A 115343-nucleotide genomic window follows, 5' to 3' on the forward strand; every position below is an offset into this window, starting at 1 on the left:
ACTTATATGCAACTCCAGATGCGACAAAACCTGTAAACACTACAGTTAGTGAAGATAATGGCTTTGCTTCAACTCAAAAAGCGACAGATTTGGTAGGGAAGATTTGGTACCAAATTAATTATAATGGGCAAAATCTTTATGTTAAAAGTGAAGATGTAACTGCAAATAGCTTCACAACGTTTACTGCTACAAATTATAAAACACTTAATGCAACCTATTTATACGAATCGTTCGGCAATGTATCGAAACAACTTACTCAAATTCCAAAAGATACAGTTATCTCGATTAGCGAAAAAATTGGTGATTGGTACCGTGTGAAATATAACGATATAAATGGATATGTAAAAGCGGTAGATTTCGAAAAAAGCGATGTCGTGACGATCACAAATATAACAGATACGACATATATTACGACTTCAGAATTGAATTTACGTCAAACTTATGATGCTTCTTCTCCATTGCTTATAGTAATTCCGGTTAATATGGTTTTAATTGCAACTGATAAAACTTCTAACAACTGGTATAAGGTTAGTTACAATGGGAAAACGGGATATGTATCAGGAACATATATCAAACAAGTAAAAACTGGTGATCCAATGACATCAAGGGATAGCTATCAGTTTATTGATTTGCGTACACCTTCGCCTGTAACTGCTACGCAAATTAATAACTATATTGCTAGTAATGTGACAAGTGGCGTTAAAAGTATTCTGACTGGTCAAGGTCAATTATTTGTTGATGCTGGAAATAAGTACGGTGTAAATGCACTTTATTTAGCAGCACATGCCATTCATGAAAGTGGATTTGGTAAGTCTCAAATTTCATTAGGAAAAAATAACTTATTTGGCTTTGGTTCATATGATGCAACACCATATATAGCATCTTACAAGTTTATGAGTGTACAAGAAAATGTAGAGTATATTGCACGCTCAATTAAATCAACTTATTTAAATCCAAGTAACTGGAAATATCATGGTGCATATCTTGGATTTAGTACAAAAGATATGAATAATGTAAGAATTGATCCAGCAAGTGAAGGAATGAATTTTTATTACGCGACTGATCCGAATTGGGGTATTTTGATTGCTCAACATATGCAAAAAATACTACCGTTTGATAAAGCGTACTATGATAAAGCTCAACCGAATACTATAATTCCAGGCAGTCCACCTACTCCTGTTGGTAGTGATGTATTCCCTGCTAGTATCCAAGCGGTTACAAAAGGAAACATCGATCTATATGCTGCAAAGGGAGACACGGCTAAAGTCAAATCGATAGCAGCAGGTACTGACTTCCTTCTGCTTGAAAAAACAAATGATTATTGGATTAAATTATCAATTGATGGGAATGTTTTTTGGACAAACAGTATCAAATTAAATGCTTATAGCCAAACTTTATCTGTTAAAAACTTAGGTAGAACAACAGGTGGTGTAAACCTACGCTCATCTGCAACTATTACTGGAAGCAATATAATTGATACGTTGAACGCTAATACTTATGTAAGTATTGTTTTAAATACAGATGGTACTTTAGCGATGGATAGTACAAAAAAATGGTTTAAAATCCAATTAGAGGATGGAAGCCTTGGATGGATATCTTCAAGCTATATTAAACAAGAATTAAAATAAAAAAAGTGACTCCGTGTGAGTCACTTTTTTACTAGTTTTAAAGAAAAGTATGTTTATATGATACAATGAAAAATAGAAAACTATTTAAGTAGATTGGGGAGGAGTGAAATTTTGAAATTAAAAATGTTAAAAGTAGGCCTATTAGCGACGCTTTCCATTGGCTTAGTTGCAGGAAAAGCATCAGCAGCAACGGATTGGTCTACTAAATGTTTACAAATGGGAGAAATTAAACAAAATGTAAATCCATCTACTCAACAAATTAACTGTTTATTAACGAATGCGGCATTAAGTAAGAATATTCCACCTGAGGTTGTAAAATCAATCGCAATGAAAGAATCATCTTGGAAACAATTTGATGAAAAAGGACAACCGGTAATTTCTTTTGATAATGGAATTGGAATTATGCAAGTAACGGATCCAAACATTGATACGGTAAAGTTAGAGAAATTAAAAAATGACATCGTATATAATATTGAGACAGGTGTTACTATTCTTAATCAGAAGTATGAATTATCATCATTACCAAAAATAAAGGATGCGGGCAGAGGAATTATCGAAAACTGGTATTTTCCTGTTATGGCGTATAACGGTACAATGCCCGTGAATAGTCCTTTGAAAAGAAATGATGGTCATTTAATCATAAGGAATTGGGAAACTTACCAAGATAAAGTGTTTAAAATCATTGAGGATCAAAGTTTATTAGGAAGTACAAAACTTGCTCAATATCCGTTTGCATATGATGATTTTAGTTATGATCCAAACCTAAACGAAAGTATAAAATTTAATAAATTGAACTATACAATGACAAGTGGATTACATGAATCTGCTTATTTATTAAAAAAAGGTGATATCGTCAAAGTAACAACAGCTGGCACAAAACTAAGAACTCAACCGAATACTTCATCTTCTTATACATCCCAAGCTTTAAATAAAGTATTTGTTATTGATGGAGAATTTAAATATACTGAACCAAATAGTAGCTTAAATCACTTTGTTTGGTTCCCAGTAAAATCAACTGATGGAAAAACATCGGGCTATATTGCTTCTTCATATATTGCCAAAAAGAAAGATTTTGTAGCTCCAATCGTAACTGGGGTTAAAAATACTATTTCTTATAATAAAGACGTAAAGATTACATTTGATGAAGGTACTGCTTTATTAAATGGTGCAGTATTTAAAAATGGTCAAATAGTTAGTAAACCAGGCAAATACACTTTAGTTGTAAAAGATGAAGAAAGTAATATAACGACAATCACGTTTACGATCGATAAAACGAAACCGACAACACCAACAATGAATACAGTTTCAGATCAATCAACTACTATCACTGGAACAGCAGAAGCAAGTTCTACAGTTAAACTATATCTTAATGGCAAGTTTCAAAAAAGCACAATAGCTGCATCGAATAAAAGCTATAAGTTTACAATTTCAAAACAAAAAAGTGGAACGACAGTTAGCGTAACTGCTACGGATAAAGCCGGAAATGTAAGTGCTACAAAGTCTTTAAAAGTCTTAGATAAAACACCACCAGCTCTTCCTGTTGTTAATAAAATTACTTCAAAATCAAAAACTGTAACAGGTAGTGCTGAGAAATATGCTTCAGTGAAGGTTTATCGAGGTACTACATTAATAGGTCAAAGCTCGGTGAATTCAAGTGGTAAATTTTCTGTTACAATAAAAGTACAGAAAGCAAACACATATTTAAAGGTTTATGCCATTGATAAATCAGGAAACAAAAATTTTCGTACAATTAAAGTTGTAAAATAATTAAAATGTGATGTGATAAGTATTTTTCTTATTGCATTGCATTTTTTTGTTTTTACTAGTTCTTAGTGGAAAGATGCTCGATCAATTAGTAATCGATCATCTGTTTTTACAAAATATATGTTTAAAATGAATGCAATTTGTTTTTAATATGTGGATAACTTGTGAATAAATTTAATACTTATCGACAGGAAAAAAGGTGTAACTTTTTTCATTTTAGAAGAATTTTGTCGTATCTTTATATTTCTTAGTTGCTTATATTAATTTATAAACAATTGGTTTGTGGATAAGTATTAAATGTTATCCACAAATTGTTAATAAACTTCTGAAATTGTGGGTAATTTTCGGAATTTAAAATGTTTTTTACTTTAAAATATATTTTATTAATCGACTCAATTTAATTTTAAAGAAATTAAAAGGCCTTTTCCCATGTGAGAAAAAGGCCTTTGCTAAACTATTCTAATTTTTAGTATAGAGAATTCTAAACTTTTCTTACATTCATTAACGAGCACCTTCACCGGTTAAGACAACTTTAATGGTTTTAAACATAATTCGAATGTCCAACATGATTGATTGATGTTCAATATAATGTAAATCCAAGGCTAATTTCTCTTTTGGTGTTAATTCATACCCGCCATTCACTTGTGCCCATCCAGTTAATCCTGGTTTGACTGTTAAGCGATTAGTAAAGCCTGGTACTTCATGATTAAATTTGACTAAAAAAAACGCTCTTTCTGGTCTAGGTCCAACAAGGCTCATATCTCCACGTAAGACATTGACAAACTGCGGTAATTCATCAATACGAGTTTTTCGCAGAAAGTGACCAAGTTTTGTAATGCGAGGATCGTCTGTACTAGCCCATTGTGGTCCATTTACCTCTGCATCCATACGCATTGTTCTTAACTTATAAATATTAAAAATTTTCCCATTTAATCCAACTCGTTCTTGGATGAAAAGAGCAGGACCAGGAGAATCAATTTTAATTAATGCGATAAAGAACAATACAAATGGTAAAGAAATAACAAACGCGAGCGACGCAAAGACTATATCCAATGTTCTTTTTATAAATGAATAAAAAATACTTTTCTTTTTTAATGACTCAAGTTGTTGAATGGAATAGCGGCTTTCAACTTTTTGTTGAGTATTCTGTAAGGCCATTTAAACACCCCAGTTTATAATTTAGGCCCATTCTTGCAAGTGTATTGCAACATGTCCTAATGTATAACGTTTACGTTTTATAACATCATAACAATTATAAATGTTAGCAGAAAAAAATCAAATTATTTTTATGTTACAAGCTAATTACTCCACATAAAAAGTTCACAAGGGTACCTTACACTTATAGTGTGTGCAGTAAAATTTATTAATCGGCATTACAATAATTAGTAATTGATCAAATTCTTATCCAGGTCGACTTTTTAGGTATTATTATTTTAACATAAAGCAAGTGGAAAAATACGTTGAGTTGATTAGTACTTTTCCAAAGGAATTAATACCCGCATATTTGCCTTTATACTTTATACGCATTATCAAACGTTATTGTAAGGAAATAACTAAATGCATTTTGTTATAAGGATTATCTTTGTATTGTAACTTGGTATGTAATAACAATATTTTGATGATTCTCCATATAAATTATTATGAATAAATTTAGCTATTTTATCCTTCCTTTAAATCGTAAGTAAATTTGTATTTCTTTTAAATATCAACTCCCTTATTAATTGATATTTCTTCGTTTAGCACTTTTCATTGTTTTTATATTGCCATTAAATTTAGTGAGCGCAATTTTATTATTTATGTAGTCCTAAAGGAAGACACTTTCACTTTAGTTTTAATTGCCGCATTATTAAACTTATTATCGGAGAAGAAATATAATTCTAATATTTTTACTTAAAAGGGGTAAGCAGAATAATTATTAAATGAAAAAACAAATAAATTAGTGGGGACATTGTTGAATATGACGAAAAATGAAATGTATTTATCACTTAGTTTCATTCATTTTAATTTAAATTGAGTAGAAATCTGTGGAATCAGTTTCTGTTCCAAATTTTTTATGCAAAGTAATAGAGTGTTTAATATTCGGATGAAATTGAAAATTTTACTGAGAAATGATTCGAACAATTGGTTAATGACATTAGCTGTTTAATGTTTTCAAACTGATTTTAAGCATTATTACCTATGTTACTTTATAAAATCCAGTCAGTAAATACTTACTTATGAAGAATTTTAGTATTTTTTAAGGAATGGAATGAATAATTGTAGTAATATATTGAAGTGAGTCGAAAAAATTTTGTTTAATTTAGTCGAAAGGTTAGGTGTTAAATGCTAGCGAATTATTTCACTGTTAGTGGCTTTGGTAGTCATGAGATTGAGATTGAAAAATCGAAATTTATTTGTTACATAAATGAAGCGAAGACTGAAGTTGATGCACAACGATTCATTTCAGAAATTAAAAAAAAGCATTTTGATGCTACGCATAATTGTTCAGCCTATTTAATCGGTGAAAATGATGAGATTCAAAAAGCCAATGATGATGGCGAACCGAGTGGTACTGCTGGGGTGCCAATGTTAGAAGTTTTGAAAAAAAGAGGTCTAAAAGATACTGTTGTTGTTGTAACAAGGTATTTTGGCGGTAAAAAGCTTGGAGCAGGAGGTTTGATTCGTGCATATGGACAAGCAGTCAGTGAAGGGTTAAACACTGTTGGAATTGTTGAGCGCTCATTAGTTAAAGTAATAAACATAAAGATTAATTATAAATTGTTAGGTAAAGTAGAATTCGCATTACGTAACTCGCATTATCATTTAGAAAATGTTAGCCACATGGAAGAAGTAAGCTTTGAACTATGGATTAAGGTTGATGAAGTAGATAGCTTCAAAAACTGGATCGTTGAGTTAACAAATGGTAGTTGTCATATAAATGAAAGTATTGTTAAATACATGTAGTAGTTTAGCTATTATAAATAGTTAATTTTTGATTAATTTCAAATAGAACAATCATACTAACTTTAAAGGAGGTCTCTTCGAACATATGAATTATAATCATTCTCGAAAAATGGCCAAGAGAAGAAGAAAGAGAAAGAGAGGCTTAATTGCTAGGGTATTATTACTAGTCATTATTGTAGCCTTAATCTTTGTAGGATATAAAGGCGTTAGAACATATCTTGAATTAAATAAAGCAACAAAAGGTGAAGACATTTCATCAAACTTAAGAAATGAAAAAGTTACAATATCAAAAGATCCAATATCAATACTCTTCTTAGGGATTGAAAACTATTCAACTGGCGGAAAAGGTGGACGAACTGATTCGATGATCCTTGCTACCTTTAACCCAAAAGAAGAAACAATTAAAACAATGAGTATTCCTCGTGATACATATGTAAGTATCCCAGGACATGATGGAAAAACTAAAATAAACCATGCATATTCATATGGTGGTTTACAATTAACAGTTGATACAGTTGAGCAATTCTTAAATGTACCAATTGATTATTACGTTACAGTCGACTTTAATGGTTTTAAAAATATAGTTGATGCAGTTGGTGGGATTGATGTAGAAGTACCTTTTGATTTCTGGGAAAATACAGATACTTCACCAAGGAAAAAGCTTTACTTTACAAAAGGTCCGATGCATTTAGATGGACAGCAGGCATTAGCATATTCTCGTATGCGTAAACGAGATCCTCGTGGTGATTTTGGGCGTGAAGAAAGACAACAACAAGTAATTCAATCGATCTTAAAGGAATTAAAATCACCTGAAACAATCGTGAAAATGGATAAATACGCGAAAGTGATCAGTAATAATATTAGTACGAACATGAAACTAAGCGGCGGTATTTCACTTGCGAAGCATTTACCTAATATCAATGAAAATGATCTAGAAACAATAAAAATAAAAGGTCATGATGCTACGATTAATGGTATTTACTATTATGTTCCTGAAGAGGAAAGTGTAAGGGAAATTACTAGCAAATTCCGTGTACACTTAGGTTTAGAAAAGCCACCTGCAACTAACACAACAAATTCAATTAATTCGGATAGTAGTTCTGAAAATGAAAATAGTACCAATCAATAAATAGGTAAAAAGCTGATTCTTTTATGAGAATCAGCTTTTTTTTAGGTCGATTGTAATATAGTTGTAACACTTGTTAACATTGTGTTAAGGATGTTATAGAATGGTTGTTTTTTTTAAAACTTATAATACAATACCAATATACATTGGTAATATAAGGGTTAAATCGGAAAATATAAAAATTTTAGCTTATTTCAAATTTTTGTACAATTATAATCCTAATTACATTATAATATGAAATATACATAAATTTATTAGTCATATAGTAATAGGCTAATGGGGGAAAAAGTGAATGTCATCTAGGAAAATGGACAATCAGACACTAGACGAAATCATGGATAATATGCTCTCATCTATTATAGATAGTAAGTCCCATGTGTTTGGAATAGTTGAAGATACTCGCTCTGAATACGAGACATTAAGAGTAGCGCTTGAAGAAGTAAAATTACAAGTAGTGGAAAAGGTTGAAAATACGGTTCGATTAGACTTATTAGCTCGAGAGGCACGCAAAAAATTAACTGAAGTAGATGGGGAGAAAAATAGGTATGAATCCCATGTAAAGGCAGCATATGAAACTGCTAATAATCTCCAAAAACAGTATTTTCTTTCATTAAAGGAAGAAAAAGTTCTAAACCATCGTAGAAAAGAGTTAGAAAGTAAACTTCAGACTTTGTTAGAGAAACTACAAAAAGCCGAATTGTTAATTGCCCGTATTTCAATTGTTCTAAATTACCTTAATACAGACTTTAAGCAGGTTAGTCATTTACTTGAGGATGTAAAACAAAAACAAGAATTTGGATTTCAATTGATACAAGCTCAGGAAGAAGAGCGTATAAGGTTATCACGCGAAATACATGATGGGCCTGCCCAAACGTTAGCCAGTATATTAATGCAGTCAGATTATTTAATCAAAACATATCGCCAAAGAACAGAAGAAGATGCAAGAAAGGAACTAGGTGATATAAAGGAACAAGTCCGTTGTGCACTAGGGGAAGTAAGAAGAATAATATATGACCTACGCCCAAATGCATTAGACGATTTAGGATTAGTTCCAGCCCTTAATAAATATTTAAAATCGCTTGAGTCGTATAAGCATATTGAAATTAAATTTGAATATTGTGGGCAAAACGAAAAAAGACTTAATTCAAAAATAGAAATTGCGATCTTTAGGATCATCCAAGAGGCAGTTCAAAATGCGTGTAAGCATGCCAATCCAACAACAATTTTTGTAAGATTAGAGTTTTTAAGAAATAAAATTAATGTTTTTGTTCAGGATGATGGTGTTGGTTTTCCTGTTGGAGAAAACCAAAGAGAAAACTCATTTGGATTAAAAGGAATGAAAGAACGCGTCGAGTTATTGAATGGAGATTTTATAATCGATTCGATACTAAACGTTGGTACGACAATTAGAATTACTTTAAATGTAGAAATAGAGAGTGAAATAGAAATGGTAGTTCAAAATAAAGCGTCTGAAAATTTCTAAAAGTAAAACTTTATTTCGTGTTTTGGGAGATTTGCGTCGAAACCGTTAATAGCATATGGTAAAATATACTATAATTTGAAAAAAATAACAATTTCTACAAATTTCGATAGATTAGCAAACTAGAACAATGAACAGAGGGAGTAATGAAATGAAAACTAGAATTGCAATTGTAGATGATCATAAACTATTTCGTGAAGGAATTAAGAGAATCCTAGATTTTGAAGAAAGCTTTGATGTTGTGGCTGAAGGTTCAGATGGTACAGAGGTTGTAAGTATCATGGATGAACATCAAGTAGATGTATTTATTGTTGATATAAACATGCCGACAATGAACGGAGTAATTGCTACAAAAGCATTACTAGAAAAATATCCTGAAGCCAAAGTAATCATTTTGTCAATCCATGATGATGAATCATATGTAACACATGTCCTAAAAGTGGGTGCAAGAGGCTATTTATTAAAAGAAATGGACTCAGATACACTAATTGAAGCGATTAAAGTCGTTACAAAAGGTGGATGCTATTTACACCCGAAGATTACCCACAACCTAGTAGAAGAATTTAGAAGGCTATCACTTAAAGAACAATTATTTAAATCTCGCGAAGTAGAAGTGCGCCGTCCATTACATTTACTGACTAGAAGAGAATGTGAAGTACTTCAAATGTTAGCAGATGGTAAAAGTAACCGTGCTATTGGTGAAGCCCTTTTCATTAGTGAAAAAACTGTTAAAAATCATGTAAGTAATATTTTGCAAAAATTAGAAGTAAATGACCGTACTCATGCTGTAGTAACGGCAATTCGTAACGCTTGGGTAGAAGTGAAATAGTAAGATGCCAAAAACAGAGTATCGAATGAGCGGTACTCTGTTTTAGTTTGTGTACAAAATAAATTTGATGAACGAAGAAGAATAAAAGGCCCACTTTTTCTTTTCAATAAATAGGCTTTTAAGTATAATAAACCTTTCTAAGTTCAACAGAATTGTCGAAATGGCTCAGAGTAAAGAGAATGAAATACAATGATTTTGCTTAATTAGTTGTGTAAAATTAAACCAATAAATACATAGTTAAACGTTACTATATATAAAAGAAAGGATATGACAATGAGAACTGCAATTGTTACAGATAGTACATCTTATATCCAAAAGGAAGTTAGAGATTCTTTAGATATACATATGTTGCCTCTTAATGTAATCTTCGGAGATGCATCCTACCAAGAAGAAGTTGAAATTACAGCCGAACAATTTTTCCTCAAGGTCCGTGAACAAAAGGAACTTCCAAAGACTTCACAACCTGCATATGGTATGATTATTGAAAAACTTGAACAGTTATCAAAAGAATATGAGGCTGTTGTTGTAATCACTCTATCAAGCGGAATTAGTGGAACATATCAAAGTATTGTATCCGCTAGTTCAATGATAGATAACTTAGAAGTTTTCGCTTATGATTCGGAAATTAGTTGCATGGTCCAAGGCTTTTATGTCATTGAGGCTGCGAAAATGGCAAAGAAAGGTGCCAGACCAACTGAAATCGTTGAGCGTTTAGATGAAATAAAACAATCTGCCAATGCATACTTCATGGTTTTTGATTTAGATCACCTACAACGAGGAGGAAGACTTTCAAGTGCACAAGCATTTGTTGGAAGTTTGCTGCAAGTAAAGCCTATTCTAACATTTGTAGACAAAAAAATTGTAGCCTTTGAAAAAATCCGAACAGAAAAAAAGGCAATGAAACGGATCACAGATTTATTTGGCGAAGTTGCATCAAAAGGCGAAAAAATGAAAGCAGTCGTCATTCACTCAAATCGTGAGGAAGATGCAAAAAAATTAGCCCAACAACTTAGTGAAACTTATCCGAATGTTGAAATAGAAATTTCATATTTTGGCCCAGTAATTGGAACGCATCTTGGCGAGGGTGCTTTAGGATTGGGTTGGTATGTTATTTGAGTAGGAGCTCCTTTATTTAGGGGCTTTTTTGTTTTTTTTCTGTAAAAATTGGTTATCGCAATAAAACTCGATAATTTTATTGTAGATTTTTGTTTAATTCTCTTAAAGTAGTTAATTTTTTAGGTGTCTTTATAGAATTTAATAATGTTTCAGCTTTAACTCAAACTTCACAATATATCTATATTTTTGACAAGGAAACTTCACTGTATTTTACGTCGTTAGTGACTGATTGAATGTATTATTTAAAGATGACCATAATTATGTAGAATCTTTTTATTTACTCCAAAGTCGTCTCCCTCAATATATTAAAAAAAGAAAGTAGGTTAATTAATGGACAATTTTTACGGCAGAAAACTCCAACTTTTCCCCACGATAAACCTTCAAGACATTCCACCAACAAGTCTAGTCATTCAAGCAGTTCAAAAAGTTAAATCTCGCTATATATGCTTTCGTTGCGGTAATCAAATTCAAGAATTTTTCGCTACTCATTTTTGTGCGAAATGTTCGTCACGGTGTACGTATTGCAGAAAATGTATCATGATGGGAAAGATGTCGACATGTACAAATCTAGTCATTAATGAGGTTGATATGAAATTAGATCATTCAATTACTGGACTCGAATGGGATGGTAAACTTTCACCTCAGCAAAAAGAAGCATCAATTAAAGTAGTTGAAGCTGTAAATGCAAATCAAAATTTGCTACTTTGGGCAGTATGTGGTGCAGGTAAAACTGAAATGTTGTTTGAAGGGATTGAAGCTGCACTTTTGCAAGGTAAATTCGTTTGTATCACAACACCTCGAGTAGATGTAGTTTTAGAGTTAGCAATTAGATTTAGACAAGCTTTCCCTACTATTTCAATTGCAGTACTATATGGAGGTAGTGAAGAGAGGTGGAATGGAAATCGGATAACAATTTGTACAGTACATCAGTTAATGAAATTTAAGCATGCATTCCACGTATTGATTATCGATGAAGTTGATGCTTTTCCTTATAATATCGAAAAACATTTGCATTGGGTCGCAAACGAATCAAGAACAATTAAAGGTTCAACAATACAAATGACTGCCACCCCCACTAGTGAACAACAATCCCTTGCGTTAAAAAATAAAATCAAAAATGTAATGGTCCCCGCAAGATACCATAGGCAACCCCTACCAGTACCGAGCTTTGAATGGATTGGCAACTGGCGTAAAACGATCCGTAAAACACAAAAACTTCCAAACTGTTTAGAGAAATGGATAAAATTATTTCTTCCAAAAGGCTGCCCCATCTTTTTATTTGTTCCTACTATTAATGAATGTGTTTTTATAGAAGAAGCTGTAAATAAGATAACAGTTAAATCTGCTTCAGTTCATAGTCAAGATCCACAAAGGCATGAAAAAGTAAGTGCTTTTCGAAGTGGGGACATTCAAGTTTTAGTCACTACGACAATTTTAGAGAGAGGCGTTACGATTGTAAATAGCCAAATTGCGGTACTAGGTGCTGATGAAGAGATTTTTACTGAAAGTGCACTAGTTCAAATTGCTGGGCGTGCTGGTAGGCATATTAATTATGCGAATGGAGAGGTTATCTTTTTTCATAATGGAATTAGCGAAGAAATGGTTAAAGCTAAAAAGCAAATACTTTTAATGAATCATTTAGGTATGGAGAAAGGTTGGTTGGATTGTAAATGATTTGTGTATATTGTGGTACTCAATTTGTTGAGAAGTTTTCCTTGCATAAAATTTTTTTTCGAAATGAAGAATCAGCTTGTTCACAATGCCTAGCAAAGTTTGAAAAAATTATCGGTCCTGTTTGTGAGTCTTGTTGTGGTAAGGTTTTAGATGATCAAAAGCAATGTGAAAATTGTATAGAGTATATGAATTTAAAGCTAGATATTCCATTAATTATCAATAAGTCGATCTATACTTACACGAAAGAAATAAAAGAGTGGCTTACGAATTTTAAATTTTATGGTGATGTACAGTTAGCAGTTTTATTTGCAAGTGATTTAAGAGAATACTATGAAAATTCTTTCAAAAATTATAAAATAGTTCCTATACCTCTAAGCGATGCAAGACTAAAGGAACGAGGATTTAATCAAGTAGAAGTGCTCGCACAATATGCAGGTTTAAACTTAACAAATTGTTTAGAAAGAATTCATACAGAAAAACAAAGTAAGTTAAACCGTTATGAAAGACTAAGCCGAGAACAAGTTTTTTCCTTTTGTGGTGAGAGGAAAATCGATAACGAATCAGTCGTAATACTTGATGACGTGTACACAACTGGTAAAACGGTACAAGATGCCGCTGCAATATTGTTAAAAAATGGTGCTACTGAAGTACATTCCCTCACATTAATTCGAGCATAAAGCTAATTAACTTGATATGCATAAAGTCTCCTAATTTTATTCGGGTTTTACGATATAAATAATGGTCATTGGACAGAATAAATCAAAAATATAGAAATAAGACGAAATTAATAAATAAAGACGAGGTATAAAACGATTAGCGATGAGGTGGGAAAAATGAAGGATAATATATCTGATGAGGATCATGTTCATGTGCATCCGTACAACGTAGAAAAAAATGAACAAAATAAAGTAGAACAAAAAATAGAAACCTCCCCCCATGCGAAGGATAATCAAATCGTCAATCAGATAATCGCAAAACGTGATAAACAGATACAGCAATTAAAGAAACAAATAGAAGAGGGCACATACAAAGTTCAACCAATGAAAGTGGCTGAAAAAATGCTTAGCTATTTTAATAAGAAATAAAAGTTAACAACAGAATAAGGTTGTTACTAAAATTATTTCTTTTATAAGAAAGAAATAGGAAAGGACTTAACAAAAACGTTAAGTTCTTTTTGTGTGTAGTACGGTAATAATGGATTTTCAATACAAAACGAAAGCCTTTGCTATTTGATTCCTTAAGTTTTTAATATCTCATTTCGTTTTTTGTATTTTAATTTGATTTAGAGGGAAGTTAATATTAATTATTTTGAAAAGAACTTAGTAAAGTTATGGAAAGATTTTCTTAAAATATCACACTTTTTTTTCTAATAATGTGATAAACTCAAATGGTTTGGATTTTAACTTATTATGTAGAGGTGTACATATGTTATCGATATTAAAACGATACTTAATTGGTAAACCACTTAAGTCAACAGAGTTAAGTGAACAAAAGTTATCGAATGCGAAGGCCTTGGCAATCCTTTCGTCAGATGCGCTTTCATCAGTAGCATACGGTCCAGAGCAGATTTTGATCGTTTTAACTACGGTTGGTGCGGTAGCGTATTGGTATTCGGTTCCGATTGGTATAGGCGTACTGATTTTATTATTAGCATTAATTTTATCTTATCGCCAAATTATTTTTAGTTATCCTCATGGTGGCGGCGCTTATGTCGTATCTAAACAAAACTTAGGTGTAATTCCAGGTTTAGTTGCCGGTGGATCCTTGCTAGTTGACTACATATTGACAGTAGCGGTTAGTGTGTCAGCAGGAACGGACGCGATTACGTCCGCCTTTCCATTTTTGCACACTCACACAGTCTTTATAGCTGTTATTTTAGTTATATGTATTACAATTTTAAACTTACGTGGACTAACTGAATCTGCTTCGATTTTGGCATATCCAGTTTATTTATTCGTTGTAGCACTTGTTATTATTATTATCGTAGGGTTATATAATGTGTTTACAGGTCATGCTCCACAAACAGCACATTCACCGATTGGTACTGTTGTTCCGGGGATTTCGCTTTTTATTCTTTTAAAAGCATTTTCATCTGGTTGCTCCGCTTTAACTGGTGTAGAAGCAATTTCAAATGCTATTCCGAACTTTAAAGTGCCTTCAGATAAAAATGCGGCAAAAACACTATTGATGATGGGTTCGATTTTAGCAGTACTATTCTCGGGAATAATGTACTTAGCTTACTGGTATGGAATTGTACCAAGTGCAGAAGAAACAGTTATGTCCCAATTAGGTTCTGATATTTTCGGGCGAAATATAATCTATTTCTTTATACAAGGGACAACTGCATTAATCCTTGTATTAGCAGCTAATACGGGATTTTCAGCATTCCCATTACTTGCTTATAACTTAGCTAGTGATAAGTTCATGCCTAGAATGTATTTACTTCGAGGAGATCGTCTAGGTTATTCTAATGGTATTATTACACTTGGTGTAGCATCAATTTTATTAATTATTGCTTTCCAAGGTAAAACAGAAGAATTAATCCCACTATACGCGGTTGGTGTATTCGTACCGTTTACACTTTCACAAACCGGTATGGTCGTTAAATGGATTAGAGAAAAACCGGCTGGCTGGTTCCCTAAGTTAATTGCAAACTTCGTTGGTGCATTTATTTCAGCAACAGTTTCGATTATTTTCTTAACTACTAAGTTAAATCAAGTTTGGTCGATCTTTGTTTTCTTACCTTTGATCGTTATTCTATTCTTAAGAATTCGTAAGCACTATGAAGCAGTAGGTGACCAATTAAGATTAAACAATGATATTCCTGAAAAAATTAATGGAAATATCATGGTAGTTCCTGTCGCTGGTATTACAAAAGTAGTAGAACGTACAATGCAATATGCGCAAGGGATTGCTGATGAAGTCTATGCTGTTTACATTTCTTTTGATAAGGAAAGTGAAGAGCAAATGAGAGAGAAATGGGAAGCTTGGAACCCTAACGTAAAATTAATTGCTGTTCACTCTGAGTATCGAGAAATTACTAGACCTCTTTTAAAGGTAATAGATGAAATGGAAGCTAAAGCCCATGAACAAGGTTTTGAAATTACAGTTTTAATACCACAGTTTATTACAAGGAAAAATTGGCATAATGTTTTACATAATCAATCAAGCTTATTACTGCGTGCGTATTTACTTCATAAACGAAGTGTTATTGTAACTACAGTACCTTATAGATTTAAGGTGTAGTAGGAAAAATGATATAAATTTTCTTTTTATAAAAATAGGAAAAAAATAATGGGACAAGTCAGAAGGTAAGCGAATATGATAGGTAAGGAAATAATTAGAATTTTTCGTTATTTGTCGAATTCGTGAAAAAAAAGGCGATAAGCTACTTTTGACTTGTCCTAGTTTTATGATGTATAGTTGAATTGTGGAGAAGATTCACAAGTTTTCGACTGAAGGGAATGGATTTGAATGCAAGGTAAAGTAAAATGGTTTAATGCAGAAAAAGGTTTTGGATTTATCGAGCGTGAAGATGGAGACGATGTATTCGTACATTTCTCAGCTATCAACGCAGAAGGTTACAAATCTTTAGAAGAAGGCCAAGCAGTTAGCTTCGAAATCGTTGAAGGTAACCGTGGACCTCAAGCTGCTAATGTTACTAAAATTTAATTTTTCCGTTAATAAGTAAATATTTGCTTATATAGATTCGGACCACGAGGGCTTGCTCATTTTGAGTAAGCCTTTGTTTGTTTGGAAAATTTTTGAGTATTATTAAATTAGTATTAAAATATAATCTGATATAAACAAAAAAGTTCATTAAATGGTCAAAAAAATTTCTCATATTTGACAAATATTTCAAGGAGGAAAATGAAATAGAGGTGTAGAATATAAGTATGACAGCTTTCATTTTTGGAGCTTGATGAAGGAGGAAACCCATATGATGCTAAACATCCGAGGCGAAAATATTGAAATTACTCCAGCAATTCGTGATTACGTAGATAAAAAATTATCGCGATTTGATCGTTATTTTGACGAAGAATTAACGGCGAGAGTTAATGCTAAGGTATTCCACGACAAGCAAAGAATTGAAGTAACTATTCCTGGAACGTATATGTTATTACGTGCAGAAGAAGAGCATGCAGATTTGTATGCAGCTGTCGATTTAGTTATTGATAAACTAGATCGTCAAATTAGAAAACACAAAACGAAAGTAAATCGTAAGTTAAGAGAAAAAGGTTCATTAAAATTCATGTTTGCACCATCAATTACTGAATCAGCTGTTGCAGTAGAAGAGCAAGAAAATGATATTGAGTTAGTTAAAACAAAGCAATTTGATTTAAAACCTATGGATGCAGAAGAAGCAGTGCTACAAATGAATATGTTAGGTCATAACTTCTTTGTATTCTTAAACGGTGAAACGAATAAAACGAACATCGTTTACGCAAGAAAAGATGGGCGTTATGGTTTAATTGAAGCCAAATAAAATTAAAAAAATAATATTAAAAGGACTGAGCTGAACAATTAGCTTAGTCCTTTTTTGCTTTTTTTGCTTATTTTCAAAAATATTAATTAATTCTAATGAACAATCTCGACATAAGGTTGTCACTTATCTTCATTTAATGATAAAATTAGAAATAGTATCTACTAACTTAATGACATTTTAGTTTATGACTTTAAAATAGAGGAGCGTTACGAATGCTTGGAATGATAAAAAAGGTTTTTGATCTTAATCAGCGACAATTAAATAAAATGCAAAAACAAGTTGATCAAATTTTATCTTTACAGGATCAGTATACAAAATTATCTGATGATGAACTTAGAGGTAAAACATTTGAATTTAAAGAGCGTATTCAAAAAGGTGAAACTCTTGATGATATTTTAGTTGAAGCGTTTGCCGTTGTTCGTGAAGGTGCTACTCGTGTACTTGGTATGACTCCATATCCTGTACAATTATTAGGTGGAATTTCCTTACATGAAGGTAATATTTCAGAAATGAAAACCGGGGAAGGTAAAACGTTAACTTCCACATTACCAGTTTATTTAAATGCATTAAGTGGTGAAGGTGTTCACGTCGTAACTGTCAATGAATACTTGGCAAGTCGTGATGCTCGTGAAATGGGTCAATTGTATGAGTTCTTAGGACTTACTGTTGGTCTAAATTTAAATAGTATGGAATCAGATGAAAAGCGTGAAGCTTATGCTTGTGATATTACGTATAGTACAAATAATGAATTAGGATTTGACTATTTACGTGATAACATGGTTGTATATGCTGAACAACGAGTACAACGTCCACTAAATTATGCTATTATCGATGAGGTTGACTCAATTTTAATTGACGAAGCACGAACTCCATTAATTATTTCTGGACAAGCGAAACAGTCTGCACAAGCTTATATTGCAGCGAATGCATTTGTTGGAATGCTTAAGTTAGACAAAGATTATACGTACGATGTTAAAACAAAATCTGTTTTATTAACTGAAGATGGTATTTCTCGTGCAGAAAAAGCTTTTGGCGTTGAAAACTTATTTGATTTGAAAAATGTTAACTTAAATCATCATATTACTCAGGCATTACGTGCTCACGTTACAATGACTCACGATGTCGATTATGTAGTTCAAGATGGTGAAATTGTGATCGTTGACCAATTTACTGGTCGTTTAATGAAAGGTCGCCGATACAGTGAGGGTCTTCACCAAGCGATTGAAGCGAAAGAAGGATTAAAAATTCAAAACGAAAGTATGACGCTTGCGACAATTACTTTCCAAAACTACTTCCGTATGTATAAAAAACTTTCGGGGATGACAGGTACAGCTAAAACTGAGGAAGAAGAATTCCGTAATATTTACAATATGAATGTTCTAGTTATTCCTACGAACCGACCAATCGCTCGTATTGATAAACCTGATTTAGTCTACAAAACAATGGGTGGTAAATTTAATGCTGTTGTCGATGAAATTGTTGAGCGTCACAAAGCTGGCCAACCGGTTCTAGTTGGTACTGTAGCGATCGAGACTTCAGAGTTAATCTCTCAATTGTTAAAACGTAAAGGTGTTAAACATGAAGTATTAAATGCGAAAAACCATGAACGTGAGGCTGATATTATCGCATTAGCTGGTCATCGTGGTGCAGTTACGATTGCAACAAACATGGCTGGTCGTGGTACAGATATTAAATTAGGCGAAGGTGTTCGTGAACTTGGTGGATTAGCTGTTATTGGTACTGAGCGTCATGAAAGCAGACGTATTGATAATCAGTTACGTGGTCGTTCTGGTCGTCAAGGGGACCCTGGTGTGACAACTTTCTATTTATCAATGGAAGATGAATTAATGCGTCGTTTTGGTTCAGATAATTTATCAGTTATGATGGACCGTTTAGGATTAGATGACTCGCAACCGATTGAAAGTAAAATGGTTTCTCGTGCAGTTGAATCCGCACAAAAACGAGTAGAAGGAAATAACTTTGATGCTCGTAAACAATTACTTCAATACGATGATGTACTACGTCAACAACGTGAAGTTATCTATGCTCAACGTTCTGAAGTTATTGATTCAACTGATTTACAACCAATCGTTAAAAATATGATTGAAGGTACTATTAATAGAGTAGTTCAAGCTCACACTCCTAACGAGCAGCTTCAGGAAGAGTGGAATTTAGAAGGAATCATTGATTTCTTAGAAGCGAACTTAATAAATGAAGATGAAATTTCAGTTGAACAATTACGTGTAATTGAACCAGATGAAATGGTTGAACTAATTCAAAAAGTAGTTTTCGAGCGTTACGAAGAAAAACAATCAGCTTTACCAGCTGAACAAATGCGTGAGTTCGAAAAAGTTGTATTATTACGTACTGTTGATAACAAGTGGATGGCTCATATTGATTCTATGGATCAACTTCGTGAAGGAATCCATTTACGTGCCTATGCACAAATTGATCCTCTACGTGAATATCAAATGGAAGGCTTCGCGATGTTTGAAGAGATGATTGCTTCCATTGAAGAAGAGGTATCTCGCATTATTATGAAAGCTGAAATTGAAGCTGACGTAGAGCGTGAAGCTGTACAAGGCGATGCAATCCATGTAAGCAATGATGGTGAAGGTGAAGTAAAGAAAAAACCAATCGTAAAAGGCGAAGAAATCGGTCGAAATGAAGATTGTCCTTGTGGATCAGGTAAGAAGTATAAAAACTGCCACGGAAAAGGAATCTAATAAAATAGAAACTATATGAAAAGGGGCAAGGGCAAGTAGTTATAAAAAGAGAGGGTAGCTATTAATGGTTATTCTTACTTTACTACTTGTCTTTACCTGCTTTTTATTGTTCGTAAAATTTAATCGAGGTGTAATGTAATGGAATTAGTAGAAGTAAAGCAAGAACTAGAAAAGATGGCGAAACGCCTTCAAGCATTTAGGGGGTCTCTTTGACGTCGAAACAAAACAAGCAAGACTAGATGAACTTGAAGCATTTATGTCAGAGCCAGATTTTTGGGATGATCAAAAAGCTGCACAAGTAGTAATTAGTGAAGTAAATGGTTTAAAAGAAGTTATTAATGAATTCAATGATTTAAATGAGGGTTATGAGAATCTTGAAGTAACATATGAGTTAGTTAAAGAAGAAAATGACGATGAACTATTTGAAGAACTAGTTACTGAAGCAAAATCTTTAACTGGGAAACTGAATGATTTCGAACTTCAATTATTATTAAGCGAGCCATATGATAAAAATAATGCAATTCTTGAGCTTCACCCTGGTGCAGGTGGAACCGAGTCACAAGATTGGGGTTCAATGTTGTTACGTATGTATACAAGATGGGCTGAAAAACGTGGATTTAAAGTTGAAACTTTAGATTATCTACCTGGTGATGAGGCTGGTATTAAGAGTGTAACTTTAGCAATTAAAGGTCATAATGCTTATGGTTATTTAAAAGCAGAAAAAGGCGTTCATCGTTTAGTACGTATCTCTCCATTCGATTCATCAGGTCGTCGTCATACTTCATTTGTATCTTGTGAAGTAATGCCTGAGTTTAATGAAGAAATCGAAATTGATATACGTACAGAAGATTTGAAAATTGATACGTATCGTGCAAGTGGAGCAGGTGGACAGCACATTAATACAACTGACTCAGCGGTACGTATTACACATGTTCCAACTAACATTGTAGTAACATGTCAAACAGAGCGTTCTCAAATTAAAAACCGTGAACAGGCAATGAAAATGTTAAAAGCAAAACTTTATCAACGTAAAATAGAAGAGCAACAAGCTCAATTAGATGAAATTCGTGGAGAACAAAAAGAAATTGGCTGGGGAAGTCAAATTCGTTCATACGTTTTCCACCCATATTCAATGGTTAAAGACCACCGAACAAACACAGAGGTTGGTAATGTACATGCAGTAATGGATGGAGATCTTGATCCATTTATTGATGCATACTTACGTTCTAAGATTTAATGTTGAAAAATGGGCTGTTAAGAATGGAGGAAACTTCTTTCTTACCAGCCCTATTCTTTGGGGACAAAAGAGGTATATTCTATTATTAGGTTAGTCCTTTTATCCATCTTTTGACCTAAGCCATCTTTTATCAGGCAGCCCGCCAAACACTTGCAGCTAGTCTGATTATCAATTTTTTGGACTTTGTCTAAACAGACATCTTCGTTAGGAGATGTTATTCTTTTGAGCTTTTTTCTTAAGGGGATTAGTAAGTATTTTCACTTACTAATGTGAAGGAGTTACATGAATCATATTTATTTTTAAGAAGTTTTACAAATTGAAGAAAGTAAATTTTGTTTATATGTAATTAAATCTTATTGTTTTTTTCATAATAAAAAATAGAGAGAGTATCCGATAAAAAGGATATAAAAAAGAAAAGTTGTCTGTAAGTGAGAAATATTGAGGGGGATAAGTTTGAAAAAGTTCAGATATTCTACTGCTCTAACTGTTGGGTGGGGAAAAACGTTTTTTGAGTATTTTTTTGTATTAATTGGTTCTGCAATTATTGCTGTAGCGTTTTGTGTGTTTTTATTACCAAATCATATTGCTTCTGGTGGAGTAAGCGGTATTTCGACGATTCTAAAAAGTACGATGGGATTCAATCCTGCGTTTGTACAATGGGCTTTTAATATCCCTTTATTTATAGCTGGTGTATTTTTCTTAGGTAGACAATTTGGTGTTAAAACATTAGTTGGAACAATTTTTATTCCACTTGTTGTTTATTTGGTTGATTTATACAATATAAAACCTGCAACTGATAACCCGCTATTAGCGTCAATTTTTGGTGGGCTATTTATTGGTTTAGGTCTAGGAATCGTATTCCGTGGTAAAGCTTCTACTGGTGGAACAGATTTAGCAGCTCAAATTGTTCATAAATATACTGGTTTATCACTTGGGATTTGTGTTGCATTTATCGACGGATTAATTGTTCTTACATCTGCAATCGTATTTAATCTGGAAAGTGGTATGTATGCACTGATTGCCTTATTTGTTACAAGTAAAACAATCGATTTAGTTCAAATTGGACTTGCTAGATCAAAAATGGCACTAATCATTACTTCAGAAGTGGAGCCTGTAACAACAGCAATCGTTCATGAATTAGATCGTGGGGTAACAAAGCTTACAGGTGTTGGCGGATATACAAATGAAGACCGTTTAGTATTAATGTGTGTACTTGATCAAACTGAATTTTCTTCTCTGCGTGATATCGTTCGTTCGGTTGATCGAAATGCTTTCATTACTGTCGTAGATGCAACAGAAGTTCTTGGTGAAGGTTTCACAAATTTGACATAAAAAGGAAAAATAAATACTTTTTTTAGTAGTAGACTAAAGTTATGGGATAAATAAAGGGGCGATGATTTTGTGAAAAAGCTACTTCTTGCTTTTATAACTGGTGGCATGTTATTAACAATTACTGCTTGTGGTTCAAATAATAATACAAGTAAAAATAATGATTCAGGTGAGCCGGTTTCTGTTGCTAATGGAGAAAAGATATTTAAACAAAGTTGTGCTAGCTGTCATGGTGGCGAACTCGAAGGGATAATTGGACCAAGCTTAAAAAAGGTCGGAGCAAAATATTCTGAAAAGGAAATAGAAAATATTATCCATGATGGAAGAGGTTCAATGCCTAGTGGAGTTGTTCAAGGAAATGACGCGAAAAGTGTAGCGAAATGGCTAGCAACTAAAAAGTAAAATGTTTTATTTTGTATAGAAAAAAATTAAAGAAGCAGACAATTTTCTGTTAATTAGAAAAGGTCTGTTTCTTTTCATTTTAGTTACAATTTTCCATAATTTGTTAAATAAACTTTTAAATCGTTCAGAAACAATCTTGCTGTTTATTAAAATGTAACATAAATTTATCAATTTTGACATTTTTTAAGTGGTATAATAGAGGAGCTTAGCTGAAATTATCGAAATATGTAAATAGTAGGCGAAATAATAAGATCAAGTAATTTTTTAGTATAATTTCATCCAGAATGGATCTTATATAGTTTGATAGAAGAAAACGGAACAAAAAATTAAGGAGAATGTCATGATTGAGTTAAAAGATGTTTATAAGACTTATCCTAATGGTGTTCTTGCGGTAGATGGTATTAATGTAAAAATTCGCCAAGGTGAATTTGTGTATGTCGTAGGACCAAGTGGTGCCGGAAAGTCGACATTCATTAAAATGATGTATCGTGAAGAAAGACCATCAAAGGGTACAATCTTAATTAATGGAATTGATTTAAGTCATATGAAGGATAAAAAAGTTCCTTTATTACGTAGAAATATTGGGGTAGTTTTCCAAGACTATAAATTATTACCGACCTTATCAGTTTATGAAAATATTGCATTTGCACTTGAAGTTATTGAAGAAAACCCAAAAACTATAAAGAAGAGAGTTATGGAAGTACTTGAACTTGTTAAGTTAAAACACAAGGCTCGATCATTACCAACAGAGCTTTCTGGTGGTGAACAGCAACGTGTTTCGATTGCCCGTTCTATTGTAAATAAACCAAAAGTAGTAATCGCCGATGAGCCAACGGGTAATCTAGACCCTGAGACTACGTGGGAGATTATGGATATATTTAAAGAAATCAATGATCGTGGAACAACTATAGTAATGGCGACTCATAATAAAGAAATCGTAAATACGATTAAGCGACGTGTAATTGCAATTGAAGATGGAAAAATTGTACGCGACCAAGCGAGAGGAGTGTACGGTTATGAAAGCTAGAACTGCAAAAAGACATGTTCGTGAAGGGCTACGTAGTTTAAAACGAAATGGTTGGATGACGTTTGCATCGATTAGTGCTGTTGCCGTTACGTTAATGCTTGTTGGCGTATTTTTAGCCGTAATCATGAATGTTAATCATATTGGAACTACTCTAGAAAAAGATGTTGAAGTACGTGTTTTAGTTGATTTAACAGCAAACAAAGAGCAACAAGCTACTTTAAAAGAGGAAATCAAAAAATTAAATCATGTAACTACTGTAAAGTTCTCATCTAAAGATCAAGAACTAAACAATCTAATTAAAAGTATGGGAGAAGATGGGAAAGCATTCCAACTGTTTGAACAGCAAAATCCGTTAAATGATACGTATATTGTTAAAACCGATTCTCCAGATCAAATTGCACCAGTAGCCAAAAAAATTGCAGGCTTAAAATATATTGATGATGTAATTTATGGTAAAAAACAAGTTCAAAAACTATTTAATGCAGTTTCAGTAGGTCGTAACATCGGTTTAGTACTGATTTTCGGACTATTATTTACTGCGATGTTCTTAATCTCTAATACGATCAAAATTACAATCATGGCAAGACGACGTGAAATTGAGATTATGAGATTGGTAGGGGCAACTAATAACTTTATTCGTTGGCCGTTCTTATTAGAAGGTTTACTTCTAGGTGTTCTAGGATCAGTTATTCCAATAGTTTTACTTTTAACTGGCTATAACGTCATTTATGATATGCTAATGCCAAAATTAGCAGGAACAATGTTTACATTATTACCATTTTCACCGTTTGTGTACCAGCTATCTGCAGTATTAATCGGTATTGGTGCAGTAATCGGAATGTGGGGTTCTGTTATGTCAATTCGTAAGTTTTTACGTAAATAAGATAAAATTTTTTATTTATAGTTTTATTTTTTAATAGAGTAATACGATTGATAAGCTCTAGTTCCGAATTTAACGTCTGTCTGAGTTGATACAGGTACTAGGGCTTTTCTATATACATATAAGGAGGGATCTTAGATGAATAAGAGAAAATCATCGAAAGTAATAACGATTATGTTATGCAGTACTTTCATCATCGGTGCCATCCCATCCGTTTCTTTTGCTGAAAGTAAATACCAGTCTGAAATTGATCGCATTATAAAGAAGCGTAGTGAGGTTAAGGATAAGACGGATGCAACAAAAAATAAAATTGCTGATATAAAGCATGATCAGCAAGAAGTCGTTGCGGAACTTAAAAAACTTGATGCTCAGATGAAACTGACTAAGCAAAAAGTAAGCCAAACTGAAGATGCAGTTAGTGATGGGAAAAAGCAAATTTCAAAACTTAAAGAAGAAATTAAGTTTATTGAAGAACGTATTAAATCGCGTGAAGAATTGTTGAAAAATCGTATGCGTTCTCTTCAAAAAGCTGGCGGCATGGTATCTTATATTGATGTCATTTTAGGTGCTAATAGTTTCGGAGATTTAATTCAAAGAATGAATGCTGTACAAACTATTATGAAGGCCGACGAAGACATTATTAATCAGCAAAACTTGGACTTAAAAGAAGTAAGTGCTAAAAAAGATGATTTGACTAAAAAGCAAGCAAAAATCGAAAGAGATTTAGCGAACTTAAAGAGTTTAAATAATCAACTTGCAAGTCAGGTTAGCGAAAAGAACGAATTAATGGCTTCATTAAAAGCTAAAGAAAGTGAAGCTCATGAAGATGTTTTAGATTTAACGGAACAAGATCAATTACTAGCAAGTCAGCAGGCTGCAATGCAAAAAGCGCTAGAAATCGCTAAAAAACAAGCTGCTGAAAGAGCTGCGGCTGAAGCAAGACAAAAAGCAGAGGCTAAACGTAAGGCTGAAGCTGAAGCTGCTGCAAAAAGCAAAAAGCCATCTACTAGTACAAATCATTCAAATGGATCTGGAAGCTCTAGTAGTTCAGTTAATGCTAGTAACTCAGATAGTACTAGTAGTTCTGAAAACACACCAACTGTTTCAAGTGGTAATTTCACAAGACCAGCAAACGGCTATGTCTCTTCTGGATTTGGACAACGTTCATTTGAAGGTGGAGAGTTCCATGAAGGAGTCGATATCGCCTCAGCGGGTAGTGTACCAGTTGTAGCGGCAGGTGATGGGGTTGTAATTCGTGCTTATGTTTCATCATCTTATGGTAATTGTGTATTTATTACACATAACATTAATGGTCAAGTTTGGACGACCGTATATGCTCATTTAGCTAGTTTTAATGTATCAACTGGACAAACTGTTTCAAAAGGTATGAAAATTGGTTATATGGGAAATACAGGTCATTCTACTGGACAACATTTACACTTTGAATTACATAAAGGTGAATGGAATTACGCTAAATCAAACGCAGTAAATCCTATGAGTTATATTAATTTTTAGTTTACTTAAAAACCTATCCTACAATTTTAGGATAGGTTTTTTTTGCTATTTAATAAATTGAAGAAGCGCTAATTGTGGAATCGTAATTACTTTTATAACTAAGTAGTTCTACCTACAGTATTATGTGAAAATTATGCTCGATCAAACTTCTAGATTATAATAATTATAATTTGATATTGATTTTCATTATAAGTTAGATTACTATATAATTATTACTAGATTATAATTATTCTAATTAAGGAGAGATGATATGACAAATAACCGATTAACAACAAATCAAGGCGTGCCAATTGGAGATAATCAAAATTCACTTACAGCGGGACGTAGAGGTCCAACTTTATTAGAGGATTATCAATTAATTGAAAAACTAGCTCATTTTGATCGTGAAAGAGTACCTGAACGGGTTGTCCATGCACGTGGAGCTGGTGCACACGGTGTTTTCATAACAAAAAATAGTATGAAAAAATATACAAAAGCTAAGTTTTTACAAGAAGCCGGAACAGAAACACCAGTTTTTGCTCGTTTTTCAACAGTTATTCATGGTTTACATTCTCCTGAAACATTACGTGATCCTCGAGGATTCGCTGTAAAATTCTATACAGAAGATGGGAACTATGATTTTGTAGGTAATAATCTTCCGGTATTTTTTATACGGGATGCAATGAAATTCCCTGATATGGTTCATGCATTAAAGCCGGATCCAAGGACTAATTTACAAACACCTAACAGATATTGGGATTTCATGTCTTTAACACCTGAGTCAACAAATATGTTAGTACATCTATATTCTGATGAAGGTATTCCAGCGAACTATCGTCAAATGAGAGGTTCAAGTGTTCACGCATATAAATGGGTAAATGAATATGGTAATACTGTTTACATAAAACTTCGTTGGGTACCTAAGCAAGGAATTGAAAATCTATCAATGGAAGAAGCTAGTGAGATTCAGGGCAAAGATTTTAATCATGCAAGCCGAGATTTATACGATTCGATTGAAAATGGGGATTTCCCAGAGTGGGACTTATATGTTCAAGTATTAAATCCAGCAGATATGGAGGATTTCGACTTTGATCCATTAGACGCTACAAAAGATTGGTTTGAAGATGTAATTCCTCGACAATTTGTTGGAACGATGATTCTTAATCGTAACCCTGAAAATGTATTTGCAGAGACTGAATCAGTTGGATTTAATCCTGGCGTGTTAGTTCCAGGTATATTACCATCTGAGGATAAGTTACTACAAGGAAGATTATTCTCTTATTCAGATACACAAAGATATCGTATTGGGGCAAATTATATGCAACTTCCAATTAACTGTCCTTTTGCAAAAGTAGCAAATGGTCAAAGAGATGGTCATATGCCTTTTGGTCAGCAAACACATCAAATTAATTTCGAACCAAATAGCTACTCCGATACGCCGAAAGAGGATACAAATTATGTTGAAGTAGCTCAGCCATTAAGTGGTGTTTCTGAGCGCAAAAAAATAGAAAAAACAAATGATTTCGGCCAAGCAAAAGAAGTGTGGAATAGATACAGTAAAACGGAACAAGATGCTGTTGTTAAAAATATTAGTGCTGATCTAGCAGATGTAGATGAAAAAATTCAGCTTCGTGCAGTTTGTAACTTCTATCGTGCAGATACAAAATTAGGTGAGAGACTTGCAAGTAAATTAGGTATTAATTTAACACCATACTTACAACATTTGCCTAAATAAATTAAACTCTTCAAATAAAAATTTATTAAATCGTGTTCTACTTGCAAACATAAGTGATACAGGCTTATCATATAATAGAACAGAAATGGCATCGCACATCTGTGTGATGCTTTTTCAAATACATACACTATTTAATAGATTTGTACGTTCTTAAGGAACGAAAAATAGGAGGTTCTGTATGAATCGTAAAACGACGGCGCTACTTGCAACAGCCACATTTGTTGTTGGTATGGGGGTAGGTACATTTGCATTTAATGATGGTACAAGTACAATTGTTTCAAAATTCTCTGAGAGTAAAGAAGTAAAAGCTTCTGAAGATGAAAATATTGCTAAAATACAAAAGGCTTACGAAATTATTGCAAATCAGTATGTGAAAAAGATTGATCCGGATAAATTAACTGAAGGTGCAATCCAAGGTATGGTAACAACTTTAGATGATCCGTTTTCTACTTATATGGATGGAAAGACGGCTAAACAATTCCATGAATCACTAGGTTCATCTTTCCAAGGAATCGGTGCGGAAGTTTCTAAAGATGGTGAAAAACTAATTATTGTATCCCCAATTAAGAATTCACCTGCGGAAAAAGCTGGTATAAAACCAAAGGATGAAATTTTATCGGTCGATGGTAAGAGTGTAAAAGGTTTATCACAATATGATGCAGTGCTAAAAATCCGTGGTAAAAAAGGAACAAATGTAACGATTGAAATAAAACGCCCTGGAGTTCCGGACCCAATTAAATTTACAATTAAACGTGATGATATACCAATGTATACAGTATTTAGTTCAGTGAAAAACGTAAAGAACGAAAAAATTGGTTATATTCATATTACCTCATTTAATGAAAAAACAGCTGACGAGTTTAAGAAAGAATTGAAAAAGCTAGAGGATCAAAACATCCAAGGTTTAACAATTGACGTTCGAGGAAATCCTGGTGGTTACTTACAAGCTGTAGAAGGCGTTTTAGAAGAATTAGTTGTAAAAAGTGAGCCTTATTTACAGGTTGAAAATAGAAATGGACAACGTGAAAAGTATTATACTAAATTAAATAAAGCGAAACCATATCCAATTGATGTATTAATTGATAAAGGAAGTGCATCTGCGGCTGAAATTTTAGCAGCAGCATTAAGTGAAGCGGGAGATTATGAATTAATTGGGGAAAAATCTTATGGTAAAGGTACTGTCCAATCTACATTAGATTTCAAAGATGGTAGTAATATTAAGTTAACTCAATTTAAATGGTTAACTCCAGATGGTACTTGGATTCACAAAAAAGGTATTAAACCAGATGTTGCTGTGAAACAACCTGATTACTTCTACGCTACACCAATTGATAAAAAGAAAACATTTAAATTCGATGACAATGATGAAAATATTAAACAAGCACAAATCATGTTAAAAGGTTTAGGATACGACCCAGGCCGTAAAGATGGATATTTTAGCAAGCAAACAGAGACTGCAGTTAAAAACTATCAAAAAGCTGTTGGGATTACTGTTAATGGTAAGATTGATCCCCTAACTTCAGAAAAACTTGAATCATCGTTAATTGGTAAAATTAAAGATGAAAAGAATGATCTGCAGTTAGAAAAGGCTTTAGATATGGTAGCTCAATAATATAGTACAAAGAGGACAATTTTGTATTGTCCTCTTTGTATCGATTTATTTCGTCTCCATTTGACATAATTCCCGGGAAATAGATTTGAAATTACAATCCGTGCAGGAGTTTTAACTTAGTATGTCGAAAGTACACTTTATGGAGAAGTGTGCTTTTTTTATTGCTTTGTAGTATATTCTCTTTGAAAAAACATCAATAAACCGATAACATAAGTATATCAATCTATTATATAAAAAAGGTGGTGAATGTTATGTGGTCAAATTTATTATCTGAACTATTAGTTGGATTAGGTAAGCTATTTTTAAATCCATTTACTTATATATTTTTTATCGCATCAATTTTCTGTGGTAATTTACGCGTAAAACGAGAACGAAAGCATTTTTCAGTGCGAAATTTTAATGTAACGTTCGAATGGAAAACTTCACTATGGCATGGATTAATGATTGGATTAATTCTCTCAGTTATCACATTGGTAGTTGGAATTAGCATCCCGGTTGAAATGGTTTATTTACTAAGTGTATTAACGATTATTTGTGCACTAATATTACAATTCAGATGGATGTCTCCTGCTTATCTATTTGGACTAGCATTAGTTGCTCTTCCATTACTAAATAGAGGGCAAGATTCAGTACCTTTTTTGAAAAATTTTATACCAAATGATCTGAATGCGATGCTCCCTGCTATAACAATTCTATTGGCTTTACTTTTACTAGCCGAAGGGATTTTGGTTCAGCGTAATGCTGCAAATCATACAACTCCTTTATTTATTGAGAGTAAACGTGGAAAAAGAGTAGGGGCACATGAGTCAAATAGATTATGGATGGTGCCATTATTTTTATTAATACCAAGTGGTTCAATCGTTAGTGACTATTCATGGTGGCCTTCACTAGCATTAGGTGATAGTGGGTATTCAATTCTTTGTGTACCTTTTGGAATTGGATTTTATCAATTAATTCAAGGAATGCTACCAAAGGAATCAATTAAGGTTGTTGGTAAACAAATTGTGACTTTAGCAATGATAGTTAGCGTAGGCGGAATTTTAAGTTATTTTATTGGTTTTGTTGCATTTATAGCTGTAGCAATTGCAGTAGTGGGACGCGAAGCTATAAACTACATCCATAAAAGTAAAGATATTAATACACCATCTTACTTTACAGTAAAATCAACTGGCCTAATTGTTTTAGGAATTTTACCTAACTCTGTTGCGGATAAAATGAATATAAAAGTAGGCGAAAGCATTACAAAGGTAAATGGACAAAATGTCTCTACTGTTAATGAGTTTTACGAGGCACTACAAATTAATCGTGCGTACTGCAAATTAGAAGTAGTTGATTTTAATTCTGAGATACGTATAACTCAATCTTCTGTTTATGAAGGTGAACACCATGAGTTAGGATTTTTATTCCCAGAAGAAGAATCAAAATATAGTGGACAGGTCGGATAAGGGTAGTAAGTTGGAAGCTTTCATTCTTACAATATAAAATTAGAAGGAACATATTCATCAATTGGGTATGTTCCTTTTTTCTATTGTTTATGTCAGTTTATGAGGCTTATGTATTGGTGTTCTCGTAGGTATTATGTTGTATTTTTAGGTGAGTTTAGAGACCTATTGCCCAGGTAGGTGAAATCTATCATTCTATTAATAAGAAGAGACTATAGTTAAAGATAGTTTAGCCCTTTTAAATTTTGTCACATCAGTAAGTGACAAATACGAATATTCATTTCATTGTATTGAAACTGTAAGCGTTTTATCATTTGAATATAAGCTACAAAAGGGAGGTAAGATTTTGAATACAGATAGGAACAATCATATAAAAGTAAAAATTCAACGGTTTGGTAGCTTTCTAAGCGGTATGGTAATGCCAAACATTGGTGCTTTTATTGCATGGGGATTAATAACAGCACTATTTATACCTACTGGATGGATACCTAATGCTAAGTTAGCGGTATTAGTAGGTCCAATGATTACTTATTTATTACCATTGCTAATTGGTTTTACTGGTGGAAGAATGGTTCATGACGTTCGAGGTGGAGTTATTGGTGCAATTGCAACAATGGGGGTAATTGTTGGTGCAGAGATGCCGATGTTCCTTGGTGCAATGATTATGGGACCACTTGGCGGTTTGGTGATTAAGAAATTTGACCAAGCTATACAAGGAAAAGTTAAGTCAGGATTTGAGATGTTAGTTAATAATTTCTCAGCGGGTATTTTAGGAGCAGTTTTGGCAGTAATTGGCTTAATAGGTATTAATCCAGTTGTATCAACACTAACAGAAGCATTAGCGAATGGCGTTGATCTGATGGTAAGAGCAAATGTCATTCCATTGGCTAACATATTTATCGAACCGGCAAAAATCTTATTTTTAAACAATGCTATTAACCATGGAATTTTGAGTCCAATTGGACTAGAGCAAGCAAAATCAGCTGGAAAGTCACTTCTATTCTTACTTGAAGCTAATCCAGGGCCGGGCTTAGGCGTACTATTAGCCTATACGATATTTGGCAAAGGTACAGCTAAACAAACAGCTCCAGGAGCAGTAATTATCCATTTCTTGGGTGGGATTCATGAAATTTATTTCCCATATATCTTAATGAGACCTTTATTAATTGTTTCGGTTATCGTTGGTGGTGTAGCTGGTACATTTACTTTTAATATATTAGATGCAGGTCTAGTAGCAGCAGCTTCACCGGGAAGTATAATTGCCATTCTAGCAATGGCACCAAAAGGTGGTTACTTACCAATTCTTGCGGGAGTATTTGTTGCAACAGCCGTTTCATTTATAGTTTCAGCTGCAATTCTGAAATCATCTAAGTCAGTTGCATCTGATGAAGATTTAGAAAGAGCAGCTCAAAAAACACAAGACTTAAAAGGAAAAGAAAGTAAAGTAGCTAGTCTATTACAGACTGAAAAAGAAGTAGCTAGTTCAATTGGTATTGATAAAGAAGTGAAGAAGATCATTTTTGCTTGTGATGCTGGTATGGGATCAAGTGCCATGGGAGCATCAATATTACGCAAAAAGGTAAAAACAGCGGGGATAGAATTAGAGGTTACAAATGTAGCAATTAATAATTTACCAAATGATGTAGATGTTGTCATAACTCATAAAGATTTAACTGATCGGGCGAAAGCAAAAGTACCGAATGCAGTTCATATCTCAGTAGAAAACTTCTTAAATAGTCCAAAGTATGATGAATTAGTGAATTCTTTAATAAAATAATTAAAATTTAAAGAGGTATATATGTATATATCAGCAAGAGAAAGAGAAATCATTAATTTATTGTTGGATCATCCGGATGGAATCAATGTTCAAGAGATTGCAGAGAACTTAAATGTTAGTAGTCGAACTGTGCAACGGGAATTAAAGGGAGTCGAAAGTATTGCCTCTGCACACAATCTTTCTTTTAAAAAGGTATTAGGTGTTGGAATGTATCTTGAAGGGACACCTGAGCAAAAAAATGAGCTTCAAATTTCAATATTAAAAAGTGCACAAGAGTTTACTCAAAAAGAAAGACAAGAGTTAATTTTATGTTCCTTATTAAAAGAACCAGAATCTATTAAACTAAGCTCACTAGCAAAAGAGTTACAAGTTACCGTTGCTACAGTTAGTAATGATTTAAATAAAGTAGAAGAATGGTTAAAGGACTTTGACTTAGATCTAATTAGAAAGAAAGGGTTTGGCATTGCTTTACTAGGCTCTGAACGAAAAAAAAGAAAAGCACTAGGACATCTAATTGCACAGCAATTAAATGAATACGAGTTTTTATCTGTAGTGGAAGATGAGTATGAGTCTAGGGATCGGTTCTCAAATGGATTAGTAGAAATAATAAAACTAGAAAAACTCACCATGATCGGAAAAATGATTCGAGATATTGAACAACAATTGCCTTATTCTCTAGCTGATAGTGCGTTTATGACATTTACGATTCACATATCTTTAGCCATAGAAAGAATTATTCAGGGCGAGGTCATACAAATGGATCAAGAGGTTCTTGAGGAATTAAGAACCTCTAAGGAATTTAATATCGCAAGTCAGATCGTCATGGAATTAGAAGAAGTGTTTAAAGTTCATATTCCAAATGCTGAAATAGGGTATATTACGATGCATTTATTAGGTGCAAGGCAGCGACAAGAGAAAAATGATTGGTTAGAAGAGAGTAGTACAGAAATTATTGTAGGCTCAAAAAAGTTAATCAATTATGTATCTAAAGAACTTGAACTAAATTTTGATGAAGATAAAGCCTTATTTGAAGGATTAATAACCCATATTGAACCAGCAATCTATCGAATTCAAAAAAAGCTAGATGCAAATAATCCTTTGGCAGGTCAAATTCAAGAGGATTACCCTGCACTTTTTAGAATCATTCATGAAGGATTAATTGAAGCTTTTCCATCGATTGTGTTTCCAACTGAAGAAATAGCTTATCTTGTCTTACATTTTGCCTCATCTCAAGTAATCTATGATAACAGTAAAGTGGTTAGAGCGCTTGTATTATGTTCAAGTGGAATCGGTTCTTCTAAAATGCTAGCGAGTCGAATTAAGAAAGAAATTAAAGAAATAACTGATATCGAAGTATCATCGTTAGCAAATTTAAGAAATATTCAAATTGACCAATTTGACATTATTTTATCTACGGTTGAAATGCCGGGATTTTCGAAAAAATATATTACCGTAAACCCTTTATTGCCAAAGAAAGAGGCTGAGCAGATTCGCCATGAAATAAAACGTAATTCACTTACAACGGAAGCAGCTCTATTAAGAAAGCTCCATAATAAAAAGTCAAAAAAGCAGGTGAAGCCTGCAACGCCTGAATGCATTAAACAAAATTTTGAAGTAGTTCATCAGTACTCAGAAACTGTACTTCATATTTTGAATACATTTGAAACAATTTCATTACCATTTATTCCAACTAGTTCCGTTTTATTATTGGAAGTATGCAAACAGGCAAATAGTAGAGGATTAATAGGTGATTATTTTGAAGTGACTAATCAATTGGCGGAAAGAGAAAAGAAGGGTGGCTTAGGGATACCAGGTACTAGCATAGCTCTTTATCATTGTCGTTCAGAATATGTTATGAAACCAGTGTTTTTATCCTTTTTGCTTCATGAGCCATTGGTAGTCAAAGCAATGGACAATTCGTCAATAAAAATCAATACATTACTTTTATTATTAGCTCCAGTTGATCTGCAAACGGGTCAATTAGAGGTGTTGAGCACAATTAGTTCAACAATTATTGAAGATGAAGAATCAACACGGATTTTTACATCTACTAACTATACAGATATATATAACAAATTAAGCTATGCATTATATGAAAATTTACAAAAAAGATTTAAGAATTGAGGTATTGGATAATGATTCAAACAGTATTACCAACAGAAAATGTTTTATTAAATGTAGATGTGAAAACAAAAGATGAAGCTATTCGTTTAGCAGGGAATCTTTTAGTAAGTAACGGTTATGTAAAGGAAAATTATATTGAAAAAATGATTGAAAGAGAAGAGTCCTTAACAACTTATATGGGTAATTTTATTGCGATTCCACATGGCACTGAGGAGTCTAAACAAGAGGTAATCTCATCTGGGATTTCGATTCTTCAAATTCCTAACGGAGTAGACTTTGGGAACGGAAATATTGTAAAGATTGTATTCGGTATTGCGGGCAAAGATAATGAGCATCTTGAGCTATTATCCCAAATTGCGATCCTTTGTTCAGAAGAAGAAAATGTACATAAATTAGTTGCGGCCACATCAAAAGAGGAACTAATTTTAATGTTTAGCGAGGAGGAGTAAGATGTTAGCTGTACATTTTGGCGCAGGAAACATTGGAAGAGGATTTATAGGACAATTATTACACAAGGCAGGATATGAGATTTGCTTTGTTGATGTAAATGAAGAGATTATTAATGAACTAAATGAGAAGAAATCATATACTGTCATGTTGGCAGATCATACCCAAGAAAAAATAAAGATAACAAATGTTAGAGGGATTAACAGTCTGAAAGATCCCCAGGAAGTAGCAAAAGTAATCTCACAGGCAGATATTATAACAACTGCAGTAGGTCCTTCTATTCTTCCTAAAATAGCAAAGCTACTTGCCGACGGTTTAATTGAAAGGATTGAGAAATCAGATAAAGCGTTAAATATAATAGCATGTGAAAATATGATAGGTGGAAGTACTTTTTTAAGAGAAGAAGTTTATTTGAACATGACATTATCTCAGAAGAAAAAAACTGAACAGTCGGTCAGTTTTCCGGATGCTGCAGTTGATCGAATCGTTCCAATTCAAAATCATGAAGATAAATTATTAGTAGCAGTAGAACCATTTTATGAGTGGGTAATAGATCAATCAAAAATGATAGGTGAAGTTCCAGTAATTAATGGTGTGACTTATGTAGAGAATTTACTTCCTTATATTGAAAGGAAATTATTTACTGTAAACACTGGCCACGCAGCGACTGCATATTTAGGGAATTTCTACGGATATAAAACAATTAAAGAAGCAATTTCTGATGAGAATATTAGAGATACTGTTAGTTCTATTTTAGACGAAACAGGTAAGTTATTAGTTAAAAAATATAACTTTGATTTAGATGAACATAGTACTTATATTAAAAAAATAATCGGTAGATTTGATAATGAATTCATTTCAGATGAATTAACTCGAGTGGCTCGTTCTCCAATCCGTAAATTAGGAGCTAATGACCGTTTTATTAAGCCAGCAAGGGAGTTAATAAACTTTGGGATAACGCCTAACTATTTAGTTAAAGCGATTGCAGTTGCTCTATTTTATAAAAATAATGATGATCATGAAGCCGTTGCACTACAAAGATTCCTACAGGATCATTCTGTAGAAGAGTTGCTCGTTAAATATTCAGAATTATCAGACTCGAATGACTTAATTAGTTTAATTGTTGATGAATACAATCAGTTAGAGAAGGACTTACTTGTACATTAATTTTACTGGAATGATAGATTTTCTAAAATCATTAAAAGGGACAGATTCAAATGGATCAGTCCCTTTTAGCTATTATCCCCACTTTGAATTGCTTTTTCATCCTGTTAGTTTTGAGAGAAAAATAAAGAGAATAAAAAAACAGAAAATCTTTCCCTTACTTTTTTCTAAACACTACTCTGTCTTAATCTAGACAAACACTCAAATCTCCATTTATGCATACAGTATTATGGAATAAAGAGGAGGGGAAGGTATGTATTCTTATCAAAATTCAAATTATTATTTTGATTATTATAGACAGATGGATACAGAGTTAGAAAGAGATATTGAGAAAGCAATTAACTTAAAATATAATGCAATCAATTGCTATGCAGAGTTAGTCAGCCAAGCGCCTAACGATGCTACAAAGAAAGTAATTAATGAAATTCGGGAAGATGATGTTCGACATTATCAAGCGTTCCAGCAAATTTATCGAATTTTAACTGGAAGAACCTATACAGGAAGTATTACTCAAGTATGTGCTAAGACCTTTAAACAAGGTATTGAGGGCTCATTTATCGGAGAACAATACGATAGTCGTTTTTATTTAAAAATTGCTGATAGTACAACGAATCAAACGATTAAAAATGTCTTTTATCGTGCAGCCATTGAAGATGGTATTCATGCAAATTGGTTTTTATACTATATGATAAAAAATATATAAGAATTCGATGGAAAAGCATTACTAGAAGTAGTGCTTTTTTTGGTTGATGAATGAAAATCATAAAAGTTTAAAGTAAACTAGACATACAATATCATGCTAATTAGGTTAATGAAATTCAATTCAACAGTTCTTTGGGCAAAAAAAGACTGATTCAATTAAAATTGAATCAGATTTTTTTATTTACCATTCATTTGGTTCGTAATTTAATTCTCTAAATAACTGAGTTTTTTCTTTCTTAGATAAGTCTCTCCATTGACCAATTGGTAGATTACCTAGATGAATATTCATAATTCTAGTTCTTTGTAATCGATAGACTTCATATCCAAGCGCCTCACACATACGACGAATTTGACGGTTTAAACCTTGTGTTAAAATGATTTGGAAATCATATTTTGAAAGTTGTTTCACTTCACATGGTAAAGTTTTCGTACCTAATATTTTTACCCCTTCAGACATTTTGGTTAAAAAGTCAGAAGTTATTGGTTTATCGACTGATACGATATATTCTTTTTCATGCCTATTTTCAGCACGTAAAATTTCATTTACGATATCTCCATCATTTGTAAGGAGAATCAAGCCTTCAGAATCCTTATCAAGTCTTCCAATATTAAAGATACGTAAGGGGTGGTTTACAAGATCAACAATATTCCCTTTAACACCTTTTTCAGTAGTACTTGTAATACCTACTGGCTTGTTTAAGGCTATATAAACATGATTTCGAGCTAGTCTAATATGTTCACCATTTACAATTACTTCATCACCAGGTTCAACTTGATCGCCGACTTTTGCTACTCTACCATTTAATTTTACTCTTCCTTCACTAATTAACTTATCCGCTCCACGTCTCGAAGCCTTTCCAGACTCACTTATAAATTTATTTAAACGAATGTTAAACAACCCCTTAAATTCTAAATTATAGTTTCAGAATAACATATATAGCATTTTAATGAGAATACCATTCGACTTTTCCTAAAGGTACCTTTACACAATTGTTATTTACTACTATTTTATCCACATTCATTATAATATTTTCTAAATTATATAACAATAATGTTTTTGTTGACAGACTGTAAGGTAGGTCGTATGATGGAAAAATATATTAATATTTTCTCATATAAACTTGGAAATATGGTTCAAGAGTTTCTACCTAGCATCCGTAAACTGCTAGACTATGAGGAAGAGCTCTGGATTTTTGTTTTCTTTACAATGTAAAACTGCCTGCTTTTTCTCCTGAAAAGTGGGTAGTTTTTTTATTTTAGTATAATAAAGGAGTCGTTACATGTTTCAACTTAAAGAACGAAAAACTTCATTTAAAATTGAAGTTTTAGCCGGTTTAACTACATTCTTAACATTGGCTTACATCATTATTGTTAATCCTATGATTTTAAAAGATGCGGGTGTACCATTTAACCAGGCGTTTTTAGCTACTATTTTAGCTACAATTATTGGCACTTTAACAATGTCATTAATAGCTAATTATCCAATCGTTATTGCACCTGCTATGGGGTTAAATGCCTATTTTACTTATTCTGTAATTGGAGGACATAATCTTCCATATTCAGTAGGTTTTTCTGCTGTTTTTATTACTGGACTTTTATTTTTACTACTTTCTTTAACATCTTTCCGAACAAAATTGATTCAAGCAATTCCTGCTAACCTAAAGCATGCAATTGCTGCTGGAATTGGTTTATTTATCACCTTTATTGGTTTGCGTTTATCAGGTATTGTCGCAGATCATCCTACTAATCTAGTTCAACTTGGTGATTTTAGTTCCCCTAAAGTTGCACTTACATTGATCGGTTTACTAATAACAATTGTATTTATGGCACTTAACTTAAATGGAGCATTATTTCTAGGGATGATTACGACAGGTGTAATTGCCTATTTTACCGGTCAGTTAAATTTTGCAAATGGCTTTGTTGCTATGCCTCATTTACCAAAAGGAATTTTAGTATACAACCCAATTGATTCAGTGAGAGACATTATTGAGTATGGACTTTATAGTGTAATATTCTCATTCTTACTTGTTATGTTATTCGATACAACAGGAGCTTTACTAGCAATTGTTAAACAAGCAGGTCTTATCAAAAATGATAAGTTAGAAAAGGGAGGAAGTGCATTCTCTGCTGATTCAATTGGTACAATTGTTGGTGCGATGCTAGGAACAAGTCCGACTGCAGCAACAGTAGAATCCTCTGCTGGTGTTGGTGCTGGTGGGAAAACTGGTTTAACATCATTAACTGTTGTAGTGCTATTCGTAATTGCAGCATTTTTTAGCCCCATGATCGGTTCTGTATCAGAAGTTGCTGCAATAACTGCGCCTAGCTTAATTATCGTTGGCTGTTTTATGATTAAGAGTATTTCGGAGATTAAATGGGATGATTTTGAAGAAGCATTCCCTGCATTTTTAGTCATTGTTAGCATGCCATTAACTTCAAGTATTGCAAACGGTATTGCTTTAGGCTTTATTTCTTATCCGATTATGAAAATCGTAAAACGTAAATTTAAAGACGTGCATCCATTTGTTTATTTATTTGCTGTATTATTCTTAGTTCAATTATTATTTTTTGCACATAAATAATAGAAAACATAAAAGCAGGTAAATGATCGTGAATTCTTTTACCTGCTTTTTATTAACTTTAAAATCTTATTATCTATTAACTTGCTTTATATTTTTCATCGCTTGTAATCGTTGACTTTAGTTTCCAATAAACAGGTAAACCAACAATTGCAATACCAATTGACACAAGTGCATCTAATGGTGCATTTATAATCGTACTACCAATGATGTAAAGTGTACCTATAATTGCCACAATCGGGGTAATAGGGTATAAAGGTACTTTATATAATTTATTTCCACCTTTATCTTTTTTACGTAATATGAAGATCGCATTAAATGCTAGTCCATAAAATAAAAAGACTGCAAATATAGCCATATCAGAAAGTCGATCTGGGTTCCAGAATATCATCATTGCTAATGCTAAAACAATTTGAAAAATTGTTGAGCCTACTGGCGTATTAAATTTAGGGTGAATACTAGATAATACTTTTGAACCAGGTAGGAAGTTTCGTTCTGCCATTGCAAATGTAACCCTTGGGAATGTAAGAATTTTGCCATTTAAACAGCCAAAAATAGAAACTAAAATTCCGATGGCGAGAATTTTTCCACCGATATTTCCAAATAGTGAAGAAGCTGCCGCAGTAGCTGCATTAGGACCTAATTCAACAATTTTACTTGCAGATAAAACATGTAGCATTGCGATATTAACAGAAAGATAAGCTAAAATAACAATTACAATACCAGAAATAATTGCTCTAGGAAGAGTCTTTGAAGGATTCTTCATTTCACCTGCCATAAAACCTACATTCATCCAACCGTCATATGCCCATAAAGTGGCTAATACTGCTGCGCCCATACTAATTGCATGAGTAGAACTACCGCTCTCTGCATTAAAAACTGATACGTCCCCTTGAAGAATACCAAAAACCGCAATTAAAATAATAGGAACTAGTTTTCCTGCAGTAGAGATAGTTTGAATAAATCCACCAAGTTGAGTGCCTAATATATTTAGACCACCAAGCAATATAATTGTGATAATACCAATCAATTTGCTACTTCCCTGAAAACCGAAAAAATCTGCCAATAAAGAGCCAAAATAAAGACTAAGAGCACCCATAACAGCTGGTCCATAGACAATGGTTTGTACCCAACCGCATAAAAATCCCCATTTCTCACCATAAACCTCTTCAATGTAAGCATATAATCCACCAGTTCTAGGGATTTTTACACTTACTTCAGCAATCGTTAATCCACTTGCTAGTGTAATAACGCCACCGATAATCCACGCTAAAAGAGCCATAGTAGAGTTAGCAGTTGAAGACAGTACGATTCCAGGTTTCATAAAGATTCCGGAACCGATTACTGTACCGATTACTAAAGACGTTGATACGAAAAAGCCAATATTTTTCTTTAAATTTAGTTCTTTTCCCACATTAAACGCTCCTTCCAGGACTATAATTTATAAAATTAGAAGAATTATAGCATATTAATTTTCTAATTTATTTTTTTCTGAAAAGTTAAATTTATGTCTTTGTATTTTTCATATAGTGGATCAGGCTTTTTACTTCTGATGAATCGATCATACTATTTATTCGTAATAATTATAGAACATATAGATAAAAGGTTATTTGTCTTAAATATCGAACACTATAAAGTAAGTATTTCAGATCTATTTAAGTTATGCAAAGAATGCTCTATATTTTGTGGAGGTGAAGACGTGGAAGTTTCTTTTGAACGGGTGGTCGATAACATATACGCATTAGCGATATGGGATACCGAATGGAAGTCATATAATAATTGCTATTTTATCATTCAAGATAATGGTGTTACTCTTGTTGATTCAGGAAAAAAAATCCATTCCCAGTATATTAGGAAAGCTCTGACTGAATTGGGTAAAACAACAGAAGACGTCCATCTCTTCTTAGCTACACATGGACATGAAGATCATATTGATGGTTCTCGTATTTTTAAAAACGCTAGGAAATTTATCCATTCAAATGATAATGCTTTAATTGATTCACTTGAATTAACTCAATTTAGTAATGACCTTGATGATTTTGAAGTAATAAAGGAATTTGACTATGATTTAGTTGGATATCATACACCAGGTTCAGTCATTTTTTATCATCGTCCAACAAAAGCAGTTTTTACTGGTGATTTCTTATGTTTCTTTGGTGATCCTTTATCAAAAGACGGACTAGTCTCTATAGGAGATGACCTTAGAAATGAGTGGATAAAGTATTTGGGAGATGGAGGAGTATCAACAGAACACTTAGAGTATTTTCTAAGTGGACTAAGAAAAATAATTCGGTTTGATAGTAGTGTAATGTGTACAGGTCATGGCGGTGTACTAGTAGGTAATATTAAAGAGTTTATAAGTGAACTAATTGAAGTCGGAGTACAATATAGTAAAAGAGGAGGCTGATTCTATATAAATCAGTCTTTTCTTATTGGGAATAGTCGATCTAAAGTGCTTAATTTTGCACTTTAGATCGGTTAGCATGGAATATTCTTACCAATAATGGACTATATAGACAGTAAAAGGATTTCTTTAAAATACTTAAAATTACTTTAATGGGAGTGTATTATAATGAGTTTAAAAACATTAATTGGACTATTATTAGGTTCATTGACAACATTCTTCATTTTAAGTTTTCTAAGTAATAAACTTACCAATAAAGAGTACTGGTTTTATGCATCAATCTATCTTATTTTTATGGTATTAGCTTACTTTGCAATTAATGTAATTCGAAAAGTTAAGTCATCAAAGAAGACTGATTCATATTGAAAATGGATGCACTCTTGCAAAGAACGTTGAGTGAGATCGATTTCCACTAAAGAATGCTCGCCTCCCACATTTTCCATAGGAGTCGATCAACATTCGTTCCAATCAATTATTCGACAAGATAAGGTTATCGTAAAAATCCTAGAATAATTGGTCGAAAAGTCAAAGAAGACTGATCCCTAAAAAATGAATCCTAACTATTTACCTGTTTTATCAAATCTTTTATTATAAGAAAAATAAATGATGATAAGATGGATAATAAGTAAATCTAATACTAGGAGATAGAGTATGGATCAAATACTTTTAGTTTTTATGGCGGTCGCTGAGAAAAGGAACTTTTCAAGAGCGGCAGAAGAGTTACATATGACTCAACCATCCGTTAGCCAGCAAATTCAATTACTTGAAAAGCATATTGGTGCAAAGCTTTTAATTAGAACGAATAAATATGTTCAGCTAACGAAGGCTGGAGAAATTGTTTATTTGCATGCTAAAGAAATAACTGGTTTATACAAGCGTATGTCGACACTTGTAAATGATTTGATGAATGAGGCTAGTGGCTATCTTAAAATAGGTGCAAGTTATACATTTGGAGAATATGTATTACCTCAAATTTTAGCCGAAATGAAGAGGCTTTACCCAAACGTCATTCCATCAGTGCAAATAGGGAATACTCGGGAAATTGTTCAGGCTGCACTAAGCTATCAAATTGATATTGGTATAGTCGAAGGAGTAGCAAATCATAAAAATTTAAATATACAACCTTTTGCAAATGATGAAATGCATATTATTGCAGGGACTAATAGCGAAATCTATGCTATTGAAGCTGTGACATTGAATCAAATTGAAAATGACACTTGGATTGTAAGGGAAGAAGGATCTGGCACAAGGGAAGCGACTGAACGACTATTTGAATTATTAAAGATACGTCCTAAAAATATAATTGAGTTTGGTAGTACACAATTAATTAAAGAAGCGGTTGAAGCTGGTATGGGGATTACCTATCTATCTGAGCTAGCAATAAAAAAAGAAAAGCAGTTAAATACGATTGATTACCTTAAAGTAGAAGGAACACCAATCCAACGGAATTTTTCGATTATCACAGATAAAATCGAACTTCATACGAAATCGATGGAAATATTTATTGAATTAATTAAAAAGTATTACGAGAAATAAAGTAGGAATCCTTTTTAAATTAGTTGAACAAAGAGTAAAGAAAACAATAAAAAATACAGTCTAATCATTAGGCTGTATTTTTTAGTTACTATTTATTTACGCATTACCCATAATAATCTGTTCAAGGGTATTTGCTACATCTTGTGCACTATCTGAAACTGCTTCTAACATTTCATAAATTTCTTTGAACTGAATGATTTTGATTGGATCTTTTTCATTTTTAAATAACTCTTTAATGGAAGTACGCAATAACGCATCACACTTTGACTCATAATCTTTTACTTGGATCGCATGTACGCGCATTTCCAATAATTTCTTTCTTGAAAGTAACTGAATTGCTTTTAATATTTCATTCGCAGCACTTCGGATATTTTTGACAAATTTCACCATGAACTCATCAATTTGAACGATGGAGTACATTTCAAACGTTGCTGAACATTGCTCCATTCCGTCTAGTACATCGTCCATTTTATTAGCTAGTTCTAGTATATCTTCACGTTCAATTGGTGTAATAAATGTTTTATTTAATTCAACGATAATTTGATGAATATATGTATCACCCTTTGTTTCAAAAGCTTTCATTTCTTTAGAGAATGTTTTTAAATCAGTGGCATTTTTTATTTTAAAGTCATCAAAATAAATCGAACATTCATTTACATTATTTGCAATATTTAAGAGCATTTCAAAGAATGTGTCATTTTTTTTACCTAGTCTCAAAGTATGGTTCCTCCTAAAAAATAGCTTTAAAATCCTTACATATGTTGCAGATGAGAATGATCTATAATAAATAGTATCTTTTAAAAAACAGGTCCAGTTGCATTAATTTTTGCTTTTACGGAAGTTTTAAACTTTACATCCTTATAGTCTTTCTCCCAATTTATTTTTTTCCATAAATTTGGATAAGAACTAGATAAGATTCCTCCAATTCCTAATGCATCACAATTAGCCTCGAGCAATGAATTAGTGATTTCATTTGCCTGCTTAGTAAGCACTTGTGAAATTTCTTTATTTAACTTCTCATTGTTCAGCTTTTGTCCTGCATTATCTGCTGTATAACTAATGACTGATAAATTTATGACCAAATTTAGTTTGCAATTTATTTTCTGCGTCTTTTTATCCACTTTAACATCTAAATCTCTTTTTATTTTTTTAACCCTAAAAGAAATTGAACGATGTTCTCCTAGTTGTAGAGCCATTTCACTATATTTTGTTAAACGATCCATTAATAACAATAAAAGACTACCTTTTTCGTTAGGTAAACTAATTCCTGTAAACTTATCGCCATTAAATAGGTCTACCCCACCGATCGTAATTTTGTCATTTTCGTCTTTTTTTACAAAAGGTAAAATGATATCTCTACCTGTATCTGTAATTTGGGTCCATGCTGTAAAAGCAGTTTCTTTCGGAATCTTTGTTGTATTTTCAGCAGATTGTAGTCCTTTTAATATAACAAATGCAATAGGGCTAGTGCCAGCATCGAGTGAAATAAGGTCTGATGCTTTATCTTCCGCAATGACGACCCTACTTGAAATATAAGCTTGTCTTGGTCGATAGATGAGCTCTAAAATAGGGTTAATTCCTTTCTTTGCCATATCTCTACCAATTAAGAGAATATGAGCTTTACTTACATCAATTAGTCCAGGTAATTTATTATTAACGTCAATTTCCATTCCTGATACACTAGGATGCTTTATTTTAACAAGTTCATCCTTAAGTTCAAACTGTCCGCCACCTTTATTCTCTATATTTAAGGCCCTCACTATAGCTAATACATTATCTTCTTGATCTAAATCAAAGCTAATGCCATTAACCATTTTTTTATTTACTAGTAGATTTTGGTCCCAACAGCTAGCTAAAAAAAAGGTAAACAAACATAACGTAATTAAGAAAGGTTTTCTTATAATTGCTCACTCCTTACAGTTTTAGAAACGATGAGGGATAGGCATAACAGTATAAGAGGTAGTCCAAATACAACTACATAGCTTAAATATGTTACATATTTATCGAAAATAGCTAGTTGGTCCTCATCAAACGGTATGATTGTGATGAAAAAAATTAAGATTCCACTAATAAAAACATTTTTTTTAAATGACTTTTCATTACTAATACTTTTAGCTGATAAAAATAAGTAAATGATTACTGAGGTTGTCATTGGTACAATCCAGACCGACAAAAAAATCAAATCTAAGCGGTCAATCATTTCAAATGAAAGGGCTTTAAATAAATATAAAACCGGTTCCCTAATTTGCAGAAGTTGAGTTGGACTAAAGCTTACTAAGCAAATAAAGGTAAAATATGTATAAAATAATGTAACAGACAAATTGGCAAGACTCACGGTTTTTAAGATTCCTTTTTCAGTATCTAGCACAAAAGGAAAAATTAGTAAAAGACTTTCAAATCCTAATATGGAGAGTAATGATTTATGACTTCCTAAAATGATATTTTTCACTCCTGAATGCCCTATCGGTAGAATAAAGCGAAATTCTTTTGGTAAATAAAACGTAAAGAACGATAGTAAAAATAGAAGGATGATCAATACCGAGGCTAATACAAAAAATCTCGATATGATTCTTAAGTCACTAATTGTTAAATAAATGCTTGATAAAATTATAATTAATGATAGAATCCACATAGGAGTTAACGGTAATAACCAAGAATTTATGCTTCTGATAAAAAGAGTACAAGCTAGACTTCCAATCATAATAAAATAGATATAAATAAATAAGTTACAGAACTTTCCTACATATTTACCAAAAATTTTTTTTGTAATGTCTGTATACGTTGCATTTGGAAATCTTCTTAATAATAACCAATAAATAAATGTAGTAATTTGGACTGCTACACCTGCAATTAGGGTCGAGATCCACCCGTCACCTTTTGCCGTAGTTTGAACCGCATTTGGTAATGAGAGTAGTCCAATACCGATCTGACACTGTATAATAAAAAAGTAGAGCTGTAATTTAGAAATGGAATTACTATTCGTTATCATTTTTTCTTCCACACCCTAGATATTCTTTGCTGTACAACTTTTTGTGGACGTGCATCAGTTGGCCTTGTATTTTGTTTCCAAGAAGGGAGTCTAAAGAAAGTATCCTTTATATCTTCCTTTCGAAAAGGTGCCATCGGAGAAAAATATGGCATGCCAAATGATTTTAATTTACACATATGCATAAAAATTAACATTAAAGTTAGTGTGATCCCAAAGAAACCTAGTACCGAAGCCATGATCATCGTCGGAAAGCCCAATAATCTCATACTAGTACCCATTTCACTAACTGGTGCTACAAACGAAGCAATAGCTGTAAAACCAATTACAACAATCATGGTGTTTGATACTAAATGCGCTTCAACTACTGCTGTACCAATAACTAACCCACCAACTATACCAATAGTTTGAGCGATGGGAGTCGGTAGTCTAATAGCGGCTTCCTTTAGGAGCTCTAATATGATTTGCATTGCAAAAGCTTCGACGAGAGGGAGAAATGGAACAAACTCTAAAGAAACCCTAATTGAGTAAAGAAGACCTAATGGTAATACTTCAGAGTGGAAAGAAACTGTTGCAATGTAAATGGCAGGTAAGCTAATTGCAATAATAAAACTAATTACCCTAATAATTCGAAAAAATGATCCAATCAACCAACGATGATTATAATCATCGGGAGATTGATAAAAAGCGAAAAAGGTAACTGGCACTATAGAAACTGTAGGACTCCCATCTATAATTAAATTTATTTTTCCGTCTAAAAGATAAGATACAGCCCGGTCTGGTCTTTCTGTATTTAATACTTGTGGAAATGGTGAAAACGTACTATCCTCAATCAATTCTTCTAGTTGTCCTGTTGAACGAAGACTGTCTAATTCAAGCCCTGAAATCCTTTCTTCTATGATCTCGACAAGTTTTCGATTTGCAATTGAATCGATATACACCATAGCAACTTTCGTATTCGTAATCTTACCAATCGTAAAATACTTAATCTTTAACTCAGGTGTACGGATTCTTTTTCTTAGTATTTGTATATTTGTATTGATACTTTCTATAAAACCATCGTGAGCACCATTAATATTTTGTTCATTAGCAGGTTCTTGAATTGCGCGTTCCTTATCGTCTGAAGCTGCTGCCAAAATTCCAATTGAACAATTTTCTTCTAAAATTAGACAAAATCCGTCTAATAAACTATCTCCTAATTCTGAAATAATTTTTGAGTTTTTTATCTCATATGATTTCACAATATTGCCTGTTTCATCTTTTCGATCTCTTAAAATAGGTTCAATAATATATGATTGAAGCGATTCTATTTTTATCATTGATTCAAGAAATAAAATAGCAAAAATTTGATCATTTTTATGGATGATCTTTACAACCAAATCTTCTGTATGTCTTAAATACTCTTGAATCATTTCAATATTATTTTTAAGATTATTAGATAAAAATTCTTCTTTATTCGACTTAATTGTAGTTGTATTGGTTCTCATATTGATACCTCATTGATGGAAGGTCTAATTGGTTTTATTGTTTCCAAAATTAGGTTGTGTATGCAATGAGACCTCTTATGAAAAAACTTTATGATTCTATTTTTTAGCGTAACAAAAACGTATAGGATTGATTTTCGAAAAGTAGAAAAATCGAATCTTGTAGAATTAAACTTGTTGACTTTTTATTTTTTGCATAATAATATAAGGACAATTAATTTAAAAAAACATCCATAATTACTTTGCGTTGACGAAGAGTAGTAACGATTACGGAAACTAAAGAGAGCTGATGGTTGGTGCGAATCAGTGTGAAAGTAATCGCGAATGGACTTCCGAGCATTCAAACCGAACCTTAAACAAGTAGTAGGCTTTGGCGAGTAGTCTTCTCGTTATATAAGACGGGTATTCAATGAAAAATTGATTGGATACCGACAAAGCGAGCTGTTAATCAGCTAATGAAGGTGGCACCACGGGTCTCTCGTCCTTTTTAAGACGAGGGGCCCTTTTTGTATTTCTTTAAAATTAAATCATAATAAATCGCTGAGTAAGAAGAGTAAATATAGGTGAATGTCACAGAGAGTTAGACAATGGTGAGAGTCTAATACAGGAACCTTTATCGAATGGGCTTACGAGAGGCATCTTGAACAATATAGTAGGGATGCACGGATTTCCACCGTTAAAAGGATAGGATATCGGAATTGAAAACGTCATTAATTCCCGTATCTGAAAAGTGGGATTCAGATCCAATCTGATCCAATCTGAGGTGGTACCGCGGTAGAAACTAATCGTCCTCTATATGCACAATATTCGTGCGTATAGGGGACTTTTTTTATATTCATTATTCTTTTTGGAGGTCGAACAAATTGTCAGTACAAAACAAAACAGAAATAATCATTGAAACAATAATGGGGGATTTGTTTACACCGATTTCAGTATTTAAGAAATTGACCGCTAGAAAAAAGTTTTTATTTGAAAGTTCATTTAAGCATAAAGATTCTGGCCGTTATTCATTTGTTGGTTCAAAACCAGCTTTTGAATTGATCGGGACAAATCAAGGTGGCCAAATCATCTATAAAAATGGCGAAAAAGAAGAGTTTGTTGGAAATCCACTTTTAAAACTGAAAGAGTTAATACCGAAGCAGGATTGCTTAGAAATATTGGATATCCCATTCATTGGTGGAGGTATTGGATATGTAGGATATGATATGATTCGCCAATTTGAGGAAATTGGTGATGAGTTGGAAGATGTGATTGGAATGCCAGATCTCCATTTAATGTTTTTTGAAGTCATTATTGTATTTGATCATTTAGAACAGAAAATTCATTTAGTTGGAACAAAGCTTACCGATGAAACAACATTAGAAGATTTGAAAAGTGAAATTCAGAAGTATAAGAGAGTAATTGTCACTAACTCAAATCAAGAAGAGGAAATAAAACCTGTTGTATTTTCTATTTTCGAGTCTGAAGTTAGTAAAGCTGACTACATGTCCAAAGTAGAAAAGGCAAAGTCATTTATTCAAAAAGGAGATATTTTCCAGGTTGTTCTATCCCATCGAATGGGAGCAAAATTTGAAGGAAATCCATTTGACTATTATCGGAAATTACGAATCCAAAACGCATCACCATATATGTATTATATCGATTTTGGCGATAGCGTTATTGCCGGTACTTCCCCAGAAAGCTTAATAAAAGTTAAAGATAATCAGGTCATTACAAATCCAATTGCCGGTACGAAACGAAGAGGGCTAACGGATGAACAAGATTTAAAGATCGAAAGAGATTTATTACAAGATGAGAAGGAACTTGCCGAACATAAAATGCTTGTTGATTTAGGAAGAAATGATCTAGGCAAAGTTTGCGAGTTTGGAACAATTGAATTAGAAAAATACATGAACGTTGAGAGATACAAATATGTTATGCATATTGTTTCTGAAGTTAGTGGGCAATTAAAAAAATCACATACTTCACTTGATGCGCTTATAGCTTGTTTACCAGCTGGAACTGTATCTGGTGCACCTAAGATTAGAGCAATGGAAATCATTAATGAATTAGAAAGTTCAAAACGAGGGGTATATTCTGGTGCAGTCGGTTATGTATCCGTTAATGGAAACCTTGATTTTGCATTAGCTATTCGAACGATGATTTTAAAAAATCAAATGGCCTATATTCAAGCAGGAGCAGGCATTGTTTATGACAGCAAACCGGAACATGAATATGAAGAAACGATTAATAAACTAAAAGCTTTTTTGGAGGAAAATCATGATATTAATAATTGATCACTATGATTCTTTTACTTACAATCTTTATCAATTTTTAGGCGAGCTTGGCGAAGAAATGAAGATCGCTAGATATGACAAAATTTCGATTGATGAAATAAAAGAAATGAATCCAAAAGCAATCATTCTTTCTCCTGGACCAGGTAAGCCCGAAGAGAAACATGAAACGAATGAACTGATTCAAACGTTTTATAAGACTGTCCCAATTCTAGGCATTTGTCTAGGACACCAAGCCATCGGTTATGCATTCGGTGCAAAAATTAGGAAAGCTAGACAAATCAAACATGGAAAAACATCGAAAATTAGACATGACGGTAGTAACTTATTTGCCTATATGTCTCAACCATTAGAGGTTATGCGATACCATTCACTAGTAATTGAAAAGGAAACGATACCGCCATTACTTGAAACTTTGGCATTTTCTATGGACGATCAAGAAATTATGGCTATTAAACATCGAAAATATCCAATCTACGGTATGCAATTTCATCCCGAATCGATTGGAACAGAATACGGGAAACAACTTTTATTAAACTTTTTAAATGAGATAAAGGAGGAGTTAAAAGATGAAAGAGTACCTTCAACGCTTAGCTAATCGAGAGTCATTTACAGCAGAAGAAATGCAAGTAGCTGTAGGGCGGATTCTCCAGGATGACCAAATTTCAGATAGCGAAATTGCAGCATTTTTAGTTGCTTTAAAAACTAAAGGTGAAACAGTAAATGAAATAGCAGGACTAGTAAACGCTATTCGTAATCATACAGTAGGATTTACTAGAAAGTTTCATAATGTCATTGATAATTGTGGAACAGGTGGGGATAACTCATTGAGCTTTAATGTAAGTACAACTTCGGCATTTGTTATTGCGGGAAGTGGCATTCCAATTGCAAAACATGGAAATCGTAGTATGTCCAGCAAAACAGGTAGCGCCGATGTATTAGAACAATTAGGTGTGGAATTATCGATCCCAACACAAGCTTCTGAGGAGCTTTTAGATGAAATAGGAATTACTTTTTTATTTGCTCCATATGTTCATCCAAGATTAAAAAAAGTAATGAAGGTTAGACGTGAGTTGCAAATTCCAACCATTTTTAACTTAATTGGACCACTAACAAATCCAGTTGAATTAGAGACACAACTATTAGGAATTTACAGAAGAGATTATTTAGAAGTATTTGCAGAAGTACTAAATAAATTAGGACGTAAACGAGCGATTGTCTTAAACGGTGCAGGGCATTTAGATGAAGCATCGTTAGCTGGCGAAAATCATATCGTCCTACTTGAAAATAATGAACTGAAAAAGATGACACTTCACCCGGAAGAAGTTGGATTAACTTATTACCCAAATACAGAAATCAAAGGTGGAGATGCAAAGAGGAATGCAGATATTCTACTTCGAGTATTAAAAGGAGAAAAAGGAGCTTTTAGAGATACAGTTTTATTAAATGCTGGTTTAGCAATCTATACCTCAGGAATTGTCAATCAAATTACAGATGGTATTAGAAAGGCTGAAGAGAGCATCGATTCTGGCGCGGCTTATGAGAAATTACAAAAACTAGTCGAAAAAACTAGCAAACTAAAAAGAGAGGTTATTTAAATGGAAACTATTTTAGATCGAATCATTTCTCAAAAACAAATCGAAATTAAAAGTTTAAGAGCGATAAGTCGGAAAATAACGAACGAAACAAAGAAATTATCATTAATTGAACAGTTAAAAGCTGCAGACAATTTATCGATCATTGCGGAGTTTAAACGAGCTTCACCATCTAAAGGTGATATTAATACAAATTTGAATCCCGCAGAACAAGCAAAGAAATATGAAGAAAATGGAGCAGCTGCAATTTCTGTTTTAACTGATACAACTTTCTTTAAAGGTTCCTTTAAAGATCTGAAAATCGTTCGGGATTCCGTTAATATTCCGATATTATGCAAGGATTTTATTATCGATCCAGTTCAAATAGATATCGCAAAAGAGCATGGAGCAAACATTATTTTACTAATTGCGGCTGCATTACCTTTTACAGAACTGAATCACTTATATCAATATGCTAAGCAGCAAAATCTTGAAGTATTGATGGAAGTACATGATGAAGAAGATTTGGAAAAAGCGCTAAAAATTGGGCCCGAGCTATATGGCATTAATAATAGAAACTTAAAAACATTTGAAGTGAATCTAAGTGTAACAGAAAGACTAGCTCCACTTATTCAAGCAAATGGAGGATTCATAATTAGTGAAAGTGGAATTTTCAATCAGTATGATGCAAAACGTGTAAGAAATGCTGGAGCAAATGGAATTTTAGTCGGAGAGGCATTAATGAGGAGCAGTGAATTATCGTCAAACATGAAAGAGCTGATGGTTCCTATTTTAAAGGAGGCTAAGCAGTGAAAGTGAAAATTTGTGGTATTACGGATTTAAAAACAGCCCAAAGTGCAATAAATGCAGGTGCTGATGCGATTGGATTTGTATTTGCAGAAAGTAAACGACAAATTGAAATGACTGAGGCAAAAAAGATTATCGAATCACTGCCAGATTCGGTAATGAAGATTGGCGTTTTCGTAAATGAAACAAAGGAGCGATTAGAATCCATCTACCATGAAGTTGGTTTAACCCATCTTCAGCTACACGGAGATGAAACGCCAGAATTTTGTCGTTCATTATCCCTTCCAGTAATAAAGGCATTACGCGTTCAATCGGAAAAGGATGTTGAAAAAATTGCAGAATATGATTGTCATTATATTTTAGTAGATAGCCCGAGTGGGAAATACCGTGGCGGAAATGGAACAACATTTAACTGGGATCTTGTTAAATCAAAGAATATAGATAATTTGATTTTAGCTGGTGGATTGACGATTGAGAATGTAATACCTGCAAGTAGCGTCGTAAAACCGATAATGGTTGATGTTAGCAGTGGAGTTGAAACGAACGGAAAAAAAGATGAAGAAAAAATAATAAGTTTTATAAAAAAAGTTAAATTAGGAGGAATTTAAATGTCAACTTACACACTTCCAGATGTTAAAGGTCACTTCGGTATATATGGAGGAAAATATATACCTGAAACGCTTGTTCAAGCCATTAAGGAATTAGAAGAAGCCTATTCAAAGATTAAAGATGATCCAACATTTATTGAGGAAATTGAAAGATTGTCAAAGGATTACGTAGGTCGCCAAACACCTCTTTACTTTGCAGAGAATTTAACTAAGCATGCCCAAGGAGCCAATATTTATTTAAAACGTGAGGATTTAAATCATACAGGTGCTCACAAAATTAACAACGCGATTGGTCAAGCATTACTTGCGATTCGCATGGGGAAACGAAAAATCGTTGCTGAAACAGGAGCGGGGCAACACGGTGTAGCAACTGCAACAGTATGTGCTCTATTAAACTTAGAATGTGTTATTTTCATGGGCGCTGAGGATGTTCGAAGACAAGAATTAAATGTTTTCCGAATGGAATTACTGGGCGCAAAAGTGATTAGTGTTGAATCAGGAAGTGCGACATTAAAGGATGCGGTAAATGAAGCGCTTCGTTACTGGGTTGCAAATGTAGATGACACTCATTATTTATTAGGATCAGTAATGGGGCCACACCCTTTTCCAATGATGGTACGAGATTTCCAAAGTGTAATCGGGAAAGAAACGAGACAACAATTTTTAGCGAAGGAAGGCAAACTTCCTGATGCAGTAGTAGCTTGTATTGGCGGAGGAAGTAATGCAATTGGTATGTTCCATCCATTTATAATGGATGAAAGTGTAAAGTTATATGGAGTAGAAGCGGCTGGGCATGGAATCCATACAGAAAAGCAAGCAGCATCTTTAACAAAAGGTGTACCAGGCGTACTACATGGTGCATTAATGTATTTACTTCAAGATGAAAATGGCCAAATACAAGAAGCCCATTCTATTTCTGCAGGGCTTGACTACCCAGGGGTAGGTCCTGAGCATTGTTATTTAAAGGATATTAAGCGAGTGAAATATGAGTCGATAACGGATAAAGAAGCACTCGAAGCATTCCAATTGCTAGCAAAATTAGAAGGAATTATCCCAGCATTAGAAAGTGCACATGCAGTTGCATATGCAATAAAGCTAGCAGCAACGATGAACAGAGATGAAAATTTAGTTATTTGTTTATCTGGTAGAGGCGATAAAGATGTTCATACTGTTCGTGAACTATTAAAGGGGGCTAAATAATGAATCGAATTGAATTCCAATTTACAGAACGACTTAAAAAAGGTGAAAAGCTATTTATTCCTTATGTAATGGCAGGAGATGGTGGTCTTGAAGTATTAGGTGGCAGACTAGCTTTATTAGAAAAGTTTGGCGCATCAGCAATTGAAATTGGTATTCCATTTTCAGACCCAGTAGCAGACGGACCAGTCATTCAACAAGCGGGAATACGAGCATTACAAGCTGGTACAACTTTAAAAGCTGTACTTGAAAAAATAAAAGAAGTACGTAAATTAATCTCTGTACCTTTAATCGTCATGACATATATGAATCCTATTTTAGCTTATGGAATTGACCGATTTGTATCTGACCTTAGTCAAGCAGGAGTAGATGGCTGTATTATTCCTGATCTACCAATCGAGGAAGAAGAAATTATTAATCATCAACTTGAAGGATTTGGAATAGAACTAATTCGATTAGTCACAATGGCAACACCAAAAGATCGAATCATAAAAATAGCTGAAAAAGGAAGAGGTTTCTTATACACAGTAACCGTAAAAGGGATTACTGGTGTTCGAAATGAGTTAGACTCAAGCTTGTCATCTTTTTTAAAAACTGTTAAAGAAGTTAGTAATAAACCCGTAATAGCTGGATTCGGTGTATCTAACCCAGAACAAGTAAAAGAATTAAGCCAAGATTGCGATGGAGTCATTGTTGGAAGTAAAATTGTTGATTTATTTAATCAAAATAAGATCAATGAAATTAAACTTTTAATGGAATCAAGTTTAGTAAGTGAAGAAGTAATTTAATAATAAATGAGTCAGGCTATTTTAAGTGGCCTGATTTTTTTATTTTTCTTTGGCTCTAAAATGTAAGGCTTCTCAAATGAAAAGCCTCAATGACAAACTATCCAATAAATTATGCAATTTCCCACATCTTTATAGAAAGTTTTCCACATAATAGCAGAGTATCCACAAAAATCTTACTTCCACTTAAATATAACTACAAATTGTCCACAGAAATTCATATGGTTTAAAAAGTTTTCCACAATTGCAAAATACGTTCATTTTTCTCTTTAGGACATATGTCCTTCCCAAATAACCGTTCAATATCGTTTAATAATGAAGATATCAATATGTCAGGAGAGAAAACTATGAAAGGAATTTTATTAGCAATTGTTGGTGGAGCACTTATTACCCTACAAGGTGTTGCAAATTCACAAATTAGCAGTGATATTGGTACTTGGCAAGCTGCTACAATTACGCAGTTTACAGGTTTTATTGTTGCTTTATTCGTACTACTTTTAATAAGGGATAAAAAATTTGTTGATGTTAAAAATGTGAATCCAATTTATTTAACAAGTGGGGCATTTGGAGCATTTATTATTTTTTGTAACGTAACAGCGATTCATCTCAATGGAGTTACATTTTCAATATCAACTCTTTTAATTGCACAGTTAAGCTTTACTTTTATCAACGATAGTAGAGGTTGGTTTGGAGTAAAAAAACTAAATATGAGTCCGTCACAATTTTTTGGAATTGGTATGATGATGATTGGTGTAATCGTGTTAGGATCTTAAAAGTAATTGCTGGAGGTGAAGTTAACTTGAAATTCCCGAACGATATTGAACAAATTAATCAATTTTTAGCTGATCTCCGTATTGAAGGAGTTTTTAATGAGGAATTAAAAGCTCATATGACACTTCATCGATTCAAGCATGGAGAGCTTATTTGTTCCCAAGGAGACTTATCACAAACTTTGTTTATTTTAGTTAAAGGGAAAGTCAAAGTTTATACAACTACAGCAGAGGGGAAAACATTAATTCTTTCATTTAAAAAGCCGCTTGAACTAATTGGCGACATTGAATATGTAAGGGGAACAAGTTATATAAATACGGTTGAAGCAGTTTCTGAGGTTGAAATGATTGCTTTAGACTATCGATGTTTAAAAAAGTTTGGTCAAGACTATATACCATTTCTTCAGTTCTTATTAGAAATCATAACGGAAAAGTTTCATATTAAGTCGAATGCGATGAGTTTTAATTTAATGTATCCCGTAGAAGTTCGTCTAGCTAGTTATCTATTATCAATATCCTATGATGAAACGAATTCTTTACTAGAGGATCATTTAAAAACGATTAATCTCAAAGATGCAGCGAACTTAATCGGAACGAGTTATCGACATGTTAATCGAGTTATTCAGCAATTCTGTAAGGATGACTTAGTTGAGAGGATTAATGGGGGTATTCTTATTAAGGATCGAGCTCGTTTAAGTGTTCTTGCTAGTGATAATATATATGAATAATATTTTTAGGAATTATACAGTAATTTTTTGGAGGTGAGGCTGATGCTTTATGGTTTACTATTATCTTTAATCTCAGGAGCACTCATTGGTTTGCAAAATATATTCAATAGTAAAGTTAATGAACGAACAGGAATATGGGTAACGACGACATTTGTATTAGGAATGGGTTTTTTAGCTTCTTTCTTAATGGGTCTACTTTTTGATGGTAAGCAGTTATTTATTTTGCATAATATGAAAAAATGGTATTGGATTAGCGGAATTGTTGGTGTAGGCGTTGTATTCTGTTTAACGAAAAGTACTAAAATTCTTGGTCCAACTTATGCTATTTCGATTGTTCTAACTTCTCAATTAATGTCTGCATTATTATTTGATTCTAGAGGATGGTTAGGACTTGAGAGAGTGGGGTTTTCTTTTAAGCAACTAATTGGTGTTTTGCTTATTATAAGTGGTATTTTAATTTTTAAATTGAGCGGAATGAGTTTTAAAGGGATAAAGCTAATAAAAAATCATTCTAGTAAAATATAAATTAAATTAGATACTTGTTTGATCATTTCAAAACTACTATCAAATGACTAGAAAGTAATTCCAACCTATGAAATACAAAATTTTGAAATGTGTAGTTGAAGGGCGTTTGGTTGTCTAATGTTAACCCAAATATTAAAAATAGTTAATAAAAATATAATTGACTATGACTTGAAATAGCCTTATTATCAAGAAGTGATAATGATTATCATTTATATTAAGGGGAATATCAACGATGAAGCAGGCTCTTATTAAAGTAACTTTAACAACTTTACTATTATTAGTTTTACCGTTTAAAACATTTGCACAAAGCCCTGAAGAGGATTTAACACATGCAAATTCGTTTGTAGAAAGTGCAATACAATCTGCACAAAAAGGAGATTTTAAATCTGCTGAGCAGGAATATAAAAAATTCAATGATGAATGGCTTGATAAAGAGGATGGAATAAAAAATAAATCGATTGATGCATATGGCAAAATCGAGGAAGCTATGGGAATGGTTCAGTATAACCTAGCACAAAAAACAGTGAATCAAAATGCACTAGTTACTGCACTTAAAGATTTAGAAGAAGTAAATGAAAAGTTTATTTCTCATCAGTTTGCTAGCTCAAAATTAGATTCAAAAAGTACTGGTAGCGTTGAAGATTTAATTGAAATATTAAATAAGGCACTAGCAGATTTAAAAGATAATAATGTATCAGGGGCAACATCGGAAATCAATCAATTTAGAAAATCTTGGATCAATATTGAAGGTGTTGTATTGACGCAATCTCAAACAGTTTATACTGATGCTGAACGAGATATGGTTACGTCTTATGCAATGCTTACTGCAAAAACACCGGATGTGAAAGCGGCTACAAGAACAATTACTAATATGCGGGATTATCTATTACCATTAGCTTCTAAAACTAGTTATACGATGATTGATGCTATAACGATCTTACTAAGAGAAGGTTTAGAGGCATTACTAGTAGTAGTTGCATTATTAGGATTTATTAAAAAGTCTGGACAAGAAAAGAAAAGTAAGTGGATCTGGTTCGGTGTTGGTGCTGGATTAGCTGTCAGTATCATACTAGGTGTTATCGTAAACATTTTATTCTCAGCAGGTGCTTTTGGAAGTAATAACTTCCTAATCGCAGGTTGGACTGGAGTATTTGCTGCTGTCATGCTCTTATATATGAGTTATTGGTTACATAGCAAATCCAATACAAGACAATGGCAACAATATATTAAGACTAAGAGTGATAAGGCATTAAATACTGGTAGTTTATTATCTTTATCAATTCTTGCATTTTTAGCAGTTTTTCGTGAAGGAACTGAAACTGTATTATTCTTTATTGGAATGGCGTCATCAATTAAACTATCGTCATTATTAATAGGAATTGGTTTAGGATTCGCAATTTTAGCAATACTAAGCTTCTTAATCTTAAAGGTTGGGCTAAAAATTCCAATGAGACCATTTTTCCTTATTTCAAGTATATTAATGTTCTATTTATGCTTTAAATTTGCTGGCATGGGTATTCATGGTTTACAACTTTCTGGATTACTTCCAGCGACTCAGGCTCCTATTCCTACAATTGATTTCTTTGCAATTTATTCAACTTGGGAGAGCTTTGTACCCCAGATGATTTTGTTGCTAATAGCATGTATTACAGTTATTTATAATAGATTCTCTAGTAAAAACAATAAAAAAAATAGTGAAAATTCAGGGGGAACAAAAAATGTTATCTAATAAAAAACTAGTCGCAGCAATGGCTTTAGGACTATCATTAACGTTATCTGCATGTGGATCGAAAACAGACGATGCAATTAAAACTGGTTCTGATGATATGATCAAAACGATTTCGGAATTAAAAGCACAAATTTCAAATAATGATGAAGCAAAGGCAAAAGATAGCGGAGAAGCCCTTGAAAAATCATGGGAAAAATTCGAAGACTCAGTAAAAGATAAAGACAAATCACTTTATGAAAAAGTTGAAACGCCACTTCATATTATTGAAGCAGGAGTAAAGGTATCTCCATTGAATGCAGATACACTTAACCAAGCTGGTGACGAATTAGAAAGTGTATTAAAAGAAGTTAAAGATTTAAAATAGAATTAATTAATAGAGCCTACATAGAATTTTCTTTGTGGGTTTTTTTTTTCTTTTTTTTTGCTCAATTTTTGGGAATTTTTTCTTAGGTAAACCTTTTCATAAAAGCAGGTAGACAATTAACTATCATTGCCTTAAGATAAAGATATTGATAAGGATTATCATTATTAATTGTTTGTGAATAATAAGTTTTGATCCGGGGGAATCGCTTATGTTACTTTCAGAATTAAAAAAAGGCGAAAAAGCAAAAATAACGGACTTGTCATCACTAGGTGAGGCAGTGAAGAGACGCCTTTTAGATTTAGGGATAAGTGAAGGGGCTATGGTCTGCCTACAATGTACAATGCCGTTTAAAGGACCATGTATGATTGAAAATTGCGGACAATCACTTGGCATTCGATTTCATGATGCATCTGGGATAAAGGTAGAAAAAATATGTTAAATATAGCGCTTATTGGAAATCCAAATACAGGAAAGACTTCTCTATTTAATAATTTAACAGGTACTTACCAATATGTAGGTAATTGGAGTGGGGTTACCGTTGAAAAAAAGGTAGGGACTATAAAAAATAAACTTGGAAATCTAATCGATTTACCAGGTATCTATTCTCTGAGCCCTCTTTCAAAAGATGAGGCTGTTGTTTCACATTTTTTTGTTAATGAAACATTTGATGGGATGATTAACATTGTTGACGCTGCTCAACTAGAGAGAAATTTAATGCTCACTCTTCAACTTCTAGAGTTCAATAAATCAATGATAATTGGTCTTAATATGGTTGATGTTGCTAAAAGAAGAGGAATATCGGTTGATCCTTCTAGTATCTCAAAGATATTAAAAGTACCAGTTATTCCAATTGATGCTAGATCGGGTAAGGGAACAAACGAAGTAAATGAATTACTAGAGACAATTCCTCAATCTGAAGTTGAGTTTCAAATTGATTATGGAAAAGTTATTGAAGACGGTATTACAAATATTATGACACGATTGCCCTCAACTTTATCTATTCCTAAAAGATGGACTGCAATACAAATCTTAGAAGGTAATAAAGAGGTAATCGAATTTATAGCTTCATCCTACGATTTTAGTAAAATTGACGAAGTAATTAAAATAACAGCAGAGCAATTAAATAGTGAACTAGGTGTATCACCTTCAAAATGGATTTATTCTGTAAGAAAAGAAGTAATTTCAAATTTAATTGGTAGATCGGTAGAGAAAGAATCTAGTGAAGCAGTTACATTAACTGATCGAATTGATCGATTTGTAACACACCCAATTTTGGGTATTCCGATTTTCCTAGTGACAATGTTTTTAATGTTTAAGCTTACTTTTGATTGGTTAGGGTTACCATTATCTGACGCATTAGATGGGTTTTTATCAGGATCTGTAACAGACTGGTTAACAAACGGATTAAATGCAATACATGCATCTGATTTTATTAAAGCAGTTATTCTTGATGGTATTGTTGCCGGTGTTGGTGGGGTTTTAGTCTTTGTTCCACAAATTTTTATTTTGTTTTTATTAATATCATTTCTTGAAGACTTTGGATATATGTCTCGAGCGGCTTTAGTAATGGATCGTTCAATGGAAATGGTAGGTCTAACCGGTAAGGCATTTATTCCAATGATTATAGGATTTGGTTGTAATGTACCTGGGGTTATGGCTGCTAGAACAATTGAACAGCCTAGAGAGAGACTACTCACAATTTTGTTAACACCATTAATGTCTTGTTCGGCGCGTTTACCAGTATACGCACTATTCGTTGGAGCGTTTTTTGCGAAAAATCAAGCAATAGTAGTTTTTTCACTGTATATACTCGGTATAGTAGTTGCATTAATATTAGCTAAGGTTTTTTCATCTACAATATTAAAGAGTGAGTTTTCATTATTTGTTGTAGAACTCCCACCATACCGTATGCCACAAGGTAAAGCTTTGTTTAGAAGCACATGGGACAAAGGGAAAGGCTTTATTCGAAAAGCTGGTACGTTTATTTTTGGTGGTTCTGTAGCTATATGGTTATTATCTTATATGGGCCCAAGTGGTTTCGGTGTTTCTATGGATGATAGCTTTTTAGCAATGATTGGGGGGGTACTTACACCAATCCTTTCACCTTTAGGATTTGGTACATGGCAAGCAGGTGCTTCTTTATTAACAGGATTTTTAGCTAAAGAGGTTGTAGTATCTGCTATGAATATTATCTATCACGTGCCAAATGCACATTCTTTACAAGGGATACTGTCAACACAGTTTTCTGCACTTTCCGCATTTAGCTTTATGGTTTTTGTCTTATTGTATGTGCCATGTCTAGCAACTGTTGCGACAATTCGTAAAGAGACAGGTTCAGCTAAATGGACATATTTCTCAGTTGGTTATGCATTAGTTATTGCATATATATTAGCGTTAATTATTTATCAAGTTGGAAGTCTATTAGGCTACTAAAGAAAGGAGTATCTACTTATGATTGTCAATATTATAATAGGAGCTCTTATTTTTGGATACGCAGGGTGGACACTTTTACGATATATAAAGAAAACAAAAAAAGGTAAATGTGGTTCGTGCTCAATCGCAAAAACTTGTAGTTCAAATTGTGATACAAATTATTCAAAATAGAAATATAGCGATAAGTCAAAAGATTAAATTTAAAGTAATCAATCTAAATACTTGAATATAATAGTTGGATTCATTAAGATGATAAAGTAATCAACTTAAAATAATTGAATAGTACTAGGGGTGCCGTAAATGTTCGGCTGAGATTAAGACACTAAGTCTTTGACCCTTTAACCTGATCTGGATAATGCCAGCGTAGGAAAGTGAACGGTAGAATACATTTTTTGTATTCATAACATTGATTTGTTCGAGCACAAGTCCTTATGGGATTTGTGCTTTTTTGTATTTAAAATCAAGTTTCATCTTCTATCTGTAAGATCAAAGAGTTCTATTCATGAAATAGGGGGAAGAAAATTGAAGAAAGTATTAACGATAGCAGGCTCTGATTCAAGTGGTGGTGCAGGTATTCAAGCGGATTTAAAGACTTTTTCGGCTCATCGAGTATTTGGAATGAGTGTTATTACGGCAGTAACAGCTCAAAATACGCAAGGAGTGTTTGCAGTACAAGACATGACACCAGAGATTATTGCTAGTCAGTTAGATGCAATTTTTACTGATATTGAAGTAGATGCCGTAAAAATTGGAATGGTATCACAAATAGAGACGATTAAAGTGATTACTGAGAAACTAAGACAATATAAACCAAAGCAAATCGTAGTTGATCCAGTCATGGTTTCAAAAAGTGGATTTGACTTATTAAGTTTGGATGCAAAGGAAGCTTTAATTCAAGAATTGATTCCACTAGCAACGGTTATTACGCCAAATCTACCTGAAGCAGAAGTTATTACTGGAAGAAAAGTTACAACGATTGAAGAGATGAAAGAAGCCGCTATTCAAATTCACGCATTAGGTGCTAAGAACGTCCTTGTAAAGGGTGGTCATCTAGAAGGTGAAGCTACGGATATTTGTTTTAATGGTGAGGAATTTACAAGTTTTAATAGCGTTAGAATTAATACAACTAATACCCATGGTACAGGTTGTACTTTATCTTCAGCGATTACATCTAATCTAGCAAATGAACTTGAATTAAATGAGGCCATTAGAGCGGCAAAAAACTATATTACATTAGCAATTAAAAATTCCTTTTCAATCGGAAAAGGGGTAGGTCCTGTACATCATTTCTACTCACTGTATGAAAAGGCAGGCGTTCAACATGTCTAATCAAAATGCAAAAATGACGAAGTGGAACTATACAACACTTTGGTTTGGTGCGGCTGTTTCTGTAGCAGAAATTATGACTGGTGCGCTAGTAGCACCGCTAGGTTTTAAGAAAGGTTTAACGGCCATTTTAGTAGGTCATTTACTAGGTACATTATTGCTTATTTTAGGTGGAGTTATTGGGTCTCAGCAAAGATTGTCGGCCATGGAATCTACAAAAATTTCATTCGGTAGCTATGGTAGCTATTTGTTTTCGATTTTAAATGTTCTGCAATTACTAGGCTGGACAGCAATTATGATTTTAACAGGAGCTCGGTCAATCAATTTAGTTACAATAAAAGATTATCAATTTGACCACCTATGGGTTTGGTGTTTAGTAATTGGAGTATTAATAGCAATTTGGTTGTACTTTGGACAAAATGCTTCAAAAAAACTAAATAGTTTAGCTGTTTGCTTATTATTTGTTTTAACAATTGTGCTTTGTTTTGTCATTTTTAAAAGTGATAAAATCTTAACTCAACCAAGTACTTCAGGATTATCTTTTGGCGAAGCAGTTGAATTATCGGTGATTATGCCATTATCTTGGATTCCATTAATCAGTGATTATACACGATTTGCGAAGACAACAAAAGATGGAGCAATTGGTAGTTTTATAGGTTATATGTTTGGTAGCTCTTGGATGTATATTATTGGACTAGGCGTAGCATTAGCTTTTAATGAAGTAGACCCAGTTGCTGTTTTAATGAGTGCAAATCTAGGATTATTTGCAGTTGGTATCGTCGTCTTAGCGACTGTTACAACAACGTTCATGGATGCTTATTCTGCAGGAATATCAGTTACAACCATTTTTTCAAAACTAAATGGAAAACAGATAGCCCTTATCGTTACTGTCATTGGAACTTTACTAGCCATTATTTTCCCTATAGAGAAGTATGAAGGATTTTTATATACAATTGGTTCATTTTTTGCACCACTATATGCAATTTTATTGACGGACTACTTTATTCTAAAAAGAACAAATATAAATAAATCGTTGAAAATTGATTGGATCGCGATTATCACATGGGTTTTAGGCGTTTTTATTTATCGTAAGTTTGTACAATTAGACTTCTTTCTTGGAGCTACTGTTCCAAGTATGATTTTAATTTGTGTCATCTATATAGTTGTTCAGTTTGTTATAAATAAGCTTGTTCCAAAACAAATCGGGGGAGAAAAAAATGTTAACTATAAATGAAATGAGTCAAATTCTTGAAAGCGTGAAAGAGAAAAAGCCACTAGTTCATCACATTACAAATTATGTAACAGTTAATGACTGTGCAAATATGGTGTTAGCTCTAGGCGGATCACCAGTTATGGCAGATGATTTAGCCGAAGTAGAAGAAATGGTATCATTTGCTTCAGCTCTTGTTATTAATATTGGAACATTAAATGAAAGAACAATTCAATCAATGATTAAAGCTGGTAAAAAAGCTAATCAATTAGGTGTACCAGTTATATTAGATCCTGTTGGTGTAGGAGCAACAACTTTACGTACAGAAACGACTGCCAAACTATTGAAAGAAGTACGTTTTGCAGTAGTTCGTGGAAACATGTCAGAAATTAAAATGATTGCTGGCTTAAATGTTCAAATTAAAGGTGTTGATTCTGTAGCTGACGAAGAAGACGGTGTTGAAATTGCGAAATCTCTTTCAGCAAAATTAGGCTCAGTAGTAGCAATTACAGGAGCGGTAGATATAATTGCAGAACAAGATCGAGTGTGTACCGTTTCAAATGGAGATAAAATGCTAGCTGATGTTACTGGAACAGGATGCATGAGTACATCATTAATCGGTACTTATGCTGGTGCAACGAATGATTATTTCCTAGCAGCTGTTTCCGGTATAACTACGATGGGTCTATGCGGAGAACTAGCTAAAGCTCGACTAAATGAAGGACAAGGAATTGGCACGTTTAAAGTAAACTTATTTGATGAGGTATCGAAAGTTTCTGTACATACACTTCTAACAGGGGGAAAAATCGAATGGCTATAATTAAAAAGAAGATAGATTATAAGCTTTATTTAGTAACAGATAAAGATGTTTTGGGATCAAGGGATTTAGTTCAATCCGTTGAGGATGCAATAAAAGGTGGAACAACAATCGTACAAATAAGAGAAAAGAATTGTAGTAGTCTAGACTTTTACAAAATTGCTATGCAAGTAAAAGAGGTAACTTCAAAATATAATGTTCCATTAATTATTAATGATCGTCTAGATATCGCTTTAGCAATTAAAGCGGATGGCTTACATATCGGACAAGATGACTTACCTTTAACTGTAGCTAGAAAGATTGTTGGAGAAGATATGATCATTGGCGTTTCTGCAAGAACAATAGAAGAAGCAATGCTTGCCCAGGAACAAGGTGCAGATTATGTAGGTATTGGATCGGTATACCCAACAACTACAAAGCTAGATGCAAAGTATTTAACGCTAGATGAATTACGAAACATACGTGAAGAGGTAAAGATTCCTATCGTAGGGATTGGTGGTATTAATGAAGAAAATGTTTCAGAGTTAATGGAAACAAAAATCGATGGTGTAGCGGTTGTTTCTGCGATCTTAGGGAAAGAAGATATTAAATCGGCTGCTGAACAGTTGAGTATGTTAGTTAATAAGTAAATAAAATTATGTGTAGGGTGCCTATTACATCGTTATTTGATGGATAGGTGCCTTTTTTTGTCTATCTAAAAGTTAAATAAATTGTAAGAAATCATACGTAAACTCCCTCAAATTAATTTAAAGTTTACCGGAATGTCAGCCTATTTTCGAAAAAGATGTATTTTTTATTAGCATACTGACGGTCGGTACATAATATAATCTTACAGAGAAACAAACCGACAGTCGGTATTAACCTGATGTAGCACGTTTGTTTATGAAAAGGATCTGAAGTCTACCTATTAACTGAGCTTAATTAAGCAAATATAAGAACTTCATTCGTAGTATAAAGGCAGAACTAACTCTCTATATAAAAAATTAGTCAAAGGGATGATCATATGTCTAAAAAAATGTATGTTATTTTTACATTAGTAATTAACGGTATTTTACCTTGGGTTATTTATGTTGTGTTATCAGATTACATGAGCAGTATTTTAGCACTTTCAATTGCAACTCTAATTCCATTAGTTGATAATGTAGTTCATTTGTGGAAGCATAAAAGGCTTGATGCCTTTGGAGGTTTAATGCTTTTTACATTAATTCTAACCCTTTTGTTAGTCCTCCTCGGTGGCAGTGAAAAAATTTTGCTTGTAAGAGAATCATTAATTACAGCCTCTGTTGGGATAATCTTTTTAATATCGTTATTATTCAAACGCCCTATAATATTTTACTTAGGAATGCGGTTTATCCAAAATAATCGTTTTGCTGAAAACTGGAATATTAAATACTTTCGCTTTGTTATGCGATTAATGACACTTGTCTGGGGAATTATGTTGTTATCAGAAGCAGTTGTACGAATCATTATGGTTTATGATTTATCAACGGAAAGATATTTACTTTTCTCAAATTATGTTCTTTATGGATTTATAGGTGCTGCAACTTTATGGACTGTTATTTATAGAAGAAAGTCAGCAAAAAAGCTTCAAGAAATTAAATTACAGCTAACAAAGTAATTTAGATAAGGAGAGTAGAGATGGATATTATTCCGATTCAAAAGAAAGATAAAAAAAGCATTTTGAATCTTTATAGAACCGTGACGAAGCACTTGCGCAGCAACCATAATGACCAATGGGATTTATTTTACCCGAATGCATTGGTTATTCGAAGTGATATAACTAACCAAAATATATATGGAATAATTGACAATCATGTCGTAATTGGGGCTGTTGTACTAGATGAATCACAGAGTAAAAAGTATAAACAAATAAATTGGGATGACAAAAATGGGACCCCAGTTTGTATACACCGACTTGCAGTACGACCTGAATACCAAGGAAGAGGAATCGGAAAATTACTATTAGAGTATGTAGAACAATTAGCAATACAAAGGGGCTATACGAGTATTAGATTAGATGTATATTCTTCAAATAACGAAGCAGTGGGACTATATAAAAAGTATGGCTATGTTAATAAAGGGACTATAGAGTATCCATTGCGAAAAAATCCCTACTATTGTATGGAAAAACAACTAAATAATCATTAATTTAATAGATTAGAATTATTAAATATTTTGCCATAGGAGGTAAACATGAAAGAGAATTCGCAGCTAAATTCGAGCTTCCAACTGATATTATCAGTTACTGAACAACTCATCGAAGAAAAAGGCTGTAGAAAAACAACGATGCAAGATATTATTGATCGAACAGGACTTTCTAAAGGGGCTATTTATCACTATGTTACTGGAAAAGATGAACTGTTTGGATTGATATTAAAAGCACGTATCGGGCAAGTCGATGCAAAATTTTTTGAAGTTGTTTCGATGAAAGAAACAATAGGAATTAATGACCCACTCAAAGTAATTGCAAGTGGAGTAGCTAAACATTCTACAGAACAGGATGTAACAACTAAAATATTTATTTATCTACTAGGTCGAATGGATAATCAGAAGGTTGAAGAAATCCTAAAGGATGTATATTTGCATAGTCTAGCAACATCAATAAAGTGGATCGAAGTAGGGCAAGAAGAAGGTGCGATTCCTTTAGTAGTTGATGCAGAAAAAATGGCAAATTTATTTCTAACGTTTATGTATGGTTTAAGGGTTCAAAATACAATGAACAAAGACAATTCTAACATAAATATGAGCGATATATTCGAGATTATGTTCAGAACTTTACAATAACAAAGTAACTAATAAGCCTGTCTTATTGAAACTCATAATAAATTGTTATTTTCCGAGACTTCATTCTTACAGATAAAATAAAGATAATGATCGTAAGTGAGGTGGAGATTGTGAAGGCAGTTGTTGTGACTGAGTTTGGGAAACCAGAAGTATTAAAGATTGTTGATATGGAAGTGCCAATAATTAATTCTAAACAAGTATTAATTAAAGTAGAAAAAGCCAGTGTAAATTTTGCAGATGTAAAAGCTAGATACGGAAAAAAAGGTAAAGGAAAAATTCCTTTTATCCCTGGTCTAGACGCAGCCGGGACTATTGAAGCGATAGGAGATGGTGTTAAGCAGTTTAAAGTTGGTCAAAGAGTTGTAGCATTTCCGGTAGGTGGTTCATATGCAGAGTACGTTGTAGCAAATGAGAATTTAACATTCAAAATACCTGAATCAGTTGGATTTGATGTGGCAGCAGCTTGTCCAACGGTATCATTTCTTTCATATAAACTCTTAGCTGACTTAGCTAGAATTGAAAAAGGAGAAACAGTATTAATTCATTCTGCTGCTGGTGGTGTAGGTACAACTGCTATTCAAATGGCAAGGATTTTAGGTGCTAGTAAGATTATTGGAACAGTAGGAAGTGAGCAGAAGATAGCGTATGCATTAAACGCTGGTGCAGATCATGTGATTTGCTATGAAAAAGAAAACTTTTCAGAAATAGTAAATGAGTTAACTGACGGTATTGGCGCTAATATTATTTTAGATTCAGTAGCAGGTAGAATTTCAGAACAAAGCATTAATTGTTTAGCAAAATACGGGCGACTAGTTCATTTTGGAAATTCAAGTGGTGAAGTTGGTCATTTTAAAACAGGCGAGTTACACTCAAGTTGTCGATCTGTCCTTGGTTTTAGTTTAGGTACAACAAGAAAAGAAAGACCAGAGTCATTGAAGGAAACAGCGAAACAAGTTTTTCAATATATAAATGAAGGGCTTTTAAATATTAAGATAGGGCATTATTTTTCATTAGAAGATGTAGTTAGTGCCCATAGATTAATCGAAAGCAGGCAAAGTACTGGGAAAATAGTATTAGATATCAAGAATTAATTAAGTTGGACGTATCCCTGTAATTAGGGGTATGTCTTTTTTATTTTTTGAATAGGGGGACTACTTTTCCGAACCTTTCCTCTCTTGTCTCAATTTGTCGAACATAGATTAAAGGAAAATGGTAGAAAATATCGAATATTATCAATTGTAAGATTAAAATATTTATTTCTTATACACGAAGTATGGGACTCCACTGCTATTTGATGCAGTTGGAGGCATTCTTACGTTTTTTTAAACGTACCTAAATATTAAAAGGAGAGTGACTAACACATGGATTTTTTATTATCTAAAGAACAGCAAATGATTCAAGAAATGGTACGAGATTTCGCGGCGAAGGAAATTGAGCCTTTTGCAGAGGAACTTGATCGTGATAGCAAATTCCCAATTGAAACGTTCAAAAAAATGGGTGAGTTAGGTTTATTAGGAATTCCGTTCCCTGAAGAATACGGCGGTAGCGGTGGCGATACAATTAGTTATGCTTTAGCTGTAGAGGAAATCGGGCGTGCATGTGGAGGAACAGGTTTAAGCTTTGCTGCAACTTGTTCATTAGGCGCTTCTCCAATTTATTATTTTGGTACAGAAGAACAAAAGCAAAAATACTTAGTTCCTATGGCGCAAGGAAAAACGCTTGGAGCTTTCGGTTTAACTGAGCCAAATGCGGGTTCTGATGCTGGTGGAACACAAACAAAAGCAGTTTTAGATGGTGATGAGTATGTGATTACTGGTGAAAAATGCTGGATTACAAATGCTCAATATTCTAACACAATTATTGTAACTGCTTATACTTCTATTGATGAAAAAGGAAAGAAAAATATTTGTGCGTTTATCGTACCAACAGACTCAAAAGGATTAACAATCACAGATCCTTATGACAAGATGGGTGTTCGTGCATCTAATACGACTCAAATTGTATTAGATGGCGTACGTGTTCCAAAAGAAAATATTCTTGGCAATCCTGATAAAGGTTTTGGCCAATTCTTATATACATTAGATGGTGGTAGAATTTCAATTGCAGCACTTGCTGTAGGGATTGCACAAAAGGCTTTTGACAAAGCGTTAGCATATGCAAAAGAACGTAAACAATTTAAACAACCTTTATCTAGTTTCCAAGCTATTCAATTTAAATTAGCTGATATGGCTATGGGAATTGAGTTAGCAAGAAATATGGTGCACAAAGCTGCGTGGTTAAAAGACAATGGAAAACCGTTTACGAAAGAAGCGGCATTCGCTAAGTTATACGCATCTGAAATCGCTTCCAAAATTGCGAATGAATCATTACAAATTCATGGTGGATATGGTTACATGAAAGAGTATGGCATTGAGCGTTTAGTGCGTGATGCTAAGTTACTTGAAATTGGTGAAGGTACATCAGAAATTCAACGAATAGTAATTGCACGTCAATTAGGATGCCGATAAGGAGAGAGAATATGATCAAAATACTTATTGCAAACCGCGGGGAAATCGCATGTAGAATTATTGAAACATGTAAAAAGCTTCGTTATCAAACTGTAGCAGTTTATTCAGATGCTGATAAAGAAAGTTTGCATGTTAAGTTAAGTGATGAAGCTTTTTCTTTAAAAGGGAATCATACAAAAGATACGTATTTAAACGCAGATTTAATTATAAAAATTGCAAAAGAAAATAATGTAACAGCAATTCATCCAGGGTATGGCTTCTTATCTGAAAATAGTGATTTTGCTAGAAAATGTAAAGAAGCGGGCATTTTATTTGTAGGTCCTAAGCCAGAGCATTTAGAAATGATGGGTGAAAAAATTAGGGCTAGACAAATAATGGAACAATTAAACATTCCATTAATTAAAGGGAATTCTCACCCAATTCAATCAGTTGAAGAAGCAAGAGAAATCGCAGAACAAATAGGCTATCCTGTTATGTTAAAAGCTTCTAGTGGTGGCGGCGGTATTGGTATGAAGTTAATCGAAAACGAAGCACAGCTAGATAAAGAATTTTTAACAACGCAAACGAGAGCTCTTCAATTTTTTGCAAATGATGATGTATTCATCGAAAAAGCGATTATTAAACCGAGACATATTGAAGCGCAAATCGCTGCGGATTCCCATGGCAATGCTGTTTTCCTATTTGAAAGAGATTGCTCAATTCAAAGAAGAAACCAAAAAGTTGTTGAGGAAGCACCATCACCATTCCTTTCTCCACAAGGTAGAAAGAAACTTGAAGAATATGCTCTTACGATTGCTAATCAGATAAAATATGTAAACGTAGGAACAATTGAATTTTTAGTTGATGAAAAAGAAAATATTTATTTCTTAGAAATGAATACTAGATTACAAGTTGAGCACGGTGTAACAGAAGGAATTACAGGAATTGATCTTGTTGAATGGCAGTTCCGTATCACATTCGGTGAAACACTACCAATTCGTCCAACTCATGTAGAAATGAATGGTCATTCGATTGAAGTAAGGGTATATGCTGAGGATCCTAAAACTTTCTTCCCATCGCCAGGAACAGTTCAACACTGTAACTTCCCGGAGGAAATTGGTGTACGTATTGATACGCATCTTTATGATGGATGGGTTGTATCACCGTTTTATGATCCACTATTAGCGAAAGTGATTGTTACGGCTAATACAAGAAAAGAAGCAGTAATTCAACTGCACAATTATCTTAAAAAAATAGAAATTGAAGGTATTAAAACAAATGTGCCGTTTTTGATTGATATTCTATCAACGAATGCATTCCAAGAAGGCGATTATACAACGAGCTTTATTAATGAATATCAAAAAGTGAAATGAGGTAATTAGATATGGAAAACTTAACTGCAATGATGGCTGGAAGCGTATGGAAATGTCTTGTATCTGTGGGGGATGAACTTAGTAGTGATCAAGATTATGTAATCTTAGAATCTATGAAAATGGAAATTCCTCATGCTGCTCCTTATAAATGTAAAGTCGTAAATGTGTTCGTTAACGAAGGCGATTTTATAAACGAGGGCGACACTTTAATTCAAGTTGAAAAACTAGGTTAGGAGTTATTGTGATGAAGCTACCTCAATCGGCTTTTATAAGAGAAGTAGGTCCACGTGATGGCTTGCAAAATGAAAAACAGTTTGTTTCAACTGACAAGAAGCTTGAGTGGATCGATTTATTAGTAAAGAGTGGTTTGACTTATATTGAAGTTTCTTCGTTTGTGAGACCAGACTGGATTCCTCAATTAAGTGACTCAGTAGATCTATTTACAAAGCTTAAGAAAAAAGATGGGGTTACTTATGCAGCTCTTGTGCCTAATAAAAGAGGATTAATGAGTGCATTAGAAGTAGATGCAGATGAAATTAATTTTTTTGTATCTGCTAGCGAAACACATAATTTAAAAAACAAGAACGCGAGTATCGAGCATTCAATGAACGATATTCGCTCAATGATTTCAGAATGTAAAGATAATAAAAAGACTACTAGAGCATATATTTCAACTGTATTTGGTTGCCCATATGAGGGGCCTGTAGACCAAATGAAGGTGATCAAACTTGCAAACCAATTACTTGATTGTGGAGTAGATGAAATTTCCTTAGGAGACACAATCGGAATTGCTAATCCGCTTCAAGTAAATCAATTTTTAGAAAATCTAGTTAAAGAAGTGCCAGTTAATCGAATTGCAATGCACTTCCATGATACATATGGTCGTGCTATTGCAAACCTATATACTTCTTTACTATTTGGAATTGAAAAATTTGATTCATCAAATGGTGGATTAGGTGGTTGTCCATATGCACCAGGAGCAAGTGGTAATGTAGCTACTGAAGATGTTGTTTCATTACTCCATAATTTAGGGATTACAACGAATGTGGATGAAAAGAAACTGCATCAAGCTACATCTTATATCTCTGAACAAATGAACTTAACACCAGTTAGTAAGCTATTTTCCGTATGGAATGGTTCAAAGGAGAGTATTTAAATGGAATCAAGTTTATTAGTAAGTGATATCGGTCATATTAGAATTCTTACATTAAATCGTACAAATGCAGCTAATTCATTATCACGTGAGTTACTAGATGCTCTACATGGCCAAATGGATGAGTTAAAGAAATCATCTGTACGTGCTGTCATATTTACTGGTAGTGGATCTTCTTATTTCTGTAGTGGTGCTGATTTAAAAGAAAGAAGAGGCATGACTGAGAGTGAGGCTCGAGAAACTGTTGAAAAAATCGGGACACTTTTTGAAAAAGTTGAAAGATTACCTATGCCAACAATAGCAGCAATCAATGGAGTTGCCCTAGGTGGGGGACTTGAACTTGCTTTAGCATGTGATTTAAGAATTGCTCATAAAGAAGCAATCGTCGGTTTACCAGAAACATCTCTAGCGATTATTCCAGGTGCTGGTGGTACACAAAGACTACCACGCTTAATTGGACTTGGAAGAGCGAAAGAACTAATCTTTACCGGCAAACGTTTAAATGCACATGAGGCTGAAGGCTATGGGATTCTAGAACATGTTGTTGAAATAGATGAATTACAAAATAAGGCGCTTGAACTATGCGAAACGATCGCAAGCAAAGGTCCTCTTGCAATCCGTGCAGCAAAAAAGGCAATTCAACGCGGTTTCGATCTTCCTTTAGATTTAGGACTAAGATTAGAAACTTATGAATATGAAACTTTACTGCACACAAATGACCGTATGGAAGGTTTAGTAGCATTTCAAGAAAAGCGTAAGCCGCAATATAAAGGAGAGTAATTGCATGTCAAACGAAGCAACATATCAAGCTCGAAAAGAACAAATACTTTCTGGTGGGAAAGAAAAATATCATGAGAGCAATGCCAAAATTGGTAAGCTCTTTGCAAGGGAAAGAATTAATCAACTTTTAGATAAAGACAGTTTCGTGGAAGATGGTTTCTTTGCGAACTGTATGAATGACGAATTTCCAGCAGATGGCATCGTAACAGGAATCGGTAAAATTGATGGCCGTACTGTATGTGTGATGGCAAATGATTCAACTGTAAAAGCAGGTTCATGGGGCGAAAAAACAGTAGAAAAGATCATCCGTATTCAAGAAACATGTTTAAAAATGCTTGTACCTTTAATTTATTTAGTAGACTCTGCAGGAGCACGTATTACGGATCAAGTATTTATGTTCCCAGGTAGACGTGGTGCTGGACGTATATTCCATAACCAAATTAAACTATCAGGTCAAGTACCTCAAATCTGCTTATTATTTGGTCCTTCTGCTGCAGGTGGAGCTTATATTCCTGCATTCTGTGATTCTGTATTCATGGTTGAAGGTAATTCTTCAATGTACTTAGGTTCACCTCGTATGGCTGAAATGGTAATTGGTGAAAAAGTTACACTCGAAGAAATGGGTGGAGCTAGAATGCACTGTTCAGTTTCAGGCTGCGGAGATGTATTATGTGAGACAGAAGAAGAAGCAATTGCTAAGTTAAAAGATTATTTATCTTACTTACCAACTAATTTCAAGCAAGGAGCTCCTGTTGTTGAGGCTAAAAATCCTGTTCAAAAGGAGAAGTCTTTAGCAGAGATTATTCCAAGCAATCAAAACGTTCCATTTTCTATTTATGAATTCATTGATCGAGTAGTTGATGAAGATTCATTCTTTGAAATTAAAAAGCTATTTGCACCTGAACTAGTGACTGGTTTTGCTAGATTAGATGGACGTAGTGTAGGAATTATCGCTAACCAACCGAGAGTTAAAGGTGGCGTATTATTCCACGATTCAGCGGATAAAGCAGCTAAATTTATTAATTTATGTGATGCTTACCATATTCCTTTATTATTCTTAATGGATGTACCTGGTTTCATGATTGGTACAAAAGTAGAGCGTGCAGGAATTATCCGCCACGGTGCGAAAATGCTATATAGCATGAGTAATGCATCTGTTCCTAAAATCTCTGTAATCGTTCGTAAAGCATACGGTGCTGGACTATACGCAATGGCAGGCCCTGCATTTGAAACAGACTGTGTAATTGCATTCCCATCTGCACAGATCGCGGTAATGGGTCCTGAAGCAGCAGTTAACGCAGTATATGCAAAGAAAATTGCAAGCTTACCAAAAGAAGAACAAGCGGCCTTTATCCAAGAAAAACGTAAAGAGTATGCTGAAGATATCGATATTTACCGCTTAGCATCTGAGCTAGTAGTAGATGTAGTCATTCAACCAGAAGAGCTACGTACAGAGCTAATTAAGCGTTTTGCTTATTACTCAGAATCTTATGAAACTCCTGCTACGAAAAAGCATGGTGTTTATCCTGTTTAAATGATAATGAAATGGTCCTATTGTAGGGGCTGTCAGAGTGTAGAGAAACTATTTCTCTACACTTTTTTATTTAATCTGACCTTAGTGGGAAATCTTATGATTTAAACAAACGTTTGATTAAACATATTTCCATAATATTTTAGATTTAGAGGTAATTTATGTTTTATTAAGAAATTATAATAGTAATAGGAGTAGTTTTTATAAACTGCTACTAAAAGGGGGGATTAGATGAGTAAATTAGAACAGAAGCTAAAAGAATGGCACAAACAAGACTTACTAGATGAAGCTTCATTAAATCGTATACTTGAGTATGAAAGGCATCGGGCTAAAGCTGAGAAGCAATCATTTTTAGGAGAGATTGTACCATTTTTAATTGCTTTACTTGTTGCATTTTCAATATTAGCGCTTGTGGGCAGTAACTGGAATGAATTTAGCCAAACCATGAGATTAGTCATTATTTTTGTAACACTATTAGTTTTCCACACAGTTGCATTTATAAGTTATCAAAAGGGTAAAGAATTGTTTGGGCATTGTTTAAACTTTATAAATGTAATTGGGTACGCATGTGCATTTGTGTTAATTGTGCAAATGTATCAATTTGCTAGTGACAGTCCGGTATTTTTGATCACTTGGACAATGCTTTCGTTCCTCTACTACTATGTGTTAAAGCATAATATGTTCTATTATCTTTTCCTAGGAATCGGATTTTTTAGTTTGAGCTATAGTGCAGGAATAGAAACTGCACATGTATATCTTCTCCAAATTCCATTACTACTTTGTTCAATTTACTTCTTAAAAATAATGAAGAGTCGTTGGAATGCTAGCTTTAATTATACATTTCTAGGTTATATAATCGTTATGTTTTTCCAGACAATTTCAGATCGCCAATATATGATGCCAATTATTCTAGTAGTGTTTATTCTTTGGTATTTACATGAACGTGGGGTTATTAATTATGTTCTTTTACCTGTATTTACTGTATTTATATGGTTATTCACATTTTTCACTTCATTATTTGGGGAATCATATGAGGCAGTTCACGAGTTACAAAAGGAATTTACACATGGATTTTTAAAACCAGTTGCGGTCCCACTGTTCGATACGATTATTTTATTAATGCTTTTACTAGCAATCTATACTGTGTACAAGAAATGGAAGGACAATAAATCATTTCATAATTATCTTTGGATCTTCTTATTTATATTCGTACTACCTATATTAGGGGTACAAGATCAATTAGCCAATATGATCGTAGGCATCTTAATACTATTTGCTTATTCATGTATCCGTTTATTTAAAGGCGTATCGGGCCAGGAAAAAGGAAGTATTATTATTGGTTTCATCACATTTGCCTCACTCGTAATCGGAATTTATACAGGATTTGCTATTTCATTTATAAGTAAATCAATCGTGTTTATTATCCTTGCAGTCGTTTTATATTTTGTCTATACCCAATCGAAAAAAGCAAGAGGTGATGAACATGCAAAATAAGAAGAAATTACTTTTGCTTTCAATCATTCAATTTATATTATTACTAGCTTTACTTGGAAACATTATGTACTTTAAGCAATCAGCCGATACGTTTAAAATAAAGTCACAAAGTATGGATCCAGTTGAACCTTTATTAGGTCATTATGCAGCTTTGTCCTATGATTTTGATTCAATAACGATGAAGGATTGGAAAGGTAAAGCTAAACCAAAAGAAGGGGAAAAGGTTTATATTATTTTTAAAAAGGGTCAAAATGATCTTTACCAGTTAGATTATGTAACAAACCATCGCCCAAATCATTCAAAATACATTAAAGCAACAATTCAATACACATATTATGATGAAGCAGAAAAAGAAGAAATACGAATCAACCATAATCTAAGTCGTTTTTACATTCCTGAGGGCCAAATGGACAAATACAATCAAGGTGGAACTAAGTATATTGTGACCATCCAACATAAAGGAGATCGATCAGTCGTTAAAGCTGTTGAAGTTCAATAAAATAATCCTTTAACAAAAAAAGAGCCCATATCTAAAAATGAGCTCTTTTTGTATTACGCTGAAATTTCATCACGTTTTAATAAATTAGCCTTTGCTAAACGTCTTCCAATCACTACACCTAATGCAGATGCTACATATGCTTTAACGAATCCAAGTATAATGAAAGGATAAAATCCGAAAGTCATTGCATCGTGCCAGCTTAAAGTAGCTGCAATTTTTAACCACACAGTACCAAAAATTAATGTAACAAACATTCCGATTGTATTTGCAATCATTGCATTTAAGACCGTGAACTTAGTTTTTTCAATAAAGTAAGCGATGATGAAAACTGTTGGAATAAAACCAATTAAATAACCACCAGTCGTACCGACAAGTACACCAAACCCCGCAGCACCACCTGCAAACACCGGAATTCCGACTGCGCCAAGTGCTAAATAAAGAAGTAACGAGATTGTTCCGTACTTTTTACCTAAAATCGTAGCCGCTAAGCCAATTGCTAATGTTTGACCTGTGATGGGTACAGGAGAAAAAGGCAAAGGAATAGATACTTGAGATAGAATACCAATAATTGCTGCAAATAAAGCTGAATTAATAAGCATTTTTAATCTTTCTTGTTGCATTACAATATCTCCCTCTCTTTATGTTAACTTATTTTGTTTGTAAGTTAACATATTATAAATTAATTATATTTTATATAAGAAGATTGTCAATATGTACAAATTCTAAATAATTTAATGATGAAGATGTGAAGTGAAAATATGGCAAAAGAAAAACGTAAAATTACATAAGAATATTTAAAATTAAAAAGAATCTCGTAAGGAATATCAAAATGAGAAAAGAAATATTTATTAGAAAAGTTTTTAAGAATGTTTATAATAAATTTTATTAATATAATTTTTAACGGGTTTAAGCTCTAGTAGAGGAACCATTAACTCTAAATATTAATTGTTAAATCATTGTTTAGAAGGTTAAGAGAGAGTGATTAAATAGATTGCTTATCTATAAATTAAGATAATTAATTCCTAAATTAGTTTTTAAGGTAATGGGGTTTTTTCAATCGAAATTATTTAAAGACAATGATTATTATTTTATTAAAATAATAAAAAGTGTAAAAAAAACAATAGTTAAAAAGTGTTGACATTTACAAAAAATAGGAATAAAGTATGTATTAATTGAATCGCGAAAAGCAATGATAGGAATTTTAGTAGTGGAGTTTTCCCTGTATCAGAGAGCTGGTGGTTGCTGCAAACCAGTACATAGAACACATGAATTACGATCCTAGAGCATCTTCCTCGAAACGAATGGTGAGGGGAAGACGGTGAAGAGCCGTTATGAAATGAAGATATTAGTATTATTTTTCATACTAATAATTTAGGGTGGTACCGCGAATAGACTATTTCGTCCCTACTGTGCAAACAGTAGGGACTTTTTTATTTTAAAAATAATAATTAAATAAGATAAGCAATGATTGGAGCAAAAGTAGTAAAGTTTTCCCTGTAACAGAGAGCTGATGGTTGGTGCAAATCAGTACATAAAACTTTATGAATTACAATCCATGAGCATCTTCTTCGAAACGAATAGTGAGGGGAAGACGGTGAAGAGCCGTTATGAAATGAAGATATTGGTAAGTTTTAGTAAAATTTATTAATAACTAGGGTGGTACCACGAGTTTAACGTTCGTCCCTACTGTATAAACAGTAGGGATTTTTTTTATGTAAAAAATCGTGGATGCATGTGTTGATGGAACGGAATAAGCTACAAGAGTGGTGAAAAAATGAAATCAGAGAAAACCCTGTATTTTATGGTGTCAACGCCTTCCACATTTTGGATTTGAAAGGAGTGATGTGTTTGGTTGATTACGACTATATACCGAATAAAAAAAGATTTTGTAGAAAGAAGGAGTAAATTGGAGAAAAGTAGAAATGGTTTAATGATGGAAACTTGCTTAAAAATGCTCAAAAAAAGCTTTTAGCAAGATATAGATAGAACGGGTATTTTTAAGAAAGTAGAGTAATAGATTTTTAAGTGAAATAATTTTTAAAAAGGGGAATTGATGACATGAAAGAAGCAGCTTTTGAAACAAAAGTAATACCACCTCATTTGAAGCAATACTTATCTGAGCAAAATTATGATCTTTACACGCCAATTGATCATGCTGTATGGCGCTATGTAATGAGACAAAATCATCATGCATTAAAAGATAGAGCACATTCTGCATTTGTCGATGGACTAAAGATGTCAGGAATTGAAACGGAAAAAATTCCAAATGTAGCTGAAATGAACGAGTGCCTTTCAAAAATTGGTTGGGGCGCAGGAATCGTTAATGGATTAATTCCAGGTGCTGCATTTTTTGAACTTTTAGCAAATGGTATTTTGCCAATCGCAACTGAAATTAGACAAATCACGAATATAGAATATACACCTGCTCCAGATATTATTCATGAGGCTGCAGGACACGCGCCTATTCTTTTTGACCCTGTATTTAGGGAATACGTACAAAAGATTGGTTCAATTGGTGCAAAGGCATTTGCTACAAAAGAAAAACAAGAATTATTTGAAGCAGTTAGAAATTTAACGATTGTAATGGAAGATCCAAAATCAACACCAGAAGAAAAAGCTGCTGCACAAAAATTAGTTGAAGAAAGACAAAAAGCAATAGTTGGCATTTCTGAAGCTGAAAAAATTTCACGTGTATTCTGGAGAACAGTTGAGTATGGCCTAATTGGTGAATTAGATAATCCAAAAATTTACGGTGCTGGATTATTATCATCAGTAGGTGAAAGTACACATTGCTTTACAGATGCAGTTGAAAGACTACCTTTTTCTATTGAAGCTGCTACATTACATCCGAAAAATATTACTGAAATGCAAGCGCAATTATTCGTATGCAAAGATTTCGAAGAGTTAATGCAAGGTGCAGAAGAATTAGCAAGCACGATGGCATTCCGTGTAGGCGGTACAGAAAGCTTAGATAAAGCACTTAAATCGAAAAGCGTTGCTACATTTGAATTAAATTCTGGATTAAGTGTAACGGGTGTTGTTCATGCAATTTTAAAAGACGAAAACGGTGAAGCAATTTACGTAAACACAACTGGTGAAACAGCACTTTCAATAAACAATAAGCAATTAGAAGGTCACGGAAAAGACTATCATGCTAAAGGATTTGGTACACCAATTGGACTTCTAAAAGGAAATATTGAATTAGAAGAATGTGATGATGTTGCACTTAAAAATTTAGGTATTGTCGTAGGAAACTTTGTTGATTTAGAATTCTCAAGCAATGTAAGCGCTTCCGGGAGAGTTGTGAATATCATTAAAAATGGAGACAAAGTAGCATTAATCTCATTTGAAGACTGCACTGTTACTTACGAAGGAAAAGAGTTATTCAAAAAAGAATGGGGAACTTTTGATATGGCAGTTGGTTCTCGAGTTGTATCAGCATACCCTGGTGCAGCTGACCCGACTTCTTACTTTAGTGATTCAATTAAAGAAGTAGAGTTCGTAATGGAAACACCAGCCCCATTAACTGAATTAGAAAAATTATATAAAGAAGTTAGAGTAATTAGAGAAAAAAATACATTCTGTGATGACTGTATTTCTAAATTGATTGCTGTACATGAAGAGCTTAATCGTGAACACCAAAGCGATTGGTTATTACGATTAGAATTACTTGAAATTGCAACAGTTAATCCAAAATTAGAGCAACTTGTTGAGCCGTTAAAGGCTGAATTGGAAGCATTAAGAAAAGAGGATTCTTTAAAGAATCTTATTACAAATGGCTTAAAGTTAGTTTAATATGTAAGAATATTAGGAAAAGCGTTACTTCTATAATGTAATGCTTTTCTTATTTATTCGTTCTGGTAATCTAAAGGTATAAACTTTTCATAATGAGAGTGGTGTTAGAAATGGGATTTGAAATAAAAGGAATTGATCATATTCAATTAGTTTGTCCAAAGGGTGGAGAGGACGAGGCTAGAAAATTTTATCATGAAATTTTAGGTATGAAAGAATTGCCAAAGCCTGATAATTTAAAAGGCAGAGGCGGATGTTGGTTTATTTGCGGCAATCAAGAAATTCATATTAGTATTCAAGAAGATTTTATAGCACCTAAAAAAGCTCATCCAGGCTTAATTGTTACAAACATAGAGGTATTAAGAGAGCAACTTCTTCAACTCGATTTTGAAATCAAAGAGGAACCACCAATAGAGGGTCGAACGCGTTTTTTTGTGAATGATCCGTTTGGGAATCGAGTCGAGTTTTTAGAATTTCATTAAGCATTATTTACTAGCCACTGTTAATTGACGGTGGCTATTATTTTTAAGGGATTGTTGAAAGTATTACTAGAAACATCAATATCTTCTATAAGCAGGAAGTAAAGCTCTTTTTATTGAAACTAATTAAATAAGTAATTTTTATTTAATGGTCGGGAGGTGTACGATGAAATTTGTCACATTCGGAAATAAACACTTAGATGAAGCGGCTAGTCTTTTGGCTATCCGTCATAAGTATGACCGTCGTATAAACCCTGAATTGCCATCAAAATTTGAAGAGGCTACATATACTAAAAAAGCTATTGAGGCACTTTTTAATGAAAAGAATAGTTTTGGTATTGCAGCGGTGGATGATTCTGGTTTAGTTGGGTATATAATTGGGTCAATTCAGACAGATAAAAATCGAGAACGTCATACTTGGATTAAGTATGCAGGGATGGCTATAGTAGATAGTAGAGATGCCGAATTATATCGTGAATTATATACAGAGTTTGCCAAGAAAATGGTAGAGCTTGGTTCGTTTTATCATTATGTAATGGTACCAAGTGGGAATAAATCAACTTTAGATGCTTGGCTTCATTTAGGATTTGCCTATGAGCAGGTTCATGGAATACGTGATTTGTCAGTTTCTTCGGATCGAATATTTAAAGATATACAGATTCGAAAGGCTACTAGTGAAGATGAAAGAAGAATACGTGAATTGGCAACTGTGATCATGGAACACCAAGCGAAGTCACCAGTTTTTGCCCCAGGTTTCATTGAAGAAAGAGAAGATTATCAGGAAGGTTACGCAGAAATTATTAATGATGAAGCCGCGACGTTATGGTTAGCTCTTTATCAAAATGAAATTGTAGGTTTTCAAGTATTTGAATCAGCTGCAACATCCGATGAGAATTTATTAACACCTGAATCTTGCATTAGTTTAGTAGTAGGAGCAACGGTCGAGTCTTCTCGCAAAATGGGAATTAGTACGGCATTATTGCAGCATGGGCTTACTTCTGCTGATAAAGAAGGTTATAAACTTTGCGAAACAGATTGGAGAATAACGAATTTAGAGTCCTCGAGATTCTGGCCAAAAAATGGTTTTAAACCAATCGCTTATCGACTTGTCCGTAAGATCGATCCGAGAATAATTTGGGCAACAGGCGTTTGATGGGTCAGGGAAAGTAGGGGAATTAGGGAGTGTAGGAAAAAAATGAAATTAGTTGGTAATCATATATATTTAAGACATTTAGATGTGGCAGATGCAGAGGATTTTTTATCATACGAAGTTCGAAATAGAGAGTTTTTTAAACCTTTTACATATATAAAAGACGAGAGTTTCTATACTTTGAAAGCTCAGCAGGATCGCATTAGGTCATATAAAGAGAAAAGTGACAATGATCTGTATTATGGCTTTGGTATCTTTTTAAAGGAAACAAATGCTTTTATAGGTTTTATGATGCTATCAGAAGTTTTAAGAGGAGATTTACAAAGTTGTTTTGTCGGTTATTCTTTAGATGAACAACAAAATGGTAAAGGATATACAACTGAAGCTGTAAAGTTAGTTGTGGATTATGCTTTTAACGAATTAAAATTACATCGTATTGAAGCAGGTGTAATGCCACATAACATCGGTTCAATAAGAGTATTAGAAAAGGCAGGTTTCCATAAAGAGGGAATTGCCAAGAAAAATGTACGGATTAACGGGAAGTGGGAAGATCATCAAATGCTAGCTATTATTAATGAAAACGAATAGCTATATATTTTTTGGAGGGATTAGTATTGAATATTATTAGTTATCCAGATTTATCGAGTAGACCACATAGTCTTACAGTGGAACGAGTAATGGAAAATTCGATAGATGTGTTGTATGAAGCTTGGACTAAACGGTTTGGTGATTGGTTTGCTGCACCAGATTCGGTAATTATGAAGGCAGAGGTTAATTCTGTATTTTTCTTTGAGACGCATTTTGAAGATAAACGCCATCCTCATTATGGCCGCTTTTTAAAACTTGAGCATAATCAACTTGTTGAGATTACTTGGTTCACTGCTGGAACAAAAACGGAGACAGTCGTCACTGTTGAGTTTTCAACGAATGAAAGTGGAGCAGCAGTTATTAGATTAACACATGCAGGGTTTCCAGATGAATTATCGAGAGACCAACATGAGCAAGCGTGGCCGATGGTGCTTGAACAGCTTGATCGCCGAATGAAGGAATTAACATAAATGAAAAAAGAATCTTTCCTTTTAGAGCTACAAGTATTAAAAGAAATTGCTGAAATATTGAACGAGGGTACTGATCTACACAGTACCCTCAATTGTGCCCTAGCCAAATTAGTTCAAGTTACGGGTCTAGATACAGGATGGATTTTTTTAATTGATAAAAATGGGGAATTTGAATTAGTCGCTTCATATGAATTGCCACCGGCTCTTATGAACAAAGAAGTTAAGCCAATGTGCAATGGAGATTGTTGGTGTGTTAATAAATATAATACAGGTAGGCTTAATAAAGCATCGAACATCATGGAGTGTAAAAGGTTAGAAGACTCAATGATTCATAATTGGGGAGAAACAAATGGTGTCACTCATCATGCGACCGTACCACTGCAAGCAGGTGAAGAATCTTTTGGTTTATTAAATGTTGCTGCTTCTAATAAATTAAAATTTGATCAAGAAGAATTGAATTTACTAGGTGCAGTTGCGTTGCAAATCGGAACGGCAATTAAACGAATTCAATTAACTGAAAAGGTAAAAGAGTTTGAGTTGATTCAAGAAAGAAATCGACTTGCAAAGGACCTACACGATTCTGTTAGTCAATTATTGTTTTCGATTAATGTAAATGCTAAAGCAGGTGCAAATGTATCCGACAGCCCGAGGTTAAAGGAAACATTTAATCATATTCAACAAATTGCCCAAGAAGCACAAGCAGAAATGAAAGCCTTAATATGGCAGCTTAGACCACAAGGTATTGAAAAAGGAATCGTTAGTGCATTAATTGACTATGGAGAAATGCTAGGATTAAAAGTAATTAGTAATGTAAAAGGAACAACGATATTACCATCTAAAATAGAAGAAACATTATGGCGTGTTGGCCAGGAAGCGTTTAATAATTGTAGAAAACATTCAGGGCAAAATACGGTCTATTTACAGTTATCAATTAGTACAAAGAAAGCAAAAATGACGATTTCTGATCTGGGTGTAGGTTTTATATGCCCAAAGGATGTACAAATTCCTACATTAGGTTTGAAAAGTATGAAGGAAAGAGTGGAATCAATAAAAGGATCATTTTTAGTTGAAAGTGATTTAAATAAAGGAACAAAAATTACGACGAGTATCCCTTTTTAAGAAGGAGAGTTATATGTCTATTAAAATATTAATTGCTGATGATCATCATGTAGTTAGGAGGGGACTTATTTTCTTCTTAAATACACAAGATGATATCGAGGTTATTGGAGAAGCATCAAACGGAGAAGAGGCATTAAGATTAGTAAAAGAGTTAAGACCTGATATTGTCATCATGGATTTAGCAATGCCGGTTCTAGATGGGATTGAGGCAACGAAAAGAATAAAATTAGAGGGATTAGCTGTTAAAGTAATGATATTAACTAGTTTTTATGATCAAGATCATATTTTGCCTGCTATTGAAGCGGGTGCAGCCGGATATTATTTAAAGGATAGTGACCCAGATGAGCTCGTTTCCGCAATCCGGAAGATACACGATGGGGAAAAGCAGTTTCATTCGAAGGTTACGACACAATTAGTTTCAGCTTTAACTGGGAAGACCGAAACGAAGAATGATGAGTCATTTAAAGATAAATTAACGAAAAGAGAAATGGATGTATTGAAGGAAATTACGAGGGGAAAGAGTAATAAAGAAATAGCAGCATCTTTATTCATTACAGAAAAAACTGTAAAAACCCATGTTTCAAATATATTATCCAAAACCCAGCTTCAAGACCGAACTCAACTAGCGCTATACGCAGTACGAAATGGGATTTTAAAATAAATCGTAGCGAGTTAAAGATTTTAAATTTTTAGTAGAAAGGAAGAATGTTATGCGAATTCTAGTAGTAGGAGCTGGAGGAATCGGCGGCTATTTTGGAGGACGTTTAGTAGAAAAGGGAGAAGATGTTACCTTTTTAGTACGAGCTAATCGAAAAAAACAGCTAGAGGAAAATGGTTTAGTCATTCGGAGTGTGAATGGTGATTTTTCATTTCAACCGAAACTAATTACAGCAAAGAGTCCAGCCGAGATTTTTGACATCGTACTTTTCTCGACTAAGTCATATCATTTAAGCAACGCTATTTTGGATGTATCACCGTTCGTAGGTGATCAAACTGTTATTATACCTCTTTTGAATGGTATTGCTCATCTAAATCCTTTAAAGCAGACATTTGGTGAAGACAAGGTTATAGGCGGTTTATGTTTTATTGAAACAACTTTGAATGAAGCTGGGGAAGTTGCTCAAACGAGTAAAGCAGCTAGACTTGTTTTTGGTGAATTCTTAAGCAAAGAAACTGACCGTATTAAAAGAATTGCTGATGCATTTAGTGGATCAAAAGCTGACTTTGTCTATAGTAAGCAAATTGAACGTGATATGTGGCATAAATATTTATTTATTACTGTAATGTCTGGCGTAACGTCTCTTATGCGTGCTCCAATTGGCCCGATTAGAGAAAGTGAAGGTGGAAGAGCTACAATCCGTGAATTATTTGAGGAATGCGCTAATATTATGAGGTCTCATGGTGCACCAATTTCTGAAAATATTGTAGACGAGCATATGAAATCAATCGATGCACTTGGATATGATATGAAGTCCTCTTTGCAAAGGGATATGGAAAAAGGTTCCTTAGTAGAGGGTGACCACTTGCAAGGGTATTTACTAGAACTTGCAAAAAGAAAGGATATAACTGCTAAATTACTTGAGTTAGTGTATCAAAATATTAAAGTCTATCAAAAAATGAATCAAGATCGAAGTTACCAAGAAATCAAATCAGTCTGAAAATCCAGTTTTTAAATACTTTTTCTACATACTGAGGAAGTAAACCAGCGAAAATTAGAAAGTTCCTTGCTCATGACAGGTTTTAGTGGAATAAACCAAAAAATTGTCGTAGTTGACAAGCTCATTTTTAACACTCTGAAAATCTACAACTTTGGTTGTAGATTTTTTTATTTTTATGTACTCCTAAACGTGTAGAAAAGTTCTATCAAACGACTGAAGTTTGGTCTTTATTAATTGACTATACTAAAAGTACAAATTAAAGGAGTGGAAAATATGAATATTTTAATGATTAATGGTAGCCCAAGAAAAGATGGCCGTACGGGTAAATTAACGACAATCATCTCGAAAAAATACAATGTAAAAACAATTGATTTGAGTGAACTTGTATTACCAATCTATAACGGCCAAGAGGAGCAAAATGAAATAGCAAACATTCAAAAACTAAGATCACAACTAGAAAATGCTGATGCTATGATCATTGCAACTCCAGAATATCATGGTGGAATGAGCGGAGCATTAAAAAATGCCTTTGACTTTTTAGGTAGTAAGCATTTTAAAGATAAGCCTGTCGCAATCTTGGCAGTATCTGGTGGAGGAAAGGGTGGAATTAATGCACTTAACAATATGCGAATTGTTTTAAGAGCATTATATGCAAATGTTTTATCGAAACAAGTTGTCATTGATCCATCAGACTTTCTATCCGAAGGTACTGCGTTAGAAGAAAATACATCTTATTCAGTCGATAGCTTATTTCAAGAATTGAAGCGCTATACACAACTATCAAAAATGCTAAATGATGAATGGGCAGCTTCAAATTATTAAAGGATAGGGTGATAACAATGAAAAACTGGGTTCAGTTTAGAATTGCAAGACCTACTAACCAATTAGCAGAAATTAGTAAGTTCTACGGAGAGGGGTTAGGACTAAAACGTGTGGGCGGATTTCAAAATCATGATGGATATGATGGGGTCATGTTTGGACTACCAGATGTTGAGTACCATTTAGAATTTACTCAACATATTGATGGAAGCCCATGTCCTGCTCCAACAAAGGATAATCTTTTAGTATTTTATCTTCCACATAAAGCTGAAATCGATCTTGTCAAAAACCGATTAAATAATTTGGGATATATTGATGTGGAACCTGAGAATCCGTATTGGCTCGGGAAAAGTATTACATTTGAAGACCCGGATGGATGGAGGATTGTGTTAATGAATACTGAAGGATTGAGAAAAACTTAGGACTACGTTATAAAACGATGAAGGACTTTCCAAGGAAGGCCCTTCATCGTTTTTTAATTACGCTTTTATGAATCGTTGATCTATCGGTGAAATTTTTTGATAAGATGTTTAAAGCTGAAAAGAGCTTTAGAAAATTATGTATATTATATTGTATGAAATATACATAAGAATCCTCGATACCTTTATACTAGTGGTCTATCGATCAGAGTTGCAAATTCAAGATTATGCTCATGATCATCGTTAATTGTTGTCATTCCTTTGACAAAGTGAACATGCTTTCCGTTTCCTACCGGAATAGGGGGACCTGTTTCAATAATAACTTCGTGATGATGATCGAGAAAATCTGTATTTACTACAATTCGATGGATATGACTATGTCTTCCTACGGGAATGACTTCACTTGTAACGCCAGCAAAACGATGATTATGTCGGTCGTCACCTTCTTCTGCCAGTTTAGTACTTGCAACAAATTCATGTACATGTGTTTGTGGTTTTTCTTCTTTGTGTTCTACTTCTTTCTCTGTTGTAGGCTCTCTTTCATTTTCTTCATTAAACTCCCTTTCTCTTTCTTTCTCCCTTAATCTTCTTCGATATTCAAATGGGTCCCTTTTCATAAATTGACGCCCCCTTCGATAAAGATTGTCTTCCTTTTTCATCTTATTAGTACAGGTAAATAAATATGTTTATTATACGCGCATATTTAGAATGTAATTTCATTTGGGAATATTGAAATACTTTCATAAAATAAGTAAAATGGAATAAATAATTACAAAAAGAAGGTTTGTTTAGATGGATACTTTTGATTTGAAAATTATTAATCGTTTAATGGATAATTCTAGAATAAAATGGGCTGATTTAGCTAGTGGGATTGGCTTGTCAGCTCCGGCAACGGCTGACCGAGTTAACAGATTAGTCGAACAAGGTGTGATTAAAGGATTTGGTGTTTTAATTGATTCAGAAAAAGTTGGGAGTGAATTAACAGCATTTGTAGCAGTCTCACTTGAGCGACCTGAAAATAGAGCACCATTTTTAGAACTTGTTAATCAATTAGAGGAAGTACAGGAATGTCACCATATTGCTGGTGAAGATGATTATTTACTAAAAATAAGAAGTAGGAATACAAAAGACTTGGATCGTGTAATTAGTCATGAAATAAAAGGAATAAAGGGTGTAATAAGAACAAAGACAACAATTGTAATGGATACAACGAAGGAAACATTTCGACTTCCATTACAAAAACATAAATTTCGATAGGGTAGGGAGGGTAATATGAACCTTGAATTTTATTTTAAAGGATTATTAATTGGCCTATCAATTGCTGCACCTGTTGGACCAATTGGAGTACTGTGTATCCGTAGAACGCTAGCGTATGGGCGGATGGTTGGTTTAGTTTCTGGTCTTGGGGCTGCGACTGCTGATGGTATTTATGGGTTAATTGCAGGCTTTGGATTAACTGTCATTACGAATTTTTTAATTGGTCAACATTTTTGGATACAGTTAATCGGGGGCTTTTTTCTATGCTATTTAGGTGTAAAAACACTTATTTCAAAAGCCAGCTTTACTCAATCTGATACGCAGAAGAAAAATATGTTTAATGCATTTTTATCCGTTTTATTTTTAACGCTAACAAACCCAATGACGATTTTATCATTTATCGCCATCTTTGCAGGATTAGGAATTTCTAGTTCAGGTAGTAATATTGTTTCTTCCGTCATTTTAGTATTAGGTGTTTTTTGTGGTTCAAGTTTATGGTGGGTCATATTAAGCACTGGTGTGGGACTATTTAGAACTCGAATTAATAATCGTTCTTTAACAGTAATTAACCGTTTGTCAGGTATTATCATACTTATTTTTGGTGGTATAGCTTTATACGGATTAATGTAAAGTAACTGTGAGAAGGTATAGAATCGAACGGGTAGTTTTTTATTTATTATATCGATTATCAATTTGTGTAATATAATTCTTATTGACAATTAATAAAAGTTGTAACTATAATAGTTACATCGGAGGTTGAATCAAATGAAAATCAGTAGTCGTTTTACTGTTGCTGTTCATATTTTATCTTTGGTCACGATTGAGAATAGTTCACTTTGTACTTCTGAATGGATTGCAGGAAGTGTAAATACAAATCCGGTCGTAATTAGAAGAGTAATGGGAAAACTAAAGAATGCTGGCTTAATTCAAGTCCGTCGAGGAACCGGTGGAGCTACACTTCACAAGCCTTTAAATGAAATTACTCTTTTAGATGTTTATAGAGCGGTGGAAGTTGTAGAAGAAGGAGAACTTTTTCAATTTCATGAGAAACCGAATCCGAATTGTCCAGTCGGCGCAAATATTCAGGCAGTGCTGGAACTGATCTTAAATCGAGCACAAGAAGCTATGGAAAAAATACTGGATGAAGTCACTATGGAAGAATTAGTAACAGTATTAAGCAAAAAAATTGGATAATATCATTCAATTTTTTTTATCACAGATGTAACTATTATTGTTACATCTATATATCATATTTTTTTAAGTGTGTTGTGACTATTTAAGTTACAACAAAGGGATCAAATTATCAAACAATTTATTAAACAATTTAGGAGGAAGAAAACGATGAAAATTGGTATTATTGGAGCAACAGGAAAAGCAGGAAATTTAATTTTAGGGGAAGCATTGGAAAGAGGGCATGAAGTAACAGCGATCGTAAGAAATGCTTCTAAATTAACAAATAAAGAAGTAACCGTAATGGAAAAGGATTTATTCGACTTAAATTCAACTGACTTAAAACAATTTGATGTTGTTGTAAATGCATTTAAAGCAGCTGAGGGTCAAGAGCATCTTTATATTGAAGCTGGAAATGTTTTAATCAATGCTTTAAAAGGTGTTAAAGATACTAGATTAATAGTAGTTGGTGGAGCAGGAAGCTTGTATGTTGATGAAGAAAAAACGACTCAATTAGTTGACACTCCTCAATTTCCAAAAGAATATTTTGCCACTGCATCAAATATGGCAAAAGGTCTTCAAGACTTGCAAAAAGTAACTGATGTGAAGTGGACGTTTATTAGTCCGGCTGCATTTTTTGATCCAAACGGAAAGCGAACTGGCTCATATCAAAAAGGAAAAGACAATTTTATTGTTAATAAAAAAGGGGATAGCTATGTAAGTTATGCTGACTATGCCATTGCATTGTTAGATGAGATTGAAAATCCACAACATATTAATGAACGATTTACATTGGTTTCTGAAGCTGAATAAGAAAAATGATGCGATTCTTTATGAGAATCGCTTTTCTTATTTATAGAAATAAAAATGGACTCCATAAGTATAGGTCCAACGATTATTACCTAAATTTGTTTCTTTTTATAACTATAAAAATACATACTTAGAGGCCACCAAATAACTGCAAAAATTGGATAGACAGCCCAAATTGTTTCTGGAGATGAGATGATATTTACAATAATAAAGAAAATACTGATTAATATGCTAGCTGTAAACGAAAATGATACAAACGATTGTCTTTTCGCATGATAAATAGATAATGGCCACCAAATGATTGCAAACGCTGGATAAATGACCCAAGGATAATTTGGAGATACGATAAAATTTATAAACGCATAGTATGCGATTGTAATGAAACTGCCAAGAAGAGCAATCGGTAATGTTCTAGCTTTTTTACCTAAATGTATAAGAATTGGCCAACTAATAATAGGAAAGAGTGCATAGAAAAACCAAAGATAATCAGGCATGTGAATTAAGTTTTCCGTTAACAAGAAAGCAAGAAGTACGATACTACTTAAGACTGAGAATTGCTTCATCGATCTTTTTCCAATGAAATATAAACTAATTGGCCAAAATAAAATGAGAAAACAAGGGTAAATGAACCAAATCGAGCTAGGAGTTGTAATAAAATTAACTAGCATGAAAAAGACCATCGTCATAATACAGCCTGCAGTTGCAAAACCGATATAATTTTTCACTTTTCTTCACCTCACTTTTTACGTTGCCAGTAGAAATACATTGAAAGAGGCCACCATAATAGGCCAAACGTAGGGTATACAAACCATATAGTCTCTGGAGTGTAGTAAAAATTAATAAATAAGAATAAAGCGATTAGTAAGCCACTTCCCCATATTGAATAGGATAAATTTAGTTTTGCAAAATTTGCTTTTTTGCTATCTGTTTTTTTAACACCAAGTTCTCTCTTTAATTCCTCAATGTCACCAAACTCTACAATCGCTTTGTTTACAGCATCTTCTTCTTCCTTACCATTTTCCATTAAAAACATGACTTTTTCTTCTAAGTTTTGAATAATCTCTTGTTTAACGATTTCTGATTGTTCAGTTTTAGGAACATCTTTAAATAGTTCTTCAATATGATTTCTTATTTTTTTCATTATTTCTCCTCCATGAATAGATTAATAATTTCTTTTACTTCTTGCCATTCTTTTACTAATTCACTTAAATATGCTTTACCTAATGAAGTGATTTTGTAATATTTTCTTTTTCCACCGTGTGTAATATCACCAAAATAAGCTTCCACTAATTCCTTTTTTTCTAAGCGCTGGAATACAGCGTATAATGTTGCTTCTTTTATTTGAAACCGATTGTCTGTCCGTAATCCAATTTCTTGAGAAATTTCATATCCATAGCGATCTTTCTCAGAAATGAGTTTTAATATAATTGAGTCAAGATGTCCACGAATGATGTCGCTTCTAACCATAATCCACCTATTCACCTTCTATAACATTATTCTATCTGATAGAGTAATGTTAACAATAATTACTCTATCTGTCAAAGTAATTTTATGTGATTTTGTTTATGACTATTCGAGTGAAGTGAATAAGCCCTTCCAAAGTTTAAAAAAATTTTTTCCTCGTCCCTGCTTTACTATATGTCACATTTTTTGTATTTCATTCGTCTTAATTAGTGAAGAAAAAGAAAGGGAGAGATCAAATTATGAAATTTAATCAAATAAATGGTTATCAGAAGTGGGATGTTACTGTATTAGGTGGTGGCATTGCTGGATTAACTGCATCAATTTACTTAGCTCAAGCAGGTAAAAAAGTACTTCTAATAGATAAGGCATCTAAATTAGGCGGAAGAGGAATCTCTAATTCAATTGGCGATGCACATTTAAATCTTGGAGCCCACGCATTATATACAAACTGTATCGAAATATTAAATGAAGTAGGTGTTACTGTTTCAGGCAGTGTTCCAAAATTGAGTGGTGCATTTATTTTTGGAAATCAATCTAATCAAATGAAAATAATCGATGCATTTAATTTATTTTTAGGTAATCATTTAAAATGGAAAGAAAAAATGGAATTTATTCGATTTTACCGACATATTCGTAAAATGGATTTAGAGGAAATCAATCATATTAGTTTAGAAGAATATTTAAATAGAAAAATAACAAGTTATCGTGTAAAGAATTTAATTTTAACTTTTATACGTGTAGCTACTTTTACAAGTAATTCTGAATTGATCAGTGCAGGGGTGGCAATTGGTCAGCTTCGTAGTGCGAAAGTCATCTATATAAACGGAGGATGGCAATCAATTGTTAATGACCTAACTAAAAAGGCTAGTCAACTTGGTGTTACGATTCAAAATAGTACAGTAGTTTCCAAAATTACTGGCTCTTTTCCAAATATAAATCTTATTTTGAAGAATGATACTACGATTAACACTAGCTGTTTGTTATCGACAATTAATCCAATTGATTTAGTTAAGTTAATAGATGGGCCAATCGCAGATTCGTTTTCACAAAAATGTAATCAAATGATACCAGTAAAAGCTGCATGTCTTGATCTTGTAATGAATGGTTTACCAAATCCCAAACTAAACTTTGCTTTAGGTGTTGATCAACCTTGGTATTTTTCAAATCATTCATCGGTAGCTAAATTATCGAATAAAGAAGGCGAAATTGTAGTTCATCTAATGAAATATTTGAACTCGGTCAACGAAACAGATTCATCAAAAGACGAGGAAGAATTAGAAGGTGTACTTGATTTACTGCAACCAGGTTGGAGGGACTATGTCATTTCTCGACGCTATTTACCAAAGCTTATTGTTTCCAACGACATAAAAAAACCATTTCATAAATTAGACAACAATGTAACAAATAATGAATTTGGCTCAGAAGGCATTTATGTTGCAGGTGACTGGGTAGGGGAGAAAGAGCTTCTATTAAATGCATCACTAACGAGTGTTAAAAATGCTACTAAACTAATAAATGAGAAGCTAGAACTTCAACTAATCTAAAATAGAGGAGAAGATACTTTATGGAAGTAGATGATCTATATTCTCAATATAAACCACTTTTATTTTCAATAGGGTATAGTATGCTAGGAACGGTTGAGGATTCGGAGGATTTGGTACAGGATACTTTTCTCACAGTTCAAAAGATGAATCAGTCACTTACAAAAGAAGAGCCGAATAATATAAAAGCATTCTTATGTAAAATTATGACAAACCGTTGCTTGGATTTATTAAAATCCTCAAAATATAAACGCGAGGTATATATAGGACCGTGGCTTCCTGAACCGATTATTCAAAACTTACCAGAAGATTTACATGATGATCCGATTGAAAAGATGATTTTAGATGAAACGATAACTTACGCATTTTTAGTTTTACTTGAACAGTTAAATCCAACCGAAAGAGCAGTATTTGTATTGCGTGAAGCTTTTTTGTTTGATTTTCGTACTATCGCAAATATTTTAAATAAATCAGAATTGAATTGCCGTAAAATATTCAGTAGACTTCAACGCAAAGTCCAAAGCAAGGGAGTAGTTGAAAAACGAAATCTAAACCAAGAGCTAGCCATTGCAAAACGATTTATTGAAGCTACCGAAACAGGTAATTTAGATATGCTAATATCACTTTTAACGGAAGATATCGTCCTAATTACAGACGCCGGTGGCAAAACGAAAGCTGCTCTTCGCCCAATCAATCAACAGAAAAATGTTATTGCATTCCTTTTTGGGGTAAGGAAGAAAATTAACTCGTCATCCCAAATCGAAATAGCCTTAATTAATAATCAAATTGGTTTAATTGCTAAAAGTGAAGGCGAGGAGCCGACCATCATTTGTTTTGAAATAGAAGGAGAGTGTTATCGAAGTATTTATATGCTTCGAAATCCTGAAAAAATAAGATTTTTAGGTTGATAGGAATTATTAGAACAGGGTGTCCCGCTATGGGATTCCTTGTTTTTATTAAGTGTGAATAAGTGATTTAGCAACTCATATGGTGTGCAAAGTAGGAATAAAAGAAAATTGGTTTTTTTCAAGAAAAGCTTTATAGTTTTAGTAGTTACTATGTTCAGATTAAAAATTATAGGAGTGTTTAATGGAAACGAAAGAGTATCTAATCACGCAGCTTAATGAAATTGAAAAATGGGAAAAAGATCAAAAAAGCGTATTTTTTTGGGAGAAAATCGGAAGAATTCCATTTATGATTTTGGATAAAATTACACCTAAGTTCATTCACGATAAGATTGGTGTTATTTTAGATGAACTATCTAAGTATGTGAATGCTGGTGGTCAATATTTAGTTAGTGTTCCGACCACTCTTTCTAGGATGAGTAAGGAACTTTCTATTAAAGAATTAACCGAAGTGGAAATGGTCAATCAACTTAGTCTTGAACAAATGGATCTTGTTTCAAATAGTTTTTTTGCTAGTCGTAAACAATTTGCAAAGGTTCAAGGAGCAACGACCGGTATTGGTGGAATGTTTACGATTGCGATAGATATTCCAATTTTATTAGGACTGACATTAAAGACACTTCAAGAAATAGCGATTTCTTTTGGCTATGATCCAAATGATAAAATGGAAAGAGTTTTTATTATTAAATGCTTACAATTTACTTCAGCTGATATAGTTGGTAAAAAGGCGATATTAGAAGAGTTAACAAATATTGAAGGAAAAAAAGCCTTTTCGCAAATTGAAGGTTGGAGAGAAGTATTTTATACATATCGTGACAACTTAGGATGGAAGAAATTGTTTCAAATGATTCCAATTGCAGGTCTAATATTTGGTGCATATGTAAATAAACAAGCAATTGAGGATGTTGGCGAGGCTGGTAGAATGCTTTATAAAAAAAGACGAATCATGGAAAGATTGAATGATTTAGAATAAGCAGAAAAAAGATGAATTTAGTTTAGCGCTAAATTCATCTTTTTTGTTAATTAATCAAACGTTTGTTTAAGATTTAAATTTATTTGGGAATTGCTTAATAATGCCTGAAGAAATTGTATCTGCTATAGGTAGTATATGTTGAAGTCCTGCATCAAATGCTTTTACATTCCCGTCCCAGTCCTTTTTTATTCTAGTTACTACTTCATTTGTTACCATTTTTAAATGTGTATAAAGTAAGTCTTTTAATTCTTGATTTGTCCAATTTGGATTTGCTTTACTTAAGAATGCAGCAATATCATCAGCATTTTTAAACCAAGTGTCGTTCAAATTTTTTAAAGTTGCCATGTCACCTGATTTTGCAGCATCAACAATTTTACCAGCGATCACTATGTGGGTGGTTAGTAATTTAGCAAGCTGGTCTCCAACGGCAGCACCATAATAAGGTTTAATTGCATTCCCAGTATCTTGTTGATTTTTTAAGAGTCTTGCAAGTATTACATCCTTATCTGGCATTCCAGCTACGGAACTAACAATATACTTACTAGTCCATATTAAATGATCCATCCAAAGCTTTCTCATATCAGCTTTGAAATTGCATGCTGAGTTACTAATACATCTTCCTTGAGCCCGAGTATCTACTTGCTCGGCAGTGGATTTAATAGGGGATAAAATTAGGGCAAAACATAAAAATAGGGATGTGAATTTTAGTAATTGTTTCTTCATCTAGTTGCTCCTTTGAGATGTTTTCAAAATATACCAGTATTATTTTGGTTTTTTTTTCAAGTAATATTCGTGAAAGTGAGTATTCTAGAAAAAAAGTTTGGATTTACATGGCAACATCAAAAAAGATAAAAAGACAAGGAGCATAATGCTACTTGTCTTTTTTCAACTTCTGAAGCTCTTTTACTGTGACAAATTTATATCCGTCTTTCGATAATAAGTCCAATATTCCTTTAATGGTTTCTAATTCTTTGCCAGTTTTATCATACATCGGATGAATTAAAATAATTGAACCTGGTTTAATATTTTTCTTTACGTAGTTTATTTTATCTTCTGGATTTGTGTAAAAAGTATCTGGTTCCAAATTCCATGTAATCGTTTCGCGGTTATGTTTATGCATGTAATACGGTAATCCAAATAGTTTTTTACCGTATGGTGGTCGGAATTGAATCTCTCCTTTGTAACCCGCTTTTCGAATTAGTTTGTCTGTCTTTTCTATTTCATTTTTAATAAAGGAAGGAGATTTTAGCACCATTCTGTCGTGAGAATATGTATGGTTTCCGACCTGATGCCCCGCATTTACAATTTTTTTAGCTTCCTCAGGATTTTTCTTGATATCATTACCGATTAGAAAAAATGTAGCTTTTGTATTGTATTGATCTAAAAGTGGTAGAATGTCATCAACATTTTTTGTTGGCCCGTCATCAAATGTTAAAGCAACTACTTTTTGATTAGTGTGTACTTCGTTAGTTAATCCCCCAAAAAGCTGAAAAGATCTTGCATTCATTAGCTTGAACAAACCAAATAAGATAAGAAATAAAATTAGAATACTTGCACTTATTTTCAGTAGTCTTTTTTTCATTATTTTACCTGTCTTTCTAGATATTAAAGTTAAACATTATTATATCATCACTAAATAAAAAAAGTATAAAAGAAGGAAATGAAAGGGAATTTAAGAAGACGTAGTATGAAAAATGTTCCATCGTCGTAACAGGAGCCGCCAAAAAGAGAACATAATGGAGTTAAGAATCAACATATTTCTTTTTCGAGAGGCATTTTGAAAAAGGTTTTAAATTCGAAATAAAACAATCTACTTGTAAATTCATCAGTTTAGTATTAAACTGATAACAAGATCGATCAAAGAGGTGTAAAAATGTTAAGTAGTCATAATGAAGCTTCCGGAAATAAATCAAAAAATTTAGCAGTATTACTTTGGTTTCGATTAGCTCGTTTTTATCTTAAAAATGTTAGAGAATCAAATAATCAATTGAAAAAATGGGGACTGACGACTGCACAATTTGATGTAATAGTTCATGTGGGTAGAAATAAGCGTCTTACACAGCAAGAATTAGCTGATAAATTAGTTGTTACAAAAGGCAATGTGACTCATCTATTAAAGAAAATGGAAGAGCTGCATTGGATTAAAAGAGAAGTAGAATGGAAAAACAAATATCTCTCTTTAACAGAGATTGGTCAAAAAATGTATGAAGAAATCGTTCCTACTCAAGAAGAGTTTCAACAAGCTCAATTCAGCAAATTAACCGAAGAAGAGCAATTACATTTACTGACTTTATTAAGAAAATTAAATAAAAAATAAAAAAAGATGGAGGTAAGTTTATGGAAAAAATGAAAGGTGTACACCATATCACTGCAATAGTTGGTGATCCTCAAGAAAATATGGATTTCTACGCTGGGATTTTAGGCTTACGCTTTGTGAAAAAAACAATTAATTTTGATGATCCAGGTACGTATCACTTTTATTTTGGAGACGAAACTGCAAAACCAGGTACGATTATGACTTTTTTCCCTTGGCCAAATGCCTATAGAGGAAAAATAGGAAGCGGGCAAGTAGGGATCACAACATTCTTAATTCCTACTAACTCAATGGAATTTTGGGAAAACCGATTAGCATCATTTAATATTCATACAAAAAAAGTAAGTCGATTTGGAGAAACATTTCTTCAATTTGAAGACTTTCATGGCTTACAGCTTGAATTAGTAGAAAGAGAAGCTGGCGATGAAAATAATTGGGAATTTAATGGTGTTACAAAGGATGTAGCTATTAAAGGTTTTGGTGGTGCAGTTTTATATTCAGGAGCACCTAATAAAACAGCTGAACTGTTGGAAAACGTAATGGAATTAGATTGCATAGGTCAAGAGGGGAATTATTTACGTTTTAAAGCTGCAGGTGATATCGGAAATATTATCGATATTGAATTAGCGGCAGTAGGTAGAGGTGTTATGGGTGTAGGAACTGTCCATCATATTGCTTGGAGGGCGAGTAATGATGAAGAACATGTAAAATGGCAAGAAAAGTTATATGACAATCACTATGGAGTTACTGAAGTAAAAGATCGAAATTATTTTAATGCAATTTATTTTCGTGAAAATGGTGGGCTTTTATTTGAAATTGCTACGGATTTACCAGGGTTTATGATTGATGAGGACATAGAACACTTGGGTGAACAGCTAATGCTACCAAAGTGGCAGGAACCAAATCGAGAAATAATAGAAAATCACTTGCAACCAATTATTGTTAGAGAAGTGAAAGGAGAATGACGATGAAGCACGTATTTAATAAAGGGAGCAATCCATCAAAGCCAACATTCGTATTATTACATGGTACAGGTGGGAATGAACTTGATCTATTACCAATTGCAGGGATGATCGATGATGAAGCATCGGTTTTATCAGTAAGAGGGAATGTAAGTGAAAATGGAATGCCACGTTTTTTTAAGCGATTAGCTGAAGGTGTATTTGATATGGAAGATTTAGTTTTCCGTACAAAAGAATTAAAAGAGTTTATTGAGTCGGCGTCCGTAGAACATGGATTCGATCCAAACAATCTGATTGCAATTGGATATTCAAACGGTGCAAACATTGCTGGTAGTCTACTGTTCCATTATGAAAATGTATTTAAAGGTGCTATGCTATTGCACCCAATGGTACCGATTCGTGATGTAGAATTGCCAAATATGAAAGATGTGTCGGTTTTCATTGGGGCGGGCATAAATGATCCGATTTGTTTACCGCAAGAAACAGAAGAATTAGCATCAATGTTAGATGGTGCCGGTGCAAAAGTCGTTATACATTGGGAAAACATGGGGCATAGCTTAACTAGATCGGAAATTGAAGCGGCAGCGGAATGGTACAAAAATAACTTTTAAGGAGTATGCAATAATGATGAAATCTTTTTCTCCAACGGATTTAAGTGATCGTGATAATTATAAGTTCTTAATTGGTGGGATTATTCCAAGACCAATTGCTTTTGTTACAACGAAATCAAATGAGAATGTCTTAAATGGTGCACCATTTAGTTATTTCAACATCGTAACGTCTAATCCACCTATGATATCTGTATCTGTTCAGCGACAAAATGGTAAACAAAAAGATACAGCTAGAAATGCAATTGAGAAAAAAGAGTTCGTTGTCCATATTGTTGATGAATCAAATGTTGAAGCGATTAATAAAACAGCAGCTGCACTGTCACCTACAGAGAGCGAAGTTGAATTAGCAGGATTAACGCCAGTGAAAAGTGTGATGGTCTCAGTTCCAGGAGTGAAAGAGTCAAAAATTCGAATGGAATGTATTTTAGAACAGGCAATTCCATTAGGAAAAGATAATGAGGCTTGCGACTTACTAATAGGCAAAGTTGTTTATTTTCATATAGAAGATGACATTTATGAAAATGGCCGTATAGATGCTAATGGCTTGAAAGCAGTTAGTCGTTTAGCAGGGAATGACTATGCTAAAGTTGGGGAAATGTTTACGATTGATCGTCCTAAATAAGTTTAATAAGAGTGAAGGGTAAAGTAAAATTTATCCTTCACTTTTTTTTGAAAAAAACTAAAAGTAAAATGAACGAATTGCAGATCCTAATCGTATAACAAATGAAAACTAAATAAATATTGAATAAGTAAGCAAGGAAGGAGGAAGAGATGGCTGATTTAGATGAGATAGAAATTATAAAGAATGCACAGCAAGGTGACCAAGATGCATTTGCTAAACTTTTTCAAATCCATTATTCCTTTTTATATAAATACGTTTTAAAGATGACACTAAATCAACAAATTGCTGAAGACTTAGTACAGGATACAATGTTGAAAAGTTATGACAATATTAAGAAATACAACGGTCAATCCAAATTTTCAACTTGGTTAATGACAATCGCTACTAGACTTTATTTAGATCAACAAAGAAAGAAAAAGCGCGAATGGTTTTGGCAAAAAAATGAGTCTGAAAAGTTATCGCGCTCCTTAAATTGGCAACTAGCATATAAAGGGTTTGAGTGGAGAGATATTATGGAGGGTTTTGAAAAACTTAAATCAGAAGTGCGAGCGGCCATATTGTTAAAGCATTACTACGGCTATACGAATGAAGAAATTGGAAATATGATGGGGATTCGAGAGGGAACAGTTAAATCAAGAATACACAATGGAATGAAGGAATTGAGAAAGGAGTTACTGCAAGATGGATAAAGAAGAAATTGTTTCAGCGTTTAAGCAGCTTGATGAATTAACGAGTGTTAATGAACCTACAATCAGTGAGATTACAGAAAAAATTAAATTTCATCAAGAAAAAAAGAAAGCCATTTTTCTTAAAGAACTAATCGTATTCATCTGTGTAGCATGCAGTCTATTCATCGGGGCACTTCTTATGGCATTGGAGGCACCAGTAAGCATTGTTATTATTCAAGGGTTAGGCTTTATTGCATTACCAATTATACTTAAACGAGATAAAAAGAAAATTGAAGGTGAGTTGATCTAAAGTGGAGTGGACAACAGAAAATATTATCATATTAGTTTTAGTCTTTATTATTTTAATAACTCAAAGTATTACACTGTTTATAAACGCTAAAAAGAGAAATCGTTCAGCCTGGTTATGGGGGCTGTTAGGAATGATTCAGTTCCCTTGGCCTAGTGTTTTCTTTTACTTTTTAGTCGTTCGAAAAGATCGAAAAAAACTAAATTAAGAATTGTGTTGAAATACTAGACTAATTGGAACGGTTCAATTTTAGTCTAGTATTTTTTTAAATATTTATGTTTGACATTTTTGGTGTACTACATGTATAGTACACATATAAGGTGTATTATTTGAGTAATACACATCATTATGTGTTAAGTGTATGAACTAAGTAGTACACACACATACTACGAAGATCGTAAAAAAGGCGAGGAGGTGGATTGATGGAATTTATAGTGAATAACCGGGAACCAGTTTATCTACAAGTCGTTAGGCATTTTAAACAACAAATTGCGAAAAGACTATTAGAAGCAGGGCAAGAAATACCATCAAGAAGAGAATTGGCTGTTCAATTTAATATAAATCCAAATACTGTACAAAAAGCATACAAGGAAATGGAGGAACAAGGATTGATTACGACTGAACGAAATTTCCCTAGTAAGATTACGACTGACATAAAAGTGTTAAATGGTGTACGAAATGAATTGATTATGGAAGCTGTAAACGAATTTATCGATTCAATTAAAGTGATCAATGTTCCAGTAGAAGAGTTACTTACAATGGTCAAACAAAACTATGAACAAAAGATAAAAGAAGAGAAAGGGGAGGTATAAATGATACAAGTAAAGAATGTTTCAAAAAAATATGGTCGGAAAAATGTTTTACGTGATATTTCTTTCACTGCAAATAAAGGAGAAATCACTTGCTTAATTGGGATTAACGGTGTCGGTAAGTCTACCACAATGAAGGCAATTATGGGGATTACGCCGATCGATCGCGGTGAAATATTAATAGATGATAAAAAAATGAATCATACAATGTACGAAAATATTACGTTTATTCCAGATACAATGACAATGCTACCTAGTTATACAGTTGGAGAAGCAATGCAGTTTATGAAGGATTTTTATGTGAAATGGAATCCAGAGCGTGCAAAAGAGTTACTTGGATTTTTCCGTTTAAAGGAAGACGAAAAATTAGGTGAACTTTCAAAAGGTAATGCTGCAAAAGCAAATTTACTGTTTGGATTAGGCCTAGATGTTGATTACGTTCTAATGGATGAACCTTTTTCTGGTATCGATATGTTTAGTAGAGAGCAAATAGCAAAAGTGTTTACGAGTCACTTAATTGAGGATCGAGGCGTGATTATCACTACGCATGAAATTAGTGATATTGAGCATTTAATCGATAAGGTTGTTTTATTAGATAATGGTGAAATTTTAAAAGAGTTTTATACAGAAGAAATACGTTTAGAAGAAGGTAAATCAGTGATGGATGTAATGAGAGAGGTGTATGAGTCTTGAATCGATATTTAAAACTAGTTAATTTTGAGGTTAATCGACTTTTTAAATTATATATAGCGTTACTCATTTTAGTAGCTATTTCACAGTTTGTAAGTATATTTGTAGTAAAGTCCAGCTATATGGAAATGGCTAATGAGGCAAATTATGCTAGTTCTGTAAAGGCAACCAAGGAATTTATCACTTCAAACGGTTTACTAAATTTTAACAAAGTGGCTAATCATTCTTTATTTATTGGTCCAATTGTTATATGTATCGCTTTAATGATGTTCTATGTTTTTATCATTTGGTACAGAGATTACTTTGGAAAAAATACGTTTATTTACCGTTTGTTTATGCTACCAACTTCGAGAATGACAATTTACTTTGCTAAAGCGACTACGATATTAATTATGGTGTTGAGTTTATTGGCTTTTCAACTAATACTTTTACCAATCGAAATAAACGTATTCCAAAATATTATTCCGAGTGAACTATTAGGAAAAATGAGTACAGTTGATCTTTTTATGCAACCTAATATTTTTGCGATGGTTTTACCAAGTAACTTTGTAGATTTCATTCTTAGGTATGTGATTGGAATAGGGCTAGTGTTAGTTCTGTTCACATTCATCCTATTGGAACGTAGTTATCGTTGGAAAGGCATTTTATTTGCTGTTTTATACGGAGTTGCAATTGTCATTTTACTTGCTTCACCAATGATGATTGAATCTTTCATTTTTAGAAATGATTTCTCGTTTTATCCAAGTGAAGTCATTTATATGGAAATAGGCTTTTTTATTATCATCATTACAGTTTCAATCTTATTTAGTAGGTATTTATTAAAAAACAAAGTATCGGTGTAAGGAGGAGTTTAGTATGAAGCGATATCGTAATTTGGCAGTAATAGCTGTTGTCACGATGATCAGTCTAGGTACGTTTTTTACGAAAGTAGCCATGTCGGAAAGTAAATTACCTAAATTTTACTTAAAAAGTGAAAATGGTGACTCGAAATACGTTAAAAATTTAATTATTACCGGTGGATATGGTCAAGAAGGTGGTAGAAGTTTAAGTATTACGACTGACGGTAGTGAATATAAAGATAATAATTCAATCTTTAGTGAACTTGATCGTAATTACTATGATTTAAAGAAATTAAATGAGTTGAAAAAGAATGAAAGAAATTTTATGCGCGGAAAATTTTCTTCTTCTCAATTTTATATCGATAAAGATTATGCATGGCATGCTGAGGTAAAAGGTGGAAAGATGGGAGGTACGTATGAACATCAAAATAATCATTTTAAAATGTATATAGATGGGCTAGACCTTCAAAATAAAGATCGTTATAAATTTAAAATTGATATCCCAGGTGAAGAAAATTACTCATATATAAATGTAGAGGATGTACAATTAGTCGGTAAAGAGTTAGTTGTCATCACTTATCAAAATAAAACGATAAATAATATTACAAATTCTGATGCTAATAACGAACAAACTGAACTAGTTATGTATCGAATTAATGTAAACCAAAAGAAAATTGTTGAACGTAAAGTGATTAATAAATCATCCAACGACCAAAAAACGCACACGCGTATTGATATACAAAATTTCATATCAGAATCAGATCAAACGATTCCTTCTAAATTTAATGTTTATCGAAAGGCAAAACTAAAAGATACAGTTCAAACAAATGGAGAAACAATAACTGAAGAAATAAGTAATGAAATAATCGTGTTTAATTTAGAAACTGATAAAGAAGAAACTTTAAACTTATCGAATGAACAGAAAAAAGAATTAGAGGAGAGTAATATAATCTTAGATAAAGATAAATTGTATTTTATAAAGAGCGATGATAAAGATACTTCAGTATTAATCTATAATCTAAACAATAGAAAAATTGAAGGTGAGCCAGTTCATCTTTCTAAAATAAATACAAATAATGTTTCAAATTATAAAATTATTGACGAAAAGCTATACGCAATTACGAATAACAATGAGAATTCTGGAAAGTTAAATAAAGGTTTGATTATTGCCGATTTAACAAGTGGACAAAGTGTTTTCGAAGGTCAGATTGAAGTGAAGAATAGTAAAGGGAATGCTAGTAAAGCATTAAAAAAATTACAAATTTATGATTTTCAGGTTGAATAAGTAGGACAGGAAAAAGAGAAGAGATTGGTTATAGGGAAAGGGTTTTATAAAACTTATAAAATCTTTACCTATGACTTTTTCTTTCTTTATTCCTGTTCTTTTTTCTTTATCTCATACTTAAGTTGAGGAATGTACGTTCTAGTTTGGTAACTTGATTTCGTACTAGAACATCGATATTATGTAAAGATGATTAAATTTTAAAGTACATTTGTTCTGTTTTTGATTGATTTTTGAAAATTTGTGGTAAAATAGAAGGATAGGTATGTTTTGGAAATGGAGGCGGGGAAGATGGAGCGGGAATTCGAGGTAGTTTCTAATTATTCACCTCAAGGTGACCAACCAAATGCGATTAAGCAGTTAGTTGAAGGAATTAGAAATGGTAAAAAGCATCAAGTTTTATTAGGTGCAACAGGAACGGGAAAAACGTTTACTATTTCAAATGTAATTAAAGAAGTAGGAAAACCTACATTAGTATTTGCTCACAATAAAACATTAGCAGGGCAATTATATAGTGAATTAAAAGAGTTCTTTCCTAATAATGCAGTTGAGTATTTCGTTAGTTATTATGATTATTTTCAACCAGAAGCTTATGTACCTCAGACGGATACTTATATTGAAAAAGATTCAAGTATTAATGATGAAATTGATAAATTACGCCACTCTGCGACTTCCTCCCTTTTTGAACGTAAGGATGTCATTATTGTAGCGAGTGTTTCTTGTATTTACGGTTTAGGTTCTCCTGAAGAATATCGTGAATTAGTTTGTTCTCTTCGTACTGGAATGGAAATTAGTAGAGACGACCTATTACATAAGTTAGTAGATATTCAGTATGCGCGTAATGATATTGACTTCTCACGTGGTACATTCCGAGTTCGTGGAGATGTTGTTGAAATATTCCCAGCATCACGTGATGAGCACTGTATTCGTGTGGAATTTTTTGGTGATGAAATTGAGAGAATTAGAGAAGTGGATGCATTAACAGGTGAAATTTTAGGTGACCGTGAACACGTTGCAATTTTCCCGGCTTCCCACTTCGTTACACGTGAAGAAAAAATGAAAATTGCTATTAAAAATATAGAAGTTGAGCTTGAAGAACGATTAAAGGAATTGAGGGATAACGGTAAGTTACTAGAAGCTCAAAGACTTGAGCAGCGTACTAGATATGATTTAGAAATGATGAACGAGATGGGATTTTGTTCAGGAATTGAAAACTATTCTCGTCATCTGACGCTGAGACCACCAGGTTCTACGCCTTATACATTATTAGACTATTTTCCAGAAGACTTCTTAATGGTGATTGACGAGTCACATGTTACAGTTCCACAAATTCGAGGAATGTTTAACGGTGACCAAGCAAGAAAGCAAGTATTAGTAGATCATGGATTCCGTCTGCCTTCAGCATTGGATAATCGACCATTGAAGTTTGTTGAATTTGAGGAAAAGGTTCAACAAACTATTTACGTAACTGCTACGCCAGGACCATATGAGTTAGAGCTGTGTCCTGAGAAGGTAGAGCAAATTATTCGTCCAACAGGTCTACTTGATCCGACGATAGATGTCCGTCCGATTGAAGGTCAAATTGACGATCTGATTGACGAAGTTCGTAATCGCATTGCCAAAAATGAGAGAGTACTAATTACTACTTTAACGAAGAAAATGTCTGAAGATTTAACGGATTATTTGAAAGAAATCGGAATTAAAGTTAATTATTTACATTCTGAAATTAAAACGCTTGAACGAATTGAAATTATTCGCGATCTTCGTTTAGGAAAATATGATGTATTAATTGGTATTAACCTTTTACGTGAAGGGATCGATATTCCTGAAGTTTCATTAGTCGTCATATTAGATGCAGATAAAGAAGGATTTTTACGATCTGAACGTTCATTAATACAAACAATTGGTCGAGCTGCAAGGAATTCAAATGGTCATGTTATTATGTATGCTGATAAAATGACGAATTCGATGGAAATTGCTATTAATGAAACAAAACGTCGTCGCCAGATTCAGGAAGAATATAACAAAAAACATGGAATTACGCCTAAAACGATTATTAAGCAAGTACGTGACGTGATTCGAGCAACTTCTGTAGCTGAAGAAGAAGAAGTTTATGAAAACGGTATTAGTGCTAAATATAAGAAAATGAACAAAAAAGAACGTCATTTATTTATTCAATCAATTGAAATGGAAATGAAGGACGCAGCGAAGGCGCTTGATTTTGAGCGAGCAACAGAACTTCGTGACTTAATATTAGAATTGAAGTCTGAGAGGTGAAGAACTTGAAAAGTATGAATGAAATAATTATAAAAGGGGCCAGAGCGCATAACTTAAAAAATATCGATGTTACGATCCCGCGTAATCAATTAGTAGTAGTGACTGGTTTATCGGGTTCAGGTAAGTCGTCTCTAGCTTTTGATACGATTTATGCAGAAGGTCAACGCAGATATGTAGAATCATTATCTGCGTATGCTCGTCAATTTTTAGGTCAAATGGATAAACCGGATGTTGATTCGATTGAAGGACTTTCACCTGCAATTTCAATTGATCAAAAAACGACTAGCCGAAATCCTCGTTCGACAGTTGGTACTGTAACAGAGATTTACGACTATCTACGACTTCTTTATGCTCGTATTGGAACGCCAATTTGTCCAAATCATGGTATCGAAATTTCTTCTCAAACAGTTGAACAAATGGTCGATCGTGTAATGGAGTATCCTGAACGAACAAAAATTCAAGTGCTTGCTCCAGTAGTATCTGGTCGTAAAGGGACACATGTAAAAGTATTTGAAGAAATTAAAAAACAAGGGTTCGTTCGCGTTCGTGTTGATGGTGAGTTATTTGATGTTTCTGATGAAATTGAATTAGAGAAAAATAAGAAGCATTCAATTGAAGTTGTAATTGACCGTATTGTTGTAAAAGATGGTGTAGCATCTCGACTAGCTGATTCTCTTGAAACAGCATTAAAATTAGGAGAAGGTCGAGTGATCATTGATGTAATAGGTGAAGAAGAATTACTTTTTAGTGAGCATCATGCATGTCCTCTGTGTGGTTTCTCAATTGGGGAATTAGAACCACGCATGTTTTCGTTTAACAGCCCTTTTGGAGCTTGTCATTCATGTGATGGTTTAGGAACGAAATTAGAAGTAGACTTAAACTTAGTCATCCCAAATGATGAATTGACACTTAAAGAAAATGCTATAGCACCTTGGGAATCAATTAGCTCAATGTATTATCCTCAATTACTAGAAAGTGTATGTAATCATTATGGAATTGATATGAATATTCCATTTAAGGACATACCAAAAGATCTCCAAGACAAAATTCTTTATGGTAGTAATGGTGAACAAATTTATTTTAAATATGATAACGAGCAAGGGCATGTTCGTGAAGCAATGATTGAATTTGAGGGTGTTATTTCGAATGTAGAAAGACGTTTTAAAGAAACATCTTCCGATTTTATTCGTGAACAAATGGAAAAATACATGGCTCAACAACATTGTCCAACTTGTAAAGGGCATCGTCTAAGAAAAGAGGCTCTTGCAGTATTTATTGGTGGATTGCACGTCGGTGAAGTAACAAAAATGTCAGTTAAAGAAGCATTTGAGTTCTTTGGTACACTTGAATTAACGCCAAAACAAGAAAAAATAGCAAATCTAATCCTTCGAGAAATTAGAGAGCGTTTAGGCTTTTTAGTAAATGTAGGTTTAGATTATTTAACATTGAACCGAGCTGCTGGTACATTATCTGGTGGAGAAGCTCAAAGGATTCGTTTGGCAACGCAAATTGGTTCGAGATTAACCGGGGTTTTATATATTTTGGATGAGCCATCAATTGGATTACACCAACGTGATAATGATCGTTTAATCTCAACTTTGTTAAATATGAGAGACATTGGAAATACATTAATTGTTGTCGAACATGATGAAGATACAATGTTAGCTGCAGATTATTTAATTGATATCGGACCGGGTGCTGGAATTCACGGTGGACAGGTCATTTCACAAGGAACGCCAAATGAAGTGATGAATGATCAAAATTCATTAACAGGGAAGTACTTATCGGGTGAGAAGTTTATTCCTGTACCGCTTGAGCGTAGAAAAGGCGATGGACGTGAAATTAAAATTGTTGGAGCAAAAGAAAACAATTTAAAAAATGTATCAGCCTCATTCCCGTTAGGTACATTTGTTGCAGTAACAGGTGTATCAGGATCAGGGAAAAGTACATTAATTAATGAGATTTTATATAAATCATTAGCTCAAAAATTAAATGGCTCGAAAGTTCGTCCTGGAGAGCATAAAGAAATTAAAGGGATTGATCAATTGGAGAAGGTTATTGATATTGATCAATCACCAATTGGTCGTACCCCTCGTTCAAATCCAGCTACTTATACTGGTGTATTTGATGATATTCGAGATGTATACGCCGCTACAAATGAGTCAAAAGTGCGCGGTTATAAGAAAGGTCGTTTTAGCTTCAACGTTAAAGGTGGTAGATGTGAAGCGTGCCGAGGCGATGGAATTATTAAAATCGAAATGCATTTCTTACCAGATGTTTACGTACCATGTGAGGTTTGTCATGGTAAACGATATAATCGAGAAACTTTAGAAGTTAAGTATAAAGATAAATCGATTTCTGAAGTTTTAAATATGACAGTAGAGGATGCAGTATCATTCTTTGAAAATATCCCTAAGATTAAACGTAAACTCCAAACGTTATTTGATGTAGGTTTAGGTTATATTACATTAGGTCAACCTGCTACGACTTTATCTGGTGGAGAAGCACAGCGTGTTAAACTAGCTTCTGAGCTTCATAAACGTACGAATGGAAGAACTTTATATATATTAGATGAACCTACTACAGGACTTCATGTTGATGATATTGCACGATTATTAGTTGTTTTACAAAGACTAGTAGATAATGGAGATACTGTGCTTGTAATTGAACATAACTTAGATGTTATTAAAGCAGCCGACTATCTCATCGATCTAGGACCAGAAGGTGGAGACAAAGGTGGTACCATCGTAGCAACCGGTACACCAGAGAAACTATGTAAAGTTGAAGCGTCTCATACAGGTAAGTATTTAAAAGCTGTATTAGAACGTGACAAAGCTAGAATGGAAAAAAGATTAGCTTTGATGGAATCTTAATCTTAAAATAGATAGACTAAGAAATAGTAAAAGAGAGATACAAAGAATAGGACCTAAACTCCTTTTCTTTGTATTTGTTTTTATTTGGAGTTACGTTTACGTATTCATAATTGCTTTTGCTTGAAAAGTAGTCCACATTTCTTTAATGTTTTAACATAGAATAAATAATAAAATAGAAAATAAGTAATGTTAAAAAAATGATGGCGTATCGATAGAGAGGAGATTTTTTTTGAAAAAATTATATCGATCTTCTAAAGATTCTATGCTTGCAGGTGTATGTGGTGGATTGGGTAAGTATTTTAAGATGGACAGTACATTAATCCGTTTACTGTTTGTTATATTATTCTTCGTAGGATTTGGATCGCTACTATTTGTGTATTTAATTTGGATATTTGTTGTTCCAGAAGAAGGTGAAGTCAATTAAATGAGATGGTTATTTTCATTAGCTATTAATAGCTTAGTTTTTATTGTAGTAGCAGGATTTCTGCAACCAGATTTTTATGTAAAAAATATTCCAACGGCTATCATTGCTGCGTTGGTGTTATCGATTTTAAATACAATTATTCGCCCGATCTTAATTTTAATAACGTTACCTGTAACCGTTTTTACAATGGGATTATTCCTGTTTATTATTAATGCATTTACGCTAGAAATGACGGATTATTTATTAGGGGATGCCTTACGAGTAAATGGATTCGGAACTGCTATTATCGCATCGATTCTAATTAGTACATTCAGTATGTTAATTCAATATTTCGTGTTCGGTTCAAAGGACAAAAAAAAGCATAGTAATCGGTAAAAAAGAGGCATCTCTTAAGTAAAATACTTTTGAGAGTCTTTTTTTATTTAATGGATATTCGATATTCGAACATTATGTGAACACCTTTGTTAATGACTGCTCATCATTGCTATCATGCCAAAACTGATTGTATAGTCTCTAAATCCCGTTGATCCATTAATGATTTTTAATCGTTTTATTGCAGTTAGTGGCTTGGCGACATTTTCCCACAAAGTTTAAAAATGGTACAATATGAAAGATAATACATAATTATTAATCCTTAGGAGGCTTGTATGGCTAAATTACGTACAAAGAATCTAGTAGAGTATTTTAAATTAGAGGTCATTAGTGGAAGTGCGGGTTTGAATCGTTCGATTAACACGACTGACTTATCTCGTCCAGGTATAGAGGTTGCAGGTTTTTTTACATACTATCCATCTGATCGAGTACAAATATTAGGGAAAACAGAATTAACTTTTTATCATAGTTTAACTGACGAAGAAAAACATAATCGATTAAGAAAGCTTTGTGCAGATGATACGCCTTGTATTATCGTGACGCGTGGTTTAGAAATTCCGCCCGAATTAATTGAAGCGGGTGACGAAACTGGAGTACCTATTTTACTCTCAAACAGTAAAACAACTACAATGTACAGCAGACTTACTAGTTATCTAGAGGCTAAACTTGCTCCAACTACAGCATTACACGGTGTACTAGTTGATATTTATGGTGTAGGTGTATTAATTACTGGAAAAAGTGGAGTAGGTAAAAGTGAAACGGCCTTAGAGTTAGTAAAACGTGGTCATCGTTTAGTAGCAGATGATTCAGTAGAGATTCGTCAAACTGATGAAGATACGCTGATTGGTTCATCTCCTGAATTAATTGAGCATTTATTGGAAATTCGTGGATTAGGAATTATTAATGTTATGACTCTTTTCGGAGCGGGATCTGTCCGTAACTACAAGCGTATTACGTTGAATATCGATTTAGAGACGTGGGACTCTCAAAAGGTTTACGATCGGGTAGGCTTAGACGATGAAAAACTTAAAATATTAGATACAGATATTTCGAAAATTACTTTGCCTGTTCGACCAGGTCGAAATTTAGCTGTTATTATTGAGGTAGCAGCGATGAACTTCCGTTTGAAAAATATGGGGGTAAATGCTGCACAGCAATTTGCAGATCGTCTAGAGAAAGTAATTCAAGGCGGTAATAGCGTTAGTGATTTAATTTAATGAAAAAGTGGGGAAATTTAAATGGAGTCAAATATTCAGCCATTAGATAAAGTATTTTTACACTTAGGTCCTCTTTCGATAAAGTGGTATGGGGTATTGATCGGTTTAGGTGTTATATTAGGTTTATGGTTGGCAATTCGCGAAAGTAAACGACGTGGAATACCTGATGATACATTTTTGGATCTTATTTTAGTAGCTTTACCATCCGCTATTATAGGGGCTAGAATTTATTATGTACTCTTTGAGTGGAGCTATTACTCTACGCATGTTAGTGAAATACCGGCCATTTGGCATGGTGGATTAGCTATTCACGGTGGATTAATTGGAGCTTTTATTGCTAGTTACTTCTTTACGAAGAAACGAGGCATTTCATTTTGGAAGCTTGCAGATATCGCAGCACCAAGTATTTTAGTAGGCCAAATGCTTGGGCGTTGGGGGAACTTCATGAACCAAGAGGCACATGGTGGTCCAGTAACTAGATCATTTTTAGAAAGTCTCCATCTACCTACTTGGATTATTAATCAAATGTATATCGATGGAACGTATTATCATCCAACGTTTTTATATGAATCATTATGGAGTTTACTAGGGATTATCTTCCTACTAATTTTAAGAAGAGTGAATCTTAGACGTGGTGAAATGTTTTTAACGTATTTAATTTGGTATTCAGTTGGTCGTTTCTTTATTGAAGGCTTAAGAACAGATAGTTTGATGTTAACAAATACAATTAGAATGGCTCAATTTATTTCAGTCGTAATTATTGTTCTATCAATTATCATTCTTGTTTATCGAAGAGTTAAAGGGTTATCGAATGAACGTTATTTAGACGCATAAGTTTGTTAAACAGGAGTGGGAAGCATGTTTGAGACTTTAAAGAGAGGGTTACTAGTTGGTTTACAAACTTCTTGGAAAATAGGGAAAATCATTTTCCCTATTTCTTTCATTTTAACGATTATTAAAGAAACTGCACTTATGGACTGGTTTGTTACTCTTCTTGAACCACTAATGAGTTTTATCGGTTTAAAGGGAGATGCAGCATTAGTATTAGTGCTAGGAAATGTTTTAAATCTATATGCAGCCCTTGGGGCAATGCTACCGATGGATTTAACTGTTAAGGAAGCATTGATCCTTGCAGTTATGTTAAGTTTTTCTCATAATCTATTTGTTGAAACGACAGTAGCAACTGCTGTAGGGGTTCGAGCATCTTTTGTTGTTTTAGTTAGGATAGGATTTGCAATTATATCTGCTATTTGTATTCATTTCTTTTGGTCTGGTGGGACTGAAATCGTTCATAAAGGCATTGCAGTTGCAGAAAGTGTTAACCAGTCAGGATGGGAGATCGTATATACTGCAATCATTTCGTCATTAATGGGTATTTTAAACCTTGTTAAAATTGTTTTTCCATTAATGTTAGTAATTCAAATTGCAAAAGATTATGGCTGGATGAATTATATAACAAAAGCATTATCTCCGTTTACCAAATTAATCGGTGTTGAAGCAAAGGCTGGGGTTACATTAGCTGCGGGATTGTTTTTTGGGTTAGCTTTTGGAGCAGGCGTTATGATTCAAGCGGTTAAAGAAGATGGGGTTTCGAAACGTGATTTATATCTTGTTTTTTTATTTTTAGTAGCTTGTCATGCTGTAGTAGAAGATACACTTCTCTTTATTCCTTTAGGGATTCCAGTTTTATACTTATTTTTAATTCGTTTCTTTGTCGCGTTAGTTGTTACTTGTATAGTTGCAAGAATCGTCGGAAGAGTAGGTAGAAACGCTGAATCAAGTTTAAAAGCTGAAGTGAAATAGAAAGGAAATTCTTATGAAAATAAATACGATATTATTTGATTTAGATGGTACTTTAATCAATACAAATGAATTAATCATTGCTTCATTCTTGCATACATTGAATAAATATTATCCTGAACAATACAAACGTGAACATGTTATTCCTTTTATGGGTCCAACTTTAACTGAATCATTCTCTTCAATAGATCCAGAAAGAGTGGACGAGTTCATCACGGAATATCGCCGTTTTAATATGGAGATGCATGATGAGTTTGTTGAGGAGTATGAAACAGTTTATGAGACGATTGAAACTTTACACAAATTAGGCTATAAAATTGGGATTGTAACAACGAAAGCACGAAATGTTGTTGAAATGGGCTTAAGTTTTAGTCGGTTAAAGCAATTCTTTGATACGGTTATCACAATTGATGACGTTCAAAATGCAAAGCCACATCCAGAACCAATCCAATTAGCTCTTAAAAAATTAAATTCGATTCCTGAAGAGTGTTTAATGGTGGGCGATAATTACCATGATATTGAAGGTGGTCAAAACGCTGGAACGAAAACAGCAGGTGTTGCTTGGTCGCTAAAAGGAAAAGAATTTTTAGCTACTTTTAAACCTGATTATATGCTTGAAAAGATGAGCGATATCTTACCAATCTTAGGAATTGATGAAAAGTGAGGAAAACCAAGCGATACCTAATTGAAGGTGAAAATTCACTATGGCAAGTGTACAAGACGGTTTCATTTTGGAAAACATTTCGGAATGTCATTGTCATTGAAATAGCTCGATATATCCCCTTCTTTAAACTGAAAAACTGGATGTATAGGACTCTTATCGGAATGAAAGTAGGAGAGTATACATCTTTTGCGTTTAAAGTAACGCCTGATTTAATGTTTCCAGAATTAATTTCAGTTGGTAGGAATTCGATTATTGGCTATAATACAACAATCTTGGCGCATGAATATTTAATTAATGAATACCGATTAGGAGAAGTCATTATTGGTAATAATGTGTTAGTTGGTGCAAATACGACAATCCTGCCGGGTGTGACAATTGGTGATGGTGCAAAAGTTTCGGCTGCAACACTCGTCAACAAGGATGTTCCAGCTGGTGCATTCGTTGGAGGTAATCCTATGGTTATTATATCATTACCTCAAAACGAAACGACTATTTAAAGATTGAAAAAAGTAGTTTTCAATAGGTTTTGTTTCGGTTAGAATAATACTTTGACAACTTATTTAGATAATGTGGAAATTGTACGTTCGTTTAAAATTTCTTATAATTTGGACGGCGACTA

114 protein-coding genes, 2 riboswitches and 4 other annotated features are annotated in these 115343 nt (G+C 33.4%); of the genes, 100 read left to right on the forward strand and 14 right to left on the reverse strand.

Annotation, left to right across the window (positions count from 1 at the left end):
- The coding region (locus CN925_RS06700; protein WP_180232879.1) for an SH3 domain-containing protein at positions 1-1628 on the forward strand (1628 nt) is incomplete at its 5' end.
- Between the two features lie 111 nt (positions 1629-1739).
- On the forward strand, positions 1740-3395 hold the full coding sequence (locus tag CN925_RS06705) for an Ig-like domain-containing protein (protein WP_098845486.1): 1656 nt from the start codon (positions 1740-1742) through the stop codon (positions 3393-3395).
- A 498-nt stretch (positions 3396-3893) separates the two neighbouring features.
- Here CN925_RS06705 and CN925_RS06710 read toward each other — a convergent pair whose 3' ends face one another.
- Positions 3894-4550: a sugar transferase gene (locus tag CN925_RS06710; RefSeq protein WP_098845487.1), complete on the reverse strand. Its 657-nt coding sequence runs from the start codon at positions 4548-4550 to the stop codon at positions 3894-3896.
- A gap of 1164 nt (positions 4551-5714) precedes the next feature.
- Between CN925_RS06710 and CN925_RS06715 the strand changes: the two genes are divergently transcribed.
- The 26 genes from CN925_RS06715 to CN925_RS06850 all read left to right on the forward strand — a co-directional run bounded on the left by CN925_RS06715 (position 5715) and on the right by CN925_RS06850 (position 37145).
- Positions 5715-6335 carry a YigZ family protein gene (locus tag CN925_RS06715; RefSeq protein ID WP_098845488.1) on the forward strand — a complete coding sequence of 207 codons (621 nt, stop codon included), beginning with the start codon at positions 5715-5717 and terminating at the stop codon, positions 6333-6335.
- 85 nt (positions 6336-6420) lie between these two features.
- Entirely contained in the window at positions 6421-7464 is a 1044-nt protein-coding gene (locus CN925_RS06720) for an LCP family protein (protein ID WP_098845489.1), read from the forward strand.
- A 289-nt stretch (positions 7465-7753) separates the two neighbouring features.
- The gene (locus CN925_RS06725; RefSeq protein WP_098845490.1) at positions 7754-8944 is read left to right on the forward strand and encodes a sensor histidine kinase; all 1191 of its coding nucleotides are present in this window, start codon (positions 7754-7756) and stop codon (positions 8942-8944) included.
- A gap of 148 nt (positions 8945-9092) precedes the next feature.
- Positions 9093-9770 carry a response regulator gene (locus CN925_RS06730; protein ID WP_098845491.1) on the forward strand — a complete coding sequence of 226 codons (678 nt, stop codon included), beginning with the start codon at positions 9093-9095 and terminating at the stop codon, positions 9768-9770.
- 273 nt (positions 9771-10043) lie between these two features.
- The gene (locus CN925_RS06735) at positions 10044-10886 is read left to right on the forward strand and encodes a DegV family protein (protein ID WP_098845492.1); all 843 of its coding nucleotides are present in this window, start codon (positions 10044-10046) and stop codon (positions 10884-10886) included.
- Between the two features lie 588 nt (positions 10887-11474).
- Positions 11475-12560: an ATP-dependent helicase ComFA gene (locus CN925_RS06740; protein ID WP_286138282.1), complete on the forward strand. Its 1086-nt coding sequence runs from the start codon at positions 11475-11477 to the stop codon at positions 12558-12560.
- A gap of 41 nt (positions 12561-12601) precedes the next feature.
- On the forward strand, positions 12602-13237 hold the full coding sequence (locus CN925_RS06745) for a ComF family protein (protein WP_180232880.1): 636 nt from the start codon (positions 12602-12604) through the stop codon (positions 13235-13237).
- Positions 13238-13393: 156 nt separating this feature from the next.
- A complete protein-coding gene (locus CN925_RS06750; RefSeq protein WP_098845495.1) occupies positions 13394-13645 on the forward strand; it encodes a flagellar biosynthesis anti-sigma factor FlgM in 252 nt (83 codons plus the stop codon).
- A gap of 340 nt (positions 13646-13985) precedes the next feature.
- Positions 13986-15806: an APC family permease gene (locus CN925_RS06755; protein WP_098845496.1), complete on the forward strand. Its 1821-nt coding sequence runs from the start codon at positions 13986-13988 to the stop codon at positions 15804-15806.
- 228 nt (positions 15807-16034) lie between these two features.
- The gene (gene cspD, locus CN925_RS06760) at positions 16035-16232 is read left to right on the forward strand and encodes a cold-shock protein CspD (RefSeq protein ID WP_056469532.1); all 198 of its coding nucleotides are present in this window, start codon (positions 16035-16037) and stop codon (positions 16230-16232) included.
- Positions 16233-16500: 268 nt separating this feature from the next.
- The gene (gene hpf / locus CN925_RS06770) at positions 16501-17046 is read left to right on the forward strand and encodes a ribosome hibernation-promoting factor, HPF/YfiA family (RefSeq protein WP_098845498.1); all 546 of its coding nucleotides are present in this window, start codon (positions 16501-16503) and stop codon (positions 17044-17046) included.
- Between the two features lie 212 nt (positions 17047-17258).
- Positions 17259-19772: a preprotein translocase subunit SecA gene (gene secA, locus CN925_RS06775; RefSeq protein ID WP_098845499.1), complete on the forward strand. Its 2514-nt coding sequence runs from the start codon at positions 17259-17261 to the stop codon at positions 19770-19772.
- 138 nt (positions 19773-19910) lie between these two features.
- A protein-coding gene (prfB, locus tag CN925_RS06780; protein WP_286138283.1) for a peptide chain release factor 2 occupies positions 19911-21009 on the forward strand; the annotation gives its coding sequence in 2 pieces (ribosomal slippage) (positions 19911-19973 and positions 19975-21009; 1098 coding nt in all).
- Positions 21010-21462: 453 nt separating this feature from the next.
- On the forward strand, positions 21463-22341 hold the full coding sequence (locus tag CN925_RS06785) for a YitT family protein (protein WP_098845501.1): 879 nt from the start codon (positions 21463-21465) through the stop codon (positions 22339-22341).
- Positions 22342-22410: 69 nt separating this feature from the next.
- The gene (cccB, locus tag CN925_RS06790) at positions 22411-22740 is read left to right on the forward strand and encodes a cytochrome c551 (protein ID WP_353616064.1); all 330 of its coding nucleotides are present in this window, start codon (positions 22411-22413) and stop codon (positions 22738-22740) included.
- A 340-nt stretch (positions 22741-23080) separates the two neighbouring features.
- On the forward strand, positions 23081-23767 hold the full coding sequence (ftsE, locus tag CN925_RS06795) for a cell division ATP-binding protein FtsE (protein WP_098845502.1): 687 nt from the start codon (positions 23081-23083) through the stop codon (positions 23765-23767).
- Complete coding sequence (gene ftsX, locus CN925_RS06800) at positions 23757-24650, forward strand: permease-like cell division protein FtsX (protein ID WP_098845503.1); 894 nt, start codon at positions 23757-23759, stop codon at positions 24648-24650. Before ftsE ends, ftsX begins: the two co-directional genes overlap by 11 nt.
- A 135-nt stretch (positions 24651-24785) precedes the next feature.
- Complete coding sequence (locus tag CN925_RS06805) at positions 24786-26162, forward strand: murein hydrolase activator EnvC family protein (RefSeq protein WP_098845504.1); 1377 nt, start codon at positions 24786-24788, stop codon at positions 26160-26162.
- A 250-nt stretch (positions 26163-26412) separates the two neighbouring features.
- A complete protein-coding gene (locus CN925_RS06810) occupies positions 26413-27876 on the forward strand; it encodes a catalase (protein WP_098845505.1) in 1464 nt (487 codons plus the stop codon).
- A 178-nt stretch (positions 27877-28054) separates the two neighbouring features.
- On the forward strand, positions 28055-29488 hold the full coding sequence (locus CN925_RS06815; RefSeq protein ID WP_098845506.1) for a S41 family peptidase: 1434 nt from the start codon (positions 28055-28057) through the stop codon (positions 29486-29488).
- 251 nt (positions 29489-29739) lie between these two features.
- Positions 29740-30933 carry a PDZ domain-containing protein gene (locus CN925_RS06820; protein ID WP_098845507.1) on the forward strand — a complete coding sequence of 398 codons (1194 nt, stop codon included), beginning with the start codon at positions 29740-29742 and terminating at the stop codon, positions 30931-30933.
- A gap of 340 nt (positions 30934-31273) precedes the next feature.
- Positions 31274-32707 carry a PTS mannitol transporter subunit IIBC gene (locus tag CN925_RS06825; RefSeq protein WP_098845508.1) on the forward strand — a complete coding sequence of 478 codons (1434 nt, stop codon included), beginning with the start codon at positions 31274-31276 and terminating at the stop codon, positions 32705-32707.
- A gap of 21 nt (positions 32708-32728) precedes the next feature.
- Positions 32729-34831: a BglG family transcription antiterminator gene (locus CN925_RS06830; RefSeq protein WP_098845509.1), complete on the forward strand. Its 2103-nt coding sequence runs from the start codon at positions 32729-32731 to the stop codon at positions 34829-34831.
- Between the two features lie 11 nt (positions 34832-34842).
- Complete coding sequence (locus CN925_RS06835; RefSeq protein WP_098845510.1) at positions 34843-35280, forward strand: PTS mannitol transporter subunit IIA; 438 nt, start codon at positions 34843-34845, stop codon at positions 35278-35280.
- 1 nt (position 35281) lies between these two features.
- Positions 35282-36445, forward strand: coding sequence for a mannitol-1-phosphate 5-dehydrogenase (locus CN925_RS06840; protein ID WP_098845511.1), 1164 nt, complete (start codon positions 35282-35284; stop codon positions 36443-36445).
- Between the two features lie 250 nt (positions 36446-36695).
- Positions 36696-37145: a ferritin-like domain-containing protein gene (locus CN925_RS06850; protein ID WP_098845513.1), complete on the forward strand. Its 450-nt coding sequence runs from the start codon at positions 36696-36698 to the stop codon at positions 37143-37145.
- A gap of 180 nt (positions 37146-37325) precedes the next feature.
- Here the strand turns inward: CN925_RS06850 and rluF are convergent, their stop codons facing one another.
- Entirely contained in the window at positions 37326-38042 is a 717-nt protein-coding gene (gene rluF, locus CN925_RS06855) for a 23S rRNA pseudouridine(2604) synthase RluF (protein ID WP_098845514.1), read from the reverse strand.
- Between the two features lie 193 nt (positions 38043-38235).
- Positions 38236-38337, forward strand: a riboswitch (purine riboswitch).
- 87 nt (positions 38338-38424) lie between these two features.
- Here rluF and CN925_RS06860 point away from each other — a divergent pair.
- Complete coding sequence (locus tag CN925_RS06860; RefSeq protein ID WP_098845515.1) at positions 38425-39726, forward strand: NCS2 family permease; 1302 nt, start codon at positions 38425-38427, stop codon at positions 39724-39726.
- Between the two features lie 76 nt (positions 39727-39802).
- On the opposite strand, the gene CN925_RS06865 is transcribed toward CN925_RS06860, so the two are convergent.
- A complete protein-coding gene (locus CN925_RS06865) occupies positions 39803-41137 on the reverse strand; it encodes an APC family permease (RefSeq protein ID WP_098845516.1) in 1335 nt (444 codons plus the stop codon).
- 285 nt (positions 41138-41422) lie between these two features.
- Here CN925_RS06865 and CN925_RS06870 point away from each other — a divergent pair, with 285 nt between their 5' ends.
- From CN925_RS06870 to CN925_RS06880, 3 genes are all read left to right on the forward strand, one after another.
- Positions 41423-42130, forward strand: coding sequence for an MBL fold metallo-hydrolase (locus CN925_RS06870; RefSeq protein WP_180232881.1), 708 nt, complete (start codon positions 41423-41425; stop codon positions 42128-42130).
- Positions 42131-42295: 165 nt separating this feature from the next.
- Positions 42296-42493 carry a hypothetical protein gene (locus CN925_RS06875; protein ID WP_098845518.1) on the forward strand — a complete coding sequence of 66 codons (198 nt, stop codon included), beginning with the start codon at positions 42296-42298 and terminating at the stop codon, positions 42491-42493.
- A gap of 285 nt (positions 42494-42778) precedes the next feature.
- Positions 42779-43663 carry a LysR family transcriptional regulator gene (locus CN925_RS06880; protein WP_098845519.1) on the forward strand — a complete coding sequence of 295 codons (885 nt, stop codon included), beginning with the start codon at positions 42779-42781 and terminating at the stop codon, positions 43661-43663.
- A gap of 96 nt (positions 43664-43759) precedes the next feature.
- Here CN925_RS06880 and CN925_RS06885 read toward each other — a convergent pair whose 3' ends face one another.
- From CN925_RS06885 to CN925_RS06900, 4 genes are all read right to left on the reverse strand, one after another.
- Positions 43760-44380 (reverse strand): DUF47 domain-containing protein, encoded by a 621-nt coding sequence (locus tag CN925_RS06885; protein ID WP_098845520.1) that lies wholly within the window; start codon positions 44378-44380, stop codon positions 43760-43762.
- An 80-nt stretch (positions 44381-44460) separates the two neighbouring features.
- Positions 44461-45567 carry a Ger(x)C family spore germination protein gene (locus tag CN925_RS06890; RefSeq protein ID WP_098845521.1) on the reverse strand — a complete coding sequence of 369 codons (1107 nt, stop codon included), beginning with the start codon at positions 45565-45567 and terminating at the stop codon, positions 44461-44463.
- Positions 45561-46652 carry a GerAB/ArcD/ProY family transporter gene (locus tag CN925_RS06895; protein WP_098845522.1) on the reverse strand — a complete coding sequence of 364 codons (1092 nt, stop codon included), beginning with the start codon at positions 46650-46652 and terminating at the stop codon, positions 45561-45563. Before CN925_RS06895 ends, CN925_RS06890 begins: the two co-directional genes overlap by 7 nt.
- Positions 46649-48136 (reverse strand): spore germination protein, encoded by a 1488-nt coding sequence (locus CN925_RS06900; protein WP_098845523.1) that lies wholly within the window; start codon positions 48134-48136, stop codon positions 46649-46651. Before CN925_RS06900 ends, CN925_RS06895 begins: the two co-directional genes overlap by 4 nt.
- Before the next feature lie 235 nt (positions 48137-48371).
- Positions 48372-48622: a binding site (T-box leader), on the forward strand.
- A gap of 42 nt (positions 48623-48664) precedes the next feature.
- Positions 48665-48929: a binding site (T-box leader), on the forward strand.
- A 109-nt stretch (positions 48930-49038) separates the two neighbouring features.
- On the opposite strand from CN925_RS06900, the gene trpE reads away from it, so the two are divergent.
- The 31 genes from trpE (at position 49039) to CN925_RS07055 (ending at position 77379) form a co-directional block, all read left to right on the forward strand.
- The gene (gene trpE / locus CN925_RS06905) at positions 49039-50409 is read left to right on the forward strand and encodes an anthranilate synthase component I (protein WP_098845694.1); all 1371 of its coding nucleotides are present in this window, start codon (positions 49039-49041) and stop codon (positions 50407-50409) included.
- Complete coding sequence (locus tag CN925_RS06910; RefSeq protein WP_098845524.1) at positions 50393-51004, forward strand: anthranilate synthase component II; 612 nt, start codon at positions 50393-50395, stop codon at positions 51002-51004. The genes trpE and CN925_RS06910 overlap by 17 nt, the downstream gene beginning before the upstream one ends.
- Positions 50976-52004 (forward strand): anthranilate phosphoribosyltransferase, encoded by a 1029-nt coding sequence (gene trpD / locus CN925_RS06915; RefSeq protein ID WP_098845525.1) that lies wholly within the window; start codon positions 50976-50978, stop codon positions 52002-52004. Before CN925_RS06910 ends, trpD begins: the two co-directional genes overlap by 29 nt.
- Entirely contained in the window at positions 52005-52793 is a 789-nt protein-coding gene (gene trpC / locus CN925_RS06920) for an indole-3-glycerol phosphate synthase TrpC (RefSeq protein WP_098845526.1), read from the forward strand. It abuts the gene before it with no gap.
- Positions 52790-53395 (forward strand): phosphoribosylanthranilate isomerase, encoded by a 606-nt coding sequence (locus CN925_RS06925; RefSeq protein ID WP_098845527.1) that lies wholly within the window; start codon positions 52790-52792, stop codon positions 53393-53395. Before trpC ends, CN925_RS06925 begins: the two co-directional genes overlap by 4 nt.
- Positions 53396-54595, forward strand: coding sequence for a tryptophan synthase subunit beta (trpB, locus tag CN925_RS06930; protein ID WP_098845528.1), 1200 nt, complete (start codon positions 53396-53398; stop codon positions 54593-54595).
- Positions 54595-55380, forward strand: a complete 786-nt coding sequence (gene trpA / locus CN925_RS06935; RefSeq protein ID WP_098845529.1) for a tryptophan synthase subunit alpha — start codon at positions 54595-54597, stop codon at positions 55378-55380. The genes trpB and trpA overlap by 1 nt, the downstream gene beginning before the upstream one ends.
- A gap of 344 nt (positions 55381-55724) precedes the next feature.
- Positions 55725-56150, forward strand: coding sequence for a DMT family transporter (locus CN925_RS06940; protein WP_098845530.1), 426 nt, complete (start codon positions 55725-55727; stop codon positions 56148-56150).
- A 26-nt stretch (positions 56151-56176) separates the two neighbouring features.
- Positions 56177-56875 carry a Crp/Fnr family transcriptional regulator gene (locus tag CN925_RS06945; protein ID WP_098845531.1) on the forward strand — a complete coding sequence of 233 codons (699 nt, stop codon included), beginning with the start codon at positions 56177-56179 and terminating at the stop codon, positions 56873-56875.
- 42 nt (positions 56876-56917) lie between these two features.
- Positions 56918-57400, forward strand: coding sequence for a DMT family transporter (locus CN925_RS06950; RefSeq protein ID WP_098845532.1), 483 nt, complete (start codon positions 56918-56920; stop codon positions 57398-57400).
- 232 nt (positions 57401-57632) lie between these two features.
- Positions 57633-59129, forward strand: a complete 1497-nt coding sequence (locus tag CN925_RS06955) for an FTR1 family iron permease (protein WP_098845533.1) — start codon at positions 57633-57635, stop codon at positions 59127-59129.
- Complete coding sequence (locus CN925_RS06960; protein WP_098845534.1) at positions 59119-59493, forward strand: hypothetical protein; 375 nt, start codon at positions 59119-59121, stop codon at positions 59491-59493. Before CN925_RS06955 ends, CN925_RS06960 begins: the two co-directional genes overlap by 11 nt.
- 208 nt (positions 59494-59701) lie before the next feature.
- On the forward strand, positions 59702-59932 hold the full coding sequence (locus CN925_RS06965; RefSeq protein ID WP_056469652.1) for a FeoA family protein: 231 nt from the start codon (positions 59702-59704) through the stop codon (positions 59930-59932).
- Positions 59926-61926: a ferrous iron transport protein B gene (gene feoB / locus CN925_RS06970; RefSeq protein WP_098845535.1), complete on the forward strand. Its 2001-nt coding sequence runs from the start codon at positions 59926-59928 to the stop codon at positions 61924-61926. The genes CN925_RS06965 and feoB overlap by 7 nt, the downstream gene beginning before the upstream one ends.
- Positions 61927-61944: 18 nt before the next feature.
- On the forward strand, positions 61945-62097 hold the full coding sequence (locus tag CN925_RS06975) for a FeoB-associated Cys-rich membrane protein (protein WP_025568315.1): 153 nt from the start codon (positions 61945-61947) through the stop codon (positions 62095-62097).
- Between the two features lie 106 nt (positions 62098-62203).
- A riboswitch (TPP riboswitch) is annotated at positions 62204-62313 on the forward strand.
- 135 nt (positions 62314-62448) lie between these two features.
- Complete coding sequence (gene thiD / locus CN925_RS06980) at positions 62449-63255, forward strand: bifunctional hydroxymethylpyrimidine kinase/phosphomethylpyrimidine kinase (RefSeq protein ID WP_098845536.1); 807 nt, start codon at positions 62449-62451, stop codon at positions 63253-63255.
- Positions 63248-64486, forward strand: a complete 1239-nt coding sequence (gene cytX, locus CN925_RS06985; protein WP_098845537.1) for a putative hydroxymethylpyrimidine transporter CytX — start codon at positions 63248-63250, stop codon at positions 64484-64486. The genes thiD and cytX overlap by 8 nt, the downstream gene beginning before the upstream one ends.
- Positions 64470-65282 (forward strand): hydroxyethylthiazole kinase, encoded by an 813-nt coding sequence (thiM, locus tag CN925_RS06990; RefSeq protein WP_098845538.1) that lies wholly within the window; start codon positions 64470-64472, stop codon positions 65280-65282. Before cytX ends, thiM begins: the two co-directional genes overlap by 17 nt.
- Positions 65273-65908, forward strand: coding sequence for a thiamine phosphate synthase (gene thiE / locus CN925_RS06995; RefSeq protein ID WP_180232883.1), 636 nt, complete (start codon positions 65273-65275; stop codon positions 65906-65908). Before thiM ends, thiE begins: the two co-directional genes overlap by 10 nt.
- Positions 65909-66282: 374 nt before the next feature.
- Positions 66283-66897 carry a VC0807 family protein gene (locus CN925_RS07000; RefSeq protein WP_098845539.1) on the forward strand — a complete coding sequence of 205 codons (615 nt, stop codon included), beginning with the start codon at positions 66283-66285 and terminating at the stop codon, positions 66895-66897.
- Between the two features lie 20 nt (positions 66898-66917).
- Positions 66918-67427 (forward strand): GNAT family N-acetyltransferase, encoded by a 510-nt coding sequence (locus tag CN925_RS07005; protein ID WP_098845540.1) that lies wholly within the window; start codon positions 66918-66920, stop codon positions 67425-67427.
- Between the two features lie 45 nt (positions 67428-67472).
- Positions 67473-68063 (forward strand): TetR/AcrR family transcriptional regulator, encoded by a 591-nt coding sequence (locus CN925_RS07010; protein WP_098845541.1) that lies wholly within the window; start codon positions 67473-67475, stop codon positions 68061-68063.
- Between the two features lie 110 nt (positions 68064-68173).
- Entirely contained in the window at positions 68174-69154 is a 981-nt protein-coding gene (locus tag CN925_RS07015; RefSeq protein ID WP_098845542.1) for a quinone oxidoreductase family protein, read from the forward strand.
- A 270-nt stretch (positions 69155-69424) separates the two neighbouring features.
- Entirely contained in the window at positions 69425-70570 is a 1146-nt protein-coding gene (locus tag CN925_RS07020; RefSeq protein WP_098845543.1) for an acyl-CoA dehydrogenase family protein, read from the forward strand.
- Positions 70571-70581: 11 nt separating this feature from the next.
- Positions 70582-71922, forward strand: a complete 1341-nt coding sequence (locus CN925_RS07025; RefSeq protein ID WP_098845544.1) for an acetyl-CoA carboxylase biotin carboxylase subunit — start codon at positions 70582-70584, stop codon at positions 71920-71922.
- An 11-nt stretch (positions 71923-71933) separates the two neighbouring features.
- On the forward strand, positions 71934-72155 hold the full coding sequence (locus CN925_RS07030) for a biotin/lipoyl-containing protein (protein ID WP_098845545.1): 222 nt from the start codon (positions 71934-71936) through the stop codon (positions 72153-72155).
- A gap of 11 nt (positions 72156-72166) precedes the next feature.
- Complete coding sequence (locus CN925_RS07035; RefSeq protein ID WP_098845546.1) at positions 72167-73078, forward strand: hydroxymethylglutaryl-CoA lyase; 912 nt, start codon at positions 72167-72169, stop codon at positions 73076-73078.
- Positions 73079-73855 carry an enoyl-CoA hydratase-related protein gene (locus CN925_RS07040; RefSeq protein WP_098845547.1) on the forward strand — a complete coding sequence of 259 codons (777 nt, stop codon included), beginning with the start codon at positions 73079-73081 and terminating at the stop codon, positions 73853-73855.
- A gap of 4 nt (positions 73856-73859) precedes the next feature.
- On the forward strand, positions 73860-75389 hold the full coding sequence (locus tag CN925_RS07045) for an acyl-CoA carboxylase subunit beta (RefSeq protein WP_098845548.1): 1530 nt from the start codon (positions 73860-73862) through the stop codon (positions 75387-75389).
- 228 nt (positions 75390-75617) lie between these two features.
- Positions 75618-76880 carry a DUF2157 domain-containing protein gene (locus CN925_RS07050; RefSeq protein WP_098845549.1) on the forward strand — a complete coding sequence of 421 codons (1263 nt, stop codon included), beginning with the start codon at positions 75618-75620 and terminating at the stop codon, positions 76878-76880.
- Entirely contained in the window at positions 76870-77379 is a 510-nt protein-coding gene (locus tag CN925_RS07055; protein ID WP_180232884.1) for a GDYXXLXY domain-containing protein, read from the forward strand. Before CN925_RS07050 ends, CN925_RS07055 begins: the two co-directional genes overlap by 11 nt.
- A 53-nt stretch (positions 77380-77432) precedes the next feature.
- Here CN925_RS07055 and CN925_RS07060 read toward each other — a convergent pair whose 3' ends face one another.
- Positions 77433-77999 (reverse strand): biotin transporter BioY, encoded by a 567-nt coding sequence (locus CN925_RS07060; protein WP_098845551.1) that lies wholly within the window; start codon positions 77997-77999, stop codon positions 77433-77435.
- 560 nt (positions 78000-78559) lie between these two features.
- Positions 78560-78788: a binding site (T-box leader), on the forward strand.
- A 46-nt stretch (positions 78789-78834) separates the two neighbouring features.
- Positions 78835-79067: a binding site (T-box leader), on the forward strand.
- A 370-nt stretch (positions 79068-79437) separates the two neighbouring features.
- Here CN925_RS07060 and CN925_RS07065 point away from each other — a divergent pair.
- The 10 genes from CN925_RS07065 to CN925_RS07110 all read left to right on the forward strand — a co-directional run bounded on the left by CN925_RS07065 (position 79438) and on the right by CN925_RS07110 (position 87876).
- On the forward strand, positions 79438-81174 hold the full coding sequence (locus tag CN925_RS07065) for an aromatic amino acid hydroxylase (protein ID WP_098845552.1): 1737 nt from the start codon (positions 79438-79440) through the stop codon (positions 81172-81174).
- A gap of 110 nt (positions 81175-81284) precedes the next feature.
- A complete protein-coding gene (locus tag CN925_RS07070) occupies positions 81285-81653 on the forward strand; it encodes a VOC family protein (protein WP_098845553.1) in 369 nt (122 codons plus the stop codon).
- Between the two features lie 163 nt (positions 81654-81816).
- A complete protein-coding gene (locus CN925_RS07075) occupies positions 81817-82803 on the forward strand; it encodes a GNAT family N-acetyltransferase (RefSeq protein WP_098845554.1) in 987 nt (328 codons plus the stop codon).
- Between the two features lie 42 nt (positions 82804-82845).
- On the forward strand, positions 82846-83388 hold the full coding sequence (locus CN925_RS07080; RefSeq protein WP_098845555.1) for a GNAT family N-acetyltransferase: 543 nt from the start codon (positions 82846-82848) through the stop codon (positions 83386-83388).
- 89 nt (positions 83389-83477) lie between these two features.
- Complete coding sequence (locus CN925_RS07085; protein ID WP_098845696.1) at positions 83478-83858, forward strand: SRPBCC family protein; 381 nt, start codon at positions 83478-83480, stop codon at positions 83856-83858.
- Entirely contained in the window at positions 83859-84977 is a 1119-nt protein-coding gene (locus CN925_RS07090) for a GAF domain-containing sensor histidine kinase (RefSeq protein ID WP_098845556.1), read from the forward strand.
- Between the two features lie 13 nt (positions 84978-84990).
- Positions 84991-85638: a response regulator gene (locus tag CN925_RS07095; RefSeq protein WP_098845557.1), complete on the forward strand. Its 648-nt coding sequence runs from the start codon at positions 84991-84993 to the stop codon at positions 85636-85638.
- A 49-nt stretch (positions 85639-85687) separates the two neighbouring features.
- Positions 85688-86635 carry a 2-dehydropantoate 2-reductase gene (panE, locus tag CN925_RS07100; RefSeq protein ID WP_098845558.1) on the forward strand — a complete coding sequence of 316 codons (948 nt, stop codon included), beginning with the start codon at positions 85688-85690 and terminating at the stop codon, positions 86633-86635.
- A gap of 273 nt (positions 86636-86908) precedes the next feature.
- Positions 86909-87457 (forward strand): NADPH-dependent FMN reductase, encoded by a 549-nt coding sequence (locus CN925_RS07105; RefSeq protein WP_098845559.1) that lies wholly within the window; start codon positions 86909-86911, stop codon positions 87455-87457.
- A gap of 17 nt (positions 87458-87474) precedes the next feature.
- Complete coding sequence (locus CN925_RS07110; RefSeq protein ID WP_098845560.1) at positions 87475-87876, forward strand: VOC family protein; 402 nt, start codon at positions 87475-87477, stop codon at positions 87874-87876.
- A 182-nt stretch (positions 87877-88058) separates the two neighbouring features.
- Here CN925_RS07110 and CN925_RS07115 read toward each other — a convergent pair whose 3' ends face one another.
- On the reverse strand, positions 88059-88490 hold the full coding sequence (locus CN925_RS07115; RefSeq protein WP_098845561.1) for a YmaF family protein: 432 nt from the start codon (positions 88488-88490) through the stop codon (positions 88059-88061).
- 175 nt (positions 88491-88665) lie between these two features.
- Between CN925_RS07115 and CN925_RS07120 the strand changes: the two genes are divergently transcribed.
- The 4 genes from CN925_RS07120 (at position 88666) to CN925_RS07135 (ending at position 91113) form a co-directional block, all read left to right on the forward strand.
- Entirely contained in the window at positions 88666-89130 is a 465-nt protein-coding gene (locus CN925_RS07120) for an Lrp/AsnC family transcriptional regulator (protein WP_098845562.1), read from the forward strand.
- A gap of 15 nt (positions 89131-89145) precedes the next feature.
- Entirely contained in the window at positions 89146-89760 is a 615-nt protein-coding gene (locus CN925_RS07125; protein ID WP_098845563.1) for a LysE family translocator, read from the forward strand.
- A 135-nt stretch (positions 89761-89895) separates the two neighbouring features.
- A complete protein-coding gene (locus CN925_RS07130) occupies positions 89896-90324 on the forward strand; it encodes an Rrf2 family transcriptional regulator (protein WP_098845564.1) in 429 nt (142 codons plus the stop codon).
- Between the two features lie 147 nt (positions 90325-90471).
- Positions 90472-91113: an NAD(P)-dependent oxidoreductase gene (locus CN925_RS07135; RefSeq protein ID WP_098845565.1), complete on the forward strand. Its 642-nt coding sequence runs from the start codon at positions 90472-90474 to the stop codon at positions 91111-91113.
- Between the two features lie 89 nt (positions 91114-91202).
- Here CN925_RS07135 and CN925_RS07140 read toward each other — a convergent pair whose 3' ends face one another.
- Genes CN925_RS07140 through CN925_RS07150 form a run of 3 tightly spaced genes read right to left on the reverse strand, consistent with a single transcriptional unit; the run spans position 91203 to position 92577 of the window.
- Entirely contained in the window at positions 91203-91835 is a 633-nt protein-coding gene (locus CN925_RS07140) for a hypothetical protein (protein ID WP_098845566.1), read from the reverse strand.
- 11 nt (positions 91836-91846) lie between these two features.
- The gene (locus CN925_RS07145; protein ID WP_098845567.1) at positions 91847-92251 is read right to left on the reverse strand and encodes a permease prefix domain 1-containing protein; all 405 of its coding nucleotides are present in this window, start codon (positions 92249-92251) and stop codon (positions 91847-91849) included.
- Positions 92251-92577, reverse strand: coding sequence for a PadR family transcriptional regulator (locus CN925_RS07150; RefSeq protein WP_098845568.1), 327 nt, complete (start codon positions 92575-92577; stop codon positions 92251-92253). The genes CN925_RS07145 and CN925_RS07150 overlap by 1 nt, the downstream gene beginning before the upstream one ends.
- Before the next feature lie 236 nt (positions 92578-92813).
- On the opposite strand from CN925_RS07150, the gene CN925_RS07155 reads away from it, so the two are divergent.
- From CN925_RS07155 to CN925_RS07165, 3 genes are all read left to right on the forward strand, one after another.
- The gene (locus CN925_RS07155) at positions 92814-94118 is read left to right on the forward strand and encodes an FAD-dependent oxidoreductase (protein WP_098845569.1); all 1305 of its coding nucleotides are present in this window, start codon (positions 92814-92816) and stop codon (positions 94116-94118) included.
- A gap of 20 nt (positions 94119-94138) precedes the next feature.
- On the forward strand, positions 94139-95023 hold the full coding sequence (gene sigJ / locus CN925_RS07160; protein ID WP_098845570.1) for an RNA polymerase sigma factor SigJ: 885 nt from the start codon (positions 94139-94141) through the stop codon (positions 95021-95023).
- A gap of 181 nt (positions 95024-95204) precedes the next feature.
- Positions 95205-95993: an EcsC family protein gene (locus CN925_RS07165; RefSeq protein ID WP_098845571.1), complete on the forward strand. Its 789-nt coding sequence runs from the start codon at positions 95205-95207 to the stop codon at positions 95991-95993.
- Positions 95994-96059: 66 nt separating this feature from the next.
- Here CN925_RS07165 and CN925_RS07170 read toward each other — a convergent pair whose 3' ends face one another.
- The gene (locus tag CN925_RS07170) at positions 96060-96716 is read right to left on the reverse strand and encodes a glycosyltransferase (protein ID WP_098845572.1); all 657 of its coding nucleotides are present in this window, start codon (positions 96714-96716) and stop codon (positions 96060-96062) included.
- A gap of 148 nt (positions 96717-96864) precedes the next feature.
- Positions 96865-97575, reverse strand: coding sequence for a polysaccharide deacetylase family protein (locus tag CN925_RS07175; RefSeq protein WP_098845573.1), 711 nt, complete (start codon positions 97573-97575; stop codon positions 96865-96867).
- A gap of 291 nt (positions 97576-97866) precedes the next feature.
- Here CN925_RS07175 and CN925_RS07180 point away from each other — a divergent pair, with 291 nt between their 5' ends.
- The 20 genes from CN925_RS07180 to CN925_RS07275 all read left to right on the forward strand — a co-directional run bounded on the left by CN925_RS07180 (position 97867) and on the right by CN925_RS07275 (position 115221).
- Positions 97867-98310: a MarR family winged helix-turn-helix transcriptional regulator gene (locus CN925_RS07180; RefSeq protein WP_098845574.1), complete on the forward strand. Its 444-nt coding sequence runs from the start codon at positions 97867-97869 to the stop codon at positions 98308-98310.
- Between the two features lie 20 nt (positions 98311-98330).
- The gene (locus CN925_RS07185; RefSeq protein ID WP_098845575.1) at positions 98331-99272 is read left to right on the forward strand and encodes a ring-cleaving dioxygenase; all 942 of its coding nucleotides are present in this window, start codon (positions 98331-98333) and stop codon (positions 99270-99272) included.
- Between the two features lie 2 nt (positions 99273-99274).
- Positions 99275-99880, forward strand: a complete 606-nt coding sequence (locus CN925_RS07190; RefSeq protein WP_180232885.1) for an alpha/beta hydrolase — start codon at positions 99275-99277, stop codon at positions 99878-99880.
- 16 nt (positions 99881-99896) lie between these two features.
- On the forward strand, positions 99897-100502 hold the full coding sequence (locus CN925_RS07195; protein WP_098845697.1) for a flavin reductase family protein: 606 nt from the start codon (positions 99897-99899) through the stop codon (positions 100500-100502).
- Positions 100503-100651: 149 nt separating this feature from the next.
- The gene (sigY, locus tag CN925_RS07200; RefSeq protein ID WP_098845577.1) at positions 100652-101191 is read left to right on the forward strand and encodes an RNA polymerase sigma factor SigY; all 540 of its coding nucleotides are present in this window, start codon (positions 100652-100654) and stop codon (positions 101189-101191) included.
- The gene (locus CN925_RS07205) at positions 101184-101480 is read left to right on the forward strand and encodes a DUF5345 family protein (RefSeq protein ID WP_098845578.1); all 297 of its coding nucleotides are present in this window, start codon (positions 101184-101186) and stop codon (positions 101478-101480) included. The genes sigY and CN925_RS07205 overlap by 8 nt, the downstream gene beginning before the upstream one ends.
- A gap of 1 nt (position 101481) precedes the next feature.
- Complete coding sequence (locus CN925_RS07210; protein WP_098845579.1) at positions 101482-101685, forward strand: transcriptional regulator; 204 nt, start codon at positions 101482-101484, stop codon at positions 101683-101685.
- Between the two features lie 214 nt (positions 101686-101899).
- Complete coding sequence (locus CN925_RS07215; protein WP_098845580.1) at positions 101900-102289, forward strand: GntR family transcriptional regulator; 390 nt, start codon at positions 101900-101902, stop codon at positions 102287-102289.
- Positions 102290-102979: an ABC transporter ATP-binding protein gene (locus CN925_RS07220; RefSeq protein ID WP_098845581.1), complete on the forward strand. Its 690-nt coding sequence runs from the start codon at positions 102290-102292 to the stop codon at positions 102977-102979.
- Positions 102976-103818, forward strand: coding sequence for a hypothetical protein (locus CN925_RS07225; protein ID WP_098845582.1), 843 nt, complete (start codon positions 102976-102978; stop codon positions 103816-103818). Before CN925_RS07220 ends, CN925_RS07225 begins: the two co-directional genes overlap by 4 nt.
- A gap of 13 nt (positions 103819-103831) precedes the next feature.
- A complete protein-coding gene (locus tag CN925_RS07230) occupies positions 103832-105100 on the forward strand; it encodes a hypothetical protein (RefSeq protein ID WP_098845583.1) in 1269 nt (422 codons plus the stop codon).
- A gap of 288 nt (positions 105101-105388) precedes the next feature.
- Complete coding sequence (gene uvrB, locus CN925_RS07235) at positions 105389-107374, forward strand: excinuclease ABC subunit UvrB (RefSeq protein WP_098845584.1); 1986 nt, start codon at positions 105389-105391, stop codon at positions 107372-107374.
- Between the two features lie 14 nt (positions 107375-107388).
- Complete coding sequence (gene uvrA, locus CN925_RS07240) at positions 107389-110247, forward strand: excinuclease ABC subunit UvrA (RefSeq protein ID WP_098845698.1); 2859 nt, start codon at positions 107389-107391, stop codon at positions 110245-110247.
- Positions 110248-110476: 229 nt separating this feature from the next.
- On the forward strand, positions 110477-110671 hold the full coding sequence (locus CN925_RS07245; protein WP_098845585.1) for a PspC domain-containing protein: 195 nt from the start codon (positions 110477-110479) through the stop codon (positions 110669-110671).
- The gene (locus tag CN925_RS07250; protein ID WP_098845586.1) at positions 110672-111046 is read left to right on the forward strand and encodes a phage holin family protein; all 375 of its coding nucleotides are present in this window, start codon (positions 110672-110674) and stop codon (positions 111044-111046) included. It abuts the gene before it with no gap.
- A gap of 272 nt (positions 111047-111318) precedes the next feature.
- Entirely contained in the window at positions 111319-112260 is a 942-nt protein-coding gene (gene hprK, locus CN925_RS07255) for an HPr(Ser) kinase/phosphatase (protein ID WP_098845587.1), read from the forward strand.
- Positions 112261-112281: 21 nt separating this feature from the next.
- Positions 112282-113094: a prolipoprotein diacylglyceryl transferase gene (gene lgt, locus CN925_RS07260; RefSeq protein ID WP_098845588.1), complete on the forward strand. Its 813-nt coding sequence runs from the start codon at positions 112282-112284 to the stop codon at positions 113092-113094.
- 24 nt (positions 113095-113118) lie between these two features.
- Complete coding sequence (locus CN925_RS07265; RefSeq protein ID WP_098845589.1) at positions 113119-114063, forward strand: nucleoside recognition domain-containing protein; 945 nt, start codon at positions 113119-113121, stop codon at positions 114061-114063.
- Positions 114064-114076: 13 nt separating this feature from the next.
- The gene (gene ppaX / locus CN925_RS07270) at positions 114077-114724 is read left to right on the forward strand and encodes a pyrophosphatase PpaX (protein ID WP_098845590.1); all 648 of its coding nucleotides are present in this window, start codon (positions 114077-114079) and stop codon (positions 114722-114724) included.
- A complete protein-coding gene (locus CN925_RS07275) occupies positions 114721-115221 on the forward strand; it encodes an acyltransferase (protein WP_098845591.1) in 501 nt (166 codons plus the stop codon). Before ppaX ends, CN925_RS07275 begins: the two co-directional genes overlap by 4 nt.
- Positions 115222-115343 lie beyond the last annotated feature (122 nt).

It is taken from the genome of Bacillus sp. AFS055030 (genome assembly GCF_002574545.1).
In the GTDB taxonomy this organism is placed as follows: Bacteria; Bacillota; Bacilli; order Bacillales; family Bacillaceae_G; genus Gottfriedia.

Bases quoted from the DNA above. Each gene is read 5' to 3' on its own strand.
- secA (WP_098845499.1), top strand. From the start codon at position 17,259: ATGCTTGGAATGATAAAAAAGGTTTTTGATCTTAATCAGCGACAATTA.
- panE (WP_098845558.1), top strand. From the start codon at position 85,688: ATGCGAATTCTAGTAGTAGGAGCTGGAGGAATCGGCGGCTATTTTGGA.
- CN925_RS06965 (WP_056469652.1), top strand. From the start codon at position 59,702: ATGTTACTTTCAGAATTAAAAAAAGGCGAAAAAGCAAAAATAACGGAC.
- trpB (WP_098845528.1), top strand. From the start codon at position 53,396: ATGTCAACTTACACACTTCCAGATGTTAAAGGTCACTTCGGTATATAT.
- CN925_RS07250 (WP_098845586.1), top strand. From the start codon at position 110,672: ATGAGATGGTTATTTTCATTAGCTATTAATAGCTTAGTTTTTATTGTA.
- CN925_RS06955 (WP_098845533.1), top strand. From the start codon at position 57,633: ATGAAGCAGGCTCTTATTAAAGTAACTTTAACAACTTTACTATTATTA.
- CN925_RS07065 (WP_098845552.1), top strand. From the start codon at position 79,438: ATGAAAGAAGCAGCTTTTGAAACAAAAGTAATACCACCTCATTTGAAG.
- thiE (WP_180232883.1), top strand. From the start codon at position 65,273: ATGGCTATAATTAAAAAGAAGATAGATTATAAGCTTTATTTAGTAACA.
- uvrB (WP_098845584.1), top strand. From the start codon at position 105,389: ATGGAGCGGGAATTCGAGGTAGTTTCTAATTATTCACCTCAAGGTGAC.
- CN925_RS07060 (WP_098845551.1), bottom strand. From the start codon at position 77,999: ATGCAACAAGAAAGATTAAAAATGCTTATTAATTCAGCTTTATTTGCA.
- CN925_RS06895 (WP_098845522.1), bottom strand. From the start codon at position 46,652: ATGATAACGAATAGTAATTCCATTTCTAAATTACAGCTCTACTTTTTT.
- hpf (WP_098845498.1), top strand. From the start codon at position 16,501: ATGATGCTAAACATCCGAGGCGAAAATATTGAAATTACTCCAGCAATT.
- CN925_RS07195 (WP_098845697.1), top strand. From the start codon at position 99,897: ATGAAATCTTTTTCTCCAACGGATTTAAGTGATCGTGATAATTATAAG.
- CN925_RS07115 (WP_098845561.1), bottom strand. From the start codon at position 88,490: ATGAAAAGGGACCCATTTGAATATCGAAGAAGATTAAGGGAGAAAGAA.
- trpD (WP_098845525.1), top strand. From the start codon at position 50,976: ATGAAAGAGTACCTTCAACGCTTAGCTAATCGAGAGTCATTTACAGCA.
- CN925_RS07205 (WP_098845578.1), top strand. From the start codon at position 101,184: ATGGATAAAGAAGAAATTGTTTCAGCGTTTAAGCAGCTTGATGAATTA.
- CN925_RS06755 (WP_098845496.1), top strand. From the start codon at position 13,986: ATGTTATCGATATTAAAACGATACTTAATTGGTAAACCACTTAAGTCA.
- thiM (WP_098845538.1), top strand. From the start codon at position 64,470: ATGTTAACTATAAATGAAATGAGTCAAATTCTTGAAAGCGTGAAAGAG.
- CN925_RS07265 (WP_098845589.1), top strand. From the start codon at position 113,119: ATGTTTGAGACTTTAAAGAGAGGGTTACTAGTTGGTTTACAAACTTCT.
- CN925_RS06720 (WP_098845489.1), top strand. From the start codon at position 6,421: ATGAATTATAATCATTCTCGAAAAATGGCCAAGAGAAGAAGAAAGAGA.
- CN925_RS06750 (WP_098845495.1), top strand. From the start codon at position 13,394: ATGAAGGATAATATATCTGATGAGGATCATGTTCATGTGCATCCGTAC.
- CN925_RS07150 (WP_098845568.1), bottom strand. From the start codon at position 92,577: ATGGTTAGAAGCGACATCATTCGTGGACATCTTGACTCAATTATATTA.
- CN925_RS07000 (WP_098845539.1), top strand. From the start codon at position 66,283: ATGTCTAAAAAAATGTATGTTATTTTTACATTAGTAATTAACGGTATT.
- CN925_RS07050 (WP_098845549.1), top strand. From the start codon at position 75,618: ATGAGTAAATTAGAACAGAAGCTAAAAGAATGGCACAAACAAGACTTA.
- CN925_RS06880 (WP_098845519.1), top strand. From the start codon at position 42,779: ATGGATCAAATACTTTTAGTTTTTATGGCGGTCGCTGAGAAAAGGAAC.
- trpA (WP_098845529.1), top strand. From the start codon at position 54,595: ATGAATCGAATTGAATTCCAATTTACAGAACGACTTAAAAAAGGTGAA.
- CN925_RS07145 (WP_098845567.1), bottom strand. From the start codon at position 92,251: ATGAAAAAAATAAGAAATCATATTGAAGAACTATTTAAAGATGTTCCT.
- CN925_RS07155 (WP_098845569.1), top strand. From the start codon at position 92,814: ATGAAATTTAATCAAATAAATGGTTATCAGAAGTGGGATGTTACTGTA.
- CN925_RS07090 (WP_098845556.1), top strand. From the start codon at position 83,859: ATGAAAAAAGAATCTTTCCTTTTAGAGCTACAAGTATTAAAAGAAATT.
- CN925_RS06820 (WP_098845507.1), top strand. From the start codon at position 29,740: ATGTGGTCAAATTTATTATCTGAACTATTAGTTGGATTAGGTAAGCTA.
- CN925_RS07010 (WP_098845541.1), top strand. From the start codon at position 67,473: ATGAAAGAGAATTCGCAGCTAAATTCGAGCTTCCAACTGATATTATCA.
- CN925_RS07185 (WP_098845575.1), top strand. From the start codon at position 98,331: ATGGAAAAAATGAAAGGTGTACACCATATCACTGCAATAGTTGGTGAT.
- CN925_RS07035 (WP_098845546.1), top strand. From the start codon at position 72,167: ATGAAGCTACCTCAATCGGCTTTTATAAGAGAAGTAGGTCCACGTGAT.
- CN925_RS06740 (WP_286138282.1), top strand. From the start codon at position 11,475: ATGAAATTAGATCATTCAATTACTGGACTCGAATGGGATGGTAAACTT.
- CN925_RS07040 (WP_098845547.1), top strand. From the start codon at position 73,079: ATGGAATCAAGTTTATTAGTAAGTGATATCGGTCATATTAGAATTCTT.
- CN925_RS07170 (WP_098845572.1), bottom strand. From the start codon at position 96,716: ATGAAGAAACAATTACTAAAATTCACATCCCTATTTTTATGTTTTGCC.
- CN925_RS07020 (WP_098845543.1), top strand. From the start codon at position 69,425: ATGGATTTTTTATTATCTAAAGAACAGCAAATGATTCAAGAAATGGTA.
- ftsX (WP_098845503.1), top strand. From the start codon at position 23,757: ATGAAAGCTAGAACTGCAAAAAGACATGTTCGTGAAGGGCTACGTAGT.
- hprK (WP_098845587.1), top strand. From the start codon at position 111,319: ATGGCTAAATTACGTACAAAGAATCTAGTAGAGTATTTTAAATTAGAG.
- lgt (WP_098845588.1), top strand. From the start codon at position 112,282: ATGGAGTCAAATATTCAGCCATTAGATAAAGTATTTTTACACTTAGGT.
- CN925_RS06710 (WP_098845487.1), bottom strand. From the start codon at position 4,550: ATGGCCTTACAGAATACTCAACAAAAAGTTGAAAGCCGCTATTCCATT.
- sigY (WP_098845577.1), top strand. From the start codon at position 100,652: ATGGCTGATTTAGATGAGATAGAAATTATAAAGAATGCACAGCAAGGT.
- CN925_RS07080 (WP_098845555.1), top strand. From the start codon at position 82,846: ATGAAATTAGTTGGTAATCATATATATTTAAGACATTTAGATGTGGCA.
- CN925_RS07180 (WP_098845574.1), top strand. From the start codon at position 97,867: ATGTTAAGTAGTCATAATGAAGCTTCCGGAAATAAATCAAAAAATTTA.
- cspD (WP_056469532.1), top strand. From the start codon at position 16,035: ATGCAAGGTAAAGTAAAATGGTTTAATGCAGAAAAAGGTTTTGGATTT.
- CN925_RS07120 (WP_098845562.1), top strand. From the start codon at position 88,666: ATGGATACTTTTGATTTGAAAATTATTAATCGTTTAATGGATAATTCT.
- CN925_RS06730 (WP_098845491.1), top strand. From the start codon at position 9,093: ATGAAAACTAGAATTGCAATTGTAGATGATCATAAACTATTTCGTGAA.
- CN925_RS06860 (WP_098845515.1), top strand. From the start codon at position 38,425: ATGTTTCAACTTAAAGAACGAAAAACTTCATTTAAAATTGAAGTTTTA.
- CN925_RS07135 (WP_098845565.1), top strand. From the start codon at position 90,472: ATGAAAATTGGTATTATTGGAGCAACAGGAAAAGCAGGAAATTTAATT.
- CN925_RS07220 (WP_098845581.1), top strand. From the start codon at position 102,290: ATGATACAAGTAAAGAATGTTTCAAAAAAATATGGTCGGAAAAATGTT.
- CN925_RS07045 (WP_098845548.1), top strand. From the start codon at position 73,860: ATGTCAAACGAAGCAACATATCAAGCTCGAAAAGAACAAATACTTTCT.
- CN925_RS07005 (WP_098845540.1), top strand. From the start codon at position 66,918: ATGGATATTATTCCGATTCAAAAGAAAGATAAAAAAAGCATTTTGAAT.
- CN925_RS06815 (WP_098845506.1), top strand. From the start codon at position 28,055: ATGAATCGTAAAACGACGGCGCTACTTGCAACAGCCACATTTGTTGTT.
- CN925_RS06910 (WP_098845524.1), top strand. From the start codon at position 50,393: ATGATATTAATAATTGATCACTATGATTCTTTTACTTACAATCTTTAT.
- CN925_RS07095 (WP_098845557.1), top strand. From the start codon at position 84,991: ATGTCTATTAAAATATTAATTGCTGATGATCATCATGTAGTTAGGAGG.
- CN925_RS07215 (WP_098845580.1), top strand. From the start codon at position 101,900: ATGGAATTTATAGTGAATAACCGGGAACCAGTTTATCTACAAGTCGTT.
- CN925_RS07105 (WP_098845559.1), top strand. From the start codon at position 86,909: ATGAATATTTTAATGATTAATGGTAGCCCAAGAAAAGATGGCCGTACG.
- CN925_RS07125 (WP_098845563.1), top strand. From the start codon at position 89,146: ATGAACCTTGAATTTTATTTTAAAGGATTATTAATTGGCCTATCAATT.
- CN925_RS06975 (WP_025568315.1), top strand. From the start codon at position 61,945: ATGATTGTCAATATTATAATAGGAGCTCTTATTTTTGGATACGCAGGG.
- CN925_RS07055 (WP_180232884.1), top strand. From the start codon at position 76,870: ATGCAAAATAAGAAGAAATTACTTTTGCTTTCAATCATTCAATTTATA.
- CN925_RS07030 (WP_098845545.1), top strand. From the start codon at position 71,934: ATGGAAAACTTAACTGCAATGATGGCTGGAAGCGTATGGAAATGTCTT.
- CN925_RS06875 (WP_098845518.1), top strand. From the start codon at position 42,296: ATGAGTTTAAAAACATTAATTGGACTATTATTAGGTTCATTGACAACA.
- CN925_RS07130 (WP_098845564.1), top strand. From the start codon at position 89,896: ATGAAAATCAGTAGTCGTTTTACTGTTGCTGTTCATATTTTATCTTTG.
- CN925_RS06735 (WP_098845492.1), top strand. From the start codon at position 10,044: ATGAGAACTGCAATTGTTACAGATAGTACATCTTATATCCAAAAGGAA.
- CN925_RS07165 (WP_098845571.1), top strand. From the start codon at position 95,205: ATGGAAACGAAAGAGTATCTAATCACGCAGCTTAATGAAATTGAAAAA.
- CN925_RS06810 (WP_098845505.1), top strand. From the start codon at position 26,413: ATGACAAATAACCGATTAACAACAAATCAAGGCGTGCCAATTGGAGAT.
- CN925_RS07075 (WP_098845554.1), top strand. From the start codon at position 81,817: ATGAAATTTGTCACATTCGGAAATAAACACTTAGATGAAGCGGCTAGT.
- CN925_RS06830 (WP_098845509.1), top strand. From the start codon at position 32,729: ATGTATATATCAGCAAGAGAAAGAGAAATCATTAATTTATTGTTGGAT.
- trpC (WP_098845526.1), top strand. From the start codon at position 52,005: ATGGAAACTATTTTAGATCGAATCATTTCTCAAAAACAAATCGAAATT.
- CN925_RS06725 (WP_098845490.1), top strand. From the start codon at position 7,754: ATGTCATCTAGGAAAATGGACAATCAGACACTAGACGAAATCATGGAT.
- cytX (WP_098845537.1), top strand. From the start codon at position 63,248: ATGTCTAATCAAAATGCAAAAATGACGAAGTGGAACTATACAACACTT.
- ftsE (WP_098845502.1), top strand. From the start codon at position 23,081: ATGATTGAGTTAAAAGATGTTTATAAGACTTATCCTAATGGTGTTCTT.
- CN925_RS07025 (WP_098845544.1), top strand. From the start codon at position 70,582: ATGATCAAAATACTTATTGCAAACCGCGGGGAAATCGCATGTAGAATT.
- CN925_RS07070 (WP_098845553.1), top strand. From the start codon at position 81,285: ATGGGATTTGAAATAAAAGGAATTGATCATATTCAATTAGTTTGTCCA.
- CN925_RS06805 (WP_098845504.1), top strand. From the start codon at position 24,786: ATGAATAAGAGAAAATCATCGAAAGTAATAACGATTATGTTATGCAGT.
- sigJ (WP_098845570.1), top strand. From the start codon at position 94,139: ATGGAAGTAGATGATCTATATTCTCAATATAAACCACTTTTATTTTCA.
- uvrA (WP_098845698.1), top strand. From the start codon at position 107,389: ATGAATGAAATAATTATAAAAGGGGCCAGAGCGCATAACTTAAAAAAT.
- CN925_RS06950 (WP_098845532.1), top strand. From the start codon at position 56,918: ATGCTTTATGGTTTACTATTATCTTTAATCTCAGGAGCACTCATTGGT.
- CN925_RS07175 (WP_098845573.1), bottom strand. From the start codon at position 97,575: ATGAAAAAAAGACTACTGAAAATAAGTGCAAGTATTCTAATTTTATTT.
- CN925_RS06840 (WP_098845511.1), top strand. From the start codon at position 35,282: ATGTTAGCTGTACATTTTGGCGCAGGAAACATTGGAAGAGGATTTATA.
- ppaX (WP_098845590.1), top strand. From the start codon at position 114,077: ATGAAAATAAATACGATATTATTTGATTTAGATGGTACTTTAATCAAT.
- CN925_RS06715 (WP_098845488.1), top strand. From the start codon at position 5,715: ATGCTAGCGAATTATTTCACTGTTAGTGGCTTTGGTAGTCATGAGATT.
- CN925_RS06960 (WP_098845534.1), top strand. From the start codon at position 59,119: ATGTTATCTAATAAAAAACTAGTCGCAGCAATGGCTTTAGGACTATCA.
- feoB (WP_098845535.1), top strand. From the start codon at position 59,926: ATGTTAAATATAGCGCTTATTGGAAATCCAAATACAGGAAAGACTTCT.
- CN925_RS06940 (WP_098845530.1), top strand. From the start codon at position 55,725: ATGAAAGGAATTTTATTAGCAATTGTTGGTGGAGCACTTATTACCCTA.
- CN925_RS06835 (WP_098845510.1), top strand. From the start codon at position 34,843: ATGATTCAAACAGTATTACCAACAGAAAATGTTTTATTAAATGTAGAT.
- CN925_RS07110 (WP_098845560.1), top strand. From the start codon at position 87,475: ATGAAAAACTGGGTTCAGTTTAGAATTGCAAGACCTACTAACCAATTA.
- CN925_RS06900 (WP_098845523.1), bottom strand. From the start codon at position 48,136: ATGAGAACCAATACAACTACAATTAAGTCGAATAAAGAAGAATTTTTA.
- CN925_RS07190 (WP_180232885.1), top strand. From the start codon at position 99,275: ATGAAGCACGTATTTAATAAAGGGAGCAATCCATCAAAGCCAACATTC.
- CN925_RS06850 (WP_098845513.1), top strand. From the start codon at position 36,696: ATGTATTCTTATCAAAATTCAAATTATTATTTTGATTATTATAGACAG.
- CN925_RS07230 (WP_098845583.1), top strand. From the start codon at position 103,832: ATGAAGCGATATCGTAATTTGGCAGTAATAGCTGTTGTCACGATGATC.
- CN925_RS07085 (WP_098845696.1), top strand. From the start codon at position 83,478: ATGGAAAATTCGATAGATGTGTTGTATGAAGCTTGGACTAAACGGTTT.
- trpE (WP_098845694.1), top strand. From the start codon at position 49,039: ATGGGGGATTTGTTTACACCGATTTCAGTATTTAAGAAATTGACCGCT.